Annotated in this window: 88 protein-coding genes, 7 tRNA genes and 2 pseudogenes (1 of these 97 running past the window's edge); 45 read left to right on the top strand and 52 right to left on the bottom strand. The window is 72.6% G+C overall.

Annotated features, from left to right (window positions below):
* Positions 1-495, bottom strand: the 5' end (the start) of a protein-coding gene (locus AB0M54_RS37120; RefSeq protein WP_364476555.1) for a diguanylate cyclase. It extends 4869 nt beyond the left edge of the window; 495 of the gene's 5364 nt are visible here — the first part of the coding sequence; its start codon is at positions 493-495; the stop codon falls past the left edge of the window.
* 443 nt (positions 496-938) lie between these two features.
* Here AB0M54_RS37120 and AB0M54_RS37115 point away from each other — a divergent pair, with 443 nt between their 5' ends.
* Positions 939-2552, top strand: coding sequence for an ATP-binding protein (locus AB0M54_RS37115; RefSeq protein WP_364476553.1), 1614 nt, complete (start codon positions 939-941; stop codon positions 2550-2552).
* 703 nt (positions 2553-3255) lie between these two features.
* Positions 3256-4836: an MFS transporter gene (locus AB0M54_RS37110; protein WP_364476551.1), complete on the top strand. Its 1581-nt coding sequence runs from the start codon at positions 3256-3258 to the stop codon at positions 4834-4836.
* 345 nt (positions 4837-5181) lie between these two features.
* Here AB0M54_RS37110 and AB0M54_RS37105 read toward each other — a convergent pair whose 3' ends face one another.
* Positions 5182-6186: a LacI family DNA-binding transcriptional regulator gene (locus AB0M54_RS37105; protein WP_364476549.1), complete on the bottom strand. Its 1005-nt coding sequence runs from the start codon at positions 6184-6186 to the stop codon at positions 5182-5184.
* Positions 6187-6260: 74 nt separating this feature from the next.
* Between AB0M54_RS37105 and AB0M54_RS37100 the strand changes: the two genes are divergently transcribed.
* Together AB0M54_RS37100 and AB0M54_RS37095 are read left to right on the top strand one after the other, a co-directional pair.
* Entirely contained in the window at positions 6261-7439 is a 1179-nt protein-coding gene (locus tag AB0M54_RS37100; protein WP_364476547.1) for a Gfo/Idh/MocA family oxidoreductase, read from the top strand.
* Positions 7436-8443 (top strand): sugar phosphate isomerase/epimerase, encoded by a 1008-nt coding sequence (locus AB0M54_RS37095; protein WP_364476545.1) that lies wholly within the window; start codon positions 7436-7438, stop codon positions 8441-8443. Before AB0M54_RS37100 ends, AB0M54_RS37095 begins: the two co-directional genes overlap by 4 nt.
* Positions 8444-8518: 75 nt before the next feature.
* On the opposite strand, the gene AB0M54_RS37090 is transcribed toward AB0M54_RS37095, so the two are convergent.
* Together AB0M54_RS37090 and AB0M54_RS37085 are read right to left on the bottom strand one after the other, a co-directional pair.
* Complete coding sequence (locus tag AB0M54_RS37090; RefSeq protein WP_364322843.1) at positions 8519-8890, bottom strand: VOC family protein; 372 nt, start codon at positions 8888-8890, stop codon at positions 8519-8521.
* A gap of 21 nt (positions 8891-8911) precedes the next feature.
* Positions 8912-9475, bottom strand: coding sequence for a TetR/AcrR family transcriptional regulator (locus AB0M54_RS37085; RefSeq protein WP_364322841.1), 564 nt, complete (start codon positions 9473-9475; stop codon positions 8912-8914).
* An 86-nt stretch (positions 9476-9561) separates the two neighbouring features.
* On the opposite strand from AB0M54_RS37085, the gene AB0M54_RS37080 reads away from it, so the two are divergent.
* On the top strand, positions 9562-10293 hold the full coding sequence (locus tag AB0M54_RS37080) for an SDR family oxidoreductase (RefSeq protein ID WP_364476543.1): 732 nt from the start codon (positions 9562-9564) through the stop codon (positions 10291-10293).
* 5 nt (positions 10294-10298) lie between these two features.
* On the opposite strand, the gene AB0M54_RS37075 is transcribed toward AB0M54_RS37080, so the two are convergent.
* Together AB0M54_RS37075 and AB0M54_RS37070 are read right to left on the bottom strand one after the other, a co-directional pair.
* On the bottom strand, positions 10299-10991 hold the full coding sequence (locus tag AB0M54_RS37075; protein WP_364322837.1) for an SDR family oxidoreductase: 693 nt from the start codon (positions 10989-10991) through the stop codon (positions 10299-10301).
* A 48-nt stretch (positions 10992-11039) separates the two neighbouring features.
* The gene (locus AB0M54_RS37070; protein WP_364476541.1) at positions 11040-11687 is read right to left on the bottom strand and encodes a helix-turn-helix domain-containing protein; all 648 of its coding nucleotides are present in this window, start codon (positions 11685-11687) and stop codon (positions 11040-11042) included.
* 122 nt (positions 11688-11809) lie between these two features.
* Between AB0M54_RS37070 and AB0M54_RS37065 the strand changes: the two genes are divergently transcribed.
* The 3 genes from AB0M54_RS37065 to AB0M54_RS37055 are packed head-to-tail and all read left to right on the top strand — an operon-like array spanning position 11810 to position 13571.
* Complete coding sequence (locus AB0M54_RS37065; RefSeq protein ID WP_364476539.1) at positions 11810-12448, top strand: NAD(P)-binding oxidoreductase; 639 nt, start codon at positions 11810-11812, stop codon at positions 12446-12448.
* Entirely contained in the window at positions 12445-13224 is a 780-nt protein-coding gene (locus tag AB0M54_RS37060; RefSeq protein ID WP_364476537.1) for an SDR family NAD(P)-dependent oxidoreductase, read from the top strand. The genes AB0M54_RS37065 and AB0M54_RS37060 overlap by 4 nt, the downstream gene beginning before the upstream one ends.
* Positions 13209-13571 carry an alpha/beta hydrolase fold domain-containing protein gene (locus AB0M54_RS37055; RefSeq protein ID WP_364476535.1) on the top strand — a complete coding sequence of 121 codons (363 nt, stop codon included), beginning with the start codon at positions 13209-13211 and terminating at the stop codon, positions 13569-13571. Before AB0M54_RS37060 ends, AB0M54_RS37055 begins: the two co-directional genes overlap by 16 nt.
* 185 nt (positions 13572-13756) lie before the next feature.
* Here the strand turns inward: AB0M54_RS37055 and AB0M54_RS37050 are convergent, their stop codons facing one another.
* From AB0M54_RS37050 to AB0M54_RS37010, 9 genes are all read right to left on the bottom strand, one after another.
* Positions 13757-16357: a protein kinase gene (locus tag AB0M54_RS37050; protein ID WP_364476533.1), complete on the bottom strand. Its 2601-nt coding sequence runs from the start codon at positions 16355-16357 to the stop codon at positions 13757-13759.
* A 290-nt stretch (positions 16358-16647) separates the two neighbouring features.
* Entirely contained in the window at positions 16648-16923 is a 276-nt protein-coding gene (locus AB0M54_RS37045) for a YggT family protein (RefSeq protein WP_364476531.1), read from the bottom strand.
* Between the two features lie 48 nt (positions 16924-16971).
* On the bottom strand, positions 16972-18231 hold the full coding sequence (locus tag AB0M54_RS37040; protein ID WP_364322822.1) for a HAMP domain-containing sensor histidine kinase: 1260 nt from the start codon (positions 18229-18231) through the stop codon (positions 16972-16974).
* Positions 18228-18905: a response regulator transcription factor gene (locus AB0M54_RS37035; protein ID WP_364322820.1), complete on the bottom strand. Its 678-nt coding sequence runs from the start codon at positions 18903-18905 to the stop codon at positions 18228-18230. Before AB0M54_RS37035 ends, AB0M54_RS37040 begins: the two co-directional genes overlap by 4 nt.
* 22 nt (positions 18906-18927) lie before the next feature.
* Positions 18928-20199, bottom strand: a complete 1272-nt coding sequence (locus AB0M54_RS37030) for a cation:proton antiporter (RefSeq protein WP_364322817.1) — start codon at positions 20197-20199, stop codon at positions 18928-18930.
* Complete coding sequence (locus AB0M54_RS37025) at positions 20196-21524, bottom strand: cytochrome P450 (protein WP_364476529.1); 1329 nt, start codon at positions 21522-21524, stop codon at positions 20196-20198. Before AB0M54_RS37025 ends, AB0M54_RS37030 begins: the two co-directional genes overlap by 4 nt.
* The gene (locus AB0M54_RS37020) at positions 21521-22552 is read right to left on the bottom strand and encodes an alpha-hydroxy acid oxidase (RefSeq protein WP_364476527.1); all 1032 of its coding nucleotides are present in this window, start codon (positions 22550-22552) and stop codon (positions 21521-21523) included. Before AB0M54_RS37020 ends, AB0M54_RS37025 begins: the two co-directional genes overlap by 4 nt.
* Before the next feature lie 3 nt (positions 22553-22555).
* Complete coding sequence (locus tag AB0M54_RS37015; RefSeq protein ID WP_364476525.1) at positions 22556-24112, bottom strand: NAD(P)-binding domain-containing protein; 1557 nt, start codon at positions 24110-24112, stop codon at positions 22556-22558.
* 10 nt (positions 24113-24122) lie between these two features.
* Positions 24123-25601, bottom strand: a complete 1479-nt coding sequence (locus tag AB0M54_RS37010; RefSeq protein WP_364476523.1) for an aromatic amino acid ammonia-lyase — start codon at positions 25599-25601, stop codon at positions 24123-24125.
* A gap of 62 nt (positions 25602-25663) precedes the next feature.
* Between AB0M54_RS37010 and AB0M54_RS37005 the strand changes: the two genes are divergently transcribed.
* A complete protein-coding gene (locus tag AB0M54_RS37005) occupies positions 25664-27193 on the top strand; it encodes an NAD(P)-binding domain-containing protein (protein WP_364476521.1) in 1530 nt (509 codons plus the stop codon).
* Positions 27186-28529: an AMP-binding protein gene (locus tag AB0M54_RS37000; protein ID WP_364476519.1), complete on the top strand. Its 1344-nt coding sequence runs from the start codon at positions 27186-27188 to the stop codon at positions 28527-28529. The genes AB0M54_RS37005 and AB0M54_RS37000 overlap by 8 nt, the downstream gene beginning before the upstream one ends.
* Before the next feature lie 27 nt (positions 28530-28556).
* On the opposite strand, the gene AB0M54_RS36995 is transcribed toward AB0M54_RS37000, so the two are convergent.
* Complete coding sequence (locus AB0M54_RS36995; RefSeq protein WP_364322803.1) at positions 28557-29135, bottom strand: hypothetical protein; 579 nt, start codon at positions 29133-29135, stop codon at positions 28557-28559.
* Between the two features lie 149 nt (positions 29136-29284).
* On the opposite strand from AB0M54_RS36995, the gene AB0M54_RS36990 reads away from it, so the two are divergent.
* Positions 29285-29758, top strand: coding sequence for a DUF3592 domain-containing protein (locus AB0M54_RS36990; RefSeq protein WP_364322800.1), 474 nt, complete (start codon positions 29285-29287; stop codon positions 29756-29758).
* Between the two features lie 1036 nt (positions 29759-30794).
* Positions 30795-34259 (top strand): phosphatidylinositol-specific phospholipase C domain-containing protein, encoded by a 3465-nt coding sequence (locus tag AB0M54_RS36985; RefSeq protein ID WP_364476517.1) that lies wholly within the window; start codon positions 30795-30797, stop codon positions 34257-34259.
* A gap of 19 nt (positions 34260-34278) precedes the next feature.
* Here the strand turns inward: AB0M54_RS36985 and AB0M54_RS36980 are convergent, their stop codons facing one another.
* The 8 genes from AB0M54_RS36980 to AB0M54_RS36945 all read right to left on the bottom strand — a co-directional run bounded on the left by AB0M54_RS36980 (position 34279) and on the right by AB0M54_RS36945 (position 49366).
* Positions 34279-36270 carry a hypothetical protein gene (locus AB0M54_RS36980; RefSeq protein ID WP_364476515.1) on the bottom strand — a complete coding sequence of 664 codons (1992 nt, stop codon included), beginning with the start codon at positions 36268-36270 and terminating at the stop codon, positions 34279-34281.
* Complete coding sequence (locus AB0M54_RS36975) at positions 36267-37418, bottom strand: VWA domain-containing protein (RefSeq protein WP_364322791.1); 1152 nt, start codon at positions 37416-37418, stop codon at positions 36267-36269. The genes AB0M54_RS36980 and AB0M54_RS36975 overlap by 4 nt, the downstream gene beginning before the upstream one ends.
* Complete coding sequence (locus AB0M54_RS36970; RefSeq protein ID WP_364476513.1) at positions 37415-39787, bottom strand: DUF5682 family protein; 2373 nt, start codon at positions 39785-39787, stop codon at positions 37415-37417. The genes AB0M54_RS36975 and AB0M54_RS36970 overlap by 4 nt, the downstream gene beginning before the upstream one ends.
* A gap of 3 nt (positions 39788-39790) precedes the next feature.
* Positions 39791-40900 (bottom strand): AAA family ATPase, encoded by a 1110-nt coding sequence (locus AB0M54_RS36965; protein WP_364322781.1) that lies wholly within the window; start codon positions 40898-40900, stop codon positions 39791-39793.
* On the bottom strand, positions 40897-43059 hold the full coding sequence (locus AB0M54_RS36960; protein ID WP_364476511.1) for a DUF4132 domain-containing protein: 2163 nt from the start codon (positions 43057-43059) through the stop codon (positions 40897-40899). Before AB0M54_RS36960 ends, AB0M54_RS36965 begins: the two co-directional genes overlap by 4 nt.
* Entirely contained in the window at positions 43056-46652 is a 3597-nt protein-coding gene (locus AB0M54_RS36955) for a DUF4132 domain-containing protein (protein ID WP_364476509.1), read from the bottom strand. The genes AB0M54_RS36960 and AB0M54_RS36955 overlap by 4 nt, the downstream gene beginning before the upstream one ends.
* 191 nt (positions 46653-46843) lie before the next feature.
* The gene (locus AB0M54_RS36950; protein WP_364476507.1) at positions 46844-47962 is read right to left on the bottom strand and encodes a peptidase; all 1119 of its coding nucleotides are present in this window, start codon (positions 47960-47962) and stop codon (positions 46844-46846) included.
* A 36-nt stretch (positions 47963-47998) separates the two neighbouring features.
* Positions 47999-49366 carry a helix-turn-helix domain-containing protein gene (locus tag AB0M54_RS36945; RefSeq protein ID WP_364322769.1) on the bottom strand — a complete coding sequence of 456 codons (1368 nt, stop codon included), beginning with the start codon at positions 49364-49366 and terminating at the stop codon, positions 47999-48001.
* Between the two features lie 174 nt (positions 49367-49540).
* Between AB0M54_RS36945 and mptB the strand changes: the two genes are divergently transcribed.
* The 9 genes and pseudogenes from mptB (at position 49541) to AB0M54_RS36900 (ending at position 59956) form a co-directional block, all read left to right on the top strand.
* On the top strand, positions 49541-50974 hold the full coding sequence (gene mptB / locus AB0M54_RS36940) for a polyprenol phosphomannose-dependent alpha 1,6 mannosyltransferase MptB (protein ID WP_364476505.1): 1434 nt from the start codon (positions 49541-49543) through the stop codon (positions 50972-50974).
* Positions 50971-52128, top strand: coding sequence for a glycosyltransferase 87 family protein (locus AB0M54_RS36935; protein ID WP_364322763.1), 1158 nt, complete (start codon positions 50971-50973; stop codon positions 52126-52128). Before mptB ends, AB0M54_RS36935 begins: the two co-directional genes overlap by 4 nt.
* 48 nt (positions 52129-52176) lie before the next feature.
* On the top strand, positions 52177-53304 hold the full coding sequence (locus AB0M54_RS36930; RefSeq protein ID WP_364476504.1) for a serine hydrolase domain-containing protein: 1128 nt from the start codon (positions 52177-52179) through the stop codon (positions 53302-53304).
* Between the two features lie 127 nt (positions 53305-53431).
* Positions 53432-53491: pseudogene (locus tag AB0M54_RS36925) on the top strand (hypothetical protein); the annotation flags it as partial.
* A 95-nt stretch (positions 53492-53586) separates the two neighbouring features.
* Entirely contained in the window at positions 53587-54657 is a 1071-nt protein-coding gene (locus tag AB0M54_RS36920) for a hypothetical protein (protein WP_364476571.1), read from the top strand.
* A 56-nt stretch (positions 54658-54713) separates the two neighbouring features.
* On the top strand, positions 54714-55895 hold the full coding sequence (locus AB0M54_RS36915) for a histidine kinase (RefSeq protein ID WP_364476502.1): 1182 nt from the start codon (positions 54714-54716) through the stop codon (positions 55893-55895).
* Positions 55892-56557 (top strand): response regulator transcription factor, encoded by a 666-nt coding sequence (locus AB0M54_RS36910; protein ID WP_364476500.1) that lies wholly within the window; start codon positions 55892-55894, stop codon positions 56555-56557. Before AB0M54_RS36915 ends, AB0M54_RS36910 begins: the two co-directional genes overlap by 4 nt.
* A gap of 136 nt (positions 56558-56693) precedes the next feature.
* Positions 56694-57464, top strand: coding sequence for an ABC transporter ATP-binding protein (locus AB0M54_RS36905; RefSeq protein WP_364322744.1), 771 nt, complete (start codon positions 56694-56696; stop codon positions 57462-57464).
* Positions 57461-59956 (top strand): FtsX-like permease family protein, encoded by a 2496-nt coding sequence (locus AB0M54_RS36900; RefSeq protein WP_364476498.1) that lies wholly within the window; start codon positions 57461-57463, stop codon positions 59954-59956. The genes AB0M54_RS36905 and AB0M54_RS36900 overlap by 4 nt, the downstream gene beginning before the upstream one ends.
* Before the next feature lie 69 nt (positions 59957-60025).
* Here AB0M54_RS36900 and AB0M54_RS36895 read toward each other — a convergent pair whose 3' ends face one another.
* From AB0M54_RS36895 to AB0M54_RS36870, 6 genes are all read right to left on the bottom strand, one after another.
* On the bottom strand, positions 60026-62047 hold the full coding sequence (locus tag AB0M54_RS36895) for a hypothetical protein (protein WP_364476496.1): 2022 nt from the start codon (positions 62045-62047) through the stop codon (positions 60026-60028).
* Positions 62048-62143: 96 nt separating this feature from the next.
* Complete coding sequence (locus AB0M54_RS36890) at positions 62144-64438, bottom strand: hypothetical protein (protein WP_364476495.1); 2295 nt, start codon at positions 64436-64438, stop codon at positions 62144-62146.
* 72 nt (positions 64439-64510) lie between these two features.
* The gene (locus AB0M54_RS36885; protein WP_364476493.1) at positions 64511-66838 is read right to left on the bottom strand and encodes a hypothetical protein; all 2328 of its coding nucleotides are present in this window, start codon (positions 66836-66838) and stop codon (positions 64511-64513) included.
* Positions 66839-66866: 28 nt separating this feature from the next.
* Positions 66867-76157 carry a LamG-like jellyroll fold domain-containing protein gene (locus tag AB0M54_RS36880; RefSeq protein WP_364476491.1) on the bottom strand — a complete coding sequence of 3097 codons (9291 nt, stop codon included), beginning with the start codon at positions 76155-76157 and terminating at the stop codon, positions 66867-66869.
* 110 nt (positions 76158-76267) lie between these two features.
* Positions 76268-77395 carry an acyltransferase gene (locus AB0M54_RS36875; RefSeq protein WP_364476489.1) on the bottom strand — a complete coding sequence of 376 codons (1128 nt, stop codon included), beginning with the start codon at positions 77393-77395 and terminating at the stop codon, positions 76268-76270.
* A gap of 37 nt (positions 77396-77432) precedes the next feature.
* Positions 77433-78206: a hypothetical protein gene (locus AB0M54_RS36870; RefSeq protein ID WP_364322719.1), complete on the bottom strand. Its 774-nt coding sequence runs from the start codon at positions 78204-78206 to the stop codon at positions 77433-77435.
* 183 nt (positions 78207-78389) lie between these two features.
* Between AB0M54_RS36870 and AB0M54_RS36865 the strand changes: the two genes are divergently transcribed.
* Positions 78390-78947: a hypothetical protein gene (locus AB0M54_RS36865; protein WP_364322716.1), complete on the top strand. Its 558-nt coding sequence runs from the start codon at positions 78390-78392 to the stop codon at positions 78945-78947.
* Here AB0M54_RS36865 and AB0M54_RS36860 read toward each other — a convergent pair.
* Positions 78944-79456, bottom strand: coding sequence for an adenylate kinase (locus tag AB0M54_RS36860; protein ID WP_364322715.1), 513 nt, complete (start codon positions 79454-79456; stop codon positions 78944-78946). The two genes, AB0M54_RS36865 and AB0M54_RS36860, sit on opposite strands and share 4 nt — an antisense overlap.
* A 34-nt stretch (positions 79457-79490) precedes the next feature.
* Between AB0M54_RS36860 and AB0M54_RS36855 the strand changes: the two genes are divergently transcribed.
* The 7 genes from AB0M54_RS36855 to AB0M54_RS36825 all read left to right on the top strand — a co-directional run bounded on the left by AB0M54_RS36855 (position 79491) and on the right by AB0M54_RS36825 (position 86614).
* Positions 79491-82253 carry a hypothetical protein gene (locus AB0M54_RS36855; RefSeq protein WP_364476487.1) on the top strand — a complete coding sequence of 921 codons (2763 nt, stop codon included), beginning with the start codon at positions 79491-79493 and terminating at the stop codon, positions 82251-82253.
* The gene (locus AB0M54_RS36850; protein WP_364476485.1) at positions 82240-83067 is read left to right on the top strand and encodes an ATP-binding cassette domain-containing protein; all 828 of its coding nucleotides are present in this window, start codon (positions 82240-82242) and stop codon (positions 83065-83067) included. The genes AB0M54_RS36855 and AB0M54_RS36850 overlap by 14 nt, the downstream gene beginning before the upstream one ends.
* Positions 83064-83660 carry an ATP-binding cassette domain-containing protein gene (locus AB0M54_RS36845; RefSeq protein WP_364476484.1) on the top strand — a complete coding sequence of 199 codons (597 nt, stop codon included), beginning with the start codon at positions 83064-83066 and terminating at the stop codon, positions 83658-83660. Before AB0M54_RS36850 ends, AB0M54_RS36845 begins: the two co-directional genes overlap by 4 nt.
* Positions 83661-83748: 88 nt before the next feature.
* The gene (locus tag AB0M54_RS36840) at positions 83749-84702 is read left to right on the top strand and encodes a glycoside hydrolase family 11 protein (protein WP_364476482.1); all 954 of its coding nucleotides are present in this window, start codon (positions 83749-83751) and stop codon (positions 84700-84702) included.
* Positions 84703-84911: 209 nt separating this feature from the next.
* A complete protein-coding gene (locus tag AB0M54_RS36835; protein WP_364322703.1) occupies positions 84912-85355 on the top strand; it encodes an OsmC family protein in 444 nt (147 codons plus the stop codon).
* 11 nt (positions 85356-85366) lie between these two features.
* Positions 85367-85843 (top strand): hypothetical protein, encoded by a 477-nt coding sequence (locus tag AB0M54_RS36830; RefSeq protein WP_364322700.1) that lies wholly within the window; start codon positions 85367-85369, stop codon positions 85841-85843.
* A gap of 57 nt (positions 85844-85900) precedes the next feature.
* Entirely contained in the window at positions 85901-86614 is a 714-nt protein-coding gene (locus tag AB0M54_RS36825) for a hypothetical protein (RefSeq protein ID WP_364322696.1), read from the top strand.
* Between the two features lie 6 nt (positions 86615-86620).
* On the opposite strand, the gene AB0M54_RS36820 is transcribed toward AB0M54_RS36825, so the two are convergent.
* The gene (locus AB0M54_RS36820) at positions 86621-87460 is read right to left on the bottom strand and encodes a hypothetical protein (protein WP_364476481.1); all 840 of its coding nucleotides are present in this window, start codon (positions 87458-87460) and stop codon (positions 86621-86623) included.
* Positions 87461-87628: 168 nt separating this feature from the next.
* Here AB0M54_RS36820 and AB0M54_RS36815 point away from each other — a divergent pair, with 168 nt between their 5' ends.
* The 3 genes from AB0M54_RS36815 to AB0M54_RS36805 all read left to right on the top strand — a co-directional run bounded on the left by AB0M54_RS36815 (position 87629) and on the right by AB0M54_RS36805 (position 91696).
* Positions 87629-89632 carry a prolyl oligopeptidase family serine peptidase gene (locus AB0M54_RS36815; protein ID WP_364322691.1) on the top strand — a complete coding sequence of 668 codons (2004 nt, stop codon included), beginning with the start codon at positions 87629-87631 and terminating at the stop codon, positions 89630-89632.
* A 56-nt stretch (positions 89633-89688) separates the two neighbouring features.
* A complete protein-coding gene (locus AB0M54_RS36810; protein ID WP_364322689.1) occupies positions 89689-90492 on the top strand; it encodes a hypothetical protein in 804 nt (267 codons plus the stop codon).
* Positions 90493-90820: 328 nt separating this feature from the next.
* Positions 90821-91696: a sulfotransferase domain-containing protein gene (locus tag AB0M54_RS36805; protein WP_364476479.1), complete on the top strand. Its 876-nt coding sequence runs from the start codon at positions 90821-90823 to the stop codon at positions 91694-91696.
* Between the two features lie 18 nt (positions 91697-91714).
* On the opposite strand, the gene AB0M54_RS36800 is transcribed toward AB0M54_RS36805, so the two are convergent.
* The 11 genes from AB0M54_RS36800 to AB0M54_RS36750 form a co-directional block, all read right to left on the bottom strand.
* Entirely contained in the window at positions 91715-92263 is a 549-nt protein-coding gene (locus tag AB0M54_RS36800) for a YciI family protein (RefSeq protein ID WP_364332658.1), read from the bottom strand.
* A gap of 13 nt (positions 92264-92276) precedes the next feature.
* Positions 92277-93095 carry an SDR family oxidoreductase gene (locus AB0M54_RS36795; protein ID WP_364332661.1) on the bottom strand — a complete coding sequence of 273 codons (819 nt, stop codon included), beginning with the start codon at positions 93093-93095 and terminating at the stop codon, positions 92277-92279.
* A gap of 71 nt (positions 93096-93166) precedes the next feature.
* A tRNA-Cys gene (locus tag AB0M54_RS36790) sits at positions 93167-93237 on the bottom strand.
* A gap of 1 nt (position 93238) precedes the next feature.
* Positions 93239-93311, bottom strand: a tRNA-Arg gene (locus tag AB0M54_RS36785).
* A gap of 307 nt (positions 93312-93618) precedes the next feature.
* Complete coding sequence (locus AB0M54_RS36780; protein WP_364332663.1) at positions 93619-94176, bottom strand: GrpB family protein; 558 nt, start codon at positions 94174-94176, stop codon at positions 93619-93621.
* A gap of 234 nt (positions 94177-94410) precedes the next feature.
* Positions 94411-94482, bottom strand: a tRNA-Val gene (locus AB0M54_RS36775).
* 11 nt (positions 94483-94493) lie between these two features.
* A tRNA-Ser gene (locus AB0M54_RS36770) sits at positions 94494-94578 on the bottom strand.
* A 143-nt stretch (positions 94579-94721) separates the two neighbouring features.
* Positions 94722-94795, bottom strand: a tRNA-Pro gene (locus AB0M54_RS36765).
* 3 nt (positions 94796-94798) lie between these two features.
* Positions 94799-94872, bottom strand: a tRNA-Met gene (locus AB0M54_RS36760).
* 47 nt (positions 94873-94919) lie between these two features.
* A complete protein-coding gene (locus tag AB0M54_RS36755; RefSeq protein WP_364476477.1) occupies positions 94920-95363 on the bottom strand; it encodes an HNH endonuclease in 444 nt (147 codons plus the stop codon).
* An 87-nt stretch (positions 95364-95450) separates the two neighbouring features.
* Positions 95451-95523, bottom strand: a tRNA-Gly gene (locus tag AB0M54_RS36750).
* A gap of 240 nt (positions 95524-95763) precedes the next feature.
* On the opposite strand from AB0M54_RS36750, the gene AB0M54_RS36745 reads away from it, so the two are divergent.
* Positions 95764-97833 carry a prolyl oligopeptidase family serine peptidase gene (locus AB0M54_RS36745; protein WP_364476475.1) on the top strand — a complete coding sequence of 690 codons (2070 nt, stop codon included), beginning with the start codon at positions 95764-95766 and terminating at the stop codon, positions 97831-97833.
* Between the two features lie 59 nt (positions 97834-97892).
* Here AB0M54_RS36745 and AB0M54_RS36740 read toward each other — a convergent pair whose 3' ends face one another.
* The 3 genes from AB0M54_RS36740 to AB0M54_RS36730 form a co-directional block, all read right to left on the bottom strand.
* Entirely contained in the window at positions 97893-98744 is an 852-nt protein-coding gene (locus AB0M54_RS36740; RefSeq protein WP_364332671.1) for a glycosyltransferase, read from the bottom strand.
* Between the two features lie 37 nt (positions 98745-98781).
* Entirely contained in the window at positions 98782-100323 is a 1542-nt protein-coding gene (locus AB0M54_RS36735; RefSeq protein ID WP_364476473.1) for a hypothetical protein, read from the bottom strand.
* 79 nt (positions 100324-100402) lie between these two features.
* Positions 100403-100939: an NAD(P)H-dependent oxidoreductase gene (locus tag AB0M54_RS36730; RefSeq protein WP_364476471.1), complete on the bottom strand. Its 537-nt coding sequence runs from the start codon at positions 100937-100939 to the stop codon at positions 100403-100405.
* On the opposite strand from AB0M54_RS36730, the gene AB0M54_RS36725 reads away from it, so the two are divergent.
* Genes AB0M54_RS36725 through AB0M54_RS36705 form a run of 5 tightly spaced genes read left to right on the top strand, consistent with a single transcriptional unit; the run spans position 100938 to position 105872 of the window.
* Positions 100938-101981: an ABC transporter substrate-binding protein gene (locus AB0M54_RS36725; RefSeq protein ID WP_364332680.1), complete on the top strand. Its 1044-nt coding sequence runs from the start codon at positions 100938-100940 to the stop codon at positions 101979-101981. The genes AB0M54_RS36730 and AB0M54_RS36725 overlap by 2 nt on opposite strands.
* 4 nt (positions 101982-101985) lie before the next feature.
* Positions 101986-102825: an ABC transporter permease gene (locus AB0M54_RS36720; RefSeq protein ID WP_364332683.1), complete on the top strand. Its 840-nt coding sequence runs from the start codon at positions 101986-101988 to the stop codon at positions 102823-102825.
* Positions 102801-103490, top strand: coding sequence for an ABC transporter ATP-binding protein (locus tag AB0M54_RS36715; protein WP_364332686.1), 690 nt, complete (start codon positions 102801-102803; stop codon positions 103488-103490). The genes AB0M54_RS36720 and AB0M54_RS36715 overlap by 25 nt, the downstream gene beginning before the upstream one ends.
* The gene (locus AB0M54_RS36710) at positions 103487-104545 is read left to right on the top strand and encodes an NtaA/DmoA family FMN-dependent monooxygenase (RefSeq protein WP_364476469.1); all 1059 of its coding nucleotides are present in this window, start codon (positions 103487-103489) and stop codon (positions 104543-104545) included. The genes AB0M54_RS36715 and AB0M54_RS36710 overlap by 4 nt, the downstream gene beginning before the upstream one ends.
* Positions 104508-105872, top strand: coding sequence for an aminotransferase class V-fold PLP-dependent enzyme (locus AB0M54_RS36705; RefSeq protein WP_364476467.1), 1365 nt, complete (start codon positions 104508-104510; stop codon positions 105870-105872). Before AB0M54_RS36710 ends, AB0M54_RS36705 begins: the two co-directional genes overlap by 38 nt.
* Here AB0M54_RS36705 and AB0M54_RS36700 read toward each other — a convergent pair.
* The 3 genes from AB0M54_RS36700 to AB0M54_RS36690 all read right to left on the bottom strand — a co-directional run bounded on the left by AB0M54_RS36700 (position 105860) and on the right by AB0M54_RS36690 (position 108766).
* Positions 105860-106399: a hypothetical protein gene (locus AB0M54_RS36700; protein WP_364332695.1), complete on the bottom strand. Its 540-nt coding sequence runs from the start codon at positions 106397-106399 to the stop codon at positions 105860-105862. The genes AB0M54_RS36705 and AB0M54_RS36700 overlap by 13 nt on opposite strands.
* Positions 106396-108015, bottom strand: a complete 1620-nt coding sequence (locus tag AB0M54_RS36695) for a serine/threonine-protein kinase (RefSeq protein ID WP_364476465.1) — start codon at positions 108013-108015, stop codon at positions 106396-106398. Before AB0M54_RS36695 ends, AB0M54_RS36700 begins: the two co-directional genes overlap by 4 nt.
* Positions 108016-108118: 103 nt before the next feature.
* Entirely contained in the window at positions 108119-108766 is a 648-nt protein-coding gene (locus AB0M54_RS36690) for a cupin domain-containing protein (RefSeq protein ID WP_364476463.1), read from the bottom strand.
* Positions 108767-108845: 79 nt separating this feature from the next.
* Here AB0M54_RS36690 and AB0M54_RS36685 point away from each other — a divergent pair, with 79 nt between their 5' ends.
* From AB0M54_RS36685 to AB0M54_RS36655, 7 genes and pseudogenes are all read left to right on the top strand, one after another.
* The gene (locus tag AB0M54_RS36685) at positions 108846-109100 is read left to right on the top strand and encodes a hypothetical protein (protein WP_364476569.1); all 255 of its coding nucleotides are present in this window, start codon (positions 108846-108848) and stop codon (positions 109098-109100) included.
* Positions 109013-109207 (top strand): annotated as a pseudogene (locus AB0M54_RS36680) (hypothetical protein); the annotation flags it as partial. The gene AB0M54_RS36685 and the pseudogene AB0M54_RS36680, both read left to right, overlap by 88 nt.
* Before the next feature lie 199 nt (positions 109208-109406).
* Positions 109407-109847 carry a VOC family protein gene (locus AB0M54_RS36675; protein ID WP_364332706.1) on the top strand — a complete coding sequence of 147 codons (441 nt, stop codon included), beginning with the start codon at positions 109407-109409 and terminating at the stop codon, positions 109845-109847.
* Positions 109848-109935: 88 nt separating this feature from the next.
* Positions 109936-110187, top strand: a complete 252-nt coding sequence (locus AB0M54_RS36670) for a DUF3159 domain-containing protein (RefSeq protein WP_364476461.1) — start codon at positions 109936-109938, stop codon at positions 110185-110187.
* 69 nt (positions 110188-110256) lie between these two features.
* Positions 110257-110586: a metalloregulator ArsR/SmtB family transcription factor gene (locus AB0M54_RS36665; protein ID WP_364476459.1), complete on the top strand. Its 330-nt coding sequence runs from the start codon at positions 110257-110259 to the stop codon at positions 110584-110586.
* The gene (locus AB0M54_RS36660) at positions 110586-111293 is read left to right on the top strand and encodes a cation transporter (RefSeq protein ID WP_364476457.1); all 708 of its coding nucleotides are present in this window, start codon (positions 110586-110588) and stop codon (positions 111291-111293) included. The genes AB0M54_RS36665 and AB0M54_RS36660 overlap by 1 nt, the downstream gene beginning before the upstream one ends.
* Positions 111294-111433: 140 nt before the next feature.
* The gene (locus AB0M54_RS36655) at positions 111434-111673 is read left to right on the top strand and encodes a GntR family transcriptional regulator (RefSeq protein ID WP_364476455.1); all 240 of its coding nucleotides are present in this window, start codon (positions 111434-111436) and stop codon (positions 111671-111673) included.
* Positions 111674-111761: 88 nt separating this feature from the next.
* Here AB0M54_RS36655 and AB0M54_RS36650 read toward each other — a convergent pair whose 3' ends face one another.
* The 3 genes from AB0M54_RS36650 to AB0M54_RS36640 all read right to left on the bottom strand — a co-directional run bounded on the left by AB0M54_RS36650 (position 111762) and on the right by AB0M54_RS36640 (position 115148).
* The gene (locus AB0M54_RS36650) at positions 111762-113018 is read right to left on the bottom strand and encodes a glycoside hydrolase family 6 protein (RefSeq protein WP_364332721.1); all 1257 of its coding nucleotides are present in this window, start codon (positions 113016-113018) and stop codon (positions 111762-111764) included.
* Positions 113019-113135: 117 nt separating this feature from the next.
* Positions 113136-114560, bottom strand: a complete 1425-nt coding sequence (locus AB0M54_RS36645) for a gamma-glutamyltransferase (protein ID WP_364476453.1) — start codon at positions 114558-114560, stop codon at positions 113136-113138.
* A gap of 75 nt (positions 114561-114635) precedes the next feature.
* On the bottom strand, positions 114636-115148 hold the full coding sequence (locus AB0M54_RS36640) for a hypothetical protein (protein WP_364332727.1): 513 nt from the start codon (positions 115146-115148) through the stop codon (positions 114636-114638).
* Positions 115149-115343 lie beyond the last annotated feature (195 nt).

Genomic DNA, 115343 nt, shown 5'->3' with positions numbered 1-115343 from the left:
CAGGCTGAAGTCGATCAGCCGTGCGGTGCCGCTGGGCAGCACCATGAGGTTGTCGGGCTTCACGTCGCGGTGAACGAGTCCTCGGCGATGCAGGGCGGCGAGCGGACCGCTGATGTCGCGGGCCAGGGAGATCACCTGCTCGGGCGACAGTGCGCCGCGGGTCAGCACACTTGCGAGCGAGGCGCCCTCGACCAGATCCATCACCAGGTACGGGCGCCCGTCGGCCGCGCCGACCTCGTGAATGGTGGTCAGGTTGGCGTGGTTGACGCTAGCCAGCAGAGCCGCCTCGCGCCGGAAGGCGGCCAGGTCCTGTTCTGAACGCTCCGATGCGGCGAGGATCTTGAGCGCGTACGCGCCGTCCCGGCCCGCCTTGCGCACCCGATAGACATCGCTGTTCGCACCACGGCCCAGCTCCGATTCGACCGTGAAACCGGCAATCACGTCGCCGGACGTCGCCGATGCCGGCGACGGACGCGCGACTCCATCCGTGATCAAGTCAACGATCCTGACGCGGAGTGACGGCTCACGCCATTCTGATCGACCCTGTCCGGTCAAGAATGAGAAAAACAGAAAAGCCGTCCGCAGACGAGTTCACAAACCTCTCATCTCGGCACACCCGCCTCCCGGTTGCCTCCCGGCGACGTTCCTGGCGGGCCTTGCGGGATCGGCCCGGCGCGATCCCGACGAGGCGTGAGACGCCGAAAAGCTCGGCGAGTTCGGAGACGGCGTGTTTTCCTACCGGACATTTCAGTGGACACCTCGTTTGGGCCGTCGTTTGTGCTGCTCAGGCGGTTGTGGGACGTGTTTGCCAGTGTGTCCGTTGAGGAACGCTCATCGGTCACCGCCGGTACGGTGAGTGTGACAGCGTCGACCGACCGCCTTCCGGGCATGGCGCGGCCACCGAGCCGAGGCACCTGGAGTCCGTGATGACGCAAGACGTGTCCGAGCGAGTCGACGACGTCGACGGCGTGGTGCGCCAGGCGCAGGCCGTGCTCGCGGTAACGCTGCAGGCCTACGTGGCCATCGACACCGAGGGCCGGGTGCTGGGGTGGAATCCCGCCGCCGAGAGAATTTTCGGATTCACTCCCGCGCAGGCGTGCGCACGCGACCTGGCTGACCTGATCATCCCGGTCCGGTTCCGTGACGCGCACCGCGCCGGTATGGCCCGCCTCGCCGCCGGTGAACCCGGCCGGGTCCTCGGGCAGCAGCTGCAGCTGGCCGCTGTGCACCGCGACGGTCATGAGTTCCCGATCGAATTGACTCTGACCGTGACCGATGAACCGGGCGGGCGGGTGTTCCACGCCTTCGCCCACGACGACACCACCGCGCAGCGGGCGGTCCGGTTCGCCGTGGTGGAGGCCGCCGTGGCCGGCGGCCTGGCCGTGGCCGAGTCCAGTACCGTCGCCGCCGCCCGGGTGGTGGAAGCCCTCGGGGTGAGGATGGGCTGGCCGGTGGTGGAGCTGTGGCTGGTCGACGATCACCGGCAGGTGCTGACCTGCGTCGCCCGCCACACCGAGCCCGGCCAACGCCTGGGCGACTTCGCCCTCGACGAGCTGGAGCCCGGTATCGGGCTGCCGGGCCGGGTCTGCGCCGACGGCGCCGCACGATGGATTCCGGACCTGTCCGCCGACGGGGTGTCGCTGCGCAGCGCCGCCGCCGCGCGGATCGGGCTGCGCGTCGCCGTCGGTGTGCCGCTGGCTTTCGGCCGGCACACCCTCGGGGCGCTGTGCGTCTACGCCGAACGGATGGACGACCCCGAAGACACCCTGCTCGGGCTGCTCGGCAGGCTCGCCGCGCAAGTCGGGCAATACCTCGAGCGGCGCCGGGCCGAGGAACTGACCGTGGAACTGGCCCGCACCAAAGACGAGTTCCTGACCATGGTCACCCACGAACTGCGCAACCCGTTGGCGGTTATCAGCAGCAGCACGGCGCTGTTGGACGAGGAACTCGACGAACTCACCAGTGAGCAGCAGCACGAATACCTGCGCATCATCACCCGCAGCGCGCAGCGCCTGTCGGTGATGACCGACGATCTGCTCGACCTGGCCCGCCTCGAATCCGGGCACCTCGCCGTGGACCCGATCGACACCGACCTACGCGACATCATCGAGCAGGCCGTACAGGCGAACGCGACACTGGCCGCCGGCAAACAACTCACCGTGACCATGCAGCTGCCCGAACGGCTCGCCCTGCACGCCGACCCCACCCGGCTGCGCCAGGTCGCCGACAACCTGCTCTCCAACGCCATCAAATACACCCCCGCCGGCGGCACCATCACGATCGCCGCCGGCCTCGACGACACCGGCGACACGATCACCTGGACCGTCGCCGACACCGGCATCGGCATCCCCACCGCCGACCAGACCCGGTTGTTCCGCCGCTTCTACCGCGCCTCCACCGCTCTGGAGAAATGCATTCCCGGCACCGGCCTCGGCCTGGTCATCACCCGCACGATCGTCGAACGCCACCACGGCACCATCACCCTGGCCGAGCACACCGGGCCCGGCACCACCTTCATCGTGCGGCTGCCCAGCACGACACCCAGCGCCTGACCCTGCCCGGAGCGAGCCAGCCCCCGGATGGTGGTTCACCCGAACGTGCAGTGCGCCGCGCATGTCGCGTTATCTGGGGCGGCGCAGACGCTTAACTGCACACCAGACGACCTCTCTGGGATGGGGTAGCTCGTGCCGCATATCCGCGCCGCAGTGCTGGGATCCGACGACCGGTTGCAGGCGGTCGCGCCGGGTGTTGCCGGCCCGGACGTGTGCGTGCGTTCGCCGGGGCGCCTCTGCGTGATGCTGCGGGGCGGGCCGTCGGTGCGGTGATCGGGGGGCGCCCCGTGGCCGTCCGGACCCGTTCATGAGGCAGTCGGTGGACCCGTATCCCATCGCCTCCCGGTCGATGGCTAGGGGGTGCGCATGGATGGCGCGCCCCGGCGCAACCGGCGGTCCCGCGGCCGTGATCGCGGCGATGCCCGACGGGTGCACGAGCGAGAGGACTCGCCCAAACGACATTTGAATGCCAGGGGTGTGCCATTTAACGAAGGACATCGATACGTGCGGAACCCGCGCAGTTCGGTGGCCAGCCGACCCGCTCCAAACGCTGTCACCAGTTTGGGGAGCTGACGGCGTGTCGGGGGATGGGGAGACTGGGGAGCGCTGGCGGTGGGCTGTTGACAAGGGGTGACTGATGGCTGCTGTGTCGGCCGGCCCGCGATCTGGGCGGCCTGGGGCTGCGGTGTGTCTTCTGGTCGCGGTGACGGGTTACAGCCTGACGTTTTGGGCCTGGTCGCTGGCCGGTCCCTTCGGGCCGGCGCCGCAGCTGTGGCCCGGGCTGGGTGGCGGCGGTCCGTTGCTGGCCGTGCTCGCCGCAGTCATCGTGGGGTCGTTGGGGCGCATCCCGGTCGGGGTGTGGACCGACCGGTACGGCGCCGGGATCGTCCTGCCTGTGATCAGCGTCCTGGCCGCCGCCGCTGTGCTGCTGCTCACCGTGGCGGGGCCGGGCCTCGGGACAATGGCGGCGGCGCCGTTGGGAGTGGGCGGCACCAGCTTCGCGGCCGGTGCCGCCGTGGTAATCCGGGCATTCCCGCCGGGCCGGCGCGGCGTGTGGCTGAGCGTCTTCGGCGCCGGCATGGGCTTGGCGTCGGCGGCGGCCATCGTCTCCCGGCTGTGGATCGTGGTCGACCGCCGTAGTGGGCTGCCGCTGCTGGCCTTGGCCCTGATCGGTCACGCCATCGTCGCCGCCGTGCTGCTGCACGAGCGGTCCAGACCGGCGAGGTATCGCGCCAGGGGCCGGGACATCGTGTTGACGCTGCTGCGGTTACCAGCGACCCGCTACCTGTGCGCCTGGTACGCGGTGGGGTTCGGCGGTCTCGTCGCCGCCGGCCTGTACCTGCCGGCCTATCTCCACCGTTGCCACCAACTGCCGGCCGGGAACGCCACACTGGTCACCGGAGCCTGCCTGACCCTTGCCGCCGCCTGCCGGCCGCTCGGCGGCTGGCTCTGCAGAAGGCACAACCCGGTGAGGGTTCTCCGCAACGGGTTCACCGGCGCAGGGCTCGCTGTGCTTGCGCTTGCTCTGCAACCCGACCTCGCCGTCGCCACTGGCGCGCTCGGCGTCTTGGCCGCTTGCCTGGGCAGTGCGAGCGGGGCCGTCCAAGCGCTCATCGGTGACACCGCACACCTGCGACACGCCGGCCTGCTGGCCGGCACGGTCGGCGCGATCGGTGGTCTGGCCGGCGTGCTGCCGCCGTTGTTGCTGGCCGGCACCTACGGGATCAGCGGCACCTACGGGGTCGGACTGACCCTGCTGGCCGCCGTCGTCATGTCCACCGCGTGGCATCTGCACCGCCACCGCCAGGTGATCACCGCGACACTCGCCTTCCCGGACACCGAAGCCTTCCCGGACGACCCAGCCCCTCCCGTCGTCGCGGTGACGTCGCCAAGTCACCGCAGCCCAGGAGAGCAGGCCGATGGCATCGCCACGCTTGCCCGCTTGGCCACCGAACGCGAACTGGTCATTGTCGCGGAAACAACTGCCGGCGGGAGCGGACATCCGATCATCGCAGGACTGCGGATGCGCCTACCCCGACACCGCATCGTCGGGCTCACCAGCGACGGCTGCCCGCACTCGCATGAGATCAGCCTCATCACTGAACTCGTCCACGACGGCGTATTGCCCGTCATCGAGACTCGCGGCGCCGCCGGCGCCGAAATCGTGGCCGCGAGCCTCACTGTCGCGCTGGGAACCACCGACATCCTGCGCCCCGGCAGCCCGCCACTGAACGACTCCAGCCGGCAACCCCTGGATGCCAGTCAGCCCGGCAGGCACCCGTAGCGACGCAGCATGTGGCCCGGAATCCAACCGTCAATCCTGAGTAGACGTGAAGGCTTGGGGGTGGGTCGTGGTTGGTGGAGATGATCACCTGCCATGACCGATAAGGCATTGATGAACGTAACGCTATAGTCGGTGTGGAACCCGCGTGGTTCGGTGGCAAGCCGACCCGCGCCGCAGCCGCGCCCGGGCGCGGCGAGGAGGGGAAGCGGCGCGGCAGCAATGCGGCGGGCGCGGAACTTTCCCTAGACCTAGACAGCAACAGGGCCGCTCCACCCCATGGCGAACGCGGCCCCGAAACACCCGAGCCGGTGGGCCTCGGCGGCCTCGGACATCGGCGGATGGCGGTCAGGCCCTGACTCTCGTCGAGCCGGGGTGACGGGCGGTCGTGCCCCGGATCACCAGGCGCGGCTCGAGGACCACCTCGACCCGGTCGGTGCGCCGCTCGTCGAGCCGGGACACCGCCGCCGCGACCGCGTGCCGGGCCTGGGCCGGGGCGTCCTGGTTCACGGTGGTCAGGTCGATGTGGGCGAGGCGCGCGAGCGTGCTGTCGTCGTACCCGACCACCGACATCGCGCCCGGAACGTCGACGCCCGCCCGGAGGAACGCGTCGAGCAGGCCGACCGCGCAGCGGTCGTTGGAAGCCACGACGGCCGTGGAAGCCGACCCGACCAGCGCGCGCCCCGCCCGGATCCCACCCTCCTCGGTGTGATCGCCGGCGATCACCCGCGGCGCGAGGCCCGCGCGGCGCATGGCGGTCCGGTAACCGCGACGCCGGGTCGTCGCCACCGCGCCCTTGCCGCCGTCGACGAAGGCGATGTCCCGGTGGCCGAGCGAGATCAGGTGGCCGAGGGCGGCGGCCACCCCGACGTCGTCGGCCGGGCGGACGACGTCGACGGCGGCCGAGTCGACCTGGCGTCCGACGACCACGACCGGCACCTGGGCGGCGACCTTCTCCAGCGCCGACGCGGAGGAGTCCGGCCCGAGCAGCAGCACGGCCTCACACCGGAAGTCGAGCAGGGATTCGAGAGCGCGCTCCTCGGAATGACTGCGGGTGAGCGTGGACAGCACCACCTCGTACCCGATCCGATCGGCCTCGACCTGGATCTCCTCGACCAGTTCGGCGTGGTAGGGGCTGCGCACGTCGAGCAGCACCCCGAGCTGGTGCCGCCGGCGCCGGGCCAGCAGCGACGCGGCCCGGTCGGCGCGGTAGCCCAGCTCGGCGGCGGCGGCGAGCACCCGTTGCCGGGTCTGCTCGCTGGGCCCGGGGGCGCCGCGCAGCACCAGCGACACCGAGGCCGTCGAGACGCCGACCCGCGCGGCGACATCCTCCAGCCGTGGCCGTTGATCCACTCGTCCGCCTCCTTGACAGCCCGCCGGGACACCGCAGACAGTACTCGTTATTAAAGCGCTTTAAAGGGAGCCCCATGACCCATGAGATCGGCGTGGCGGTGATCGGCGCGGGCATGGTCGGCCGCGCACACGCCAGCGCCTACCGCAACGCGGCGAGCCTCTACGACCTCGGCGGCCCGTCGGCCCGTCTGGTCGCCATCGCCGACCTGCACGAGCCGTTCGCCACCGACGCCGCCCGCCGGTTCGGCTACGAGAAGGCCGAGACCGACTGGCGCCGGGTCATCGACGACCCGGACGTGCACGCGATCAGCGTCGCCGTCGCCAACCACCTGCACCGCGAGATCACGGTGGCCGCCCTGCAAGCGGGCAAGCACGTGCTCTGCGAGAAGCCGCTCGCGCCCACGATCGCCGACGCCCAGGCCATGGTGGACGCCGCATCGGCTTCGAACGACAGCGTCGACGCCGTCGGCTTCACGTTCCGCCGCTCCCCCGCCATCGCCGCGGTCAAGCAGCAGGTCGAGGAGCACCTCGGCCCGGTACGCCACTTCATCGGCAACTACTGGTGCGACTACGGCTTCGACCCGCGGCGTCCGATCAGCTGGCGCTACCAGGGCGGCCCGGGCAGCGGCGTGCTGGCCGACATCGGCAGCCACCTGACCGACCTGGCCGAGTTCTTCTGCGGCCAGACCGTCGGCGTGCGGGGCGCCACGATGGCCACCCTGATCAAGGACCGGCCGCGCCCGCTCGGGATGGCCCGGGGCCACGCCGGCGGCGTCGCGCTCAGCGACCGGCGGGACCCGGTCGAGAACGAGGACGTCTGCACCTTCACCAGCAGCTACGCCAACGGCGCGGTGGGCACCTTCGCGCTGTCCCGCGTCGCCTATGGGCACGCCAACACCCTGAGGTTCGACCTGTTCTGCGAGCGCGGCACCGCGTCGTTCGACCTGAACCGGCCGGCCGAGTTCGGCATCGTCGACGACGGGCCGGCCCAGGCCGGCAACGGCGCCCGCACGGTGTCGGTCGGCCCGTGGCACCCCTACCTCGCGGGCGGCCTGCCGATGGACTTCCCCACGGTCGGCCACGGCCAGAACGACTTCTTCACCTTCCAGGCCCGCGCCTTCCTCGACCAGATCGGCGGCCTCGACCGCCTGCCCGCCTGCCCCGACATGGCGCACGGGCTGCACAACCTCCGCGTCCTCGACGCGGTCACGAACGCCACCGAGAAGCCCGCGTACGTGGAGGAATCCGCATGAGACTCGGCGCGTACACCGCCTGCCTGCACGACCGCCCCCTCGACGAAGCCTTGACGATCCTGGCTGAGCTCGGCCTGACCAGCGCCGAAATCAACACCGGCGGCTTCATCGGCGCCCCGCACATCCCGATCGACGACCTGCTGGCGAGCGAGACCGCGCGCCAGGACTACCTCGGGCGGTTCGACCAGAAGGGCATCACGCTGACCGGCCTCAACTGCAACGGCAACCCGCTGAACCCGGACCCGCGGGTCGGCCCGAAGCACGCCGCCGACCTGCATCGCAGCATCGAGCTGGCGGCCGCGCTCGGCGTCAGACGCGTCGTCACGATGTCCGGCCTCCCGGGCGGTCACACCGGCGCGAAGACCGCCAACTGGGTCGTCAACCCGTGGGACAGCCAGTTCACCGACATGCTGACCTACCAGTGGGACGAGGTCGCCGTCCCGTTCTGGACCGACATCCAGGCCCGCGCGGCCGCCGCCGACGTCAAGGTCTGCATCGAGATGCACCCGCACAACATCGTCTTCAACCCGGCCACCCTGGAGCGCCTGGTCGAGCGGACCAACGCCACCCACGTGGGCGCCGAGATGGACCCCAGCCACCTCTTCTGGCAGGGCATCGACCCGATCGCCGCAGTCCGCCACCTGGGCGAACTCGTCTTCCACGCCGCAGCCAAGGACACCCGGATCAACGCCGGGAACGTCAAGCTGCACGGCGTACTCGACGATCGTTTCACTCCTGCCCCGGCCGACGCCGAACCGCTCAACCTGGGCGGCGCCAACACCCTCAACCAGTGGCCGCGGTCACCGTCCTGGCAGTTCGTGGCGGTCGGTCGCGGCCACGGCGTCGACGACTTCTGGACCCCGTTCCTGCAGGCCCTGGCCGACATCGATCCCGGCATGGCGGTCAACATCGAGCACGAGGACGCCGAGCTCGGCCAGATCGAGGGACTCCGTCAGGCCGCCGACAACCTGCGCTCCGCGGCGAAGAACGTCAAAACCGTTTGAGGGGTACGCCCACCCACGGTCCCGCCATCTCGGCGAGCCCGCCGGGTGGGCGCGCCTTTGCCGCCCGTTCCGGGCTCAGCTGCCGGGTCGTTCCAGGGGCGACCCGACCCGGTGCAGTGACCCGTCCGGATCCACATAGGAGAACTCCCGCAGGCCCCAGGCCGTGTCGCGGGGCGGGCTCAGGCGGCCGCCCACGCCGGCCGCCGCCCACTCGGCGTGCACCGCGTCGGCGTCCGAGACGTACAGGTAGACCATCGACGACGTGGTCAGCGGGTCGTGGCCGGTCACCTCGCTCAGGTGCAGCGAGATCCCGTCCCGGTCGGCGTACCCGTAGCGTTCCGGCCCGGCGTAGGCGCTCGCCTCGAATCCCAGCCGGCGGTAGCGGTCGAGCGCGACCTCCAGGTCGCGGACGGGCAGGATCGGCGCGATGCGCGTGAAGGTGGCCACCCCGGCAGCGTAGGCCGTATTTCATGGCCCGGGCCGGCCGGCCGGGCTGAGGCCGGCCAGCACCACCGACCGCAGCCGCGGCGCCCGGACGGATCGCTCGGCCGGCGTCAGCAGCGACAGATAGCCGATCAGCAGGACGACATCACGAGCGTCGACGTCGTCGCGTACGGTCCCCGCCTCCCGCCCCGCGGACAGCAGCATCTCGACGGCCGCCGCGATCTGGTCACGACTGTGCGAGGTGACGTCGGCGCGCATCGCGGCCTCGACGGCGGCGAAGACGCCCCGTTTCACCCAGGCGTACTCCTCGACCCGCTCCAGCCACCGCTCCAGGGCCTCGCCGGCCGGCAACTCCCGCACCAGCACGGCCGCCGCGTCACACATCTCGTCGAGGTCCAGCCGATAGACCTCCAGCAGCAGGTCGTTCCGCGTGGGGAAATGCCGGTACAGGGTTCCCTGACCGACGCCGGCCGCCTTGGCGATCTCGTTCAGCCGCACCTCGGCGACGTCGTCGGCGCTGGTCACGATGTCTCGCGCCGCCCGCAGGATCCGGTCACGATTCTCGGTCGCGTCGGCGCGTGGGGTCATCGTCACATCCTTTCGGCTCGCTCATCCGGACACGTGTCCGGTAGCATCGGACACGTGTCCACTTCCACGACAATGGAGGCTACGCCATGACGAACAAGGTTGTCGCGATCACCGGCGCCAGCAGCGGCATCGGCGAGGCGACCGCGCGCGAGCTGGCCGGCCGGGGCGCGGCCGTGGTGCTGGGCGCCCGCCGCACCGATCGTCTCGAGAAGCTGACCGCCGAGATCCGCGCCCGGGGCGGCCGGGCGGCCCACCGCCAGGTCGACGTCACCGCGCCGGCCGACCTGGCCGCCCTGGTCGAGCTGGCCGTCACCGAGTTCGGCCGCCTCGACGTCCTGGTCAGCAACGCCGGCATCAGCAAGATCGGCCCGGTCGCCGACCTCGACCTGGCCGGCTGGCAGGCCATGATCGACGTCAACGTCCACGGCGTCCTGCACGGCCTGGCCGCGGCCCTGCCCGTCTTCGAACGCCAGCGCCGCGGCCACCTGGTCACCACGATCTCCACGGCCGGCCTGAAGATCACCCCCACGATGGCCGTCTACGGCGGCACGAAGAACGCCGTCCGCACCATCCTCGAGGGCCTGCGCCAGGAGTCCACCGCCGGCTGGCTGCGCACCACTTCGGTCTCCCCCGGCTACGTCCGCACCGAACTGGCCGACAGCATCGACGACCCGGCCCTGCGCGACCAGATCCGCCGCACCATGAACGCCTTCGCCCTCGACCCGTCCGCCGTGGCCCGGGCCATCGCCTTCGCCATCGACCAGCCCGACGACGTCGAGATCGGCGACATCACCATCCGCCCCACCACCCAGGATTAGCCGTGCTACAGGCTCTGGCCGCCGGAGAGGTCGATGATGCTGCCGGTGGCCCACTGGAACGCGTCGGAGAGGATCGCGGGCACGGCCGCCGTGATGTCGTCGACGCCGGCGATCCGGCCCTGGGCGATGGTGTGGGCCGCGAGCTCCTTGACCCGGTCCGACCGCATGATGCCGCCGGCGAAACCGGTCTCGGCGGCGCCGCCCATGATCGCGTTCACCCGGATCGAGCGGGCGGCCAGTTCCACGGCCTGATAGCGGGTCAAGACCTCGATGGCGCCCTTGACCGCGGCGTACGCCGACATGCCGGGCACCACACCGCGGGTGATCGCGGTCGTCACGTTGAGCACGCGCCCTCCGTCGTTCATCAGCGGAAGCAGGCTCTGGGTCAGGAAGAACGGCGCCTTGAGGTTCGTGTCGACCAGGTCGTCGAACTGCTCGACCGTGGTCTCCTCGAACGCCGCGTAGACGCCGATCCCGGCGTTGTTGATCAGGAAGTCGACCTTCGCGCCGCCGAGCCGCGCTTCCAGCGCGGTGCGGAACGCCGGGTACGTCTCGGTGCGCCGGACGTCGAGCGGCAGAAGGTCGCTGTCGCGGCTGGTTCCGATCACCGTCACGCCCGCCTGGGTCAGGTGGCGGGCCATGCCCTCGCCCAGTCCGCGTCCGGCGCCGGTGATCACTGCGATTTTCGATTGGTTCACACCGGCCAGGATGGGGACGATCCCCGGACCGGGGCGGAAACTGTCCGCTCAGCGGACAGTCATGGCCAGCCGGCGTTCCAGCTCGGTCGCCGCGCGGTGGACCAGGGCCGCCGCCCGTTCGGCCGGACGCTGCGACGACGTGGCGATCTGCAGAGCCACCCGGCGCCGGCCGGGCAGGGTGACCGGGACCGCGTAACAGGTCAGCCCGTCCACCAGATCCTGGTCGTCGACGGCCGCGCCGAACCGCCGGCGCCGTGGCCCGGGGTCGCCGCCCAGGACGATCCCGGCCGCCGTGTCCGCGGGCATGGGCGCGCCCGGGTGCGCGGCGATCGGCAGCTCGTCACGGCCCGGAATCATCTCCAGCGCCACGAACGCGTCGCCGCCCGGCACGACCAGCGACACCGTGGCGCCGGTCTCCTCGCGCAACGACTGGATCACCGTCGCGGCCGACCGGCGCAGCCCCGGCAGCGGTTCGACGCCCTGGGCGAGATCGATCAGACCGGCGGCCAGCACCCAGCGGCCGTCACGCCACTCGGCCGAGCCGGCGGCGGCGAGCTGCCCGAGCAGCCGGTGGACGGTCGGCCGGGGCAGGCGGGTGAGCGTGGCCAGCCGGGCGATCTGCCGGTCCGGGCCGGTCTCGGGCAGCGCCCGCAGCACCCGGAAGGCTCCGTCGACGACGCTCCGGCTGTCTCCCATTCCTTACGTAACGGCCGATCGGGGGCGGTGTTCAACGGGTCCGCGCATCGCTGGCGGGAACCCGGCGATGGGTGGCGCTGATGGCGGTGTCACATGCGGCTGGGCGGGACGAGCATGAGCGCATGCGGTTGTTGATCGTGGGGGCGAGCGGCGGGCTCGGGCGGCAGGTGGTCGGCCGGGCGGTGGCGCGCGGGCATGAGGTGACCGCGCTGGTCCGGCGGGCCGGTTCGGCTCCGGCTCTTCCGGGGGTACGCGAGGAGCACGGCGCCGTGGGTGACGATCTGGCCGCCGTGTCCGGCGTGATGGCCGGGCAGGAGGCGGTGGTCAGCGCCCTGGGCAATCCGCTGTGGGTGGCCGGGCGGCGCGGGCCGGCCGTGCTGGCGCGGGCGGCGGCCAACCTGGTCACGGCGATGCGTCTGCACGGCGTGCGACGGATCGTGCTTCCGCTGGCCTGGGGCTCCGGGCGGTCCCGGGGTCACACCAGCCCGCCGCTGCGGCTGCTCACCCGGGTGGTGATCCGCCGGGACTACCGGGACTTCGACACCGCCGAGGCGATCGTGACCGGCGCCGGGCTGGACGCCACGATCGTCTACTTCGGGGCGCTCACCGACCGGCCCGGGGCGGCCAGAACGGATGCTTCCCTGCGTACACCATCGCCTTTGGCCGTGAGCCGGACCGGCCTCGCCGCCTGCCTGATCGACCAGGCCGAGTCCCGCGCGGCCGGGGTGACGCGCCTCGCGGTGAGCGGGGCGGCGGCGTGACGCTCGACGGCCGGACCGTGGTCATCACCGGCGCCAGCTCGGGACTCGGCGCCGAGGCGGTGCGGCTGCTGGGCGAGCGGGGCGCGACCGTGCACGCCGTGGGCCGCGACGCCGAACGGACCCGCCGGGTCGGCGGCCGGCACGCGTACACAGTGGACTTCGCGCGGCTCGACGACGTGCGGCGGCTGGCCACCGAGCTACGCGCGCGGCTCGACCACATCGACGTGCTCGCCGCCAACGCGGGCGCGGTGGTGCCGCGCGGTGTCACGGCCGACGGCATCGACGCGGTGTTCCAGGTCAACGCGATCGGTCCCTGGCTGCTGACGACGCTGCTCGCCGACCGGCTCCGGGGCGGCCGGGTGCTGGCCACGAACTCCCGCTCCCACCGCGGCGCGGTGATCGGCGACGTCCCCGCCCTGGCCGAGGGGCGGCCGCCGCTGCCCGGCCATCGGGCGTACGCTCGGGCCAAGCTCGCCGCCGGCATCCTGCTGCGCGAGTTCGGCCGCCGCCACCCCGACGTCGACGTGGGCGACTTCCACGCCGGGATCCTCGCCACCGACTTCGGCCGCTACCTGGGCGAACGCACCGGACGCGCGGCGAAGACGGCGGCCCGCCCGTTCCTCGGCTCCCCCGCCGACGGCGCCGCCTGCCTGGTCGCCCTGGCCGAACGCGACACCCCGCTGGCCGGCGGCCACCACACGCGAGCCCGCCCCGCCCGTGGCGCCGAACAGCTTTATTCGCCCGATCTGGGAAGGGACCTGTGGCCACCGACCTGACCCGCCGCCACCCGTCGCGGCACTTGTTCGCCGACGGTTTCATGCTCACCGACCGCGAGGTCGACTGGTTCCAGCACCAGTACGCGGCCACCGCCGACCGCACCGACCCGCGCCTGTCACCCCTCCTGGCCGACCCCGGCCCCACTCCGGCCACCGTGTGGACGGCCGGCTTCGACCCCCTCCGAGACGAGGGCGAGGCCTACGCCCACAGGCTGAACGCCACCCTCCACCGCGAGCCCGACCTGGTCCACGGCTACCTGAGCTTCTACCCCCTGAGCCGCCGCTTCCGCACCGCCGCCCTGGCCGTGGCCGCCGAAATCCGCGCCACCCTGGCGAAACCCGCCTGACCCGCGCCCGGCATGACCAGAATCGGCTGCCCGGTGACGCGGCGGGACGCGGTGGCCCGGCCGTGGCCCCCTTGCAACGCCCGGGTCCCACCCCGCCGCCCTGACGAACCTCCGGCTCGATCCGCTTACAACGCCCGGATCTCCCTCGCTGCCCTCACGAACCCCCCGGCCGGGCCGGGCCGCCCTCAGGGAGTCCGGCTGACCCGGGTGAAGGACTGGGTGGAGGAGTCATCGTCGCCGTAGGTGGTCATCCGGGTGTCCGAGCAGGTGAACGGCGCCCGGTTGTCGCCGTTGCCGAGGTTGCCCCCGTACTGCCGCCTGCCGTCCCGCTTCATCACGAAGGTCAGCTGCCCCGAATACCCGCTGAAGTAGGCCTGCCCGCCGCGCGTCTCGATGCGGTACTTGATGGTGCCCTTGATGGTCTCTTCCCACTTCCGCCCCTTGACGGTCGCGGTCAGCGGTTTGAGTCCACCCCAGGCGTCCACCGCGCGGCCGTCCGGCCAGATCCGTGTGATGGCGCCGCCGGTGCTGGTGAAGCGCGCCTCAACGCCGTTCATCGGCTCGTTGATGACCTGCATCGACACCATCCGCCAGGTCCCCACCAGACAGGGGTCGAGCAACGGATTGACCGGCTTGCTGGCCGCCGGCTTGGCCGAAGCCTTGGAGGGCACAACCGCGAGAGCCGCGCCCTTGCTAGGGCTGACTTCCCGGCCACGCCCACCGTCATCATCCCGAGACCACGCGAACCACAAAACCGGCGCCGCAACCACGACGGCGACAGCCGCCCCCACCGCCACCAACACCCTGCCCGACACACCCCGCCGCCCAGCACCCCCACCTTCAAGCGCCGCAGGCGTCAAAGGCACCGGCCGCGGCTGCCGCGGAACAGCCGCCACCCCGAACCCCGAAACCGCCCCCTCGACAGCCGTCGGGTGCAGAGCCTCGCCCGCCTCCCGAGGAACATCCCGTCCAGCAGCCGTCAACGCTGACACCGGAGGCGCAGAGATCGACGGCGCAGCGACCGGCGAGTTGGGGCCTGTCGACGCTGGGCCCATCGACGCTGGGGTTGTTGAGGTTGGGATAGCCGAGGTTGGGATAGCCGAGGTTGGCGCATCCAGCAGCGCCTCCCCGGTCGCCGGGCCTGGGACGGCCTGCTTAGGGACAGTAGCTGGACCGTGGTCGGGCACCGTCGCATCAGCCGCCGTGACAGCCACCTCGGTGTCCAGCCCATCGGAAGCACCCGCCGAAGCGACAACCTCGGTGTTCCCGCCAAAGACAGAGCCCGCCGGTGAAGCAGCTTGGCCGCGTCCGCCCGCGGTAGCCCTGGCCGAATCGATCGCCTCGGCGCTCTCGCTGTCATTACTGCCGGCCGGAGCAGCGGAGTTCCCGGCGTCGGCTACCACCGTTCCCGCCGCGGGCACAGCGACCGTCTCGACATCGGACCGCGCTTCGGCTTCAGTCTCGGCCGGAAGATGACCTGACAATCCGGCAGCCTGGGTCCCGGAGGCGACGGTCACAGATCCAGCACCCGCTTGCCCGGCGGGCCCGGTCGCAGAGGTTGCGCCTGGCAACGCGGCGGCCTCGGTCACGCAATCGGCACCCTGTAGCCCCGAAGGCTCCGTTGCAGAGCCAGCATCCGGCGAACCCACCGGCTCGGTCTCGGCCGGGGAGGCGCCCGGCGACCAGGCAGGCTCCGTCACAGAATCGGCACCCGGCGAACCCACCGGCTCGGTCGTGGCCGGGGTGGAGGCCAACACCGCGCCGGGCGGAAGTGGGGTGTTCTCGGGGAAGACGGCTGCGGTGGGGCCTTCGGGGGTGTCGTGGGAGGTAGGAGCGGCCAGGGTTGGTGGGGGCGCTACGGCGGTGTGGTCGCGGTCGGGGTCGGTGAAGCGGGATTTGCGGCTCGGCGCGGGCAGGAAGCGGGAGAGGCCGCGGCGGTGGGCTGGGGGCGTACTCGGGTCGGGGGTTTTGGCGGCGTTGAGCAGCAACGGCCTGGCCTGGTCGGAGGTCAGGCGGCGCTCGGGGTCCTTCTCCAGGAGGCCCTTGATAACGGGCCACAGCTGGCCGCCATGGGCGGGTGGCTCGGGGCGGGACGACAGGATCGCGGCAATGGTCGTCTGGGTGTCCTCGCGGTGGAAAGGGGATCGGCCGGTCATCGTCAGGTAGAGGGTGACGCCCAGGGACCAGAGGTCGGCGGCGGCGGTGGCGGGCCTGCCGTTGATGCGTTCGGGCGGCATGAAGGCCGGCGAGCCGATCATCTGGCCGGTGACCGTGATGGCGGTGGCGTCGTCGAGGGCGGCGATGCCGAAGTCGGTGAGCACCACGCGGTCGGTGTCGAGCAGGATGTTGGCCGGTTTGACGTCCCGGTGCAGGACGCCCTGGCGGTGGGCGGCCCTGAGCGCGTCGAGCACCCGCAGGCCGATCTCGGCGGCGCGCTGGGCGGGCACGACGCCGGTCTCGCGGATCAGGTCGGCCAGGGACCGCCCGTCGATCAGCTCCATGACGATCCACGGGCGACCGGCCTCGGTGACCACGTCGTGCACGGTGATGATGTCGGGGTGTCTCAGCCGGGCCGCGGCCTGGGCCTCGCGCAACGCCCGCCGGACCAGCGGGTCGCCGGCGTCGACCGGACCGTCGCCGGCCCCGGGGAAGTAGATCTCCTTGATGGCCACGTCGCGGCCGAGCAACTCGTCGTGGGCGTGCCAGACGGCGCCCATCCCGCCCCGCCCGAGCCGTCGCACAAGCCGGTAACGCCCCGCCACGATCCTTGTCGTCCCCCCGGCCATGCCGCGCAATCTACCGTCCTCCCCTGTCCCACCCGCCTCCAGTGCCAGCGTGCGTCCCACCGTCAAGTCACCCGCGCCACGAACACGAAAAGGCCCAGCAGGCCAGCCGCGCCACGAGCACCAAAAGGCCTGCCAGGCCAGCCGCGCCACAGGCACGAAAGAGCCTGGCAAGCCAGCCGCGCCACGAACACCACAACGCCCAGCACGCCAGCCCCGGCCACAGACACGAAAAGGCCCGGCAGGCCGAGGCCTGCCGGGTCAAGAAAGGACGGGAGAGGTGGAGACGGAGGTCAGATGAAGGAGCGGATGATCACGACCGCGAGGAAGACGACGATGAACGAGAGGTCGATGCCGACGCCGCCGAGGCGGAGGGGCGGGAGGACGCGGCGGACGGGGCCCAGGACGGGTTCGGTCGCGGCGTGGACGCCGTGGGTCGCGCGGGAACGGAACGTGCCGGGCACGCTGGGGCCGGCCAGCGCCACCGACCAGTCGAGGACGGCTCGGGCGACGAGCAGCAGCTGGAACAGCAGCAGCACGAAGCTCACCAGAGCGAGCACGGGACCCATGGAACTCCTTCGTACTGAGGTAGCGAGCGAACCTCTACTCTGCGTCACTCAGTTGTGAGAACGCTGAGTTCCGGCTGAGGGTTTCCACGGTACGGCCAGGGGAAGCCGCACCGTGAAGGTCGCGCCCTGGCCCAGCCGCCCGGCCGCGCTGATCGTGCCGCCGTGGCCGGTCACCACCTCGCGCAGCAGCGCCAGGCCGAGGCCGAATCGTCGTTCGTCGCTGCCGCCGCGGTGGAAGCGGTCGAACATCCGCTCGGCGCCGGCCGGGTCGAAGCCTTCCCCGGTGTCGGCCACCACCAGCTCGACCTGACCGGCGACGGGGGCGACGGAGATCGCGATGCGGTCACCCGGATGGGTGTGCCGCAGCCCGTTGGTGATCAGCTCACCGACCACGCGGCGCAGCGCCGATTCGATGCCGGTGACCGGCAGGGGATCGTCGGGCCGGGTCAGCGTCAGGGTCACCCCTTGCTCGGCGGCCCGGTCGACGTCGGCGGCGGCCGAGGACTCGACCAGGGCGGCCAGGTCGATCGGCCCGTCGGGCGACGACGCCGGCGCCGCGGCGAGGCGGGCCGAGAGCAGCAGTTCGTCGACGATCTCGCCGAGCCGCCGGGTCGCGCCGACCAGCCGGTCGAGTTCGGCGTTCTGGCCGCCGGGGTCGGACCGGCTGAGCCGCCGGGCGATGAGCTGGGCCCGGGTGTGCACCTGCGCGATCGGCGTACGCAGCTCATGGCTGGCGTCGGCGACGAACCGCCGCTGCCGGGTGAGCGCCTCGGCCAGCGGCCGGACCGCCTGGTGCCCGACGACCATGGCGGCGAACCCGGCCGCGACCAGCCCGACGAGGGCGGCCAGGGCCAGCGCGAGCAGCAGGTGGCGCCGGTCGGCGAGCTGGTAGCGGGCGTCGAACACGACCTGCACGATGTCGGCGCCGCGGGCCTGGGTGCGTACGTGGTAGACGGTGTCGCCGCTGGGCACCGCGGTGACCCGGACCTCGCCGCGGGCGGCCGCGTCCATGTCGGCGAGCAGCGGGAACCCGGCCGGCGCCGGCGCGCGGCCGGTGGTCAGCACGCCGTCGCGGCGGACGATCTGCCACACGCAGTTGGGCGGCCCGGACGGGTCGGCGCTCGCCACCGCGGTGGCGAGCTCGCGCTGGATGAGGCTGTCCTGCGAGCGGACGAGCGCGAAGTAGGCCACGCCGCCGATCATCGCGACCGACGCGCAGACGATCAGCCCGACCACGATGCCGACCCGGAAGCGGGCGCGGCAGACGACGGCGAGTTCGTCGGGCTCGAGCTGGAGGCCGGTCCTCACGACAGGGCCCCGAGCCGGTAGCCGAGCCCGTGCACGGTCTTCACCGCGCCCCGGCCGAGTTTGCGCCGCAGGTAGTAGACGTAGGTGTCGACGATGGAGGCGGCCGCCGCCTCGTCGAAGACCCGGCGCCGCAGCTCGTTGCGGGAGTGCACCGCGTTGGGCCGGGCGGCCAGCACCCGGAGCAGCTCGAACTCGCGGGCCGACAGTCCGACCCGGCCGCCGTCGGGCAGTTGCACGTCGCGCAGCGACAGGTCGAGCAGGCCGCTGCCGATCCGCAGCGCGTCGGCGGGCTCGGGCACCCGCCGGCACAGGGCCCGGACCCGGGCGCACAGCTCGTCCAGGTCGAAGGGTTTGACCAGGTAGTCGTCGGCGCCGCCGTCCAGCCCGGCGATCCGGTCGCCGACGGTGCCGAGCGCGGTGAGCATCAGCGCCCGGGCCGTGCAGGCCCGGGCGCGCAGCTTGGTGACCAGCGCGAGACCGTCGAGGGCGGGGAGCATCCGGTCGACGACCAGCACGTCGTACGGCCGGGTGAGGCCCAGGTGGAGGCCGCGCTGACCGTCGGCCGCGTCGTCCACGACGTACCCGTCGTCGGCGAAGGTTTCGGTCAGCATTTCCCTGAGCTCGGCATCATCCTCGACCAGGAGAAGCCGATGCGACCTGGCAGCGACGCGCATCCATCGACAATCGCATATGTCTCTACACTTGAACCTGTGATTTTTGACTCAGCAAATATTCGGACCGTCCGGTCCTGATCTCCCGGCGCTCGATCCAGCTCAGCAGGGGCGTGGTCATCAGCGTGGTGACCAGCGCGACGACCACCAGGACGGTGAACATGGCCCGGTCCACGATGCCCGCCTCCAGGCCCACGTTGAGGGCGATGAGCTGCATCAGACCGCGGGCGTTCATCAGCGCGCCGACCCGCAGGGCGACCGGCTGCGGCTCGCCGCGCCAGCGGGCGGCCATCCAGCAGGCCCCGAACTTGCCGGCGACCGCGAGCGTCACGCAGGCGATCGCGAAGAGCAGCACCCTCGGGTCGGAGAGCAGGCCGAACTCCGTACGCAGGCCCGAGAACGTGAAGAAGAGCGGCAGGAACACGGTGGACGCCACCGGGTTGACCGTGTCCACCACCTTCTCGGCCCGCGGCACGTGCGGCATCAGCGCGCCGACCACGAAGGCGCCGAAGACCGCGTAGAGCCCGATCTCGTCGGTGTACCAGGCGACCAGGAACAGCAACGCCACGGTGGCGAGCAGGCGGGTGCGGTCGTCCAGCCGGTCGCTGGTGACGAGCGCGCGGGTGACCCGCCGCCCGAAGAACAGGGCCGCCGCGGCGAACAGCACCGCCCCGCCGATCGTGATCAGCGCCGACGTGAAGACGCCCGAGGCGAACGCCAGGACCAGGGCCAGCCCGATCCAGGCCACGGCGTCGTCGATGGCGCCGCTGGCCAGCGCGACCGAGCCGTGCCGGGTCCCGGCGTGCCCGCGCTCGGTGATGATCCGGGCCAGCATCGGGAAGGCCGTGATGGCCAGGGCCACGCCGACGAAGGCGGCGAGCACGCCCAGCGACACGCCGGGCGGCCGCAGCGGCACGAAGCGGTCGGTCGCGACCACCAGGCCGGCGCCCAGCACCAGCGGCACGGTGATCCCGGCCAGCGACACCGCGCCCGCCGTACCGCCCAGGCCGGTGATCTTGTGGCCGCTGAACGCGTACCCGGCCTGGAACATGAACAGCACCAGGCCGACCTGGCCCAGCACGTAGAGCACGGGCAGCAGCGGGGCCGGGAACAGCGCGTCCTGCACGCCGGGCAGCAGCAGGCCGAGCAGGGACGGCCCGAGCATCACGCCGGCCAGCATCTCGCTGACCACCGGCGGCTGGCCGACCTTGCCGAGCAGCCAGCTCACCAGCTTGCAGAAGATCAGGATCACCGCCACCGCGATGAAGAAGCGAGGCGCCAGTTCAGTGGGTGTCACGTGCGTACCTCCTCGAAATAGCGCGCGCACAGCCGCTGCCGGCGGGCGTCGATGACCATGTACGTGCCGAGGACGAGCTGGATCAGGCTGCGGCCGGCGTCCTCCCAGCGGTCGCGAATCCTGAGAAAACCGAGCTGGAGCCCCCCGGGCGGAGAAACGGACGGCGGGGTGAGATAGGCCGGGCCGCGGGAGGGAAGGGAGCGGGGGTGCGCGGCGGAAGATGCCAAGGCGAAATGCCGCAGGACCGTACGCACGGCCGCCCGCAACATCACCGGCGCCGACCCCCGCGCGGGGCAGGCCCGGTTGGCCGTAACACCGAAGGGGATGAAGTGTGCGTCCGCGCGGCGCAAGGTCAGCCAGCGCGAGGGGTCGAAGGAAGGGTCTGACGCGGCACCCGTGCGCTGGTAGGCCAGGTAGTTGAACAGCAGCACCGACCCGGCGGGCAGGACGATGCCCGAGGGCAGGGCGATCTCGTCCGAGGTGATCCGGTGCGCCACCCCGAACAGCGGATGCACCCGCAACGTCTCGTCGATCACGCGGTCGATGGCGTCGTCGTCAGCCACCGGAGAAAGAACGCCAGGAGAGCCGGCGACCGACAGCAGGACGTGGGCCATCGCCTCGGACATCTGCACGACCGCGGTGTTGAAGAACGCCCCCTGCAGGTACCACGCGGTCTCCTGCGAAGTGAACGGTTCCGGCAGCGTGACCGGACAGGTCCCGTTTTCGATGCGGCGCAACAGGTAGCGGGTCATCGCGTGGCGGCGGTCCATGTGCCGCAGCCGGGTGCCCTTGAGCGCGCTCACCACGTCGTCCGCGTTGGCCACGATCAGCTCGCGCGCCTCGGGCGGGCACGGCTCGCCGAAGACCAGCTCGTGGTAGACCTCGGCCCAGACCGGCATCATCAGGTCGCGCAGCCGCACCAGGCTGGTCCGGTCGCCCGGCAACTCCGTCAGCACACGACGGGTGGCCGCGGCGGCCAGTTCATAGGACCGCTGATGGGGTACGGCGAGCACCCGCCGCGTGGTCCGGGCGACGGTCCGGTACCGCTCGCCCGGCTCCAGGTGCTCCTGGTGCATCTGCGGACCGGGCGCCAGCCAGTACCAGAACAGGTCGGAGAGCCCGGCGCCCCGGCTGCGCCCGTCGGCGGCCGGGTGGGCGTACACCAGCTCGAAATCCTCCGGGCCGACCAGCGGACCCGGCACCGGAACGCCCTCCTCGCCGTTCACCCGCGCGAAGATCCACTCCCGGAGGCGGACCACCGCCCTCTGTGCCTCCCGATCGAAGGAAGAATGCCGGCGATCATGACGCTCGCTTCGCTCGGTCATGACGCGGCCACCATGGAGGCGTCGAGGTCGGCGGGGGTGCGGGCCCCGGCCAGCGCCAGCACGTGATCGAGGTCCGCTTCGAACATCGCCAACACGTCGTGTACGCCCGGAGCGCCGCCCGCCGCGAGTCCCCACAGGACGGGCCGCCCCAGCAGCACCGCGGTCGCGCCCAGGGCCAGCGCGACCAGCACGTCCGCGCCACGGCGCACGCCGCCGTCGACCAGCACCGGCACCCGCCCGCCGACCGCCGCCACGACCGCGGGCAGCGCGTCCAGCGTGGCGACCGCGCCGTCGAGCTGGCGGCCGCCGTGGTTGGAGACGATCACCCCGGCCACGCCGGCCGCCACCGCCGCCGAGGCGTCGGCCGGGTGCAGCACGCCCTTGACCAGGATCGGGAGCCCGGTCACCCCGCGCAGCCAGGCGATCGTGTCCCAGCCGAGGGTGTCGTCCATCGCGATGTCCCGCACCCGGCCGTCCGCGTCGCGCATGTTCTCGCAGGCCAGGCCGTCCGGCAGGTCGACGAATCGATTTCGGCGGTCGCGGTCGCGGCGGCCGAACACCGGCGAGTCGGCGGTGACCACGAGAGCGCGGCAGCCGGCCTTCTCCGCCCGCTGCACCACGGCCGCGGTGAACGCCCGGTCGGGCTGCGGGTAGAGCTGGAACCACAGCGGGCCGCCGGCCTCGGCGATCCGCTCGACCGGCTCGGTGGCGGCCATGCTGACCGTCAGCACGGTCCCGGTGGCCGCGGCCGCCTTCGCGGTGCCGGATTCGCCGTCGGCGTGCGCGAGCCGGTGGAAGGCGGTGGGAGCGACGAGGATGGGCGTCCTGGAGACGCCGCCGGGCAGAACGACGCGAAGGTCGCGGGGACCGGTGGCGCGCAGGACCCGGGGCACGATCTGGCGGCGCTCGAAGGCGGCGATGTTGGCGCGCAGGGTGCGCTCCTCCCCCGCCCCGCCCGCGAAGTAGTCCCAGTAGACCGGTTCGAGCACGCGACGGGCGCGGTCGGCCAGCTCGGTCAGCGCCCGCACGCCTCAGCCCTCGGCGCCGGTGAGGCACCGCCGGACAAACTCGACCAGGGGTTTGACGTGCACCTCGGGCCGGTTCCACTCGTTCTCGAGGTTCTCGGCGAGGTGGTGGGTGGCGACGAGCACGCCCTCGCGGTGGTAGCGGACGACCGGGTGCAGGTAGGCGGCGTCGTGCGCCCGGCTCGCGTCGTCCTGGGAGATCCGGTTGATCGTGACGTCGAACGGGTCGACCTGGTCGTGGCCGGGCCCGTACTCGAGGGTCACCGCGAAGGCGTGGTCGTACTCGTGGTCGGCGGTCATCAGGCCGGTCTCGGTGAAGTACGAGACCGGCACCTCCTCGTGATAGCGCGCCTCTTCGCGGGAGACGGTCACGACATCGGCGAGTACGCCGAACTGCTGCCACAGCCCCGAACTGCGGTTCACCCGCTCGACGATGGACTCGGTGATCGCCTCCGGCATTGGGTCATGGGTGGCGGACGGCCAGGGCCGATTGGCGTACCTTCGATTGAGGATTTTGTGGAGCGCGCGCACCGCATAGCGGAAGCCGTGGACGAAACCGCTGGTGGATTTCTTGAAATCGCGTTCCTGGCTGATCGTGCCGGCGAAGAACAGGCCGGGCACGTTGACCGATTCCCATTCGGGCGTCTGCGCCGGGAAACGGTCGTTGATGGCCAGCTGCGGGCGGCAGGACTCGTCGAAGATCGACGCGTCGAACGCGAATCCGGTGCACGCCAGCACCCGGTCGTAGCGCAGTTCCTTCAACACTTCGCCGGAACGGGTGAAACCGAACGTCACCAGGAAACCGTCGCCGTCCCGCTCGATGTTGCGGACGTGGCCGTCGAGCACCGCGTTGGCCGATTTCAGTTGATACGTGTCGAGGAAATTGTTGTTCACGGCCCGGAGATGGCCGACGTAATGGGTGCGCCAGGCCATCCGCACCGAATGCGGGCCGGCCACATGGATCAGCGTGGTCGTCTCCATCAGCGCGTCGGCGGTCTCGAAGGCCGAGTTGCCCTTGCCGATGATCAGCACCCGCTGATCGAGGAAGTCCCGCGGGTCCACCGACATCTCGGTGTACTTCTCGGCCAGCCCGAAACCGGGGATGCCGGGCTCGTAGGCCTTCGAGACGCCGGTGGCGACGATGACGCGGCGCGCCTCGATCTCGTCGTTCACCACGAACACGTCATCGCGGCGGGCGATCTTCGTGACCCGGGTCTGGTAACGGACCTTCACGCCGGTCTTCGCGGCGAAATCGGCCAGGTACCGCACCATCACGTCGGCGTCCGGGAAATAGCGTTCGGTGTATCCGGTGAATCGCAGCGCCGGGTCGTCGCTGAGCAGCGAATTCCAGTCGAGCCGCAGGTTCAGCTCGGGGTCGTCGGATCCGGTGTGCGGTTTGTTGATGGAAATGAGCTGCCGGTGCCGCGGGAAACGCGTGAAGAACGCCCCCGGCCGGTCGGCGCCCTCCAGCACCAGATAGTCGCTTCGCCCTTCGGCCTCCAGCTGTGCCGCGAGCTGGAGGCCGGCCGGCCCGGCCCCGATGATCAGATAATCGACCGTCACGATCGGGACGCTAGGGCGCGTCTCTCAGAGAAATTTCAGCCGCCGTGCGCACATCGGCCTCCAGCGGACGGTCCGGGTCGATCGGCGGGATCGCCTCGGCCAGGCGGTCGTGGAGCGCGGCGCAGGCCGGCGCGGTGGGCCGGCGGGCTCCGGCGTGTACGGCCTGCCGGAGCCCGAGGGCCAGCGAGCCGGCGATCAGCCGCAGCAGCCCGGCCTGATCCAGCGCGCGCAGGGCGCCCTGCGTCCCGAGCGGCACCACGTCCTGGTTGTGCAGGTTGGTCGGCACGCTCTGCATGCTGGCCGGCAGCGCGTCCCGGCGGATCTCGGTGATCAGCGCGGTCGACGCGAGCTGCACGCCCTGCAGGCCGTGCTGGCGGCCCGGACCGGCGGCCAGCATCGGGGGCAGGCCGGTGTTGCGGTGCGGGTCGACGAGCAGGTCGAGCTGGCGCTCGGCGAGGTTGCCGAGCTGGGCGATGACCATCGTGAGCAGGTCGGCGGCGAAGGCGGCGGGCTGGCCGAAGAAGTTGCCGCCGTGCAGGACCGCGTCGTCGCCGGGGAAGAACAGCGGGTTGTCGCTGACCGCGCCCAGGTCGGCGGCGACGACGGCGTCGATGTGCCGGAGGGCGTCCTCGGCCGCGCCGAGCAGCTGCGGGGTGCAGCGGATGCTGTACGGCTCCTGGAGCGGCCTCGTCCCGCTCGGTTCCACCCCGCGGAGAAATTCGCGCATCTGCCCGGCCACGTGCGCCGCGCCGGGATGGTTGTAGCGCGCGATCAGTCGTGCATCAAGGAACTGCGGGTCACAGCCCAGCAGGTCGGTCAGAAGCGCGGTCAGGTGTTGCAGGGCGTGATGGATCTTGCGCACCTCGATCAGGGCGAGCCCGAGCGCGGCCGTCGTCACGGACGTGCCGTTGACCAGGGCGAGCGCGTCGCGACCGTCCAGTGGCAGCGGGGTCAGGCCCGCGTCGGCCAGGGCCTCGGCGGCCGGCTTGCGCTCGCCGTTCAGGTACGCGTGACCGCGCCCGCGCAGCGCCTGGGCGGCCGCGCCGAGCGGGATCAGGTCCCCGCTCGCGCCCACCGAGCCGTAGCGCGGCATGGCCGGGGCGAACGTGGTGCCCAGCATCGCGATCAGCGCGTCGATCACGTGCGGCGAGACGCCCGACGCGCCCTGGGCGAGCGACCACACCCGGATCAGCATCGCCGCCCGGGCCACCGCCGGCGGCAGGTCCGGGCCCTGGCCCGCGCCCAGGTGCGCGAGCGTGTTGTCGGCCTGGTCGGCGAGGTCGGCCCGGCCCGCGTACCCGACCAGCGCTCCGAAGCCGGTGGTGGCGCCGTAGACCGCGCGGTCGTCGCCGAGCGCCTTGCTCAGGAACTCCCGCGAGGCGGCCACCCGGTCGCGAACCTCGGGGCCGGCCGTCACCGTGACCGGAGCGGCCGCCGTGGCCAGCAGATCGGCGGTGAGCGGGGCGCCGAGATCGATCTGTGTCGTCATGGCCGCACGCTAGACACGGTTTCTCAGAACGCTCTGATCTGCGCCGAATACGGTCCGTGCGCATGACCCACGAGTACGTGATCATCGGCGCCGGTCCGGCCGGGCTCCAGCTCTCCGCCCAGTTCCAGCGGGACGGCCGGGACCATGTGGTCCTCGAGGCCGGCGCGTCGGCGGGCACGTTCTTCCAGACGTATCCGCGGCACCGGCAGCTCATCTCGATCAACAAGATCCACACCGGGTCCGCGGATCCCGAGTTCAACCTGCGGGCCGACTGGAACTCGCTGCTCACCGATGATCCGGCCAAGCTGTTCGGGCGCTACAGCTCGCGCTACTTCCCGGCCGCCGACGACCTCGTGCGCTACCTCGCCGACTTCTCCCGCGGGCTGCCCGTCCGCTACCACACCCGCGTCACCAAGATCGCTCGTCGCGACGACGTGTTCGTCCTGAACGACGAGATCGAAGCGCGCCGGGTCGTCGTCGCCACCGGGGTCTCCCAGCTCTACGTCCCGGCGGACATCCCGGGCATCGAGCTGTGCGAGCGGTACGACACGTTCGACACCGACCCGGCCTCGTTCACCAACCAGCGGGTGCTGATCATCGGCAAGGGCAACTCCGGTTTCGAGACCGCCGACGCGCTGGTCGAGCATGCGGCGGTCATCCACGTCGCCGGCCCGCACTCGGTCCGGCTGGCCTGGCAGACCCACTACGTCGGCCACCTGCGGGCGGTGAACAACAACTTCCTCGACACCTACCAGCTCAAGTCGCAGAACGCGGTCCTCGACGGCACCATCGAGGAGATCACCGCACGCTCCGAGGGCGGCTTCCGGATCCGGTTCCGCTACGCCCGGACGGTCGAGGCGACCCGGGAGATCGAGTACGACCGGATCATCGCGTGCACCGGTTTCCGCTTCGACGCGTCCATCTTCGACCCGTCGTGCCGTCCGACCCTGGTCATCAACGACCGGTTCCCGGCCCAGACCTCCGCGTACGAGTCGGCGAACGTGCCCGGCCTCTACTTCGCCGGGACGCTCACCCAGCAGCGCGACTTCAAGCGGTCGACCAGCGGCTTCATCCACGGCTTCCGGTACGGCGTACGCGCGCTGTCCCGGATCCTCGACCAGCGGCACCACGACACGCCATGGCCGGCGCGCCCGCTCGACGCCACGCCGGAGGCGATCACCGACGCGATCATCGCCCGGATCAACGTGACGTCGGCGCTGTGGCAGCAGTTCGCGGTCCTGGCCGACGTGGTGCGGTTGTCCGCTCCGGCGTACCTGGAAGAAGTGCCCGTGGCGTACCTGAAGGAGGGCGGTCTCGGCGACGGCCCGGTGCTCGCCGTGACCCTGGAGTACGGTCCCGACCACGACCAGGTCGACCCGTTCGACATCACCGTCCCGCGGATCGCCGAGAACGACGCGACCGCCGCCCACGACGCCAGCTACCTGCATCCCGTGGTCCGCCTCCATCGCGACGGCCGGGTGCCGGCCGAGCACCACCTGGCCGAGAACCTGGAGAACCACTGGAACCTGCCCGCCGTCCACCACCAGCCGCTGGCCCAGTTCGTGAAGGCCGTGCTGGCCGACCATGTCTGACCTGCTGGACCTGCTGACCCCGGCGGCACGGCCGGTCTTCGAGCACCGGGGCCGATCGGTCACCGCCGGCGAGATGCTCGCCATGACCGGCCGCATCGCCACCGGCCTGCGCGCCGCCGGCATCGGCCCCCGCACCGGCGTGGCGGTCCGGCTCGGCGTCCATCCCGCGGCGTTCGCGGCCCTGCTGGCCTGCTTCGCGTCCGGCGCGCGCGTGGTCGGCGTACGCCCGGGCCTCGCTCTCGACGAGTCCGACATCCTCCTCGACGAGGAACGCCTGGCCTCCCTGCTGTCCCACCCCGACCAGGGAATCCACGTCGCGGCGCGCCCGTCCGACATCGCCCGCGTCATCCTGACCAGCGGCAGCGCGGGAAAACCGAAAGGCTGCATGCAGACGTACGCCGGGATGAGCGCCGGGTGGGCCGCCAGCCCGTCCCGCTGGCCCGCCGCCGTCCAGGACCTGGCCACCCGCCTGGACCGCTTCCTGGTCTTCGGCTCCCTCAACAGCCAGGTCATGTGGGAGTACGCCACCCTGACCCTGGCCGCCGGCGGCACCCTGGTCACGGCCGACCCGCCCGGCCTCCCCGGCGCGGCCGTCCGCCACCGGGCCACGGCCCAGGTCATCACCGTCGGCAAGCTGAACCAGCTGGTCCGCGCGGCCCCGCCGTCGGTCGGCCCGCTCCGCGCCCTCCTGGTCTCCGGCTCCCCCCTCGACCCGGCCCGCCTGGCCGCGGCCCTCGACTTCCTGGGCCCGATCGTCTTCCACGGCTACGGCCAGACCGAAACCGGCATGATCAGCATGCTGACCCCGTCGGAAACCTCGCACCTGGACACCGTCGGCCGCCCGCCCCCCATGGTCACCACCCAGATCCGCGACGGCGAACTGTTCGTGAAGACCCCCGCCCAGGCCGTCGGCTACCGGAACGACGCGGTGGAGACCGCCGCGGTGTTCCAGGACGGCTGGGTCCGCACCCGCGACCTGGCCACCCTCGACGACCAGGGCTACCTGCGCCTGAACGGCCGCACCCGGGACGTCATCATCGTGCACGCCACCCTGGTCTACGCCGTGCCGATCGAGCGGGCCCTGGCCGCCCACCCGGCGATCGCCGAGGCCTACGTGGCCGGCGCCCCCGACGAGGACACCGGCGAGGCGGTCCACGCCTTCATCGTCCCCGCGACCCGCCCCGTGCCGCCTCTCCCCCAGCTGCGCGCCTGGGTGACATCCCACCTGAGCGAGGCCGCCGCCCCCGCCACGGTCACCGTCATCGACGAGGTCCCCCTGACCGCCACCGGCAAGCCCGACAAGCACGCCCTCCTCAGATCGATCACCAACAATTAGGCGCCGCTCAGCTTCCCGCCGTACCCCTCAGAGCTTCTTGCCGCAGGCGTAGCCGCCCTCGGGCACGCCCGCGAGGTTCCGCCCCAGGGAGAACGACTGATCGGTGCCCCGGGGACAGGGCTTCGGTGAGATCTGCGTCAGTCTGAACTGGGGCGTGCCGTCGGAACCGTCGCACGGGACCTCGTCGATGGACTCGCCGTCAACGTTCACGCAATCCCCGGTGTCGATGGTTCCGCCGCCTTCGCCCGGGTCACCCGGGTGAGGCGCCTTGAGGTTGCGTGCACAGAAGTAGCCGAGCGTCTTGCTCCCCGGCTGGCTCAGCGCCAGGTCGGTCCGCGGCGGGCAGTCCGGCGTCAGGCCGAAGCGCTGGTTGCCCTCGGCCGTGCTCACCTTCGTCACCTGGGCCTGCGCTTCCGGTGCGGAGCAGGCTGCCTTGTGCCAGCTTCCGCCGGCCTCGGAGACACAGTCCGAGACCTGGAGCGGCGTGGAGTAGTCAGGCGGTCGTACCGGAGCCCCCGGCGCACCGCCGTGCTCCACTTCGATGCCGACACTGCAACCGGACAGCAGGATCAGTACGACGCCGACGACACCCGCCCAGACCCGCACATCGTCCTCCCCGGACCGCTGACACCACCTTATCGACGCCGCGCCCCGGAGTGAATCCCCGGCGGCCGTCCAGCGTCTACGGTTGATGGAAGAAGCCCTGATGCGCCATCCTCATTGCGCCGGCATCGCCATAGGCAGGTGACACGCACATGACACCGACCACGATCACGGTTCACTACCTGAACCTGCTGCCGGCCCTGCTGGTCAGCGCCATGGTGACCGTGATCAGCGCGCGCACGCTGCGCCGCACTCAGCGACTGCGTCATCACGGCATCGCGACTCAGGCACGAGTGCTCACCTCCACGGTCCTGGACGCCAATGTGGAGTATCCACCGAAACGCGCCGTCGACGTGGCGTTCCGCACCTCCGCCGGCCGGGACGTCACCACGACCGTCAAGTTCCGCGCCGACCGCTACACCGCCACCAGTGACCTCATTCCCTTGCGTTACGACCCGGACGTTCCCGAGTCGGCCATGCTGGACGTGGGTGCACGCCCTGGTCTGCGCGAGGTCCGTTTCAGCGTCCTGGGTATCGTGCTGGCCGCGCCCGTCGCCGTTCTCATCACGGGCGTGCTGCTCATCGAAACCGCGATGGTGGCCCTGGCTCCGTTGATGAACCGCTGACGTCCCTCACGTCGGCGCCCCGCCCTCACGTCGGTACCCCGCCCCCACGTTGTGCCCTCCCCGCGTCGTGCCTGCTCCCGCTGGGCGCCGGGCCTCGCGCTGGTCATGGGCTGAGCCGGGTTGCCAGGCGCCCGGGCTGCCCACTCACCCTCGCTGCCGCCCCTCACCCCCGCTGCCCGGCACCGGTGGCGGGTCCTGACGGTGTCCGGGCGGACGACGCCGTGTTGCCCTACCACCGTCCGTGGCAGTGGTAGGCCCCGACGGTATCCGGGGCCGTAACGCCGGGCTGTTCTACCACTGTTCGTGACGGTGGTAGACCCGCGACGTCACACCGCCCGCGGCCCTGCGACTACGCGGCTCGGCAGGGAGAGTCAGCGGCGGCAGGGAGGGCGAGCGGGCGCCTGGTGCCTCTGAAGCTCCATTCACGACCAGCGCGAGCGGCGTCGGCGCAGACCTCCACCCGGAAACGTCTCTAACGCCGCCGAAGCCGTCGCCGCACGTGGCATCGCCTGAGGACGTCAGGGGGCCGGATCCGCAAGAAGTGGAGCCGCATCGAGGCCGATCGAAAGATAAACGCGGCGCACCGCCGCCGCCCCCGCCCTCTGGGTGGGCGATTAACGTATCGCGCGAATCCGGCGATCACGCCGTTGTCCACAGGCGGAGGGGCGTGATTCAGGCCGCATTAACGCCCGGGGCGTTCAGGCTGATCTCGGGGTCGTCCGGCGACCACCGGACGAGGCGCTGGTTCACCTCGGGACAGAGGTACGCCGTGTGACCCGGCGTGGCGAGCCGCCTGGTTCTGTCGCGCAGCGACGAAGGGTGACCCCTCACGCACGTCGCCGGGAGGGTGGCCGCGGAAGCGGAGCGTGCGGCCGCCCGGACGGGCCCTCGGCGGGAGCGACGGTCGGCACCACGCACCCGGCTACGACATCGCGATTTTGACCTTTGTGGGGAAAGACCCTCTAAGATCGATGATTGTCCATATGTGACATGCGTCGAGCACAGGGGGAACCCCTTGCCAAGAGCCCGGCTTCTGATGGCCGCCGCGACCACCCTGCTGATCACCGGCGGCACGCTCGTGGTGACCGGCGGCGCGGCCCAGGCCAACGAGTACTACAACAGCATCGAGAGCGCCTCGCCGGCCAACGTCGACTGGATGAGCCGGGTGCCGGGTGACACGAACCTGGCCCGGCTCTCGGTGCCGGGCACGCATGACAGCCTGGCGCTGTGCGGATATTCGGGTGACGGCGGCGACACCTGCGACCCGCTGACCACCAGCGTCACCAAGACGCAGGAGAACCACGGCTACAGCGCGGCGACGCTCAGCACGCAGTTCGACGCGGGTGTGCGGGCCATCGACATCCGGGTGCGGGTCGACAAGGGGGACGCGGGGGTCAGCTTCACGGTTCACCACGGCACCTACTACCAGTGGGCGAACTTCGCCGATGTGCTGACCCGGGCGCGGGACTTCCTGGCGGCGCATCCTCGCGAGACGATTCTGCTGCACCTCAAGGCCGAGTGCACCGGCGAGACCGGGTCGTGCGACGACGCGGGGGGCTACGGGAACGACGAGTGGCGGCTCAAGACGCTGCGGTCGTACCTGGAGGGCAAGGCGTACACGGGCGAGGGTGACGAGTCGCAGCCGGCCACGAACTGGAGCAGCCTGTTCTGGGGGCCGTCGGTGACCGGCGCCGGCCAGGCCGACATCCCGGCGCTGGGTGAGACGCGCGGGAAGATCGTGCTGATGGGCTACCGCGGGGTGCAGGGCGGGATCTATTCGGGGTACGGGCTGAGGCAGCCCTACCCGGGCGGCGGCTCCAACGGCGAGTGGGTGCAGGACGACTACCAGGTCGATCAGATCGACGACATCGACGACAAGTGGGAGAAGGTCCGCACCCACCTGCGGAAGACCAACGGCGTCTGGGACCTGCACCGGCCGGGCGAGCGGGAGCACGTCTACGAGCCGGATTCGATGTACGTCAACTACACCAGCGGCTCCGGGTCGGGCGCGCACCCGTTCACCGTGGCCGGTGGCTCGCCGACCGCGAACGGGGTCAACGAGTTCCTGATCCAGTGCCTGCACGACACCGACGGGCGCTGCCCGGAGTTCTACCCGGGGCGGGCGGACAACTTCGGCGGTGAGCCGTCGATGGCTCGGACCGGCGTGGTGATGATGGACTTCCCGGGCGGCGGCCTGATCGACGAGATCGTCGAGCGGAACACCACCGGGCCCGACCCGGTGGACGACAACGGTGGCGTCGGCGATCCGATGGAGCAGCACCCGGGCGGTGACGACGGCGGCACACGGCCGGGCGCCTCCGGTGACTGCCGGCCCGACGGCCTGGCCACCACGCCGGGGGTGTCGGTGCCGTACTGCAAGATCTATCAGAGTGACGGCCGGGAGTGGCTCGGCCAGGGCCGCAGCCGCCGGGTCGTGGCGTATTTCAACGGCGGGCGTACGGGGGCCGACGGCACGCCGCACTATCTGGTCAAGAACATCCCGTGGTCGAAGGTCACGCACCTCAACTACGCGTTCGCCACGGTCGACGGCAACCGCATCTCGGTCGGGGCGGGCGGCGCCAACAACCCGGCGATCGGCATGGAGTGGCCGGGTCAGACCGGCGCCGAGATGGACACCTCCCTGCCGTACCGCGGGCACTTCAATCTGCTGACCAAGTACAAGCGCCTTCACCCGCGGGTGAAGACGCTGATCTCGGTCGGCGGCTGGGCCGGGTCGGGCGGCTTCTACGCGATGACCACCAACACCGACGGCACGGTCAACCAGGGCGGGATCGACACGTTCGCCGGCTCGGTGGTGGACTTCCTGCGTACCTATGGTTTCGACGGGGTGGACATCGACTTCGAATATCCGACCGTGCTCGACGACACCGGCAACCCGTCCGACTGGCCGGCCGCCAACCCCCGGCGGCGCGGGCTGCCCACCGGCTACACCGCGCTGATGAAGACGCTGCGTGACTCACTGAACCGGGCCTCGGCCGCGGACAACCGGTACTACCAGCTCACGTCGGCCTCGTCGGCGTCCGGCTACCTGGTGCGCGGCATGGCCAACCAGACCGCGCTCGACCACCAGGACTTCACCAACCTGATGGCGTACGACTACCACGGCACCTGGAACGACGTGGTCGGCCCGAACGCCGCGGTGTTCGACGACGGCCGTGACCCGGAGCTGGCCGACCAGTACTCGACGCCCGAGTACGGCGGGATCGGCTACTTCAACACGAGCTGGGCTCTCAAGTACATGCGCGGCGCGCTGCAGGCCGGCCGGGTCAACGTCGGCGTGCCGTACTACACGCGCGGCTGGAAGAGCGTCACCGGCGGCACGAACGGCATGTGGGGCAGCTCGGTCAAGACCGGGTGCGAGCCGGGTACGGGGATCCGGCGCCCGTGCGGCGACGGCGCGATCGGCATCGACAACATCTGGCACGACGACACGTCGAACGGCGGCGAGCTGGGCTCCGGCACCAACCCGTTGTGGCACGCCAAGAACCTCGAGAGCAACATCCTTCCGCGGTACGCCCGGGCGGTCGGCCTGGATCCGGACGGCGACGCGGCCGACCGGCTGAGCGGCCGGTACACGCGGTTCTGGGACAACACCACGAAGACGTCCTGGCTGTGGAACGGCGCCAAGAAGGTGTTCCTGTCCACCGAGGACGAGCAGGGCATCGACGCGGTCACCGACCTGGTCCGCTCGACCGGCGCCGGCGGCGTGATGATGTGGGAGCTGGGCGGCGACTACGCCTGCCCGTCGACGGTGGACGCCGCGCATCCGTGCGGCATGGGCTACACGCTGACCACCCGGCTGAACGAGAAGCTGGGCAACAGCGGCGCCTTCGACATGAGCCTGCGCACCGGGAGCGCCGGCACCGCACCCGCGGTGACCGCGAACATCAGCGTGGACCTGGTCGACTACCCCACCCAGACGGCCAACCTGTGGCCGTTGCAGCCGACCGTCCGGGTCACCAACAACACCGGCCGCACGCTGGGCGGCGGCAAGGACACGGTCCTGTCGTTCGACCTGCCCGCCTCCACGTCCCCGCTGGTCAAGGATGCCAACTGGCAGACCGGCGAGCAGGGCGGCCAGTGGCGGCTGACCGCCGGCCCGACCTTCCACCGGGTCAGCACCACGCTCGACTACTGCCAGATCATCCCGTCCGGCCGGACGCTGGACCTGCCGATCATCTACTTCCTCCCGGTGACCGGCCCGGTCAACACCAGCCTGTCGATCGGCGGCACGGCCTACGCGCCGGTCACCGACAACCTCAAGGGCCTGGGCGCCGCGACCCCGCCGGCCGGCGGATGCAACGCCCCGAACTGGGACTCGGCCAAGGTCTACGACCCCTCGACCCAGACCGTCGAGCAGACCACGGTCAAGTACAACGGCAAGGTCTGGCGGGCCAAGTGGTGGACCCAGGCCAACATCCCGGGTACGGGCGCCGACGCCGACCACGAGCCCTGGAAACTCATCGGCCCGGCCGGCTGACCGCCGCCGCCGAGCTGCGTCAACGCAGCTCGGCGGCCAGGCCTGTGCGGAGGTAGGCGTCGACCCAGGCGGAGATGGCCGGGTCGCCCGGATCGGGACCGAGTCGCGCCGCCAGCCCCTCGACGGCCTCGCCCGAGCGGCGCAGACCCAGCGTGGTCAGCCGCCCGGACACGGACCGCAGCCGGTCGGCCATCGTGGACGGTGCGTGCCGCAGCCCTCGGTGGGCCACCTCGGCGAGCAGCGCCACCGCCTCGTCGAGCACCTGCCCGAGCGGATCATCCGTGGCGCCGGCCCGGTCCTGCGGGTCGGAGCCACGGTCGGCCGGCGCCAGGTCGGGCACCACGACGCCGTCGGCCAGCGCGAACCCGAGCGGGTCGATCAGCAGGCCGCCCCCGCCGCGCCGCACCGTGCCGGACACGAACCGCACGTCGCCGCCCAGCGCCGCGGCCATGCTGTCCAGCCGGCCCGGCACGCACGACTCGTGGGTCGCCGAGATCACCGCGGTCGCGCCGGCCGCGTCCTCGATCACCGCGTCGAGCCGCTGCGCGCCCGCGGCGTAGCCGACCGACCGCACCGACGCCACCGGGATCACCCGCACCAGCTCGGCCCGCACCCGCGCCCGGACCGGCCGGGGCGGCAACGCGTCGAGCTCGGCCGCGAGGGCGGTCAGGTCGCCGGCGATCAGCGCCGGCGGCAGGTGTTGCCAGGCGCCGCGGGACGCCATCGCCTCGGTCCGGCTCAGCCGGCGCGCGCCCAGCCGCACCGCCCGGCTCGCGCTGCGCGCCGCCGACTCGGTCACCACCGCCCCCGACGCGAGCATCCCGACGGTCACCCCGGCGACGCGGCGCGCGGCGAGTTCGGGGCCGGTCTCCGCCGACTCGTACGCCCGCCGCAGCACCAGCACGGTGGCACTGTCGGCGTGGGCCAGGAACAGGTCGACGAACCGCTCGTCCCCGGCCGCCGTGACCCGGGCGCCCAGCCCGTCCAGCCGCGCCCGGCGCAGCGGGGTCTCGGCCGCCTCGTCCGTGCCGAGCACCCGCGACCGCAGCCCCGAGCCGCCGCCGGTCACCGCCCGGTGCCGCGCGACCAGTTCGGCCAGATGGTCGGCGAGCGCCTCCGGCCGGTAGCGGGCGCTGCGTTCGCGGTAGGCCTCCAGCTGCCCGACCAGGTCGTCCACGGCGAGCAGGGGCCAGCGCATCCGCGCGGCGTCGAGCTCACGGCGTACCCGGGCGATCTCGGCGACCGGCCCCGCACCCAGATGGACCGCGCCCTCCCGCAGCACCACCCCGGCCAGCGCGACCGCCGCGTCCAGCGCGGGCCCACCGGCCGGTGTCGCGCCACCACCCACCTGCACCTGCGCGTCGGCCTGCCCCGGGGCCGTCGCGTCGGCGGCCCGGAAGGCCCACACGGCCAGCGCGATCACGTCGTCGCGCACCCCGGCGACGGCATCGGTGCGGGCGAAACCCAGGTCCTTGGGTACGAGGAACCGCACCGTCGCCGTGGGCAGCTCCACGCTGGGCACCGGATCGGCCGGACGCCCGCGATGGACCCGGGCCACGAACCCGGTCGCCTCGAGCCGCCGGGCCGCCGCCATCATCCGCTCCCCGAGCCGCGCCACCAGCTCGTCGTCGGTGAACTCCCCCGGCGACCAGCCCGAGGTCGCGGGAAGTCCGGCCCCCGCGACTTCCGCCGTCGGTTCCGCCGCGCTTGCAGCACTTGCAGTCGGGCCATCGGGGGCCGCATGCGCCGGATCCCGGTGATACGCCAGGACGAGGCCGACCACGTGGCGGCAGGTGGTCACCGCGCCGCAGCCGCACGCGCCACCGTCCAGTCCGCCGGTCGGCAGCGACGTGGTCACGCCGTCCGGGAAGACGGCGCAAACCGTCCCGTCGTCGTCCTCGGTCAGCGTCGGCGCGGCCCGTTCCAGCTCGCGCACGGCCCGCTTGACCAGCCCGCGGTTGGTCAGCTCGGCCAGCGTCGCCTCGGTCAGCGCCAGCAGGTCGGGCCTCACCGGGTCACCTGCTCGGCCACGAACGCCGCCAGCTCGCCCGGCGTCATCGCACCCACCGACGCCCCGACGTTGACCAGCCGCTGGGCCATGTCCCGGTCGTACACCGGGCCGGCCTGCTCGTCGAGCGCCGCCAGCCCGAGCACCTTCGTGCCCTGCTCGACCATCTCCCGCACCGTCCGGACCAGCGACGACGCCGACCCGCCCTCGTAGAAGTCGCTGATCAGCGCCACGATCGTGCGCCGCGGCCGCTCGATCAGGCTAGCGCCGTAGCGGACCGCTCGCGCGATGTCCGTACCCCCGCCGAGCTGCACCTTCATCAGGAGCTCGACCGGGTCGTCGACCTCGCTGGTCAGGTCGACGACCTCGGTGTCGAAGGCCACCAGATGGGTACGGACGCCCGGCAGCCCCCACAGGCAGGCCGCCGTGACGGCCGAGTGGATCACCGAGTCGACCATCGACCCGGACTGGTCGACGAGCAGGATCACCTGCCACTGCTCGACGTGCCGGCGGGTCCGCGAGAAGAAGTGCGGCGTCTCGATGTAGAGCCGCCGCTCATCCGGCCGGTAGTGCCCGAGGTTGGCCCGCAGCGTCCGGGTGATGTCGAAGTCGCGCGCCTGCTTCCACCGGCTCGGCCGCCGCGCCCGCGCCCCGGTGAACGCCGCCCGCACCTCGGTGGCCATCTTGGCCAGCAGGTCGCGCACGACCGCCTCGACGATGCGCCGGGCCAGCCGCAGCACCTCCGGGTTCATCAGGTGCTTGGTCTGGAGCACGGCCCGCAGCAGGGACGGGTTGGGTTCGATGGTCTCCAGCACAGCCGGATCGGTGACGATGTCGTTGATCTGGTAGAGCTCGACCGCGTCCCGCTGGAGCCGCTCGATGGTCTCCTTCGGGAAGAGCCGGTTGATGTCGTTGAGCCAGTCCACCGTGGTCAGCACCGACGGCCCGTCCCCACCTTCCTTCCCGCCGGCGTCGCCTCGATTTCCGCCGGAACCGCCCTGCCGCACGTCGCGCCGGTCGTGCTCGCCGTCGCGCCCGTAGAGCCAGCTCAACGCCGCGTCCCGGGCCGCCCCTTCGGCCCCGAGCCCGCCCATGGCCGAGGCCGGCGCCCCCAGCACGAGCCGCCACCGCTCCAGATCCGCGTCGGTCATGGCTGAGCCCCCGTCTCACTGATCAGCCCGGCGTCGTTGACTGCTCCGGCCCCACGAATCAGGCCGGCGTCGCTGACCGGCCCGGCCTCGCGCATCAGCCCGGCCTCGCGTAACAGCTCGTCGACGCGCTCGTCGAGCCGCATGCCCGCCGCCACCACGGCCGGGTCGGCCACGGTCCGGAGCAGGCTCCGCGCGCTCCCGCCCAGCCCGCGCCGGGCGAGCAACCGCTCCGCGATCGCTTCCCGTTCACGCGGCGGGAAGAACTCGAACGCCTGCCGCAACGCCGGCAACGCCACCAGGAAGTCCTCCACCCCCAGGCCGGTCAGCAACTCGTCGAGCAGCCCGATGACCTCCTCCCGTTCGAGCACCTCCTCGCGGGCCAGCGCGAAGAGGCCGGCCAGCCAGTCCCCCACGGTCGCGGCCACGAAGGCGCCACGCACGCTCCGGAGCGGATCGAGGTCGCTTCCGGGCAGGTCGGCGAGGGCCAGGTCGGCGAGCGCCCACTGCAAGCCGAAGGTCGCCCCGCGCAGGTCGGGCGGCGCGTCCGCGTCGGCCGAGACCCGGGCCGCGGTCTCCAGCGCCCCCGGGACGTCCAGGGACAGCTCCCGCCCGGCGTGGCGAAGGGCGTCCCGGCAGGCGGCCAGCGCCACGATCCGGCCCAGATCAGCCGGCGCCGAGCTGCCCCGCACGCCCTCGGCCAGCCACAGCACGCGGCGCACGGCCGCCGTCACCACGCGACCGAGCACCGCGCTGCGCGTCGTGCCGAACACCCCGTCGTGCCGCCACATGGTCAGGATCACGGCCAGCATCCCGCCCAGCGGACCGAGCTCGGGCGCGCCGTTCACGCCCGCGTCGATGTCGGCCAGGGCCTGGTCGGAGACGTCGGTCAGGCCGGCCAGGGCGGCGTCGAACAGGACCGTGGCCAGGGCGGCGACGTCACGACCGGCCATCGCGGCGCGTTCGGCCAGAGCCGCGGCGGCGGCGTCGGCCAGGGTGGCGCCATGCGCGCCGGCCTCGATCACCGCGGTGATGCGGCCCGGGTCGGGACGCAGCGCCCAGCGTTCGCGCAGCTCCGGGTCGAGGCCCACGGACGGGCCGGCGGTCCGGGTGAAGCCGGGCACCTTGAGCACCCGGACCCGGTGCAGGATGACGCTGCGGGCCCGCTGCTCGGCCCGGGTCAGGTCGAGGTCGAGATCGGCGTCGCCGTCCAGGCCGGCCCGGGCGAGCTCGGCGTCGAGGTCGTGGACCAGGGGCGGCGCGGGCGTGCCGGGGTGCAGGCGGCCGACGCGGCTCCCGCTGAGCGCGGCGACCATCTCGACCACGACCGGGTGGCTGCCGGCTCTCAGGGCGCCCCGGGAGGACCACGGCAGGGGTACGTCCAACGCCTCGTTGACCAGCGCCGACGCGAGCCCGTCGAGCACGTCGGCCCGGGCCGGGTGCTGATGCCCGCGGACCATGGCGAGCCCGTCCGCGGTGGCCCGGGCGGCGATCAGGTCGGCCGTGGAGACCGGCTGTTTCCGCTCCCGCAGCCGCCCGGCCACCGCCTCGACGAGATGCATGGCCGCCCCGGCCGCGCCCGATTCCCAGAGCTCCTGGTAATACCCGGGCGACGGCATCCCGGACTGGTAGCCGTCGAAGGCATCGAGCCGCCGGAACGAGTACGGCACCAGGTAGCTTCCGCCCAGTGCCCCGGCGGGCAGCCGCGGCACCGAAGGCCACGCGGGGTCGCCGGCGGCGGAGAGGGTGACCAGCGCCGGCCGGTGGAAGCCGCCGGTCACCACGACGACGTGCCGCTCACCGGCCTCGGCGGCCGCCGCGCGCACCCAGGACGCCATGTAGGCCTCACGCGCGGTGTCCGACTCGCCCGCCGCCGACTCGCCCCGGACCAGGTCGAAGTAGGTCGCGAGCCGCTCGGCCAGCCCGTCGCGCGGCGCGATCTCGACGAGGTGGTCCCACAGGACGTCCACGTTGTCCACGTCGAAGCTGCGGCACAGGCGCTCCATCACGTCGGCGTAGCGCAGCTCGGCGTCGGCGTAGCGGTTGCTGCGCCCGGCGAAGGCCGGATGCCAGGCGGGCAGATCGATGAACTTCACGTCCGCGCCGGCCCGCGAGCCGTGGGTCAGCGCCACCCATTCCGGCGAGTAGTCGCAGAACGGCGCCCACGAGCCGTGCCGCCGTTCGTCGTCGCGGTAGCTGGTGAACACCGCGACCGGCAGCTCGTGGCCGAGCAGCAGCTCGCCGATCCGGTCGTTGAGGTCGGCGGGGCCCTCGATCAGCACGTATGCGGGCCGCAACTCGTCGAGCGTCTCGGCGACCAGGCGCGCGCACGCGGGGCTGTGGTGGCGGACCCCGATGAAGGTGACCGGCACGGCTCAGCCCGGGAGCAGGTGTCGCGCCCGGCGCAGCGCCTGCCACTGCTCGCCGGTCCGCCAGTCGACCTGCTGGGACAGGTAGCGGCGGAGCTTGGCCAGGTCGTCCGGGTTGTCCTTGGCGGCCGTGCCGGCGATGCAGGCGACCACGTCCTCGGCGCTGCCCGGTTCGCCGCGCAGGAACCAGCCGCGCAGGCCGACCGCGTGCGCGACGGACACCGCTTCGGCCGTACTCATCACCGACGACAACCGCTCCATCGAGTCGCCCCGCGTGGTCTCACCGGTCCGCAGCTCGCGGAACGTGGTGACCAGCACCTCGAGGACGTCCCGGCGCGGCTCGGCGGTGACCCCGGACCGCCGCAGCAGCCTGGTCGCCTCGTTGGCCACCAGCGACAGCTCGGTGTCGAAGTCGGCGATCGGGAACACCGTCTCGAAGTTGAACCGCCGCTTCAGCGCCGAGCTCATGTCGTTGACGCCGCGGTCGCGGGTGTTCGCCGTGGCGATGATGTTGAAGCCCTCACGGGCGAAGACCATCGCGTCCGGCCCGGTCAGCTCGGGAATCGCCAGCACCCGGTCGGACAGCGGGGAGAGCAGGCAGTCCTGCACCTCCAGCGGGCACCGGGTGATCTCCTCGAACCGCACCGTGCGCCCCTCGGCCATCCCGCGCAGCAGCGGCGCCGGCACCAGCGACCGGGTGGACGGGCCGTCGGCGACCAGCAGCGCGTAGTTCCAGGAGTACCGGATCTGGTCCTCGGTGGTCGCCGCGCCACCCTGGATGGTCAGCGTGGAGTCGCCGCTGACCGCCGCGGCCAGCAGCTCGGACAGCAGCGACTTGGCCGTGCCCGGGTCGCCGACCAGCATCAGCCCGCGGCTGGTGGCCAGCGAGATCAGCGCCCGGTCGATCAGCGACGGGTCGCCGACGAACTTGCGGCTCACGCCCAGCCGGTCGTCACCGACCACGAACCGGCGGGCGGCCTGCACGCTGAGCGCCCAACCGGGCGGCCGGGCGGCGGTGTCGGCGGCCCGCAACCGGGCCAGCTCGTCGGCGTAGCGCACCTCGGCCGGCGGCCGCTGCACCTCCCCGGCCGGCGCGGTGACCTCGATCTTGCTCATTTGCTGACCTCCGTGAGGTGGCGGATGACGTCGGAGAGGGTGACCGGGTCGAGCGTGGTGACCGGGCGGCGCCCCTGCACGGGGTCGGCCAGGTGGATCTCCCCGAAGGTGGTGGCGCCCATCGACACGACCACCGCGCGCCGCCCGGCCAGGTCGAGGACGATCGCGTCGCGGTCCCGCCGCCAGCCGCGGTACTCCAGGTTCTGCACCTCGCCGAGCCAGAACGGGGCGCCCTCGAAGCGGAGGAGCCGGCCGGCCGCGACCTCCTCGGCCGTGGGCGTGAAGGTCTTGCGGCCGAGCTGCGCGAACGGCTGCAGGATCTCGTAGTCGGCCAGCACCTCGGACCAGTCGGGCAGGCGGTCGCCGAGCTCCAGCGGGTGGGCGACGCCGACGATCGCGTCGTCGGCGATCGTGGTCTCGTCGTCCTCCACCGTGGCCAGGCTGCGGTCCTCGGCCACCCGGAACGCGGTGACCAGCGTGCCCGAGGCGTCGTAGACGCCCCAGACCAGGCGGCGGGTGATGTGCCGGAGCAGCGGGTGGTCGACCAGGACGCGGCGGAACTCGGCGGCGGGCCACCGGCGGCGTTTCACCATGGCGCGTTCCAGCCGCCGCAGCTGCTCGGTGGCGACCGTCCGCACCTCCTTCTTCAGCGTCACGAAGGTGCGGTGGGCCGCCGGCGCGATCTCGGGGTCGTCCTTGACCCCCGGTTTGGGCAGGGCCTTGAGATGTTTGCCGCCGGCATCCATGACGTACGGCCGGAGCTGCTCGTCGAATCCCACGGTGAACCGCCGGGGCCCGTAGTCGAGCGTCATCGTCCCGTCCGGGCTCAGGCCGAGGTCGGGCACCAGCCGGTCGGCCAGGTTCTCGGCGGTCAGCCCCAGACCGGCCGCCACCTCCTCCATCTTGGCCACGGCGGCCTGCTTGAGCCCGTGGAACGGGGCCTTCCGGGAGATCCGGTAGAGGTAGGTCAGGGCGACGTCGGACCCGATGGCGGCCAGCACCGAGACGCCGGTGACCGCCTTGGCGTGGTTGTTCCGGCCCGGCCACCACAGGATCATCGGCGTGAGCCGGCGCACCGTCTCGTCGTCGCCGAGCAGACCGAGCGCGTCCAGCGCCCAGTTCTCCCTGGCCGCGGCGCCGTGGCCGTCCCAGCGCAGGAACAGCTGCCAGGCGAACTCGGCCAGGCTCGCCCGGTCGAGGTCGGCGGCCACGATCTCCAGGCCTGCGTACGGGTCGTCGAGGCGGGAGCAGGCGACCATCTGGATCAGGTGCCCGACCGCCTCGCCGGGCAGGGCGCCGCCGCCCCGCAGCCGGACCGGCGGCAGCGCCGCGGGCGAGGCCCACTCCGGGACGGCGGGCATCCGGGCCGGCAACAGCGCCGCGCGGTCGGTCGCGAGCAACGTCTCGATCGCCGCCGCGGCCTCGGCCCCGTAACCGGCCGCGGCCGCGCGCACCGCGTCGCCGTGGCCGTCGTCGTGCAGCTCGAGCAGCGCCCGTTCGGCGTGGCGGCGCGGGGTGCCGGGCTTCCGCAGCGCGTTCGGGACCAGTGCCCGCGCGGCCGCGGCGGGGTGCCGCCCGAGCCACGCCCGCGCGACCCCGCGGAAGCTCTTCCGGCTCAGCCCCTCGGCCATCGCCTGGGCCAGGCCGGGCGACGAGAACGGGAGCACCAGGAAACCGAGGTCGGCGGGCCGGCGCCGGGCCGCGTAGAGCAGGGGCGGCAGCGCGTCCTGCTCGAACCGGGCGCCGACCCGTCGCAGCACGGCGGACCCGTTCTCGTCGGGCTCCGGGCGCCAGCCGGCCAGCATCGGCCGGACCACATCGTCCGGGCCGTGGACGAACAGCGTCGTCTGCTCGTCCCAGCCGGCCACGTCGCCGGAGACGCGGTTGGCCAGCATGTCCCATGAGCGGTGCACCGGGTCGTCGACCGGGTCGGCCAGCCACTCCTCGCGCTCGCCGTCGCCCCACTCGGCGATGGCCGGGTCGGCGCACTCCAGGCCGGCGATCACCACCGCCGTGGCCCGGCGGTCGCGCCACGGCGGGTCGGCCAGCAGCGGCGGCACCGCACCGGCCGGCGACGGGCCGGCCGGCGGCGAGCCGGGTGGCGGGCCGGATTGCGGCGGGCCGGATTGCGGCGGGACCGGGTTCGCCGCGGGGGTCACGTGGTCACCTCGGTCAGGTCGCGGATGACCTCGGAGACCGCGATGCGGTCGAGGGTCTCCAGCGGGAGCCGGCCGCCCCGCCGGTACCAGCGGTCGCTGCCGTCGGAGAGGAAGATCTCGTCGAGTTTCTGCTCGGGGAAGATGTCGATCGCGCCGATCGCGATGCCCGGGTCGAGCGAGACGACCACCGCGCGGTCCGAGGTCATGGCCAGCTCGATGTAGCCCTGGTGCCCGCCGTCCTGGGGTTCCTCGCGTTTCCAGCCGCGGCGTTCCAGCCCGATCACCTTGCCGGTCGGCACCGTGGCGCCCTCGAAGCGGGACAGCCGCCCGGCGTTGGCCTCCGCCGGCGTCAGCGCGAACGTCGAGCGGCCGAGCTGCGGGAACGGCTGGAGGATCTCGTAGTCGGCGAACACCTCGGCCCAGCCGGCCAGCGCGTCGCCCAGTTCCAGCGGGTGGACCACGCCCACGATCGCGTCGTCGGCCAGCTCGGTCTGGTCGTCGTCCACCGTGGAGAAGCTGCGGTCCTCGGCCACCCGCACCGCGCCGATCAGCGCGCCCGAGCCGTCGTAGCGTCCCCACACCAGGCGGCGGACGATGTGCCAGACCAGCGGATGCTCGACGAAGAGCCGCCGGAAGTCGCCGCCGCTCCACCGCCGCCCGGTGACCATCGCGCGTTCGAGCCGGCGCAGCTGATCGGCGGCGACCGTGCGCACGTCCTTCTTCAGGGCCGCGAACGCCTTGTAGGCGGCCGGCGCGAGCTCGGCGTCGTCCTTGACCCCCGGTTTGGGCAGGGCCTTGAGGTGTTTGCCGGCGGCATCGGCCACGTACGGCCGGAGCTGCTCGTCGAACCCGACCGTGAACCGCCGCGACCCGTAGTCGAGCGTCATGCTGCCGTCGGCGGCCAGCCCGAAGTCGGGCACCAGCCGGTCGGCGAGCTGCTCGGCGGTCAGGCCCAGCGCGGCGGCGACCTCGTCCATCTTCTCGCCCGCGGCCGTCTTGAGACCGCGGAACTTGGCCCGCTGGGCGATGCCGTGCAGGTGCATCAGGGCGACGTCGGTGCCGATGGCGGCCAGCACGCTCACCCCGGTGACCGCCTTGGCGTGGCCGCCCTCGCCGGGCCAGGCCAGGATCAGCGGGGTGAGCCGGCGGACCGTCTCGTCGTCGCCGACCAGCCCGAGCGCGTCGAGCACCCAGTTCTCCTTGCTGGTGGCCCCGAAGTTCTGCCAGCGCTGGAAGACACCCCAGGCGAACTCGGCCAGGCTCGCCGGATCGAGGTCGGCGGCGACGGCCTCGACGCCCGCGTAGGCGTCGTCGAGCCGGGACATGGCCAGCATCTGCACCAGGCCGGTGACCGCGTCGGCCGGCAGCGCGCCGGAGCCGTCACGGAGCAGCACCGGCGGCAGCAGTCCGGGCACCGCCCAGGCCGGGACCGGCGGCAGCCTGGCCGGCATCACCGACGTGGGATCCATGGCCAGCAACGTCTCGATCGCCGCGGCGGCCTCGTCGCCGTGCCCGGCCGCGGCCGTCCGCACGGCCTCGGTGTGACCGTTGCCGTGCAGGGCGAACAGCGCGTTCTCGGCCTGACGGCGGGCCAGGCCGGGCTTCTGGAGGGCGGCCGGGACCAGCGCCCGGGCGGCGGTCACCGGGTGGCGCAGCAGCCACGCCAGCGCGATGCCGCGGACGCTCTTGAGCCGCGCCCACCAGTCGGCCATCACCGGGGCGACCTCGGCCGCGGCGTACGGCAGGAGCACGTCCTTGGCGTCGGTCGGCGACCGCCGCGCCACGGCGAGCGCGGCGGCCAGCGCGTCGATCTCGAACCGGGCGACCGCGATCCGCATCCAGGAGGCCGCGTCCCAGGTCTCCCGGGGCCACCACTTCGCGATCGTGGGGCGGGCGATGGCGTCCGGCGCCTCGGCGATGAACAACCGCTGCTCCGACCAGTCGGACCGGCCGGCGAGCATGCGCCCGGCGATGTCGGCCCAGGAGCCCTCGCGGCCGCGGTGGTAGTGGTCGGGCTCGCGGAGCCACTCGTCCCGCTCGCCGTCGAGCCAGTGGATCGCCGGCGGGTCGGTGCACTCCAGCCCCGCGACGACGGCCGGCTTGACCGCCTTGGGCCGGTTGCGCCACGGCGGGTCGGCGAGCAGGCGCGGCACCGCACCGGCCGGCGCCTCGGCGACCGCACCGGCCGAGGTGATGGCCTCGACGCGGGCGGCGGCGGCCGGGCTGAGCTCGGGCCGGACCCGCTCGACAAGATCGGGGTGGGCCAGCACGTGCGCTCGGAGCAGGTCGGCCACGGTACGGTTGCCGGCCCCCTCGGCCAGCCACCGCAACGCCCGGGCCGGGAAGCGGGCGGCCGCGTCGGTCAGGGCCGGCGCCACGAACTTCTGGTCGGCGCGCTCGATCAGGCCCCGCATCACCTCGTCGCCGGGCAGCGCCGCGAGCACGGTCAGGATGCGCCGCTTGGCGTCCGAGTCGGCGTACTCCTCGGCGAACCAGGAGAACAGCGCGAACGCCAGGTCGGGCCCGAGGGCGTCGGCCAGCGTGGTCGGCAGGGCGAGCGTCCCGACGACCGGCCAGAACCGCGCCTCGGGCAGGAGCGCGACCAGCTGCGCCTTGGTGCCGACGGCGGCCAGCAGGAACATGGCGAGATAGGTGTCGTGATCGTGGACCGCGGCGGCGATGTCCTCCTCGACCCACCCGGTCTGGGTCGGCGCCAGCACCGAGGTGGCCGCGCGGGCATAGACGTGCCCGGTGCGGTACGCCGTGAGCGCGGCGACGACCTCGGCGTACTCCTCGTCGGAGGCCGAGGCCAGCGCGTGCCGCACCCGGAACGCGACGAGCATCGGACCGTCGATCCAGTGGCTGTGCCGGGTGTCGCCGGCCCGCATCTCGCGCACGACGGGCACGGCGGCGTCGGTGACCACCACGCTCATCGCGCGGACGGCCGCCTCGGCCGCGAACCGCAGCCCGTGCCGGGCGATCCAGTCGTCGGCGAACGCGCCCGCCCGCTCCCGGTCCTGCCAGTTCAGCGACACGGCGGCGACCCGCGCGGCGGACGACTCCACGTCGAGTGCCGACTCGCGGAACCGTCCCGACAGCTCGCTGACCGTCGCCCGCGCCTTGGGATCGGGCACGAACCGGCCCACCCCATGGCCGCCCCGCCGGGCAATCCGATGGCGATGCCACGCGGCCGGGAACACGAACGTGTCCTCGTCAACCGCCGGCGCGGCCGCCGCGGCGACGGCGGACGCGGGGACGGCAGGCGCGGAAGCGGCGTGCGCTGCGGCCGCGGGCTCAGAGGCGGCCGGCGCAACGGACTCCGGCGCGGCGGGCTCGGAAGCGGCGGGAGGCTCGGTGGCGGGAGCCGGCACGGCCGGGTCGGCGGAGGCGCTCGTCTCGGCGTACCCCTTGCGCAGTTTCTCGCCGATCAGCCTGGTCTCGTGCGCCTCGGCCGCACCGGTGTCATCGAAGGTCTTGATCTTGGTCTGCCCGTTCGTGCCGACCCGCCCGAACCGGACACCGACGTCGGAGCCGTCCCGCCAGATCTCCCAGAACTTCGCCGAGCCGCCCTCGATGAACTCGAAACTACGCATGCCTCATCCCCGTCTCGCCTTCCCCTGCTTCACCAGCGTCGCGAACGCTATCGCCCGGGTGCGACACATTCGGTCCACCCCCGGCCGAGCAGGGCGGTAGAACTCGGGGGCCCGCATCGCCCACCCTCAACAACAAACACCGGCACCGACGAAAAGTCGTCGGCACCGGTGTTGTGGAACTTGAGGAGTTCTCAGTCGGCGATCCAGATTCCGTAGTCGCGGGTCGCCGTGCCGAAGTCCTGGAAGCCCAGGATGGTGTTGTTGCCGACGTACGTGTAGCAGTTGATGCCCTTGGCGATGGCGCCGCCGCTGGCCGAGCCGGAGTAGACCGGGCCGCCGCTGTCGCCGCCTCGGACCGCCGCCTGGCCGTCGACCTGGCGGGCCTCGACGGCGTCGCCCGGGTCGGTGTTGAACTTCTCGACCCGCAGGTTGCAGACCGGGCCGCCGATGTCGCGGGCCGAGGAGCCGCCGGACTGGCACAGGTACTCGCCGGGGAACACCCAGTCCCAGCCGTCGACGTTGATGATCGCGTTGCTGTCCAGGCCACCGACGTACATCTGGTTGTCGACCGAGCCGGTGGACACCAGGCCGAGGTCGTGGGTCGGGTTGTCGCCGGTGAAGGTGCCGATGACCTCGCCCACGCCGTCGCGGACCTGGTTGCCGTTGTCGCCGCAGTGGCCGGCCAGCAGCAGGAACTTCTGGTTGGCGCCGTTGCGGACGGCGAAGCCGCCGGTGCAGCGGGCGTTGCCGATGAGCGCGTCGGCGCCGCCGATCCAGGGGGCCCAGTCGTCACGCCGGCTGGTCTCGACCTTGGCCCCGGTGACCTCGACGGCGACCGGGACGCCGGCCTTCGGGGCGGTCTTCAACGGGGCCGCGACGCCGAGGACGACCTTGCTGCCGTCGACCGCGTACTTGACCCGCGCGCCGGGGTGGGACGCGGACAGCGAACGCCCGGCCGCGCGCAGCTCGGCCAGCGAGTGGGCCGCCGTGCCGATCGTGACCGGCGCGAAGGACCGGGCGGCCGCGACGATCTTGGTCATGGTGGCCGGCACGGCGCCCTTCCACCAGAGCACGACGTGGTCGCCGGCCAGCTCGACACCGGCATATCCGGCGTACGCGCCGCGCTCGATCTCGTTGCGGATCGCGCTCGCGGCCTTCTGCAGGGGGATCTGCTTCTGGTACCGCTCGGGGAACTGGAACGTCTGCGCCGTCCGGCCGGGGGCGGCCGGCGCCGCGCCGGCCGGGGGGACGGACACGACGAGGGCGATCGCGGTGGCGATGCCGAGGGTGGCGGCGAGGCGTCTCTTCATCCGACTGCCTTTCGATGATGAAGCGGGGGGATGGCCCTAGCTGACCATCGGATCCAGGCCCGGACCAGGCACATGACCGGCATAACCCGACCTGCCGGTCACCGGCGCCACGGTGTGCTGGAGCACCCAGCCCACCATCCGGGCGCGGGCGTCGACCACCGCCCGGCCGGGTTCGCCGCGCAGCTGGTCGAGGGCGAAGAGCCGGACGAGCGGGTGGAAGCGGTAGCGCTCGCCGGCCGTGCCCAGCAACCCGAAGTCGACGAGTTCCTCCAGCGCCGCCGCGGTGCACGTCTCGGGCAGGTCGGCGGTGACCGCGACGAGGCCGGCGCCGAAGTCGGCCGGGGCGAGCAGGGCGCAGCGGCGGAAGACCAGGGCCGCGGCCGGGGTCAGCTGACCGTACGGGACCGCCAGGGCCGCCCGGACGCCCTGGTCGCCGGCGGTCAGCGTGCTCAGCCGCGTACCCTCCGGACGAAGTTGACCCACCGCTCTCGCCACGCTCCAGGAGGGGCGGCAGGCCAGGCGGTTGCCGGCGATGCGCAGGGCCAGGGGCAGGTGACCGCAGAGGCCGGCCAGCTCGGCGGTCGCGTCCGCCTCGGCGATCGCGCGCGGCCCGATGATGGTCCGCAGCAGCGCGCGGCCGGCCGGGTGGGTCAGCACGCCCAGCGCCAGCCGCTCGACCGCCTCCAGGCCGGTGAGCGGGCGACGGCTGGTGACCAGCACGAACGACCCGGCGCCGGCGGGCAGCAGCGGGCGCACCTGGCATTCGTCGGCGGCGTCGTCGAGCACCACGATCAGCCGCCGGTCGTGGGTGAGGGTGCGGTAGAGCGCGATGCGGGCGGCCCGGGTCGGCGGGACCTGCTCGTCGGGGAGGCCGAGCGAGCGCAGGAAGCGGCCGAGCGCGACGGCCGGGTCGAGGGGCTTCGCGGTGCCGCCCAGCAGATCGGCGAAGAGCTGGCCGTCCGGGAAGCCGCTGCGGACCCGGTGGCCGGCGCTGACCGCGAGACTGGTCTTGCCGATGCCGGCCAGGCCGTGCAGGACGACGATGGCGGGGCCGGGGCGGCGGAACGCGATGCCGGGCGAGGCGAGCGAGGCCAGCCGGGCCAGTTCGCCGTCGCGGCCGGTGAGGTCGTTGATCGCCGGTGGCAGCTCGCCCGGGGGCGCGGGCTCGGCGTCGGCCGGGCTCCGGGTGGCGAGCGCGAGGAAGCGGGACCGGTCGGCGCCGGCCAGGAGCAGGGCGTCGGCGAGAAGTGCGGCGGTACGCGGCCGGGGCGCTCGCCCCCGGCCGCGTTCCAGCTCACGGATGCAACGGACGCTCAGGCCGGAGACGTCGGCCAGCCGCTCCTGGGTGAGCCCGCGCAGCCGGCGCAACTCAGCCAGCCGACCGGCGAACTCCCCCATAGACATCGATGCTATTGAATGTCAGGCAGAACAAAACCGTTAACCGTATTTACAGATCAGCGACCGGTGGTGCCGCAGCCGATGCCGGACCCGTAGCCGAGTCCCCATCGTGACAGCAGGTGCACCCGCACGTCATGCAAGCGTTCACCGATCGCCACGATCGGTGGCAAAGATCCACCGGTGCGCAGAGATCACGTCGCCCTGTCCCGGGCCACCGGGTTCGGCGGCTCCGTCCTGATCGCGGCGGGCGGCCTCGGCGCCGGCGCCCTCCCGGTCGGCATCCCGTTCTTCGCCGGCGGCACCAACGCGCAGATCGGCCTCGTGGCCGTCTACAGCGGGCTGCTGCTGCTCGTGCTCGGCTGGTGGTGGTACGGCAAGACCGGGCATTTCAACTCTGCCGCCGGTCGTGACGAGGGCGGTGGCGGGGCTGCGGACGGCTGGCGCACGCTCGCTCTCTGGTCCGCTCCGCTGCTGTTCACCCCGCCGCTGTTCAGCCGGGACGTGTACAGCTACCTCGCTCAGGGGCAGATGGTGGACGCCGGGCTCGACGTCTACCACGTCGGACCGTCGGCGCTGGGTGGCGCGATCGCCGACCAGATTCCGGCGATCTGGCTGGACACGCCCAGCCCGTACGGCCCGGTCCTGCTGATCGTGGCCCGGCTGATCGCTCCCCCGCTGACCGAGCACCTGCTGCTCGGCGTGATCGCGATGCGGCTGATCGCGGTGGGCGGCCTGGCCCTGCTCGCGGTGGCCACCCGGACGCTCGCCCGGTCGGCCGGTGTCCGGCCCGCCTCCGCCGCCTGGCTGATCGTGCTCAACCCGCTCACCCTGATCCACTTCGTCGGCGGCGCGCACAACGACGCGCTGATGGTCGGCCTGCTCGCCGCCGGTCTGGCCGCCGCGGTACGCCGCCGCCCGGTCGTGGCGGTGGTTCTGGTCGTGGCGGCGGCGCTGGTGAAGGCGCCGGCCGTGCTGGGGCTGGCCGCGGTCGCCGCGATCTGGGCCCATCAGATCAACGGCCGGTTCCCCCGGGTACGCGCGACCGCCGCCGTCGCGGGCACGGCCGGCGTGGCGACCGCGCTGATCACCGCGGCGGCCGGCACCGGGTACGGCTGGATCCTCGCCCTGCAGACGCCGATGTCGCCGCACAACTGGTCGCTCACCAGCGGCCTCGGACGGGTGACGGCGTCCCTGCTGGACGGCGGGATCAGCGCCACCCTGGCCCGCGACGTGTGGCGCTGGGCGGGCCTGCTGGCCATGCTGATCGTGGCCGGGCTGGTGTGGACGTACCGCGCGAAGCTGGGCCCGGTCTACGGCCTGGGTCTCGTCCTCAGCGCGGTGGTGGTCTTCGGTCCGGCGCTGCGCCCGTGGTACCTGCTGTGGGGCCTGGCCCCGCTGGCCGCGGCCGCCGTCGACCAGCGCGTGCGGCAGATCTTCGCGGGGGTCTGCGTAGTCCTGGCCGTCGCCGTCCTGCCGGACGGCTTCGCCCCCGACGCGAACCGGGTCCTGCTGGCCACGATCGGCGGGCTGATCGGCATCGCGGCCTTCATCACCGTACGGATCTCGTCGGTGCTCCTGACCCGCGCCGGCGCACTCGCGCAGGAGGCCCGATGACCAACCGTCGCCAAGCCGCGCTGGTGATCGGCGCGACCGTGGCCGTCGGCGTCTTCCTGGCCACCATCCCGACCTTCCGGCACTTCTTCGACCTCGGCGTCTACCGCGGCGCGGTGCAGGCGTGGCTGCTGCACGACGGCGACCTCTACCGGTACCGCTACCAGGGCACCGAGTACGGCTTCACCTACCCGCCGTTCGCCGCGATCGTCCTCGCGCCGCTGGCCTGGACCTCGTGGCCGGTCGCGGTGGCCGCCGGCCTGGTCGTCAACACGGCCATGGTCGGCCTGCTGATGCGCTGGTACGTCATGCCCGTCCTGCGGAACCGCGGCTGGACGGCGTGGAGCCTGGCGCCGCTGATCTTCCTGGCCTTCCTGCTGTTCGAGCCGTCCCGGGACACGTTCAGCTACGGCCAGATCAACCTGGTGCTGCTCGTGCTGGTCTGCGCCGACCAGCGGAACCTGGACAACGGCCGGTCGGCCGGGTGGGGCATCGGGCTGGCCGCGGCGATCAAGCTGACGCCCGCGGTGTTCATCGGCTACCTGATCATCCGGCGGCAGTACCGGGCCGCCGCCACGGCGACCGCCACCGCGCTCGGCGTCACGCTGATCACGTGGCTGGTGGCGCCCGCGTCATCAGCGACCTTCTGGGGCCACGCGCTCTGGGACACGCAGCGGGTCGGCCGGACCGAGTACGTGTCGAACCAGTCGCTGCACGGTCTGGTCGCCCGGCTCCAGGCGCCGGAGACGGTCTGGCCGGCGCTGGTCGCGCTGGTGCTCGCGTTCTGGTGGTGGACGGCCCGCAACGCCGGCCACCGCACCGGGTTCGCGCTGACCGGGCTGGTCGCCGTCCTGATCAGCCCGATCTCCTGGGTGCATCACCTGGTCTGGCTGCTGCCGGCGCTGTTCCTGCTGCTCGAGCGGAACATCGACCGGCCTCGGCGGCTGGCCGCGGTGGGTGGCGCGCTGGTCATCATGAGCAGCAGCCTGGTGTGGCTGTGGTGGGACAAACCGTTCGGCTGGCTGTCTTTCCCGGGCAGCAACGCGTACGTCTGGATCACCCTCGGGCTGCTGATCGCGGTCGGCCACCCCTTGATCCGCCGGGGTAGTGCTGGCTGTACCACCGGTCTCCAGCCTGTGGGATCGATCAAGGAGTAGGTCCGGCGGGAGGCTTCTGGTGTCCGAAACAGACATCAGGAGGAAGCCATGAAGGCACTCGCCGTCACTCTCGCCACCGCCGTCGCGCTCACCGGCGCGCCGCTCGCGGCCGGACAGTCCGCCACCGCCAAACCCCCGACGCGCGACGCGGTGCAGCGGGCGCTCGACGGGCTGGTCGGCGCCGACGGCTTCCCCGGGGCGCTGGCCTCGGTGCGGCAGACCGACGGGCGTACCCGCGACTACACCAGCGGCGTCGGCGACCTGCGCACCGGCGCGAAGGTCCCGGTCGACGGCCGGGTGCGGATCGCCAGCAACACCAAGATGTTCACCTCGGTCGTGGTGCTCCAGCTGGTCGGCGAGGGCAAGGTCGACCTGGACGCGCCGATCGAGGACTACCTGCCCGGCCTGGTCCGGGGCGACCACTGGGACGGCCACGACATCACCGTCCGGCAGCTGCTCCAGCACACCAGCGGCCTGCCCGACTACGACGACCTGGTCACCGACCTGCTCGACATCCAGCACCGCTACTGGGAGCCGCGCGAGATGGTGGACGCGGCGCTGGCCCGCACCGAGGGCCCCGGGCACGGCGAGTGGAGCTACAGCAACACCAACTACATCCTCGCCGGGCTGCTGGTGCAGAGGGTGACCGGCCGCCCGATCGGCGAGGAGATCACCAACCGGATCATCACGCCGCTCGGCCTCCGCGACACCTACTGGCCGGGCGTCGGCGACCAGGAGATCCGGGGCGCCCACCCGCACGGCTACCACAAGAACAAGCCCGGCGACCCGTGGACCGACGTCACGGTCATGGACCCGTCGATGGGCTGGGCGGCCGGCCAGCTCATCGCCAGCCCGAGCGACGTCAACCGCTTCCTGACCGCGCTGATCAAGGGCCGGCTGCTGAAGCCCGCCCAGCTCGAGCAGATGCAGACGACCGTCGACGCCCCCGGCTTCGACACCCGCGGCGACGCGAAGTACGGCCTGGGCATCGCCACCTTCACCCTCACCTGCGGCGGCATCGCGTGGCAGCACGGCGGCAACTCCCCCGGCTACACCACGGTCGACGCCGTGACCACCACCGGGAAGTCGGCGACGATCGCGGTCACCGCCCTGCCCACCGCCCTGGAACAGGTCACCCGGCTCGAGAACGCGCTGGACGCCGCACTCTGCCGGTGAAGCCGTCGTCGCGGGCCGGCTCAGAAAAGTGAGGGGGCCTGTCATCATCGGTGACCGGTGATGGCGTTTGACTCACGTGACGTTCGAGGAATTCGATCAGACCGCGCCGCACGACGACCGGGACGCGATGCTCCGGCTGATCGCCGCGTTGCCGCCCCGGCAGCGCGCGGTGATCGCCCTGCGCTTCTACGAGGATCTGTCGACCGAGCAGATCGCCGACGTGCTCGGTGCCGAACCGTCACCGTCCGCACCCATCTGGCGCGAGCGCTCGCCACCCTCCAGGTGGCCGCGCCGGCCGAGCGGATCCTGTCCGGCCTGCCCACGCGGATCACACGGGCCCGGCGTCGCCGGCGGATCGGCGCGGCCGCCGGCAGCGGGCTGGTCGCGGCGGCGGTGGCCGCGGCCATCGCGATCCCGTCGCTCGTGGTCGGGCCGGATCACACGGCGGTCGGGCCGCCGCCCGGCAGCACGGCGGACGTCCCGGTCTTCTACCGGCCGGGCCGGATGCCGGACGGCTTCACCGAGCGGTCCCGCCGGTACAGTCTCGATCCCGACGGTCCCGACGGCTGGTCGGTGGTGCAGCGGTGGGAGAAGCCCGCCGCCACCAGGGCGCGGGCCCGGCCATCGGTCGAGCTGCAGATCTGGCCGGCCCCGCGGGACACCGCGAATCTGCTCGGTGCGGCCGGCGAGCCGGTCGACATCGACGGCGCCCCGGGCCGCTACGCGCGCTCCGGCGACGGCACGACGTCCCAGGTGAGCTGGTCGCCCCGGGCCGGCGTGGTGCTGAAGATGACCGCCGTCGACGTGGACGTCGCGCGTGACGTGCTGCTCGGCACGGCCCGGTCGGTGAAGCCGGACCGGGACACCCTGAACCCGCCGATCCGGGTGCGCTCGCTCCCGGAGGGCTGGCTGGTCACCGGCGCGGTCATCACGGCCTCGACCTACCCGCGGTGGACGGCCCAGCTCAATCTCCTCAAGCGGCCGCAGCGGGCCGGCGGGCCGGTGCTCGGCCTCACCATCGCGGTGAGCGCCAAGAACCTCCGGCCCGTCGGCGCCTGGAACGAGACGGTCGCCGGGAAGCCGGCCCGCTTCCTGGGGAAGCAGTCCACCCTGGAGGTCGATCTCGGCGAGGGCGTGATGCTGAGCCTGTCCGTGTCCGGCGTCGCCGCCGATCGGGCGCTGCTGGTCGAGATGGCCGAGAACGTCGAGGTCACCGGGACCGGGGGTGGGCTGGCTGGGCGGCCGGTGAACGGACGCCCGGCCGGCCCCCGATCAGCTCGCCGGCGCCCGCCGGGTGCAGGCCCGGGTGACGTCGTTGAGGTTCAGGACCAGGACACCGACGCGATGGTGTGATCTCCGACCGTGGTCTGATGGCAGGCCGCGGCGGGATGTCTACCCTGGTGGACGCCATGCGTACTCCTGACGGCTCCATGCTGCTCCGCGACGCGGGGCTCGCGCTGGGCGTCGCGGCGGTGAGCCTCTTCTTCGCGTACCCGAGGCCGGTGGCCATGGCCGTCGTGCTCGGCATGTGCGCGCCGCTGGTGGTCCGCCGGGCGTACCCCTGGGTCGCGCTCGCCGCGCTGACCGTCGCGGCGGTGGTCCATGTCGTCACGCAGGAGAGCCCGACGGTGGCGGTGGTGGCCGTGCCGATCATGGTGCACAGCCTCGCCCGCTGGTCGACGACGGCCTGCGCACGGGCCGGGCTGGTCGTCGCGCTGGCCGGTGCCGTGGTGACGCCGGTCTGGTTGACCAACCGGCCGGAGGAGCCGACCGTGGCCGGCTGGGCGACGACCATCGTGTCGGCCGCCGGGACCGTCGTCATCGCGTTCATCGCCGGCCGGCGAGACCACGACCGCCAGGAGCGGGAGACACAGCGGGAGCAGGAGCGGGCCGAGCGCCGGCGGCTGGAGCTCGCCGAGCACGAACGTGCCGTCCAGGCGGCGGCGGCCGGGGAACGCACCGCGATGGCCCGCGAGGTCCACGACATCGTGGCACACTCGCTGTCGGTCATCGCGGTACAGGCCGAGGGCGGCCGGGCGCTGACGGCGCGGGACCCGCGGCGGGCCCCGGAGATCCTGGAGACCGTCGCCGAAACCGCCCGGGAGGCCCTCGACGACCTGCGGGAGCTGGTCGCGATGTTGCGCGGCGACGGGCCGGCGGCGGCCGGCCGGCCGGAACGCGGCTACCGACCGGCGCCCGGGATCGGCGACATCGACGAGCTGGTGTCGCGGCTCGACGGCCGGGTCCGGCTGCGGGTCGCCGGCAACCGCCGGCAGGTCGGCCCGGTGGCCGGGATGACGGTCTACCGCCTGGTGCAGGAGAGCCTGACCAACGCGCTGCGGCATGCCGGACCGGGCGCCGCGGTCGACGTACGGCTCGACATCGGCGAGCGGGCGATCGACCTCGTGGTCCGCGACGACGGGTACGGCGCGTCGGCGGCCGCCGACGGCCGGGGCACCGGCCTGGCGGCGATGCGCGAGCGGGTCCAGCTGCACGACGGCACCCTGACCGCCGGCCCTCGCTCCGGCGGCGGTTTCGAGGTGCACGCGGTCCTGCCGACACACCGTGCCACGGGATCGGCGGGCCGATGACGCTCGGCACGTTCATCGTCGACGACCAGCGACTCGTCCGGGACGGACTGCGGATGATGATCGAGGCGCAGGACGACCTGACCGTGGTGGGTGAGGCCGGCGACGGCCGGGAAGCCGTCACGAAGCTGGAAGGCGTCGACGCCGACGTGGTGCTGATGGACGTCCGGATGCCGGTCATGGACGGCGTCGAGGCGACCAGGCGGTTGACCCGGCTCGGACACCCGGCGCGAGTGCTCATCCTGACCACGTTCGATCTGGACGAGTACGTCTTCGAGGCGCTGCGCGTCGGCGCGGCCGGGTTCCTGCTCAAGGACGTCCGCCAGGAGGAGCTGCTGGCGGCGGTCCGCGGCGTCGCCGCCGGCGGCTCGGTCCTCGCGCCGTCCGCGACCCGGCGGCTGATCGCCCACTTCGCCGACCGGTTGCCGAGCGGGCCGGCCGCACCCGACGAACGCCTCGGGCTGCTCACACCCCGGGAGACCGAGGTGCTCGAGGCGATCGCGTCCGGCGCCGTCAACGCCGAGATCGCGGCCCGGCTGCACATGGCCGAGGCCACGGTGAAGACCCACATCGGCAACCTGCTGTCGAAACTGCACTGCCGCGACCGGGTCGCCCTGGTGCTCTTCGCGTTCGAGGCCGGCGTGGCCACACCGGACCGCCGGTAGTCCCCCGACCACCTCGCTGCCCTACGACCACGGTCGCAGACGCCGTGCCGAGGTCCGGACCATGGACCGATCTGCTCCTGCCCACGGCTGCATACGTTGGGACGCAACGGATTCAGCAGCGACAGTGAGGATTCTCATGACCGCACACAGCTCCGCCGTGGACCGCCGGCGGCCGCCGGACACGACATCCGCGGCCGCCGCACGGGACCTCACCAAGACCTACGGCGCCGGCGACACGGCCGTCCCCGCGCTGCGCGGCGTCACGGCCACCTTCGGGCGCGGGACGTTCACCGCCGTCATGGGCCCGTCCGGGTCCGGGAAGTCCACGTTCATGCACTGCCTGGCCGGGCTGGACCGGCCCACCGGCGGCCACGCGTACATCGGCGACCAGGACATCTCCGCGCTCGACGACCGGCGGCTGACCGAGGTCCGGCGGGACCGGATCGGCTTCGTGTTCCAGTCGTTCAACCTGCTCCCGACGTTGACGGCCGTGCAGAACATCCTGCTGCCGCTGGATCTCGCGGGCCGTCCGGCGGACCCGGCCCGGCTCGCCGCCGTCGTCGGCTCGCTCGGTATCGGCGACCGTCTCGACCACCGTCCCGCCGAGCTGTCCGGTGGGCAGCAGCAGCGGGTGGCGATCGCGCGGGCCCTGGTGACCGGACCGGAGGTGCTTTTCGCCGACGAGCCGACCGGCGCCCTCGACTCCCGGACCGCCGCGACCCTGCTGGACTTCCTGCGCCGCTCCTGCCGCGACCTGGGCCAGACGATCGTGATGGTGACCCACGACCCGATCGCCGCCTCGTACGCCGACCGGGCGCTGCTGCTCAGCGACGGTCTGATCGTGGACGAGCTGATCGACCCCACGGCGGACGCGGTCCTCGGAGCGATGCGGAGCCTCGCCGCATGACCGCCGGCCCCCAGGCCCGCTTCCCGATGGCCCGCAACCCGATGGCCCGCAACGCGCTCGCCGAACTGCGGCGCAACCCGCGCCGCGTGGTCGCCGTCATTGTCGCGATCATGATCAGCGTCGGTTACCTCACCGCCTCCGTGACCATCCTCGCGGGCGAGACGGCGACGTTCGAGCGGAGCCTCATCGCCCGGGTCGCCGAGACCGACGTCGTGGTCACCGTCGGCGCCGGCGACCCGGCCGGGTGCGCCGGCCTGGCCGCCCGGGTCTCGGACGTGGCCGGGGTCGCCTCGGCCGACCTCAGCCTCCTTTCCCGCGGATGGGTGACCGGCACCTCCGACTGGGTGCAGCAGCAGTCGGTCCCGGCCAACCCGAAGCTGCGCTGGACCGACCTGGCCGAGGGGCGCTGGCCCGGCCGGGCCGACGAGATCGTCCTCGGCAACGTCACCGCTCGGCAGCTCAACCTGGGCGTCGGCGACCGGATCACGCTCAACGACAAGAATTCGTCCACGACGCTGACCGTCACCGGCCTCACCCGTCAGGGCGACTCGCTGCTGTCGGGGCTGACGCTGAGCTCCTTCGTCGCTCCGTCGTTCTACACCGCCGCGGACTCGATCCACACGTCGGGGCAGACGGAGATCCTGGTCATCGGCGACGGTTCGGTCTCGCCGGAGCGGCTCGCCGAACGGGTCGCGGCGGTGGCCGCGGGCAGCCGGGTGGAGACGTCCTCCGGGATGGTCCAGCGCATCATCTCCCAGCGGACCCAGGGCGTGTTCCTCTTCCAGCTGCTGCTGCTGGTGTTCGGCGCGATCGCGCTGCTGGTCGGCACCATCATGATCGTGAACACGTTCCTGATCCTGGTCGCGCAGCGGCGCCGGCAGATCGGGCTGCTCCGGGCGGTCGGCGCCCGACGCGACCAGATCCGGCGCGGGCTGCTCGTCGAGGCCACCGCGATCGGCGCCACCGGGTCATTGCTCGGCGTCGGGCTGGGCCTGGCGCTCTCGGCCGTGATCGCGGCCGTGCTGGACCAGCCGTTCACCGTACCGGCCGGGCAGGTCGTCGCCGTCGCCGTCGTCGGGCTCGCGATCGCGGTGCTGTCGGTGCTGGTGCCGGCACGACGGGCGGCCACGATCGCACCGCTGGACGCGCTCCGCACCGTCGCCGGCGACGCGGCCGGGCGCCGGACGTCGCTCGCCCGCCGTACCGCGCCCCTGGCCCTGGCCGCCCTGGGGCTGGCGGCGATCGGCCTCGGCTTCACGGACACCGCCTTCGCGCTGCCGTTGTCCATCGCCGGGTCGTTCGTGTGCGCCGTCGGGCTGCTCTCCGCCATCGGGTTGTACCTGCCCGCGCTGCTGCGTGGTCTGGGCTCGACCCTGCGTCGTGCCGGCCCGACCGCGCGGCTGGCCACGGACAACACGTTGCGCAATCCCGGCCGGGCGGCCGCGACCGGTGCCGCGCTCATGCTCGCCGTCGGGCTGGTCGTCGCCCTCCAGGTCGGCGCGGCGAGCATGAAGGCGACGGCCGACGGCAATCTCGCCGCCCGCTTCCCCGTTGACGTCACCGTGTCGATGTTCGACGGCCCGCTGCCGGCCCGCACGGTCGGCGACATCGCCGCGGTCGCCGGGATCGCCGGCGCCACGGGGGTACGGTCGACGCGGGTCACCATCGGAGTCGACGGGAAACCGAAGCCCGTCCGGGCGCTGAGTCCCGGCACCGACGCGATGGCCCTCTTGTCGGCGCCGCGCCCGCCGATCACCGCTCGGGTCATTCTCGCCGACCCCGGCCTCCTCGAGGACGCCGGCATCCGGAACGGCAGTCCGCTCACCGTCACCGGGCGGTCCGGGTCGGTCACCCTGCCGGTCCGGGGCGATCCCCTGGCACCCGGCGACGGGCTGATCGTCGCGCCCGGCGTCCTCTCGGCCCTCGACGACCGTGCCCCGGTCGGCACGGTGTGGGCGAAAGCCCGGCCCGGGGCCGACATCACCGACCTGCGGTCGCAGCTGCGCACCGCCGCCGAACCCCTCACCGGTGCGGAGGTCAGCGGCGGGCTGACGGCGAAACTGGTCTACCACACGGCCCTGGACCGGCTGCTGGCCATGACCACCATGCTGCTCGCGGTGGCGGTCCTGATCGCGCTCGTCGGCGTCGGCAACACCCTCGGTCTGTCGGTGCTCGAACGCACCCGCGAGTCCGCGCTGCTGCGCGCCCTAGGACTGCACCGCCGGCAACTGCGCTGGATGCTCGCCATCGAGGCGGCCCTGCTCAGTCTCGCCGGCGCCGCCGTCGGCATTGCCGCCGGGACGTTCTTCGGCTGGGTGGGCAACCACGCGGTCAGTGGCCAGCTGAACCTGGAGAACATCCAGTTCGCCATGTCGGTGCCGCAGACCCTCGGGGTTACCGTCGTGGCCGTGGCCGCCGGCGTCCTCGCGTCGGTCCTGCCCGGCCGGCGGGCGGCCCGGGCGACGCCGGTGGAGGCTCTCGCCGAGACGTGACCGGCGGTTCTTCGCTGATCCTGGGCCGGCTGGGCGGCCGGTGAACGGACGCCCAGCCGGCCCCCGGGATCAGCTCGCCGGCGGGGCCGGGAGGCTGCGCCCGGTGAAACCGGCCGGGGCCGCGGACGACTTGGCCGCGGTCGGCGGCGCCTGCCGGGTGTAGACCCGGGTGACGTCGTTGAGGTTGCGGAACACGATGATCCAGGACTCGCCGGACCCGTTGGTGATCGGCGCGACGGTCGGGTCGGTGGCCGCCGGGTCGGGGATGTCGGGGCTCAGCCGCTCCCAGTCACCCCAGGTCCCGGTGCCCTGGCCGGTTTCGAACACCCGGTAGATCTCGTTGTCGGCGCCCCGGGCGACGACCGCGGTCCGGCCGAGCCCCGGGTCGAGGATCGCCGCCGGCGCCCCGGCCGCCACGAACGTGCCGACCGCGCCCCAGGCGGCCGGCCAGGTGCCGTCCGCGTTCTGGAACTTGGACTGGATCGTCCCGTCCGCCGCCCGGACGAAGACCCGCGTCCGGAAGCCCGGGTAGACCACCGCGGCCGGGCCACTGACCCCGGCGTCGCTGATCGTCGTCCACCCCGACAGGGTGCCGCCGAAGTCCGCGGTCTTGAGCACGCCCGCGGTGTCGGTGGCGAAGAGCCGGACACCGGACCGGCCGGCCGCCACGGTCGGCACGCCGGCCAGGTCGGCGTCGCCGAGATCGATCCAGTCGCCGTACGTGGCGCTGTTGTTCGCGGTCTGGGTCTTGGCCCACAGCCGGCCGTCACGGCCGACCGCGAACAGCACGACCCGCCCGTCGCCGAGCCGGCCGATCGCCGGGGCGGCGGTGACCCAGCCACCGGCGTCGGCCACCGGGCCGAACCCCGGGGTGTCGGCGTTCGCCTGCTTCCAGGTCCACACGTCGCCGTCGGTGTTCAGGCCGGCGAGGACGGTCTTCCGGTCCTCCTGCTCGCCCAGCGCCGGCACCCCGCTGAAGGCCTCGTTGCCGGCGATCACCGTGAACGTCACGTCGGTGAAGACGTCCGGGTTGCGCTGCACGCCGGTGCGCAGGCGACCGAGGTTGTCCACGTACGCGTAGGTGATCGGTTTGAGCGCGGTGCCCGCGGGCGCGCCCTGGAAGGCGACCGTACGCGCGTACCTCGGGGTGGTCAGTTGCTGGGCGAACTCGCCGACCGGGGTCCAGGTGGCCGGCCAGTCCCCCGGTCCGAACGACTTCTGCTGGAGCTCGCCGGACGGGCTCACGCTGAACGTGTCGAGCTGGCTGGGGTTCTTGGAGGTGGCGGTGGGCGCGGAACCCGTGCCGCCGCCCAGCGAGATCCAGGCGGACCAGTTGCCACCCGAGTAGTAGCGGTGTTCGAGCTGGTTGTTCTGGCCGCGGACGAAGACGTCCAGGTGGCCGGCGCCCCACGAGGTCACGCCGGGCGCCGAGGCCAGGGTGCCGCCCATGCTGCCGAAGGTGCTCCAGGCGCCGTTCAGGAACCAGGCGTGCCAGAGCGCGTTGTCGGTTCCGCGGACGAACACCTCGACGTGCCCGTTCTGGTACGAGGCCGCGGCCGGCGCCGAGGTGAACGATCCGCCCAGGTCGGCCCAGCCGGACCAGCCGTTGTCCAGGTACCACTTGTGCTGGACCGAGTTGCTCGCCCCCCGGATGAACACGTCGAGGTGCCCCGGCCCCCACGAGGCGGCCGACGGCGCCGAGGTCAGGACGCCGCCGAGGTCGGCCCAGTCGGCCCAGCCGCCGGCGCTCGTCCAGGTTCGCTGGACCAGCGTGTTCGAGGTGCTCCGGGCGAAGACGTCGAGCCGCCCCGCGCCCCAGGACACGGCCGACGGCGCCGAGCTGATCGAGCCGCCCAGGTCGTTCCAGCCGGTCCAGGCGCCGTTCACGAAGGTCTTCTGGTGCAGGGCGCTGTCCGGTCCCCGGGTGAAGAGGTCCATCCGCCCCGGTTCGACCGACTCCACCGAGACCACGGCGCCGTCCAGCGCGTCGATGGCCGGCGCGGCCGCGGCCGGCGTCGCCGGTGTCAGCGCGTACCCGATGGTCGACAGCAGCAGAGCCGCCGCGACCGTGATCGCCCGTACTCGTCTCATCTCGCCCGATCCCCCGATCGATCTATGTGGACAGTTGGGGAGGAGAGAAGGCCGCCGGTGGGCCCCCGGCGGCCTTCGCACCCCTGATTGCTCCGGTCAGTCCGCCTTCGGCGCCGGAAGTGTGTGCGCCGCGAAGGTCGCCGTCGCCGCCTTCTTGCCGGCTCCCGACACCTCACGCAGGTAGACGCGGGTGGCGTCGTCGCCGTCGCGGAAGACGATCGCCCAGGTCGAGCCGGAGCTGTTGCTGATCGGGGCGATGGCCGGGTCGGTGGCCGACAGGTCGGAGCCGGTCGGGTCGAGCGGCACCCAGTCGCCCCACGAACCCGATTCCGGCCCGGTCTCGAAGACCCGGTGGATCTGGTTGTCGGCGCCCCGGGCCACCACCGCGGTCAGGCCGGAGGCGGGGTCGACGATGGCCACCGGCGCGCCCGCCGCGGCGAACGTGCCCACGGTCTGCCAGGCGGCCGGCCAGGTTCCGGCGGCGTCCTGGATCTTGGTCAGGATGCTGCCGTCACCGGCCCGCACGAACACCCGCGGGCGGGAGCCGGACAGCAGCGCGGCCGGCTTGTCCTCGACACCCGCGGCGCCGATCGTGGTCCAGGCGCCGATCGTGCCGTCGTCGGCGTACCGGACCGTACGCACCGCACCGGACCAGTCCCGCGCGAACAACTGCTGGCCGCCGGTGACCGGAACCGCGGTCACCGAGCCGGCCAGGTCCTGGTCACCGAGGTTGCGCCAGTACGAGGTGGTGCCGGTGACCAGCCGCAGGTGCCACAGCGCCCCGTTGTCGTCGACGCCGAAGCTGACGTTGACGCCGTTGGACAGGCCGACCGGGGTCGGCGGGAAGTCCATCGTGCCGCCGCCGTTGCCCCACGGGTTGAAGGTCGCCGCGCCGACCGCGGTCTGGCTGGCCACCCAGTAGTTGCCCAGCACGTTCGGCACGGTCACCTGGATCCGGCCGTCCGGGTACGCGTTCACGCCCGGCTGCCCCGCGTACGGCTCCTCGGTCGCCGGCGCCGCGCTCCACGTCACGGTGCCGAAGTCGTCCGGGTCGGCCTGGTGGCCGAGCCGCAGCACGCCGTTGTTGTCCACGTGGGCGTACTCGATCGTGCCCGGCGTCCCGCTCGGGTTGGCCGGTTGGATGACCGAGGTCGGCGAGTTCTGGGCGATCGGCAGCGGCGGCAGCGACTCGGCGAACCAGCCCTGCAGGTCGACGATCAGGCGCACCGTACCGGTGGAGACGCTCTTGACCCTGATCTTGCCGTCGGTCCCCGGCCGGATGACGGCCAGACCGGCCCGGGCCTTGCCGGCGTTCCACGTCGACACCGAGCTGCCCGGCTCGGTGTTGCCGATCCCCCACGACTTGAAGTAGCCGTTCTGGGCCGGGCTGTTGGCCTCGAAGTTCAGCGCCAGGCCGGCGATTCCCCGGGTCGGCAGGCCGTTGGTGCCGCCGACCGGGACGTCGACCGTCCCGTTGGCCGGCAGCGTGGTGTCGATCAGGCGCTTGACCAGCGGCCGCAGCCCGGCGCCGGTGACGCTGAGGCCGGTCTGGTAGCCGAGCAGCCGGATCAGCACGTTCATCGTGCCGGCGCTGTGGTTGACCAGGTTGATCCGCCCGTCCGCGGCGAGCCGGACCATCGTGCCGGACGACGTCGTTCCGGTGTCGAAGGCGAGGTTGGCGGTCTCGCCGCTGCCCCCGGTGGGCGTGGTGCCGACCCAGCCCTCCGCGGTGGCCGACGCGACCTGCAGGTCGACGAAGACCGCGGGTGAGCCGGCGGGCACGACGCCGCCGAGCAGGTTGACCGTCCGGCTGGCGTTGGACGCGATGCCGGTCGCGTTCAGCACGGTCGGGTTGCCGATGACGGGTACGAAGCCGCCCGGCCCGCTCGCGCCGCGGACCGCGGTGTAGTAGCCGAGCACGTCGACCAGGACGTCGATGTTGCCGGCGTTGTTGTAGAGATTGAGCTTGCCGTTGGCGCCGACCTCGACGATGGCCGAGTTCGACAGGTTGTCGGCGGCGGCGACGTTGACGGTCGCGACGCCCGGCCGGGCCGTCACGTCACCCTTCCACAGGGTCAGCCAGGTGGCCGCGGTCGGCGCCTTCGTGGTCACGTTGACCATGACCGCCCGCACGTTGGTGGTGGGCACCCCGGCCACGCCGAGCACCTGGAACTGGGTGGTGCTGGCCGGGCCGCGTACGCCCTTGGTGGTGCCGACCCCGGTCAGCGTGTTCAGCACGCGTCCCATGCCGGTCGACAGCGCGACGTAGTCGCCGCCCTTGCCGGAGTCATCCGCCCGGGCGGGCCGCGCCGCGGGCAGCGCCACCACCGCCCCGGCGGCCACCACCAGCGCCAGTAACACGTGGCGGAGTCGCCACCGATGCCTCGTCATTCCTACGTTCCTCCCCCGTGTGATCCGGGGGAGCACGCCGCGCACGACCCGCTCCCCCGGACAGCAAAGACGTCAGCGGCCGACCGGCGGCGCGGGCAGGGTGTGCCCCGTGAAGCCGGGCGTCGCGGCCCGTCCCTTCAGTGCCCCGGAGGTGATCTCCTGGCGCCGGTAGAGACGTTGAGCGTCGTTGATGTTACGGAAAACGATCACCCACGTCTGCCCCGATCCGTTCTGCAGCGGGGCGATCGTCGGCTCACTGGCCGCCGGATCGGAGGCATCCGGGTTCAGCCGCTTCCAGTCCTCCCAGGCCGCCGAGCCCGCGGCGGTCTCCCACGTTTCGTACAGCTCGTTGTCGGCGCCCCGGACGACCAGCGCGGTGCGGCCGAGCACCGGGTCGAGGATCGCGGCCGGCGCCCCGGCCGCGGTGAACGTGCCGATCGTGGCCCAGTCGGAGGCCCAGCCCCCGGCGAGGTCCTGCCCCTTGGTCCGGACGCTGCCGTCGGCCGCCCGGACGAAGACCCGCAGCCGCGAGCCCGGGGAGACGACCACGGCCGGGCGGCCGGTCACGTCGCCGCCGAGGTTGGTCCAGGCGCCCATCGCGCCGTCGGTGGCGTACAGGGCGGTACGGACCGCGCCGGAGGTGTCCCGGGCGAACAGCTGCTGGCCCTGCGCGACCGGAACCGCGGTGACCGGTCCGGCCAGGTCCTGGTCGACCAGCTTGCGCCAGTACGAGGTGGTGCCGGTGACGACCCGGTAGTGCCACAGGGCGCCGTCCGCGTCGACGCCCAGCCCGACCGGGCCGGTGGACAGCGTGACCAGCGTCGGCGGCGAGGCCAGCGAACCGCCGATGCCGGTCCAGGGGTCGAAGGTGGCCCCGTCCTTGGCGGTCTGGCCGGCCGTCCAGTAGGCGCCCGCGGTGTTCTGCGCGATGACCTGGACCCGGCCGTCGGCGTACGCGGCGATGGCCGGCGGCCCGGTGTGCGGATCGGCCGTGGCCGGGGCCGCGGTCCACTGGAGCGACAGGAAGTTGTCCGGGTCGGTCTGGTGACCGAGCCGGGTCACACCGATGTTGTCGACGTACGCGTACTCGATCGTCCCGAGCGACGTCCCGGAGCCCGGCGGCTGGAGCACCGCGGTCGGCGCGTACTGCGCGATCGGCAGCGGCGTGATCGGTTCGGCGAACCAGCCCTGGAGGTCGAGGATCAGCCGGACCGAACCGGTGGAGTTGTTCTTCACCCGGATCTTGCCGTCCGTGCCCGGCTTGACGACGGCCAGCGCCGACCGGGTGCGATCGGCGTTCCAGTTGGCGATCGAGCTGTTCGGCTCGGCCGCGCCCAGGCCGTACGCCTTGAAGTAGCCGTTCTCGGTGTTGCTCTGCGCGGTGAAGTTGAGCGCGACGCCGGCGATGTTCCGGACCGGCAGGCCGAACGTGCCGCCGATCGGCAGGTCGACGGTCGCGCCGGCTGCCACGGTCTGGTCGGTGACCCGCTTGACCAGCGGCCGGTAGCCCGCCCCGGCGGTGTTCACGCTGGTGACGTAGCCCAGCAGCCGGGCCAGCAGGGCGACTTCGCCGGTGCCCCCGTTCCGGAAGTCGGCCCGCCCGTCCGCGGCGAGCCGGACCATCACGCCATGGGCGGTGGTGCCGTTCTCGTGGGCCAGCACGGCGTGCTCACCGCTGCCGCCGGTCGGCCTGGCGCCGATCCAGCCGTCGGCCGTGGCCCGGTTGGTCTGCAGGTCGAGGAAGACCGCCGTCGACCCGGCCGGCACCACGCCGCCGAGCAGGTTGACCGAGATGGTGCCGCCGGCCGGGACCAGGCCCGGCGACGGCACGCCGATGCCGGCCGCGGTGCTCAGCACGGTGGGGGTGGACGGCACGGGCACGAAGCCGCCCGGCCCGGCGGCGCCGGTGATCGTGGTGAAGTAGCCGAGCACGTCGACGATCACGTCGATCTTGCCGACGCTGTTGTAGAGCTTCAGCTTCCCGTCCGCGCCGACCTCGACGATCGCCGAGTTGGACAGGTTGTCGCCCGCCGCCACGTTGACGTGCTGGACGCCGGGCCGGGTCGCCAGCTCGCTCCGGAACAGCGTCAGGAAGGTGACCTCGGTCGGCGCCTTGGTGGTGATGTTGACGAACACCGCCTTGACGTTGGTGGTGGGCACGCCACCCACCCCGAGCACTTGGAACGGCGTGATGCTCTGGGGGCCACGCTGCCCCTTGGTGGTGCCGGTCCCGTTCAGCGTGTTGAGCACGCGGGCCATGTTCGTCAGCGGCACATAGTCGCCGCCCCGGCCCGCCGCGTCGGCCAGCGCGGCCGGCGCGCTCGGCACCGCCACCACGGCTCCCACCGCCACGGCCAGCGCCACCACCACGTGGCGAATCCGCCACCTACGCCTGATCATTGGTCCTCCCCAGATGCGAAAGTGTTCATCACGGCCACCTTCCGGTCGGGCCGTGGTAGGTGATGTCGGCGCCACTGCTCTCGGCGAACTCAGTCATCGAGCCCTTGCAGCGAGAGCAAGGTGGCCTGGTTCCGGTGAGGTGCAGGGTGTCGCCGTCCTCGATCGGTATATGGTTGAAAACCCCGAAATAGGTGTCCCCGACGACCTCGAAGCGGCTGGGCAGGCCGAACATGCGCGTCGCTCGGTTCTCGGTGTGGGTCAGCGCCTGCTGGTTCCACCCGCCGTCGACCGAGCGCTCCGCCGCCGTCATGTTGCCGCTCCACAGGCTGCCGGACACCTTGGAATGGCCGGCCGAGCTCCGGAGGTCGTAGGTGAGAATGTGGTTCGCCTTCCCGGGCGCCGTCCACCTGCCGACACCGCCCTGACCGGCGATCGAACAGCTGTCGTTGTGGACCAGGACCGCGGCATCACCGGCCGCCACATAGAAGGTGTGCAGGCCGTCGACCGTGAGGTTGTAGACGGTGGTCCACTCGGTCCGGGGCCGGGTGCTGTGGACGGTCGCCTGGCGGTGGTCGGCGGTCTCGAAGCGGTAGCCGGGGCGCAAGTTTGTGGGGAGGACCCAGGTTCTCAGGTCGGTGACCCAGAACGGATGCTCGTCGGTGGCCGTGATGACGTGTGGGCCGTCGCCGGTGTCCACGGTGATGTCGACCAGGTGCTTCTCGCCGGTGCCGGTGATCACATCGGTGACCACGCGGTTCTCGGTGCGGCCGGTGGTCGGGTCGGTGGCGACGACCGGGTCGCCGACGCGGACCAGGCTGATCCGCCTGGTTCCGCCGTCCGGGGTGAGGACGCCGGTGTCGCCGGTGAAGCTGTTGCGGCAGCCCGATCCGCCGCGGCCGAAGCCGCTGGTGACGGCGCCGATGCCGGCGCTGGTCGCCACCCCGGCGAAGTTCACCCGGCCGGTGGCCGCGTACTGGGCGACGCCGTCGCTCACCGCGCCGTCGACGCCGCCGCTGATCAGGTGGCCGCCGAGCCCGCTGAGTCGCCCGCCGACCGCGCCGGCGACCTTGCTGCCGACCAGGCCGGAGCCGCCGCCGAGCAGGCCCTGCGCGCCGCCGATGCCGGCCGACTTGACGGCGTCGCCGAGGCTGTCGATGTCGCCCTGGGCCGCGTCCTTGGCCAGGTTGATCAGGGCCGCCGAGCCGGCGACGCAGGCCACCGCCCCGGCCCCGGCGGTCGCCACCGTGCAGGCCGCGCCGGCGGCGATGCTGCCGACGATGGCCAGGCCCTCGATGATCGCGTCCTGGTGCTCCTGGACGAACTGGCCGACCGCGTCGGCCGCCTTCGAGACCGTCTCGACCACGGCGCCGTACCGCTCGACGGCCTTGTGGTAGACGACCGCGGCGAACTTCGACGGGTCGACGATCGCCTGCACGGTCAGCGCCAGGACGGCCGGCGCGATGGTGACCGCGCTCTGGATGAGTTTGCCGCCCACCTTGATCAGGGGTTTGGCCGCGGCCGCCAGGACCGGCAGGGGCGAGTACTTGATCGCGGTCCGCACCGCGGCCATCGCCCTCCGGGTGACCTCCTGGCGTTTCTTCGCCAGCTCCTTCCTGGCCGCGTGGTACTGCTGTTTCGACCATTCCTTGAACTGGCCGGTCGCGGCCGCGTCGAAGCCCTCCTTGACCTTGGCGACCACGCGATCGGCGCCGGACTTGTGGTAGAGGTACGACGTGAGCCGCCCGAGCGGGCTGGCCCGGAACGCCGAGAAGACCTTCCCGACGCCCTGCTTGGCGTAGCCCCAGCCGGTGGTCACCGCCTTCCAGCCGGCGCTGGTCACCGACTTGACCTTGTTCCAGCCGCTCTTCACCCACCGCGGCAGGTGCCCGTCCGGGTCGTCGTGGTCGAGGGGCGCCCCGGCGCCGTAGGTGTAGCGGTTGGCCAGGATCGAGTCGCCGGTCGAGTAGCCGAGGCTGTCCCGTGAGCCGAACGTGCCGCTGCCCGGGTTGTACCAGCGTGCGCCCATGTCGACCTGCTGGGTGGCCGGGTCGGTGTAGTCGCCCTGGAAGCCCAGGTTGCCGGTGTCGCCGTCGGTGGCGAGCACCTTGCCCCACGGGTCGTACGCCGTGGAGGACGCCGGCTTGGCCGGGGTCGGCCGGGTCGGGTCGAGCACCGCCACGATGTCGCCGTGCACGTCGCCGATGGTCAGGCGGGCCTGCTGGCCCTGGCCGACGGCGAGCAGCTCGCCGCCCGGGCCGCGAGCGAACTTCTCGGCGCCGTCCGAGACCGGGTCGTCGCCTCCGCCCCCGTACGCCCACCGGACCCCGTTGCGGGTGGCGACCCGGTCGGCGCCGTCGTAGGTGTAGGTCACGCCGGGCGCGGTGGTCATCCGGTCGAACGCGTCGGACGTGTACGGCTCGGCCAGCCCGGAGCTGGTGCGCGTCCGCAGGGTGCCCCGGGCGGTGTAGGCGTAGGTGTAGTCGCCGTCGGCGAGCAGCCGGTTGCGTTCGTCGAAGGTGGACGTCTTGGGGCCGGCCCGGGTGCGGTTGCCGGAGTCGTCCCAGTCGTAGCCGACCGTGCCGGCCGCGCTGGTCCAGGCGATGAGGCGGCCGGCCTTGTCGTAGTCGTAGGTGTTCTGGCCGGCTCCGGCCGTACCCGTCGTGTTCTTGCTCTTGATCTGGCCGTTGAGGTCGAAGCCGTAGGTGATCGACGAGACGCTCTGCCCGGACTGGTTCCTGATCGTGTCACTGGCGACGTGGCCGAAGTCGTCGTAGCCGTAGGTCCGGGTGGACAGCGCGCCGTACTCGACGGTGCTGAGCATCCCGGCGTTGTCGTACCCGAGCTTCTGGGTCACGCCGGTCAGCGCGTCCTTGACGGTGTCGAGCCGGCCACGGTCGTAGGTGAAGGTGGCGGTGCCGGCCGCGTCCGTCCGGGAGGTGACCTGGGAGTCGGCGTCGACGACGAACGACGCGGCGCCGGACGGGCCGGTGACCCCGAGCAGGTTGTCCCGGTCGTCGTAGGTGTAGCGGTCCTCGCCGCCGGGCGCGCCGACCGTGACGAGCCGGCCGGCGATGTCGTAGCCGAGCGACCGGGCGGCCGTCGCGGCCTCGGCACCCGCACCGGTCTCGCTGGTGAGCCGACCGGCGGCGTCATAGCCGCGGGTCCGGCTGACGCCACCGGGCGCGGTCAGCCGGACCGGCTGCAGGGTCTTGTCGTAGCCCACCGACCAGGTGCGGTCCGCCTCGGCCGGGTGGGACGCGGTGGCCGGCTCGACGGTCGACTCGGACAGGCCCAGGCTGTTGACCGTGTAGACGGTCGCGTGGCCCCGCCCGTCGGTGTACCGGGTGCGGTTGCCGGCCGCGTCGTAGCCCCACGAGGTGGTGATCGACCTGGTGGCCGACACCGGCTCGACCTGCCGGACCAGCTGGTTCGCGGCGTCGTAGGCGTAGGTGGTCCGGGTCGAGTACGGGTCGGTGGAGGCGACCAGGTTGCCGGCCGGGTCGTACTCGTAGGTCGTCGAGCGCAGCGTCGTCCCGGCGGCGTTCAGGCTCGAGTCGGAGATCCGCCGGCCGAACAGGTCGTAGCCGACCCGGGTGGTGCGGCCCTTGCCGTCGGTGACCCGCACCTGCCGGCCCGCGTAGTCGTACCCGAACTCGGTCACCACCCCGGTCGGCGACGTCGTCCGGGTGACCTGCCCCTGACCGTCGAACGCGTTGCTGGTGAGGGCGCCGGACGCGCTCCGCATGGCCACCACGTTGGCGGCGTCGTCGTAGGTCAGCCGGCTGGTGAAGTTCTCGGTGACCGGGTACCGCTCGACCTGGGTGGAGCTGACGGCGCGGTCGAGGTCGTCGTAGGTGGTCTCGACCCGCGCGCCGGTCGGCCCGGTCACCGACAGGGTCTCCCCGGTGCGGGTGTACGCGTACCGGGTGATCGCCCGCTCGTCGTTCGTGCGGGCCGGCTCGTCCAGGACGGTGAGCCGGTCGAGCTGGTCGAAGGTGAACCGGGTGGACGTGCCGTCCGCGTCGACCGACTCGATCACGTTGCCGTTGGCGTCGTACCGGTTCTCGGTGACCGGCACGACCGCCTCGCTCGCGCCCGGCGCGGTGTAGCTCGGCGCGATCGACCGCACCACCCGGCCGAGCCGGTCGTACTCGCTCCTGGACACGTTGCCCAGCGGGTCGAGCGACGCCACCGCCTCGCCGAACGCGTTGTACCCGACCTTGCTGACCGGCCGGACCGTGGCGGCCGGCTGCCCGTTGCTCTCGGCCGCGACCGGCGCGCCGCGGACCTCGGTCGTCCGCCCCAGCTCGTCGTTGACAAACGTCGTGGTGTACGCCGCCGGGTCGGCCCCGGTGACCGTGCCGCGCGGGTCGGTCGCCGAGATCGGCACGCCACGGTCGTCGTAGTCGTTGACGGTGACCTGGGTCTGGTCGCCCGCGGTGACCGTCTGGCGGATCATCTGGTTGCCGTCGTCGTAGGCGTACGCGACCTGCTCGGTCTGTGCCGCCACCGGCCACGGCAGGTTGGACGGGCTGCCGGTCCGGGTGGTCAGGACGACGTTGCCGTTCCCGTCGTACCGGAACGTGGTGACCCGCTGCTCCGGGCCGGGGCCGGCCGTGGTCGAGATGACCTTGCCGGCCGCGTCGACCTCGTTGGTGACGACCTGGGTGCGGTTGTTGAGGATCTTCTTGACCGGGTGGCCGGCGCCGTCGTACTCGGTCTCCTCGGTGACGTAGTCGCGGGTGCTGCCGTCCGGGTCGTGGAAGTTCTTCATCACCACCCGCTGGAGCAGGTCGTCCCGGTAGTACTGGTACTCCAGCCGCCGGCCCATGGCGTCGGTGTCGCTGGCCAGCCGGCCGGCGAAGTCGTACGAGTACCGGTGCAGCACCAGGTGGTCGCCGGTGCCGGTGGGCGGGGCGCCCTCGGGGTCACCGCGCCAGTCGCGGGCCCGGATCTCGGCGATCTTGTTCTGCGCGGTGTACGCGTAGTCCGTCCGATTGCCGTTCGGATCCTGCTCGGTCACCTTGTTGCCGAACCGGTCGTAGCCGGCGGTGGTCTCGTGGCCGAGCGGGTCGACCTGGCGCACCGGCCGGTTGAACTCGTCGTACTCGGTAAGGCTGGTCCGCGGCGGGTCGCCACCGAGCAGATCGGCCGCCGTGGCCCCGGTGACGTTGCCGTCGGCGTCGTAGGTGGTGGTGATCTGGGTCTGGTGGCGGACCCCGCTGACCGCGTCGGTGGTCGCCGGGCCGATGCTGGTGGTCATCCGGCCGTGGCCGTCGTACCGGTACGCGGTGGTGACGCCGTCCGGGAAGGTGTCCGAGATCTGCTTCTCGGCGATCTTCCGGCCGATCGGGTCGTAGGTGTACTCGGTGATCAGGCCCTTCGGGTCGGTCACCTGGGCCAGGTCGCCGTTCTGGAGGTAGCGGAACCGGGTGACCTTGTCCCGGCCGTCCGTGGTGGACGCGAGCAGGCCGGGCGGCGGGTTGCCGCTGTCGAACGCCGCCTCGGCCCCGGTGGTGTAGGTGTGCTTGACCCGGCTGCCGTCGGGGTTGGTCTGCTCGGTCAGGTTCCCGGTCACCGGCGCGTACGCGTAGCGGGTGACGTACTTCGGGTCGGCGGCCGAGGCCGACCGTGCGTCCCGGGTCTCGACGGCCAGGTCGCGACGCGGGTCGAACTCGTCGGTGACGGTGGCCGAATAGGTCGTGTACGCCGTGGAGCACTGGTTCTCGGTGCGGCAGGTCGTGCGGGTCAGCACGTTGCCCCGCTTGTCGTAGGTCAGGTCGACGGAGTAGCCGTTCTCGTTGACGACCTGACTCTGGTAGCCCTGCGCGTTGTAGCTGAAGCTGCGGATGGCCATGCCCTCGAGTGGGTGCCGGACGAAGACCGGGCCGCCGGAATCGGCCGGGATGATCGTGCAGAAGCCCGGGTCCTGCGGGTCGGGCCGGGTGCACTGCTCGGCCGGCGGATCGGCCGGCGGCGTGCTCGGCCGGGGCTGGTCCTCGGCCCGGGTCTCCAGGCCGAGCGGGACACCCGAGCGCAGCATCCGGCCGGTGATCGCGTCGTACTCGTACAGGTGGGGCCGGTCGGCCGGGTCGTTCACCTGGATGCTGCGGCGCAGGTCGTGGTCGTCGCCGTAGACCGCCGGCCGGCCGACGTCCCAGGTGCCGCCGTTGCCGTCGGTGTACTCCTTGACCCGGTCGGTCGCGGTGTCGTAGGTGATCTCCGAGGCGACCTTCCCGCTGGGCCGGATCACCTTGCTGAGCTGCTGCGCGGCCGGGCTCGCCATCGCCCGGTGGGCCTTGACCGTGGCCTCGCCGAGCGGGTGGTGGTAGACCGCCACCTCGTCGATCACCCCGTGGAAGGACCGCTGGGCGGTGCCGCCCCAGCCGGGCCAGGTGCCGGTGGCGTACGCCGCGCCGATCTGGTTCTCGGAGAGCAGGGTGGCGTCGACCGTGACGCCGGTCTGCTCGCCGGCCCTGACCCCGTCCAGGTAGAGCGTCTGGGTGGTGCCGATCAGGGTCAGCACGGCGTGGTGCCAGACGTTGTTGTTGACCACCGCGGCCGAGGTGATCGGGTTGATCGACCCGACCGCGAACTGCCCGCGGAGCAGCCCGTCGGTGCCGGTGTAGAGGATCGGCACGCCGGTGGTCGAGGCGGTGCCGAGGGCCTTGTTCTGGTAGCCGACCAGCGGGCCGCCGGTCTGGGTCAGGCCGACCTTGAACCAGACCTCGACCGCGGCGTCGCGGCTCTTCTTCAGGGTGCCCCGGGGCAGCGTGACGGACGAGTTCGTGCCGCCGAACGAGGCCGCGGTGTCGGTGGTGCCGGCCAGCGCGCCGGCCGCGCCGAGGGTCACGTTCTGGTAGGTGCCGGCGTCCTGGCCCAGGTTGACCCCGACGTCGCTGGCGGCGCCGGAGTTGCTGACCGCCCCGGCGCCCGGCGCGGTGTCGCCCAGCCGCCAGTACGACTCCGGCCGGGCGTCCTGCACCGCGGTCCGGTAGTGCGACCCGGCCGAATACTCGTACTGGGTGCACTTCTCCTCCGGCGAGCACACCTTGGTGAGCAGGTCGCCGGTGTAGAAGTACTGCCAGGTCAGCTCGGCCCCGCCGACCTTGTCGGTGCGGACCTGCCTGACGTGGTTGCCCTCCCAGACGAACGTCAGCTTGCGGCCCAGCCGGTTGGTCTGCGAGTTCGAGACCTGGACCGTGGCCGGCCGGCCGGCGCCGTCGGGGCTGAGGATCACCGAGCGCAGCGCGTTGTCGGTGATCTTGGCGAGTTTGCCGCTGCCCAGCGTGAAGTAGTAGGTCGTGCCGCTCTTGTCGAGCAGCACCCACTGGGTGCCGGTGGTGGTCAGCCGGGCGGTGCGGCCGGCCGGCGGGGCGTACGAGCCGTCCGGGTTCCGCCCGAACCGGACCGCCTGCCCGTCCTGGTAGGTGACCACGACGTTGCCCGAGCCGTCGCCGTCCGGGACCACCTTCATGTCGTAGCGCGACGACCAGCCGGCCCCGAACGCGCCGTCCACCCGCGGGTCCATGCTGTTGTAGGTGCGCGCCACGTTCAGGTCGGGACCGGCCGTGCCGACCACGGCGTCGAGCGCCGCGGTGCTCAGGTTGCCGGTGTTGGCGTCGAACTCGCGGCCGGTCTCGGCGTACGGGGCGCCGGCCACCCGGGAGACGACATCGGGCTGCGGGACCGAGGCGATGATCGTCGAGTACGCGGACACGGTCTCGTTGTTGTTGTCCTTGACCGTGGTCCGCCACTGGTAGTTCCGGCCCCAGAGCAGCCGCCCGGCCGGTACGGTCCACGCCTGCCTGGCCTGGAAGCCGGAGTTCGTGCAGGACACCGGCTTGTTGTCGGCGTCGACGTCGCAGACCTCGAACCTGAACTGCAGCGTCTGCCCGGGCGGCGCGTCGGTGTCGACGGCACGGGCCCAGAGCAGCGGTTGCAGCGTCGGCGCCTGGTAGCCGTTCGGCGGGTAGAGCTCGGCCACCACCGCCGGGATGTCGATGACGTGCAGCACGATGCGCGCGGGCGGCACCTGGAAGTCGGTGAACACCGCGCCGCCGGTGCGCACCATGGTGTAGTCGAGGAAGTACACGCCCGGGGGCAGCGCCTTGATGGTCGCGTCCAGGGTGACCTTGGCGTTGCGGGCCACCGTGCCGGGCAGGGTGGCGGCCCGCTGCTGCACGACCGAGACGCCGGTCCGGGCGTTGTAGGCGCGGTAGGCCAGGTAGTAGGTGCTCGGCGTCCAGGCCTCGGACCCGGTGTTGGTGACGGTGACCTTGACCTTGCCGTCCTGGATCTGGGTCACGGGCGGATTCGGCACCGGGTTGGGGATCTCGTACTTCGCGTTGTACGGGCTGTGCGTCACGTACAGCGTGGGCCGGTTGGCCGTTCCCGTGCCGCCGAACTTCTTCCAGTCCTTGCTGTCCGAGGTGGTGGCCCGCAGCGAGAGCCCGTGGTTGGGCTGGCCGTCGGCCCAGCGCTGCACCACCTGACGGCCGCCGTTGCCGAGGTCGACGAACTCGGCCGCCATCGGGCAGGGCGACGTGGCCGACCCGAGCGGGATGTGACCGTGCGCGAACGACGCCGAGGCCAGCGAGCCCCCGACGGACGGGCCCGGATAGCTGTAGGCGCCCTCGTCCGACCAGGACTGGGTGACCGGGTGCACGGTGATCGGCCGCGACCGGCAGGAGCCGGCGTCGAAGTTGACCAGGCTGAGCCCGGCGCCGAGGATCGTGTGGCCGGCCAGCCGGGAGCTGACCGAGTCGAACCTCACGTACGCGGCCGCGTTCTGGCCGTCGTTGCCGACCAGCAGCTCGGAGCCGCCCTTGACGGTCGAGCCGCCGCGCACGTACATGCCACCGGTGCCGGCCCCCGGCTCGACCGGCGGGCCGGCCGAGAACTCGGTGGTCTGCGTGCCGTCGGCGTTGTCGTACACCCGCTCGGTCGCGTCGCGCGGCGTCCGCACCCGGCTGGTCCGGCGGTCGAAGCCGGCCTTCGCGCCGGCCGGCCCGCTGGTCACCGAGGCGCGGTTCGGCGGCGCCGCCGGCGCGGCCCGGGTGGTGTGCAGCGGGTACCGGGCGCGCTCCGAGGCGGGGATGATCCGGTTGGCGTTCCGGCCGGTCACCGACCCGCCGGTGGCGGTGCCCCAGCGCTGGGCCGGCTTGGCCGCCGCCCGGTGCGCCGAGGCCCGGGCCCGGTCGCGCTCGGCCGCCGGGACCGTGGTGATGCCGGAGCCGCCCAGGTCGAGGGCGAGCACGAAGGCCAGCAGGGCGGCGAGCGCGGTCCGTGCGGGCAGGCGCCATCGATCGAGCTGCATGAGTCCGCCCCCGTATCGACCGAGTTCGATAACCGTCGACGGGACGGTCGCAGCCGGTCCGGAAAGGGGTCAAGCAGAGATCGGACACGTGCGGAAACCCGCACGATCGACTACGCCGCCCGGCGGAACAGGGCGGCGAACGAGCGGTGGCGCTGGAACGGGAACTCGAAGACCTTGGCGAACAGCCAGGCGCCGATCAACGACACACCGCCGGCGACCACGGTGGTCACCGCGAAGGCGGTCAGCCCGTGCCCGAACCGGGGCGCCACCACGGTCAGGCTGATCGCCACCACGATCGGCAGGTGGATCAGGTAGAGGCTGTACGAGAACGAGCCCAGCCAGGCCAGCGGGCGGGCGCTCAGCAGACCGGCCAGCCAGGCCGGACGGCCGGTGGCCAGGGCCACCACGAGCAGGGCCAGGGCCGGGGTGATGGCCAGGTCGACGGTGAAGTAGTTGTCCACGACCCAGCCGCCGCCGCGGATCACGATGAGCGCGGCGGCCGGGACCGCCGCCGCCATCGACATCCAGAGCCATGGCGCCCGGCGTACCGCATCATCGGCCGCGACGATCCCCGCCGCCGCGACCCCCGCCGCGAACACCGGGAGCAGCTGCCAGGCCAGGTGCCGGGCGGCATCGGCCGGGGGCGGATTGATCAGGCCGTAGGCGATCACCGGTGCGGTCGCGCACAGCAGCATGACCGCGATGCCGGCCCGGCGGGTGATCAGCAGGAGCAGCGGGAAGGTCAGGTAGAGCAGCGCCTCGACGCTGATCGACCAGAAGGCGCCGTTGGGCGTGGGCGCGCGCACCAGATCCTGCAGCAGCAGGCCGAAAACGATCACCGACTTGCCGTTCGGCGGGCCGGAGTGCGGCATCCGCACCACGGTCAGCGTGATGATCAGGCTGAGGACCAGGGCGGCCCAGTACGGCGGGAGGATCCGCCAGGCCCGGCGCCGGACGAAGCGTCGCAGCCCGCCCAGCCGCCAGCCGTTGCGCGCCGCTGAGACGGCCAGCGAGAAACCGGACAGGACCAGGAAGAACACCACCGCCAGCCGGCCCAGGCCGAGCCAGTCCAGCCAGGCCGGGCCGGTGCTCCTCGGGAAACCCTTGAAGGTGTACGCCCAGCAGTGGAAGAGCAGCACGTACAGGGCGCAGAGGCCACGCAGCCCGTCCAGGCCGGCGATCCTCGGCGGCGCGGGGGTCTCGGCCGGCGTCGCGCGCTCGAGCAGTGCTTCGCTCACACCTACCATTCACGCGGCCGGGCCGTGAATCGTTCGGTCAGGCCGCCAACGCCTGGGTGGCCGCCCCGCGGAGGTAGCGGGCCGTGGCCGGCTTCAGGAACAGGTTCGGCACGTCGTCCGGCGCCTCGCCGTAGAACATCCCGTACAGGATCGCGGCGTCCAGGTAGATGGCCTGGCTGGTGGGGTGCTTGCCGTCCTTGACGATCAGCGGGGTGGTGCCGCGCCGGGCCACCACCTTCTCGAACCCGTCGCTGATCGGCGCGAGCACGACCGGCAGCGGCAGGTCCCGGGCGAGCCGCTCGTAGTTCCGGTCGATCGCGGCCACGTTCGCGGCCCGGCTCGGGAACCCCTTGTGGGGTACGAGCGCCCAGTTCTTGAACAGGATCACCTTGCCGCCGGGCTTCAACGACCGGGCCAGGGCCGGGGTGTACGTGTCGAGCAGGGTGCGCCGGACCCGGGCCGGGTCGCTGGCCACCAGCACGCTGAACTCCTGGAGCAGGATGAAGTCGTAGCGGCGCCCGGCGGTCAGCGGCCGCCTCGACAGCCCGGTGTCCCAGCTCTTCTGCAGCGTGCTGCCGTACCGGATGGCCTTGGTGACCCGGACCGTGCGGCCCCGCGCCCCGGCCATCCGGCGGACCACGTCGGGGGTGTCCTCGCCGCCGCGGGTCCTGGTGCCGATCAGGCTGTTGCCCACGAACAGCACGTCGATGACCGCCGAGCGGGCGGCCGTGACCTCGCGCGACCCGCTGGCCACCAGCCCGGCCGAGGCGACCGCCCCGACCACCACCAGGGTGAGAACTTTTCGCAGCACGTCGTCATGGTGCGGTCCCGGCGCAAGCGCCCGGCTCAGCCGGTCGGCCGATATATCCCCCCGTTGAGGGTGGTTTGGTGCACCCCGCCCGGCCATGACCCAACCGTGACACCACCCGGAGGCCGCGCTGGGACGGTGTCGCCACGCCGGCCGAGGGGCCGGCGCCAACCGAGGGGAAGCACCATGCGGACACGAACCAAGATCCTGGTCCCGGCGGTCGCGACCGTGCTCGCGCTGCTGGCCGGCGGGCCGTCGGCGGCGGCGCTGCTGGACGACGACCTGGCCCTGAGCGCGGACGGCGCCGGCCCGGCCGACTGCGACGGCGGCGTCCAGGAGCAGAGCCTGGCCCGGCTCAACGACACCCCGGTCGCCCTGGCCGAGGGCGGCTGGGCGCCGGTGCCCGGCAGCTTCGTGACCTTTGTGACGCCGGCCATGGACAGCGACCACATCCTGGTCACCTACTCGGCCGAGGGCCGCCTCCAGGGCCAGGGCGTCAACGTCGTCGCGCCGGTCGACTTCGTCGAGGTCCAGGTGCTGCTGGACGGGGCGCCGATGCCGCCGGTCAACGACCTCTCGTTCACCACCGACGCGGGCCAGGCCGACAGCACGCAGGTCTGCAAGCGGGTCGGCCCCGGCAACCACACCGTGCGGGTGACCTACCGGCTCGTCGACCAGGCGGCCAACAACGCCCTGACCGGCACGCTGGACGACCAGCTGCTGCACGTCGAGATCTCCGACTAGGCCAGGTCGCGGAGCCAGGTCTCGAAGTCGTGAGGGTCGTCGAAGCGGAGAACGCGGAGATGACCCTCACGTCCGGTTCGTTCGGCCAGGTAGGCACGACGGGATCCGAAGGTGGCGACCGCGTGCCAGAACGGGTGGTCGCGGGTCAGCCAGTCGCGCCAGCGCTCGACGTTGCCGCCGAAGACCGGCTCGCGGCGCCACGACCGGGACAGCGACCGGCGAAGCAGGCGGGGCAGCACCACCCGGCGCGGGTAGTCGAGCCAGACCACGGTGTCGGCCGCCGCCCACATCAGGTCGCGGACCGGCGGGTAGCCCCACGAGTCGATGATCCAGCCCGGCTCGCCGACGATCGCCTCGACGTCGGCGACCAGGGTCGGCGTCGTCGACCAGCCCGGGCCCAGGGCCAGCGCGTCCATCTCGTGGAAGGGCAGGCCGAGGGCGGCCGCCAACCGGCGCGCGGCGGTGGTCTTGCCGGCGCCGGACATCGCCACCACCAGCACGCGCCGCACCCGTCCACGATAGATCTTGTTGTAGCGTCGTCGCATGGCGTCCCGGCTCGCGGCGGTGGCCGTGTTCGGGGGGCTGCGCCAACGGGCATGGTCGGCGCTCGTCGTGTCCTCGTTCCTGGTGCTGGCGGCGGCCGCCGCGGCCGGGCCGATGTTCACCGAGGCGTCCGGCAACGCCGCCTTCACGGCGCGGCGAGCCGCGATCCCGGTCACCGCCCGGCAGGACGACAGCGCGGTGGTGCGGCTGTCGGCGAACACCCGGCCCAGCAGCGAGCAGGCCGGCGTGCTGGACGAGCTGCGGACCGTCCCGGGGCTGGAGCCGCCCCGGCTGACCGGCGGATCGATCGGCGCCGAGCTGGTGCGGGGCGTGTCCTGGGAATCGACCGTCGACGCCGGCGGGAAGCCGGCGCGGGCACGGCTGTTCGCGGTGGAGTCACCGGCCGGCGAGCTGGTGACGGACCGGACCGGCGGCGAGGGGCTGTGGCTGCCCGAGCCGGTCGCGACCGAGATCGGGGCCCGTGCCGGCGACACCATCACGCTGACGGTCGGCCTGGGCATCGACGGGGAACGCAAACGGGCCACGGCCCCGGTGGCCGGTGTCTACCGGGTGGACGCGGACGGACGGCTCCCGGCCGACCGCCCGGGGCGCCGGGTCTGGGCGCTGCGGAACCGGGACACCCCGGGCGACACCGAGTTCCGCACGCTCCCGGCGTACCTCCTGGTGGGCGACGTCGCGACCGTGGAGCGCCTGGCCCAGGCCGTGGGCGACCAGATCCTCTGGTCGGCCGAGGCAGCCCTGGCCCCGGACGCGACGCTGGCCGAGGCCCGGCGGACCGCGCACGGCGTCGAGGAGATGCGCCGGCGGTACGCGTCGGCCCAGATCGACGAGGGCCAGGACGATCCGCTCTCGTTGCGGTTCGCCAGCGGCATCGGGCGGCTGGCCGGCGCGGCCCAGGAGACCACGGACACGGTGCGGCAGCGGACCCGGCCGATGGAGTGGGCGGCGATCGGGATCGGGCTGGCCTCGGTGCTTGCGGTGGCGCTGCTGACCGCCCGCCGCCGTGATCGGGAGGTGCGCCACGCGGTGGCGGTCGGGCTGCCGGCGCCCGTGGTCGGCGGGTTGTGGCTGCTCGAACATCTGCTTCCGGCGCTGCTGGGCGCGGCCCTGGGCGGGCTGGCCGGGTGGCGGCTGGTGGCCGGGTTCGGGCCGCCGGGCGTGATCGCGGAGTCGTTCGGCCCGGCGGCGGCGCTGGCCGGTGCGGGCACGCTCGCCGGTCTGGTCACGGTGGGCGGGGTGGGCGCGCTGACCGCGGCTCGACGGGTACGCCCGGCGCCACCGGCCACGGCCCGCCGGTCGCTGCCCTGGGGCCTGCTGGTGGTGGTCGCCGCGCTGGTCGCCGCGGCCGGGCTGGCCGGAACGGGCGGGACGGCCGGTGACGCCCGCGGGGTGGACCTGCTCGTGCCGCTGCTCGTGCTCGCCGCCGCGGGCGTGCTGGCCGGCCACCTCCCCCGGTTGCTCGCCGCCTTCACCAGCCCGGCGCCCCGCGGGACCGCGTTGTGGCTGGCCCGGCGCCGGCTCGGCTCGGGTGGCGCCGAGCGCCGGCTCGCCGTCCTGGTGGTGACCACCGGCCTGGGCATGCTGCTGTTCGCGCTGTCGGCGCAGCAGGCGGCGGCCGTGACCGGCGACGACCGGGTGGCCGTGGCGGCGGGCGCGGAAGGCGTGGCCACCCTGGAGAACGGCTCGTGGGAGCTCGACCCGCACCCGACGCTGGTGCCCAAGGCCGGGCCCGACGGCTCCCCGCCGGAAGGACCGGTTCCGGGGGTACGCACACCGCCCTTGCCCGCCGGCGCCACGCTGGTCTGGCGCACCGACTCGGCCACGCCGCTGGACAACGGGCAACGCGAGGCGCTGCTGATCGACCCGACCGGCTTCCGGGACGTGGCGCTCTGGGGCCGCGGCGACGACCTGGCCGCGGCCCGGGACGCGGTGGCCCGGCTGGCCGCGGCGCCGACCGACCCGGACGGGACGATCCGGGCCATCGTGGTGAACGACCCGGCCGCCGCGGGCCTGAACTCGCTGCGGGCCGCGGTCGGCTTCGACAGCGCCAACCTCTCGGTGATCGCCCACGTGCCGGCCTTTCCCGGGCTGGGCAGCAAGCCGATGTACGTGATGGCGGCCGCGCCGGTCTTCGCCGAGCTGGGTCCGGCCGACCCGCGGCTGCGGCCCCGGTCCGGGCTGACCGGCGGGCAGGTCTTCGCCCAGACGTACGTGTGGAGCAGCTCCGGCGCCGCCGGCCTGAACGCGGTGACCGCCCCGCTCGGGGTGCGGCCGCAGCGGGTGGAGACGGCCGCGGTGCTGCGCCAGGACGACGTCTACGTGGCCACCGCCCGGGCCCGCGGCTACCAGCTCGCGGTGGCCGGCTACCTGGCCCTGCTCGCGGTTCTGACCCTCGGCGTGTACGCCCAGCGCACCGCCGCGATCCGCCGCCCGGCCGACCTCATGCTGGCCCGGGTCGGGCTGGGCCGGGCGCGGGTGCTGCGGGCCCGCGCGCTGGAGTTCGTGCTGCTCGGCGTGGTCGGGCTGGGCGCCGCGGTGGCCGGCGTGCTGGCGCTCGTACCGCTGGGTCCACGCCTGCTGGACGACCAGCCGGGCCTGCGGCCGGGGTTCGTCTTCGCACCGGCCCCGGCCGCCTTCGCCGTCACCGCCGCGGCCGCCCTGCTGGCCGTCGTGCTCGCGGTGGCCCTGACCGCCGTCCGCTCCCCCGGCGCCGAGGAGGAGGCCTACCGTGACAACGGATAGCGAGCCGCTGCTGGCCGGCCGGGAGCTGCTCCAGCTGTACGCCGCGCGGACCGGTCCGACCCAGGCCCTGCGCGGCGTCGACGTGACCGTGCGGGCGGGCCGGGTCAGTGCGATCACCGGCCCGTCCGGCAGCGGCAAGTCCACCCTGCTGGCCGTGCTGGCGCTGCGCGAACGGCCGGCCGGCGGCGAGCTGCGGCACCGGGGCCGGCTGGTGTCGGCGCTGTCCCGGCGCGAGCTGCACCGGCTGCGCCGCCGCGAGATCGGCTGGGTCGCCCAGCGTCCGGCCCAGAGCCTGTTCCCACAGCTCGACGCGCGTGGCCAGATCCTGCAGCTGGCCCGGCTGCGGGGTGTGCCGGCGGACGCCGCCGCGGCCCTGGCCGAGGTCGCGCTGAGCGACCAGGCGGGGACGCGGCCGGGGGTGATGTCCGGGGGCGAGCAGCAGCGGCTGGCCGTCGCCGCGGCCGCCGTGGGACCGCCCGGGCTGCTGATCGCCGACGAGCCGACCGCCGAGCTGGACGACGAGTCGGCCGCGCTGGTGCTGCGGTTGTTGCGGGACCGGGCCGACCGGGGCACGGCGGTGCTGATAGCCACGCACGACTCGCGGGCGATCGCGGCGGCCGACACCGTCCTGCGGCTGCGGCACGGGGTGCTGTCCGGCGCCGACGACGCCGGCCAGGACCGGACCGCGACGATCGACGGGCTCGGCCGCCTGCAGCTGCCGGAGGAAGCGCTGCCGCTCTTCCCGGCCGGCCGGGTCGTGGTCACCCTGGTCGACGGCCACGTCGAACTCCACCCGCCCGGGAGCACGCCGTGACGCTGGTCGAGATCCGCGCCCTCCGGCACCGCGTGCTGCACGACATCGATCTGACCCTGGCCCCTGGCAAGCTGGCCGTGCTGGCCGGGCGGTCCGGCTCGGGGAAGTCGACGCTGTGCCACCTGATCGCCGGGATCATGCCGCCGGCCTCCGGCGACGTCCTGGTCGGCGGCCGCCCCGCGCACCGGGTCACCGACTGGGCCACGGTGTCGCTGCTCCCCCAGCGGCCGGCCCTGGACCCCGAGCTGACCGTGGCCGAGAACGTGTTCCTGCCGAGCAGGGTGCGGCGCCGGGCGGCCGATCCCGGGTTGCTCGACCGGCTCGGCCTGGGCCCGATCGCCGCCCGCCCGGCCCGGGACACCTCGCTGGGCGAGCAGCAACGCACCGCGATGGCGCGGGCCCTGGTGCTGGTCCCGGCCGTCACCGTGCTGGACGAGCCGACCGCACACCAGGACGACGAGCACGTGAGCCTGGTCCTCGACGCGATCACCGCGGTCGTGCGGGACGGCACGCTGGCCGTGGTGGCCACCCACGACCCACGGGTCATCGACCTCGCCGACCGCGTGATTCCGATAGTTTCCGGAACTTGTTGACACGTCGCCGAGACTCGTCGAATACTCGGGCTTAGACATCGATCGATGTCCGGCCCTGCCACCGGGGTCATCACCCAGGAGGATCCACATGCGCTTCACACGCGCCCTCGTGGCCGCCCTCGCGGCATCCGTCCTCGCCGCGACGACCGTCCTGCCCGGAGCTGCCTACGCAGCCGTCACGACCAACCAGACCGGCACCAACAACGGCTACTTCTACTCGTTCTGGACCGACAGCCAGGGCACCGTCTCGATGGAGCTCGGCGCGAACGGGAACTACAGCACCAGCTGGCGCAACACCGGCAACTTCGTGGCCGGCAAAGGCTGGAGCCAGGGGACCAGCCGCAGCGTCTCGTACTCCGGAAGTTTCAATCCCTCCGGCAACGCCTACCTGACCCTCTACGGCTGGACCCACAACCCGCTGATCGAGTACTACATCGTCGACAACTGGGGCACCTACCGCCCGACCGGCACGTTCATGGGCACGGTCAGCAGCGACGGCGGCACCTACGACATCTACCGCACCCAGCGGGTCAACGCGCCGTCCATCGAGGGCGACAACAAGACGTTCTACCAGTACTGGAGCGTCCGCCAGCAGAAGCGGACCGGCGGCACGATCTCGGCCGGCACCCACTTCAGCGCCTGGGCGGGCAAGGGCATGAACCTCGGCAACCACGACTACCAGATCCTGGCGACCGAGGGCTACCAGTCCAGCGGCAACTCGAACATCACCATCGGCGGCTCGGGTGGCGGCGGCGGTGGCGGCGGCGGTGGCGGCGGGTCCTGCACCGCGACGCTGTCGGCCGGCCAGCAGTGGAGCGACCGCTACAACCTCAACGTCGCGGTCACCGGCTCCACCAACTGGACCGTGACGATGAACGTCCCCTCCCCGGCCAAGGTCATCAACACCTGGAACACGGGCCCGAGCTGGGACTCCTCCGGCCAGGTGATGACCGCCCGCCCGAACGGCAGCGGCAACACCTTCGGCGTCACCGTCCAGCACAACGGCAACTACACCTGGCCCACCGTCTCCTGTCAGGGCTAGCCCCCTAGCGGCCCTTTGCTCTGCGCACCCATACGCACCCCGTCGATAACGGCATCAATCGGTCACCGCGCCGATCCGGGAGCGAGCGGAACCACATTTCCGCAGTTCGAAGAGGGGGTGCGTATGAGTGCGCAGAGCAAAGGGGTCGGGGTGGGGCGGGGCGGCGCGATCGCGGACAATCGAGCGGGAAACCGGATCGAGGAGGCGACGTGGCAGGTCATGGCGGCAGCGTGGAGCGGGTCGGCGCACACACGTGGATCGGGCGCAACGATCGAGGCGCCGAGGTACGCATCGGCACCGACGAGATCGACGGCGCGTTCTCCCCGGGCGAGCTGCTCCAGCTGGCGGTGGCCGCGTGCACGACCGTGACGATCGAGGACATGGTCGTCCGCCGCTCCGGGCCGGACGCGAGGGTCGACGCCACCGTCGAGCGCGACCGCGAGCCGGGCAGCCACGAGTACCAGCGGATCTCGGTCACGCTCGACGTCGATCTGGAGGGTCTGGGCGACGCCGAACGGGAGCGGGTGGTCAAGGCGCTGCGGACGGCCATCGACCGCGAGTGCACGATCAGCCGCACGGTGAAGACGGGTATGCCGATCGACCTCGACATCGTCGCCGGCGGAAGAGCCGGCGGGGGTGCGCGGGCTTCGTAGCATCGACGCCCATGGACTCCTCGCTCGCGCTGATGGTCGGTTTCGCCGCGTGTTACGCGGGTGGCGTCTCGCTGCCCGCCCTGGTCCCACGCCTCGGTTTCCAGCGGGCGTTCCTCGCCGCCGCCGGGGTGGTGGGCGGGGTGGCGCTCAGCTTCGTGCTGATGCTGATGCTGGCCCGGGTCCACGTCGGCCTGACCGAGGTGGTCGTGCTGCTGTTCACCGGGGCGGTGGCCTACCTGGTGCTGCGGCGTGACCTCAGTGGGCGGGCGACCGTCTGGGCCTCGATCGGCTCGGCGGTGCTGATCGGCGCGTGCTTCCTGTTCGTGTCCTACCTGGCCGTGCTGGCGTTCATCGGCGCGGCCGGCGTCTACCTGCTGCTCCGGCTGTTCCTGCGGACCCGCCCTGCGTTGCTGTTGATGGGCGGCACGCTCGGTGGCCTGCTCGCGGCCTCCGCCGCCGTGTTCGCGATCGCCCTGGCGAGCATGTGAGTCGCCCCTGCGGCTAGCATGACCGCGGATCGGCCAGTCACGGCGAAACGAGGCGATATGCGGTGGTTCCGTCGGGGGTCGGGTCGGGAACCCGCGTCGAGCGACCCGGGTGTGCGGGACGCGCTGCTGCATGACGTCCGCAGCCAGTTCGGCGGCGCCGTCATGATGCGGTTCGCCGACCAGGCCGACACGGTGAGCCGCATGCTGGCCGGTGACGACGGGCTGATCGTGGCCGCAGACGTGATCCACCAGTCGGCCGACGCCGCGCATGCCGCGCTGGCCGGCCAGGTGACCGACCTGCATCAGCGCACCGGGCACTGGTTCGCGCTGGACCGCCGCAACTACCGGCCGCTGTGGCGGGACGCCGCGCCCTACCTGCGCTGGCCCATGTTCGAACTGCGGAGCGGCTTCCATCCGTACGCCCAGATCGCCGGCGCCACCGCGGTGGTCGGCGCCCACGCCAAGCGGATCACCCGGGTGACCGACCCGGCCCCGCTGCTGAACCACCTCTTCGAGCTGCTCGACCTGACCGCGGCCGGCTGGGAGTTCTTCGGCGTGCCGGTCGACAGCGACGCCGCCGGCCTGGCCTCGGGCCTGATCACGTCGGCCCGGGCGCTGCACGACGCGATCGGCGACCCGCCCCCGATCGCGCTGCCGATCCGCGAGCTGATGCGCCGCAACAACGTCCTTCAGGTGTTCGAGCCGGGCTCCGGCCGCCCGCTGGGCATGTTCAACCCGGGCCAGCAGATGCGCGAGGTGCTGCTGACCTGAGGGTCATCAGTACGAGATGAACGTGCGCGGCGGGTTGGCGCCGATCTTCGTCCGGTCGACCACCTCGTAGGTGACCTCGCCGTCCTCGTGCTTGGGGAAGGCCTGGGTGAACGTGTGCCAGCCGTTGGTGTCCCGTTCGGCGGTCTTCTCGTACAGCTTGCGGTAGGTGTCGCCCCACGTGCTCTGGTCGTTGCCCAGTTCCGGGTGGGCCAGGCGGCCGAGGATCCGGTCGAGCACCTGCTGCTCGGCCTCCTCCCGGGTCGGTGCCGTGAAGGTCTTTCCGATCACGTGCTTGGCGAGCACGTTCTCGGCGTCGCGGATCGACAGGTCCCGGGCCCGCTTGATGTCGCCGGCGTGCTCCGCCTCGCCCTGCTGGATCCGCTTCGACACGTCCCGCGACACGTGGATGAACACCGGTTTGCCGTTCTCCTCGCGGGAGGTCCGGTGCCGGCCGGGTTCGAGGTAGACGCACTCGCTGTTGCCCTCGTCGTAGTGCTGGATCCAGGTCGGCCGGCAGGCCCAGCTCAGCCCGGCCGGATCCGCGCCACCGGCCGAGGGGGCGCCCATGTCGAACCGTGGCGCCTTGAAGCTGCCGTCCGGCATCGAGGTCGCGCCGGTGACGAGGCTGCTGCCGGGCCGCATCGCCTGGATGTCGCCGAACGAGGCCGGGGAGGGTTCGGCCAGGGTGTGCACGATGTTGCCGCCGCTCTGGAGCAGCTGGGCGACGGCGCGGTTCCCGGCCGTCTGCTGGAGATGCATCAGCGCCGAGGCCGGCGGGCGGGCCGGGGCCGAGGGCGTGACCCATTCCGGCTTGTCCTCGACGCGCTGCACAGCCCTCTGACGCATGGTGCCTCCCGAACGGCGAGTCTGCGCCGCTTGATCGCCCGAGGACAAGCCACCAGTCGGTGAGTTGTCAGTCCCGAACCCGGTCCATCAGCCCGGCGCGAGGGCGGCCACGCGGCAACCGGCTGCCACCGCCCTACCCGGAGGTCGTTTCGATGGTATGAAAACACGATGGTGACAAATGTCGATCCCTTTGCCGATCTCGACGTGTACGCCGGACTGCCCCGGGTGGCCGGGCTGTGGCTGGCGCCGGACGGGAGCCGAGTCGTCGTCGGGGTGTCCACACCGGACCGGAAGAACACCCGCTACGTCACCGCGCTCTGGGAGGTCGACCCGGACGGGCGGCGGCCGGCCCGCCGGCTGACCCGGAGCAGCGAGGGCGAGTCGGCGGCCGCGTTCACCCCGGACGGCGACCTGCTCTTCGCGTCGAAGCGGACGGACCCGGAGGCCGAGGAGGGCGCCGAGGCCCGGACCGCGGTGTGGGTGCAGCCCGCCGGCAGCGGTGACGCGCGGGTGCTGGCCACCCCGCCCGGTGGGGTACGCGGGCTGATCACCAGCGCGTCCGGAACCGTGGTGCTGGGGTCGGACCTGATGCCGTCCGCGGCGGACGTGCCGGCCGACCAGGAGATCCGGAGGCAGCGCAAGGACGGCGGCGTCTCGGCGATCCTGCACAGCGAGTACCCGCCCCGGCATTGGGACCAGGATCTGGGCCCGGACCGGACCCGGCTGCTGGCAGTCGGCGCCGACCGGGAGCCGCGCGACCTCACCGGGCATGTCGGGCGCGCGCTCGAGGACGGCGTCGACTGGGACATCAGCCCGGACGGCGGAACCGTGGTCACCATGTGGGTGTCCAGCGCCGACGGCGACCGGCAGGTGTCGCTGGTGGCGATCGACGTGGCGACCGGCGAGCGGCGGACCCTGGCCGAGGACCCGGCCCTGTCCTTCGCGTCGCCGCGCATCTCCCCGGACGGCACCCGGGTCGCCGTGGTGGTGTGGCGGCGGGCCACCCCGGCCGCGTCGATGACCTGCTGGCTGGGCGTCGTGCCGCTGGCCGGCGGACCGGTGCGCGACCTGACCCGGGACTGGGACCGGTGGCCGGACCTCGGCCGGTGGACGCCGGACGGCGCCTCGCTCGTGGTGATCGCCGATGATCGGGGCCGGTCGCCGCTGTGGCGGGTGGACGCGGCCGACGGGTCGGTCACGCGGCTGACGCCGGACGACGGCGCGTACACCGACGTGCGGGTGGCGCCGGACGGGCGTTGGGCGTACGCGCTGCGCGCGACCGTGGACCGCCCACCCGCACCGGTCCGCGTGGCCCTGACCGGCGCTCCCGCCTTCGAGCCCCTGCTCGGTCCGGCCGACGAGCTGGAGCTGCCCGGACGGCTGACCGAGGTCACCGCGACCGCCGAGGACGGCACCCCGCTGCGCGCCTGGCTCGCCCTGCCGCACCACGCGGACGCCGACTCGCCCGTGCCGATGCTGCTCTGGGTCCACGGCGGCCCGCGGCACTCGTGGAACTCCTGGTCGTGGCGGTGGAACCCGTGGATCGCGGTCGCCGACGGGTACGCCGTGCTGCTGCCCGACCCGGCACTGTCCACCGGGTACGGCTACCACTTCATGGAGCGCGGCTGGAGCGCGTGGGGCGACAAGCCGTACACCGACCTGATGGCGCTCACCGACGCCGCCGTCGCCCGCGCCGACCTCGACGAGTCCCGGACCGCGGCGATGGGCGGGTCGTTCGGCGGCTACATGGCCAACTGGATCGCCGGGCACACCGACCGCTTCACCGCGATCGTCACGCACGCGTCGCTGTGGGCGCTGGACCAGTTCGCGGCCACCACCGACACGTCCGACCTGTGGGCGCGCGAGCTGCCCGCCCCGGTCGCGGCGGCCAATTCACCGCATGACTTCGCCGATCGGATTCGTACGCCGATGCTGATCATCCACGGTGACCGTGACTATCGCGTGCCGATCGGCGAGGCCTTGCGGCTGTGGTGGGATCTCCAGTCCCGGGCCGGCGGCGAACCCAGCCCGCACCGCTTCCTCTACTTCCCCGACGAGAACCACTGGATCCTGAAGCCCGGCAACGCCAAGGCCTGGTACGCCACCGTCCTGGCCTTCCTGGCCCACCACGTCCGCGGCGAGAAGTGGCAGGCCCCCGACGTCCTCGGTTGAGGCGGCCCGGCCGGCCGTGGCGAGCCGTGGGTGCGGGTGAGTCGTACGCTGGCCCGATGAACGTCGCACTGGCACGTATCGTCGCCGCGGCCGCCGGCGTCCTGACCGGCGCCGCCGTCGCCCGTGAGCTGGACAAACCAACCGCTGATCGAGACTGGCACGGAGATGTCGGCGGCGTGCCGTACGACTTCCGGGCGCCGACCGCCGACAGCATCAAGCAGAAGCTCTGGGATCCCGCCAACCCGAAGCTGGTCGGCCCGCCGGTGTTCGGCGTCGGCTGGAGTGTCAACTTCGCCCGGCTCGCCGACCTGGCCTCGCCGCCGACCGACCCCTCGACACCGCCCGACCCCTCGACACCGCCCGGCCCGCCGGGGCCCGGCGCCACGGCCACGCCGCCCGACCCCGAGGCGCCGCCCGCTCCGGCGACACCGCCACCCCCGGCCGCGACGGCCACCCCGCCGGACACCGACGCGCCCGCCGCTCCCGGGACGCCCCCGCCGGCGTCGCCTGAGGTGGACCTCCCGTCGGTCCCCGCGACTCCCCCGCCCCCGGCCTTCACCACGCCGGAAGCGGACGAACCGCCGGCGCCGTCCACCTCACCGTGGGCCGACGACGCTCCCCCGGCGTCGCGTCCACCCGTCGACCCGGGCATCGTGGCCGACCCGCCCGCCACGCCGAGCCTCGACCCCGACATCGTGGCCGACCCGCCGGCCACGCCCCGGCCGCACCTTGACGGCGGCATCGTGGCGGACCAGCCGGCCGACGGCCCGACGCCCGCCTCGTCCGCGCCCACCACGGGCGACCCGGACGCCCAGGACTCGCCGGACGACGACCGGCCGCCGCACACCCAGGGCGGCTGACCGCCACACCGCGCCGACAAAGAACCGCCGGGTCGAACCTCGACCCGGCGGTTTTTTGCCATTTCCTAGCGGAGATGAAGATATTACAGGACTATTTGCTTGTATATAACAAGTACTTCGACACTCATCAAGACAGCACTGCGAAACGCCCACTCGTGTTGTAAAGTCACGACACACCTCGGCACGGTTCGTGTTCTCGGGCGGTGAACACGAACCACCATCGTCCGTTCCCCGGAAAGTGGGGATCGGGCGCCGTTTCACGACCATTCTCGACGCACCTCGACCGCCGCGGGGAGCCGTTCCCGGCGGCACGGATCAGGACCAAGGGATGATCAACCGTACCGTCACCTTCGCCAAGCAGAACGCGCCCGAGTCATGGCGCATCGCAGCCCGCCGGGCCCAGCTGGAGGCCCACAACATCCGGTTGAGGCTGGCCGTGCCGGTCAGCGCGCGGTCGGAATTCGCGAACGTCTACCACTGCGCGATCCGCAAGACCGCCAGCCAATGGATAACCGCATTGTTCGGCGATCCGATCGTCTATCAATATTCGGGACTGCTGCCGTACGTTCCGCGCTACTACAAGTGGGAACACCCCGAGCCGCCACCGCAAGGCCGGGTCGCGCTGTCGATGTTCCTGTCGCACAGGAAGTTCGAGACCATTCCCAAACCGGAGCGCTGGCGCGCGTTCTATGTTTATCGCGATCCGCGGGACATGGTCGTATCGAGCTATTTCTCGACCTTGAAGACACACGGCCCGATGGGCGACATCCCAGAACTCCGGCGGCAGCTGGCCGACAAGCCGGTGAAGGACGGCCTGCTCCACCTGATCGGCCACCTCAACAAGCAGGGCGCGTTCCGGGCGCTGCGCTCGTGGGTGACCGCGGCCGAGGACGAGCGCATCGCGCTGTTCCGCTACGAAGACCTGACCGGCGACCGGCAGGCCGACGAGCTCGACCGCCTGCTGCGGCACTGCGGCATCACGGTCCCGCCCGACGACCTGGCCACGCTGCGCCAGCGTTACAGCTTCTCCCGGATGCGCGGCAACCAGACGGTCTCGCACTACCGCAGGGGCTCGGCCGGCGACTGGCAGAACCACTTCGACGATGACCTGCACCAGGCCTTCACCACCGCGACCGGCAACCTCATCGACCTGCTCGGCTACCCGGCGAAACACCAGGTCCCGGCCCCGCGCCAGGGCACCTGACGCGCGCGTCCACAGGCGTCAGCGGCGCCCGCCGAACTGCCAGTTGTGCACCTCGATCCCGGCGTACCGGCCGGGGGTCAGGATCGCGCGCGCCGCAGCCGGGCCGGGCGCCTGGATCAGCGCCGCGGTGCCCAGCCAGGCGGCGCCGTCGTCCGAGAGCAGCGGACCGTACGCGATCAGCCGCTCCTCGCCGGGTGGCACGGCCAGGTCGGCGGCCTCGCCCGCGCCCAGGCCCAGCACCAGGTAGCGGTGGCCGCCGGCCGGGCCGCCCGGGAACTCCCACATGGTTCGCCCGAGGGTGTTACGCCAGCGCCGGAGCAGCACGTCGCGGTAGACGCCGGCCTGATAGTTGGGCTCGTCGAACGCGAACGCCCGGGCCGCCGCGGGGCCGGGCAGGTCGACGATGTGCAGGCTGCCGGTGGCCGTGTCGAGATCGTCGGCGAGGGCCGGCCCGCGGGCGATCAGCTCCGACGCGTACCGGTCCATGTAGGACCAGTGATCCTCGACCAGCTCGTCGCGCAACGCCCCTGAGCCGGGCCGGTCACGGTGGAAGCACAGGAATTCCATGCCCCATTGTTGATCACACGGGGGCCGTCGCGCCGTCCCGGGCCTGGTCGAAGGCGGCCAGCCGCGCCTTCAGAGCGGGTTCGATGAAGCTGAACGCGGCCGGGCCGACCGGGACGCGCAGCGGTGGCTCCGGCAGGTCGGCGACGCGGCGCACGGTGTCGGCGAACAGGCTCGGCGGGCTCACGATGTCGCTCTCGGTCAGCCCGCGCACCGCGTCGAGCATGCCGCCGACCAGCGGCTGGTAGGCCGTGATCGGGTTGCGGGGCAGGCGCAGGTTCGATCCGTACGCGGTGGCGAACCCGCCGAGCTGGAGGATGGTCACCTTCACCCCGAACTGGCCGGCCTCGGCCGCCAGCGCCTCGGCGAGTCCCTCCAGCGCGAACTTGCTCGCCGTGTAGGCGGACAGGCCGGGGAACGCCACCGTTCCGGACACCGACGACGAGAAGATCGCATGGCCGCCGCCCTGGGCGCGCCACACCGGCAGCGCGTGCCGCAGCAGCCGCCACGGCCCGTACACGTTGGTGTCGAACTGCTCGGCCAGCTGGTCGTCGCCGACTTCCTCGACCGCGCCGAACTGGCCGTAGCCGGCGTTGTTGACCAGGACGTCCAACCCGCCGAGGCGGTCCGTGGCGAGCGCCACGGCCTCCGCACACTGCGCGTCGTCCCGGACATCGAGCGAGGCGGTGAGCAGCCCGAGGTCGGTCAGCGCGGCCAGACTCGCGGCGTCGCGCGCGGTCGCGAGGACCTGTTCACCCTCCGCGGCCAGGCGTTCGGCCAGGGCCCGGCCCAGACCCGACGAGCAGCCAGTGATGAGCCAACGACGCTGTGCCATGTCGCGAAGCCTGTCGGATTGGACGGCAAATGTCACGTCCTGTCCCCTCGGCGGGTGACGGGGCGTGGTCGAAACCGCAGCCGGATTCGAACCGGCGTACACCGTGTTGCAGACGGTTCCCTGGCCACTCGGGCATGCGGTCGTGCCCCCGGCTGGAATCGAACCAGCGACCTCGGCGTTCGGAACGCCGCGCTCTTTCCCCTGAGCTACGAGGGCGGGGTGACCGAAGTTCGTGTTCGCACGGGCGAGCGCCGGGATGGTCGACGGGACCATCCGGGACGACTTCTTGGAGCTGCGCGACAAGGCCGATATCTACCAGCTGACCGGCAGCGTGGTGGAGCGTCCGCTGGACGAGGTCAACACGCCCCGCGGCCGCACTGACATCCAGCTCCGTATCCCGCCGACCGACGCGGAGGTCGACACACGCTGTTCCGCGGATGGCGAGACGAGATGGCCACGCCAGACCCGCAGTCTCCACTGGTGCGCAAGCCGCTCAGAAGCATGCGTTCGGTGGAGGATGGGTTCAGCTGTCTGACCGGCTCGCCTTCTCCCACACTGGCACCGACGGCAGGCCGAGCTCGGCCCGTGCCCGGTCGGTCAGCTCCTGGATAAGATCAGTCTTGGCCTTCGCGTAATCGCCGGGATGGATGCTGGCGGCGGCGAGCGTCTTCTTCAGCCGGGCGTAGCGCTCAACGTCTCGCGGGTGATCGCGGAGGTAGTCGCGCAGCAGCCGCTGGTTGCGAGTCGCCCAGGTGTCGAGCGTGACCACGTGAAGGATGTGGGTGCGTCGTTCTTCTGCACTGCGCACAAAGAGCAGTCTGTCCGCCATTCCGTTGAAGTGCCGGCAGTACCCAAGATCCGCCAGCTCGTTTTCATGCTCCTCAACGAGGTCCAGCCTGTCGACGGCTGCCATGAGGTCGATGGTGGGTTTGGCCGCGAGGCCCGGCACAGCGGTGGACCCGATGTGCTCGATCTCAGGCGTAGTCCCATGCAGCACAGACCGGAGCTCAATGATGGCGATCGCCGCGAGGTCTACCCAAGCGGGATCGTAGTCAACTACTTCTATGGCCGGTCTAGTCACGGCGACATCGTCTCAGCCCTCACCGGGCTTGACCAACTGTCACCTATGCCGACGCACGGACCTGCCGCAGATAAGTGCGCGGCTCGCCTCCGGCGCTGTCTCCGTGTGAGCGGCGCTGATCCGCTGACAGGTGCATTTCTCCCGACGAACGTCAGAATCTGGGCCTGGCCAGAGGCGTTGAGCATCCCGAAGTTCACGCCGACGAGCCTTCAGTTTTCGTGAACTTCGGCAGGGTGCCCGCACCAGGGTTCGAACCTGGGACCTTCCCCGTGTGAAGGGGACGCTCTTCCACTGAGCCATACGGGCCGGACAACGAGCGGAGACGGGGCGAGTCGAACGCCCACGGGAGTTACCCCCGACCGCTTTCGAGGCGGTGGCCGGCGCCCATCGGCTGGCGTCTCCGAGCAAACCAAGATCCGACGGCGATGGGTACGCCGGACGGAATGGTGATCACCGGCGGGGCCCGGCGTGAGCGCGGGGAGACCTCCTCGCGCCCGGTTCCGGGTTGTCCCGGTGGGTCGCGCCTGGGTGCACGACCGACTGCGTCGGGACGGCCGGATTCGAACCGGCGACCCCCGGTCCCCCAGACCGGTGCGCTACCAAGCTGCGCCACGTCCCGCAGTATCGCCGGGTGGGTTCGAACCACCGACCTCCGCTGTATGAAAGCGGCGCTCTCACCGACTGAGCTACGGCGACACGGACGGCCGGCGGGGGTGGCGAAGTCCCCCCGCCGGCCGATCCCTTCAGCGCGGCGGCAGCGTGGCCCAGGTCGGGACCGCGGGTACGGTCCGTAGGGGCATACGCGCCTCGACCGGCGTACGGTCGCCCTTGCGCTGGTTGCAGCCGCCACAGGCGGCCACGGTGTTGAGCCAGGTGTTGCCGCCACCGCGCGAGCGCGGCAGCACGTGGTCGATGGTGGTCGCGAGCCGCCCGCAGTAGGCGCACCGCCCGCGGTCCCGGGCCAGCACACCGCCCCGGGACCAGGCCGGCCCCCGGCTGTGCCGCCAGCGCGTCACCACATAGCTGACCAGCCGGACCACGGTCGGTACGGGCCAGACGCCGATCACCCGGTCGGGCCGGGCCTCGTGGACCTCGGCGACCTCCCGGACGAGCATGCGGACGGCGTGCCGCAGACTGACCCGGTGCAGCGGGCCGAGGTCGGCGTTGAGGACGAGCACGTCGCTCACCCGCTTCTCCCTTCGTGAAATGCTGAAACGTCCGTGGAATGCGGAACCGTCCGCGGAATGCTGAAACGTCGTGGATCGTGAACAAGGAGCGGCTGACCGGGATCGAACCGGCGACCTCCACCATGGCGAGGTGGCGCTCTCCCAGCTGAGCTACAGCCGCAGATGACTAACCACTGTGGACTTGTCAACGAACAAAAAAGAACCGCCGTTCCGGGTTCGGAAGCGGCGGCCGACCAGCGGGCTGTGCCGGGCTAGTCAAGCCACCGATGGGAACAACCGCGCCGGGGCGAGGTGGTGGGTGCGGGCCACATCATCGGAGGTTCTCCTTGGTCGTTGCCGTGTTTGGTGATCTCCACGGTAGGAGCCACGGGCGGCCACGGCAACGGATTAACGTGACGCCATGACCTTTCCCGATCTCGTCGCCGAGACGCAGGGCTTTTCGCTGGGCCGCGCCCGCCACGTCCGGATCGCCCCGGACGGTTCGCGGGTCCTGTTCCTGCGGTCGAAGGGCGGCACGGACCGCGTACACCATCTGTGGTCCTATGACGTCGCCACCAGGACCGAAACGCTGCTGGTGGACGCGGCCGCGCTGGACGCCGGGCCGGGCGCCCCGATGTCCGAGCAGGAACGGGCGCGACGGGAGCGGATGCGGGACCGGTCGGCCGGCATCGGTTCCTTCGGTACGGACGCCGGCGTACACACCGCGGTCTTCGCCCTGAACGGCAGCCTGTTCGCCGCCGACGTGGCGACCGGCGAGGTCACCGCCCTGGACGCCGAGGAGCCGGCCGCCGAGGCCCGGATCGACCCGACCGGCCGGACGATCGCCTACGTCTGCGACGGCGCCCTGCACGTGATCGGCCGCGACGGAGCCGGCCGGCGCGTGCTGGCCGGGGACGAGAGCCCGGAGGTGACCTGGGGCCTGCCGGAACACGAGGCGGCCGAGTCGATGGGCCGGTACGAGGGCTACTGGTGGGCGCCGGACGGCACCCGGCTGCTGGCCGCCCGGGTGGACAACGAGCCGGTGCAGGTCTGGCACATCGCCGACCCGGCCCACCCGGAGAAGCCCGCGGTGGCCCTGCGCTACCCGGCCGCCGGCACCCCGAACGCCGACGTCACCCTGCACATCCTCGGCCTGGACGGCGGCCGCGTGGAGGTCGAGTGGGATCGGGCCGAATTCGAGTACGTGACCCGCGCCGGGTGGGACGAGCACGGCCCGCTGATCGCGGTGCAGAACCGGCGGCAGACCGTGATGCGGGTGCTGGAGGTCGAGCCGAAGTCCGGCGCGACCGAAAGGACGGCCGAGAACACCGATCCGCACTGGACCACGATCGTCGACGGTGTGCCGGCGCGGACCGGATCGGGACAGCTCGTCTGGAGCGTGGACGACGGCGACACCCGGCGGCTGACCGTCGGCGGCGAACCGGTCACGCCGCCCGGCCTCCAACTGGATGAGGTGCTGTCCGCCGACGGTGACACCGTGCTGTTCGCGGGCCGGGAGGAGCCGACCGAGCGCCAGCTGTGGACCTGGTCGCGGGCCGGAGGCCTGGTCCGGCTCACCACCGCGCCGGGCGTGCACAGCGGCCGTCGCACCGAGCGGGTGACCGTGATCGAGACGGCCGACCTCGACGGGGCCCGAGTGACCGTCGACGGGCACGAGCTGCGGAGCGTCGCCGCCGAGCCGCCGATCCGGCCCCGGCCACAGATCGTCACGCTGGGTGAGCGTGAACTGCGGGCGGCCGTGCTCTTCCCGACCGGGCACGAGCCGGGTTCGGTGCGGCTCCCGGTGCTGATGGACCCGTACGGCGGGTCGGCCGGCCAGAAGGCCGAGGTGGCCCGCAATCGCTACTGGGCCTCGCAGTGGTTCGCCGACCAGGGCTTCGCGGTGGTCGTGGCCGACGGCCGGGGCACACCGGGCCGGGGCCCGCGCTGGGAACGGGCCCGCCGCGGGGACCACGCCGCCCCGCGCCTGACCGACCAGGTCGACGCCCTGCACGCGGCGGCCGAACGGTTCGGCGACCTCGACCTGACCAAGGTCGCCATCCGCGGCTGGTCGGCCGGCGGTTACCTGGCCGCGCTGGCGGTGCTGCGCCGCCCCGATGTGTTCCACGCGGCCGTGGCCGGCGCCCCGGTCACCGACCTGTTGCTCTACAGCTCGCACTGGCAGGAGCGCACGCTGGGCCTGCCGGACGAGAACCCGGAGGCGTACGCGCGGGGCTCGCTGATCGCCGATGCCCCGAACCTGCGCCGCCCGCTGCTGCTGGTCCACGGCATGGTCGACGACAACGTGCTTCCGGTGCACTCGATGAAGCTGTCCGCGGCCCTGCTCGCGGCCGGGCGCCCGCACGCCCTCCTGCCGCTGTCCGGCGCCTCCCACATGGGCGCCGTGGCCAAGAACCTGTGGCGGTTCGAGCTGGATTTCCTCCGTACGTCGCTCGGGCTCAGCGCCCCGGCGGACCGGCCGACCGGATAGGTATGCCCTGCTGGCCGCCGCGCTGCGGGTCGAGGTCGACGCCGCGCCGCTGGACACGATCAGGCGGGTGTCCGGGCCAGATCGAGGCGGGTCAGGCCGGCTTCCACGTGGGCGGGCAGCCGCCGGCGGCCACGCAGCGCCCAGCCGAGGCGGGGCAGGGTCGCCAGGAGCGCGGCCGGGTCGGCGCGCCAGGCCGCCGTGACCGCCCGGCTGACCTCGGCCGGCGGGCGGCGCAACAGGGCCACCAGCAGCCGGTTCCGCGCCTCCAGCCGGCGGCGTGCCCGCGGATCCCGGCCCTGGGCCTGCGGCAGGTGGCGCACCTCGAGCCGGGGCGTGTAGCTCAGCTGCCAGCCGTGCGCCGCGAGGTCCATCGCCAGGAGGTCCTCCTCGCCGTAGATCAGCAGTTCGGGCGCGAAACCGCCGACCGCGAGGAACGCGTCGCGCCGCACCACCGCGGCGCACGCGAGAAAGCCGAGCACCGCGGGCCCGGGGGCGGAACGGGCGGCGCCCAGCGGCGCCGCGGCCATCGCCTCGGAGATCGCATCGGCCCGTTTCTCCGGCCCGACGACCACCCGGCCGGTGATCAACCCGGTCCGGGGGTGATCGCGCAGCACCGACGCGGCCTCCCGCAGCGAGCCGGGCGCCCAGTACGAGTCGTCGTCGGCGAAGGCCACGTACGGCGTGTCGGCCATCGCGGCCCCGGCGTTGCGGGCCGCCGCACCCCGGTTCGCGCCCAGCCGCATCACGGTGACGTGCGGGAACGTCTTCCGGATGGCCTCGACGCTGCCGTCGGTCGACCCGTTGTCGACCACGATCACCGGGGCAGCGTGCCGGGGCAGCGTCTCGAGCAGCCGCTGCCTGCGGTTCCGCGTGGCGACGACCACCGTGACCTCGTCGGTCTCCTGTTTCATGGCGCAGCGGGTACCCGCCTGGAGCCGTCGAAACCTGTCAGAACAGCGCCGGCTTGGTGCCCTTCTCCAGCTCGAAGTGCATGTAGTCGTGCACGGAACTGCAGCCGAGCCAGTTGAGGTTACCGGCGTCGGTGCCGGAGAGACCGGCCACGAGCAGCGGCTGGAGGCTCAGGAAGCCGTTCGCGGCGACCGAGCCGACGGTGCCCTCGGTGGCCGGTTTCGGCCGCTTTCCGGACGCCGGGTTGGCCGCCCGCCAGGCCTTGGACAGGCGCAGCAGCGACGCCACGGCCGTCTTGCGCGCGGGGGTCTCGGCCCCCGGACCGAAGGCGGCGGTGAGGACCGCGTCGGCGCCCGGCGCCTTCTTGCCCTCGCGGAGCAGGGTGCTCAGGGCCCCGGCGGCGGTGTCGTCGAGGCCGGTCAGCTTGTCGGCCGTGCGTACGCCATCGGCGATCTGCCGCACGCGGGCGGTGAACTTCGGCTCCTCGGTCATCGTCGCGACGTAGTCGGCGCTGGCCTGGTGGAGGGCCGCCGCGACCTTCTGCACGCCCGCGGCGTTCAGGCCGTCGTCCTCCTGCCGGCCCGGGTCGACGCCGGTCGCGTCCTTGACCGCGTCGAGCCCGCCCTTCTTGCCGATGTTGGGGTTCATCGACGCGTTGAGGTCGATGGCGAAGCCGAAGCTGTGCTCGCTGAGGGCGAGCGGGTTGTTCCGGTTGGGCCGGATCCAGAAGCCGCCTGGCTTGCCCATGCCGGTCTTCACCGCCTCGACGTCGACGCCGGGCTGCGCCTTGATCCAGGTGGTCGCGGCGTCGAGCGCGGCCTGCATGTCGGGGTGGACCAGGCTGCCCTTGACCCCGAGCAGCTCCGATCTCACCATCTTGTCGTAGAAGTCGTTGGCCCGGCCGATCGCCTTGTCCGGGCCGACCTCGAGCGCGCCGAAGGTGGCCAGGATGGTCCGCCGCACGTTGACCCAGCCGCCCTCGCAGTTGTTCCGGATCTGCTTGCTGACCGAGGCCTCCTCGGCCGCGGCGGCGGTGTCGTTGGCGATCGGCGCGTCCGGCGCGGTCACCGCCCCGGTGGTCTTGTCGGCCGCGCCCAGCTGGGGGATGAGCGCGTCGAGCAGGCCGTTGACCACCTCGAGGCGCTGCTTCTGGCTGAGCCGGGCGAGCAGCGCCACGGTGTCCTTCGAGTACAGCTCGGTGTAGAGGCCGGCCATCGGGTCGTCCGGCTTGTGCTTCGGGGCGGTCGCCCGGGGCTTCTTCCGGTTGACCTGTTTGGTGATGACGCCGAAGAGGCCGGCCGCGGCGGGCGTGCCGACGATGTCGTGGGCCGCCTTCGCGATGGCCGTGCCGAGGGTGCTGAGCTCGGCCGGCGTGACCGCGGCGGGGGCGGCCGCCTTGGCCTTGGCGAGCTGCACGACGGCCTGGTTGCCCACGGTGCGCTGGAGGTCGATGACGCGGTCGAGCGCGGACTTCTGGGCGCCGGGGATGAGTTCGGGCGGCACGGCCGTGGCGCGCCGCGGCCGATCGGCCTGGACGGGGGCCGGGCGACTGCCCGGTGCGGCCTGCGATCGCGCCTTCATCTCGTCATTGTCGCTGGTCGAGAGCGTGCCGGGAGGGCAGAGGTCGGTGCCCCTCCGGCCCCGCCCTACCTCCCCGAGATCAAGCGCCAGGGATCGCTGCTGCCGCTGCTGCGCGAGCGGCGATAGCCGGGATGTCGCCCAGCTCGGCCTCGGTCGCGGTCACGGTCGGGCCGAGGGTCGCCCCGAGCTCGGTGAGCAGCGCGGTCAGGTGTCCGGCGGCGGCGTCGGCCTGCGGCTGGACGCCGGCCGTGAGCACCGGCACCGCGGTCTTGCCGGCCAGCGCGTTCGCCTGGAGGTTGTCGAGCAGCACCTTCAGGACGCCGGTGTACGAGCCCTTGTACGTCGGCGTGGCCACCACGAGCAGGCTCGCCTCCAGCAGCGCCTCGACGGCGGCGGCGGTGGCCTCGTCGCCCGGGGTGAGAAGGCCGGCGCCGATCTCGCCGACGTCGATCACGGTGACCGGGGTCTCGGACAGGGCCTCGCCGACCGCGACGGCGAGCTTCAGCGTGCGCGAGCCGGGCCGCGGGTTCCCGGACACCACCAGGGTCGTCACATCGATCTCCTTGAACAACTCGTATAACCTATTAAGCCGGTAGGTGTTATAGGTTACCAGCATGACCACACCGACCGTCCAGCGACGTACTCTGCTGCTTGGCCTTCTCGGGGCATCGACGCTCGGCCTGGCCGGCTGCGGCGAGGCCGCGGCCGGGGACGGACTGGCCGCCGCCGCGCCCCTGCCCAGCGCCGTCCCGCCGGGCACCAAGCTCGCCATCGCGATCCACCCGACGCAGGTGGCGCTGCAGGCCTCGGGCGAGATCGGCAAGCTGCCGTTCCAGGTGACCGACTGGCCCAATCTATCGGCCGGCCCCGACATCATCCAGGGCTTCCGGGCCCGCTCGATCGACCTCGCCTCCAACGCCGGCATCCCGCCCATCCAGGCCGCGGCGATCAACGTGGAGGCCCGGATCGTCGCGGTCCAGACCAAACAGAAACCCCTCTACACGTACGCCACCGCGCCCGGCGCCGCGATCAACGCCGTCACCGACCTGCGCGGCAAGAAGATCGGCTTCTCCCAGGGCCAGGCCCAGGGCGTCGTGGTGCTGCGCACGCTCAAGGAACAGGGCCTGACCCCCAAGGACGTGGAACTGGTCGCCCTGCCGAGCACGAAGTTCCTGGTCGCGCTGCAGAGCAAGCAGGTCGATGTGGCCCCGTTGAGCGAGCCAGTCCTGACCAAATACCTCAGCGAGTACGCCAAGGACGGCGCCAAGGGCATCCCGATGACCGCCGTCGACTACCTGACCATCCTCTGGGCGCCCGCCGAGGTGCTCGCCGACGCGGCCAAGGCGGCGGCGATCCGCTCGTTCATCCCGTTCTGGGCGCGGTCCGAGGTCTGGCAGTTCAAGAACCAGCCGGCCTGGATCGACGCCTACTACGTCAAGGACCAGAAGGTGACCGCCGACGACGGCAAACGCATCGAGGCGGTCCAGGACAAGCCGATCTTCCCGACCAGTTGGGACAAGGCGATCGCCTGGCAGAAGGAGTCGGCTGACCTGCTGGTCGAGGGCGGGTTCATCAAGCCGATCAAGGCCGCCGACCTGTTCGACCGCCGGTTCGAGAAGATCGCGGCCGAGTCCGTGCCGGCCGAGTACCGGGAGTGACGCCATGACCCTGACCACGTCGTCCCGTGCCGCCACCGCTCCCCCGGTGGCGGCCGGGCCCATCCGCCGCCGGCGGCTCGGCCCCGGCCGGCCCATCCCGTACGGCCGGGCCGCCGGCCCGCTGCTGCTGATCGTGATCTGGTCGATCGCCTCGGCGACCGGCCTGCTCGACCCCCGGATGCTCTCCGCGCCGTGGACCGTGTTCAGCACCGCCGCCGACCTGATCGTCTCCGGCGACCTCCAGCAGAACATCCTCGCGTCGCTGCAGCGCGCGGCGCTCGGCTTCGTCATCGGCGGCGCCGCCGGAACCGCGCTGGCGGTCGCGTCCGGGATCAGCCGGATCGGCGAGTCGATCATCGACGGGCCGGTCCAGATCAAGCGGGCCATCCCCACCATCGGCCTGGTCCCGCTGCTGATCCTCTGGCTCGGCATCGGCGAGACGTTCAAGGTGGTGACCATCGCCCTGGCCGCCGCGGTCTACATGTACGTGCAGGTGTACGCCGGGCTGACCGGCATCGACCACCGCTACGTCGAGCTCGCCGAGGTGCAGAACTACACCCGGTGGGAGTTCCTGCGGCACGTCGTGTTCCCCGGCGCGCTGCCCGGCTTCTTCGTCGGCCTGCGCCTGTCGGTGACGTTCTCCTGGCTGATCCTGATCACCGTGGAGCAGATCAACGCGCTCAGCGGCGTCGGCTACATGATGTCGCAGGCCCAGTTGTACGCGCAGACCGACGTCATCGTGGTCGGCCTGCTGGTCTACGGCGTCTTCGGGTTCGTGTCCGACACCCTGCTCCGGCTTCTGGAACGGAGGGTGCTCTCATGGCGCCGCACGCTGACCAGCTGACCTCGGCGGTCGAAATCCAAACCCTGACCCGGCGCTTCGGCGAGCACGTGGTGCTCGACCGGCTCGACCTGAGCATCGTCGACGGCGAGTTCGTGGCCCTGCTCGGGCGCAGCGGCTCGGGCAAGAGCACGCTGCTGCGGGCCCTGGCCGGGCTGGACTACGACGTGGAGGGCGACGGCGGGCTGCGCATCCCGTCGCGGGTGTCGGTCGTCTTCCAGGACTCGCGGCTGCTGCCCTGGCGCCGGGTGCTGGACAACGTCATCCTCGGCCATCGGGCGCCGGACGCGCGTACCCGCGGGATCGACGCCCTGGCCGAGGTCGGTCTCAGCGGGCGCGAACGCGCCTGGCCCAACCAGCTCTCCGGCGGCGAGCAGCAGCGGGTGGCGCTGGCCCGGTCGCTGGTCGGCGCGCCGCAACTGCTGCTGGCCGACGAGCCGTTCGGCGCGCTGGACGCGCTGACCCGGCTCAAGATGCACGGCCTGCTGCGCGACCTCTGCCGCCGGCACACGCCCACGGTCCTGCTGGTCACGCACGACGTCGACGAGGCGATCGCGCTGGCCGACCGGATCGTGGTGCTGGACGCCGGGCGGATCGCTCTGGACGTACGCCCGGCCGTTCCTGATGTTCGTGATCTTCTGCTTCGCGCCCTGGGAGTGACCGCATGAGCTCTTCGAGAAGAAAGCTTCACCTGAACGCCTTCCTGATGACCGTCGGGCACCACGAGGCGGCGTGGCGGCTGCCCGAGAGCGACCCGTTCGCGCACGTGGACGTCCGGCACTACGTGGAGCTGGCCCGGATCGCCGAGCGCGGCAAGCTCGACTCGCTGTTCCTGGCCGACAGCCCGGTGCTCTGGAACAGCATCGGCCGCCGTCCGGCCGGTGGCCTGGAGCCGACCGTGCTGCTGACCGCGCTGGCCGGCGCCACCGAGCACATCGGGCTGATCGCCACCGCCTCGACCACCTACAACGAGCCGTACAACCTGGCCCGCCGGTTCGCGTCGCTCGACCACATCAGCGACGGCCGGGCCGGCTGGAACGTGGTCACCACGGCCGGGGTGGACGCGGCCCGCAACTTCAACCTGGACGAGCTGCCGTCGCACCGCGACCGGTACGAGCGGGCGGCCGAGTTCATCGACGTGGCCCGCAAGCTCTGGGACAGCTGGGAGGACGACGCGCCGCTGGGCGACAAGGACTCCGGCGTCTGGGGCGACGACACCAAGGTGCACCCGCCGTCGCACGTGGGCCGGTTCTTCAAGGTGGCCGGGGCGCTCAACGTGCCACGCTCGCCCCAGGGCCACCCGCTGCTGGTCCAGGCCGGGTCGTCGGCCGACGGCAAGGAGCTGGCCGCCCGGTACGCCGACGCGGTGTTCACCGCGCAGCAGACGCTCGAGGAGGCGCAGGCCTTCTACGCCGACCTCAAACGTTCCGTTTTAATGAATGGGCGCGACCCGGACACCGTGAAGATCCTGCCCGGCATCGTCCCGGCGATCGGCGCGACACCCGCGGAGGCGCTCGCGCTGGAGGAGGAGCTCGACCGGCTGATCAAACCCGAGTACGCGCTGCGTCAGCTCGCGTCGACGAGGTCGTGCCGATCCTCCAGGAGCGGGGACTCTTCCGGACCGAATACTCGGGAAACACGCTGCGCGAGCACTACGGCCTCGAGCGCCCTCGTATCGTGCCGGAGTGGACGCATTAGAGATCGCCTCGCAGCACGCGCGTGAGTGGCTCGCGCAGCGCAACACGCGGCCCATCCCGCCCCGGGCCTCCTTCGACTCGTTGACGGCGGCCTTCGCCGATCTCCCCGCCGGACCGACCGACCCGGCCACGGTGCTCGACCTGCTGGCCGAGACCGCCGAGCCGGGCCTGATGGGCATGAACTCCGGCCGGTTCTACGGCTGGGTGATCGGCGGGGTGCACCCGGCCGCGCTCGGCGCCGACTGGCTGACCAGCGCCTGGGACCAGAACACGGCCCTGCGGGCGGTCACCCCGGCCACCGCCGCGCTGGAGGCGGTGGCCGGCGACTGGCTGCTCGACCTGCTCGGACTCCCGTCCCGGTCGGCGGTCGGCTTCGTGACCGGCGCGACCATGGCCAACTTCACCGGGCTGGCCGCCGGCCGCCACCAGGTGCTCGCCGACCGGGGCTGGGACCTGGCCGCGGACGGCCTGATCGGGGCGCCGCCGCTGCGCGTCCTGGTCGGCGCGGAACGGCACGACACGATCGACCTGGCCCTGCGCTACCTCGGGCTCGGGCGGCCGACCGCGGTCGCCGCCGACGAGCAGGGCCGGATCCGGGTCGACGCGCTCACCGAGGCGCTGGACCGGGCCGGCGACCGCCCGGTGATCGTCTGCCTGCAGGCCGGCAACCTGCACTCCGGCGCCTTCGACGACTTCGGGCCGGCCATCGAGCTGGCCCACTCGCGCGGCGCCTGGGTGCATGTGGACGGCGCGTTCGGCCTCTGGGCCGCCGCCTCACCGGCGCTGCGCCACCTGACCGCCGGGGTCGCCGCCGCCGACTCGCTGGCCACCGACGCGCACAAGACGCTCAACGTCCCGTACGACTGCGGCGTCGCGATCGTGACCCGCCCGGAGGCGCTGCGTACCGCCATGGGGGTCCGGGCCGCGTACATGATCAACGCGGCCGACGCGGCCGGCCCGCCCGACCCGGTCGAGGTCACCCCGGAGTTCTCCCGCCGCGCCCGCGGTGTGCCGGTGTGGGCGGTGCTGCGGTCGCTCGGCCGCGACGGCGTGGCCGAACTGGTCGACGGTCTGGTGGCCAATGCTCGGGCGCTGGCCGAGGGCATCGGCGCCCTGCCCGGCGTCGAGATCCTCAACGACGTCGCGTTCACCCAGGTCTGCTTCGCGATGGCCGACGACGACGCCACCCACGCTCTTACCGACCAGTTGGTAACTTCGGGCACGGTGTGGATGTCGGGTTCCCGGTGGCGCGGCCGGGCCGTCACCCGCATCTCGGTGAGCAACTGGGCCACGAACGCCGACGACGTGGCCGCCTCGATCGAGACCGTCCGCGCCGCGGTTCAGGGCACGTAGACCAGGGCCGCCCGGACGATCTCGCCGTTGTCGGTGGTGATCGCGACCATCTCGCCCGGGTTCTCCTTGATCCAGTCGGCGAACGCCTTCTCCTTCATCGGGCAGGTGCCGCCGTCCTCCGGCTTCTTCAGGCAGACATCGCCGTTGTCGTCCTGCCAGGTGAAGTACTTCGGCTTCTCGGCCAGCGGCACGGTGACCTTGCTGCGGCTGTCCTCGGTGTCCCACTCCCGGTTGCAGTCCGGGGCGTCGGCCGCGCACACAGCGGTCTTGAAGTCGATCGGCTCGACCACCGCGGCCGAGTTGTCGGCGTCGAACGAGTACATCTTGACCACGGTCTTCGCGCTGCCCTGGGTGAGGTCGGCGAAGGCCGGGGCGGCCTTGCTGCTCGCCGGCGCGGCGCTCTTGGGCGGCGCGCTGCTCGGGGCCGCCGCGGACGGTGGTGGGCCGGCCGGCGCGCCGCCGGGTGTGGCGGTGCCACAACCGCCGGCCAGGGCGACGAGGGCGAGAGCGACCAGGGCACGCTTCACAGCGTCCGTACCTCCACGTTGGCGAAGGCGACCTTGAAGGGGTCGCCGCTATCGAGGTCGTCGTTGTACGGGCCCAGCTCGACCCGCCCGGCGGCCAGCAACGGCTCGTCGACCGGGAAGGTGAGCTTGACGATGCCGTCCACGTACACCGACGCCTGCTGACCGGTCACGGTGATCTCGATCCGGCGCGCGTGGCCCAGCTCGACCGCCGGGATCGCGGCCTTGACCTCGCCGGTGACCTCACCGCCGCTGTCCAGGCCGGCCCGCACCTCGGCCGGGCAGACCAGCACCTGGTACCCGTTGTCCTCGACCACCCGGAACCAGACGGCCGCGCAGGCGCCGCGACCGAGGATCGACACGTCCAGGGCCACCGACTGGTCCCCGGCGAAGGTGTCCGCCGGCCCGGGGCAGGCGAACCAGTTCGAGTCGCCGGTGCTTGCCTCGAGCCGGTCGTTCGCGAACTCGCACCGGCCGGCGGCCTGCCGGCTGGTCCGCCACTGCCCCGGCCGGTCGAGCCGGTCGAAGATCGACGGGCCTCGGATCACCCGGCTCCTGGCCGGTGTCGGCGACGGCGCCAGGACCGCGGTGTCGCTCCGCAGGGCGGCCGGCTCGGCGCCCAGCGCCTCGGAGATCTGCGGCGCGAAGGAATGCGCGGCGAGCAGGCCGCCGGCCACCAGGGCCAGCACCGCGGCGGCGGCCACCAGCGCGCGGCGGAGCTTGTTGACCGGCCGGGTGCGCCGGCGCGCCTCCTGGGCCACCCGCAGCAGCTCCGGGCGTACCACCTGGGTGGCCTCGCTCGGGTCGACGTCGAGCAGCAGGTCGAGCAGTTCGTGGGCGCTGGGCCGCTCGCGCGGGTCCTTGGCCAGGGTGCGGGCCACCACCGGCTGGAGCGAGGCGGGCAGCCCGGTCAGCTCCGGCGGCTGGGTCAGGATGCGCGCTGCGGTGGCGGCGGGCGAGTCGGCCTGGAACGGGGTGCGGCCGATGCCCGCGTACGTGACCACGGCGCCCCACGCGAACACGTCGGCGGCCGGGCCCACCGGCGTGCGGTGGTCGGTGTCGAAGCGCTCCGGGGCCATGTAGGCGACCGTGCCGACCATCTGGTCCGTACGCGTATGTTGGCTGGTCACCTCGAACGCCCGGGCGATACCGAAGTCGATCACCTTCGGCGTGCCCAGCGCGAACAGCACGTTGGCCGGCTTGAGGTCGCGGTGGATCACGCCGGCGGCGTGGATGGCGGCCAGCGCGGTGGCCACCCCGACGGCCACGCTGTGCAGGTTGCCGGCCGTGAGCGGGCCCTGGTCGGCGATCACCTTGGCCAGGCTGGGCCCGTCGACGTACTCGACCACCAGGTAGGGCGTCGGGTGGTCGGGGTCGGCGTCGAGCACCTCGGCCGTGCAGAAGTGTGGCACCTGCCGGGCCCGGTTCACCTCGCTGCGGAACCGGCCGCGGAACTCGGGGTCGGAAGCGTACTCGGGCCGGATGACCTTGACCGCGACCAGCCGCCCGTCGGCGCCCTGACCGAGGTAGACGGCGCCCATGCCGCCCTGGCCGAGCCGGCCGAGCAGCCGGTAGCCGCCGAGCTCGGCCGGATCACCCGGGCGCAGCGGATCAGTCACCCGCAGGACGATACATCGAGTCCTCTCAGTACTCGGCGGTACCGGCGGGACAGCTTTCCGGGGTCGGGCGGTCGCGCTGCGTCACCCGTTCGGCGACCCGAATTCAGGCCGCTGAACTGCGGAAACGCCCCGGCGGAACCCCGTAGCGGCGGCGGAAGGCGGCGGCGAAGGCGAACTCGGTCGCGTAGCCGACGCGCCGGGCCACGGCGGACAGCGGCCAGTCGGCCCGCAGCTGGCGGAGGATGTGGACGATCATCAGGTCGAGCAGGGCCGAGCGGCCGGCCTCGGTGCCGGGCCCGGGCGACGTGAGGTCGGCGCGCAACATCTCGACGACCGCCCGCAGGCCCGGGTCGCCGTCCGGGGTCAGGGCGGTCACGCCGGGCAGGTGGCGCAGCTGGGCCGGGGCGCGGCCGGGGTCCATGGCGTACGCGGCGCAGAGGAACTCGCAGTCGCACGGCCCGTCGGCCGGCGGGAACTCACCCAGCTCGATCGGCAGCAGGTCACCCAGGCGGCACGGGGCGTGGGCCAGCCCGTGATCGGTGCCGGCGGCCGTGAAGACGATGTCGCCCGCGCGTACCCGGGCCGGCTCCTGGGCCGCGGTGATCAGCCAGCCCTCGCCGCTGAGCAGGACGTGGAAGCCGAGCGCGGCGACCGGCGGGAACCGCACGCCCCAGGCGCCGGACTGCCGGATGCGGCGGCCGTTGGCCCGGCCGATCCGGGCGCTGCCGATCGCCGCGGTGATCATGTCCATCGACCGCATGGTAGCGACGCGTATGAAATCGGGCGGAACGCGCATGGCACCGCCGCGCCCGCGGTGCTGGGGTGGAGTCATGATCGACACGCTGGCCGCCATGCTGCTCTTCGGGCTCACCGTGCTCGCCCCCGTGGTCGGCGCCACGTTCGGCGCCCTCGACACGATCACCCGGATGTTCGCCTCCGGCCGCAAACCCTTCATGAGCGCGTACGCCAGAATGGGCGGCTCCCCCGGCGCACGGCACTGGCTGACCGAAGCCACCCACCTGGCGCAGCGCGCCGACCGCACCATGCTCGGCATCGCCACCGAGATCGACGCCGACCGCCCCTGACCCCCGACGACGACGTCCGCCTGCACGTCGACCTGGCCGACGCCGCCCGCGACTGCCGCGCCGCGGCCGACCTGATGCTCGACCTGCACGGCTCGAGCGGCTTCCGCATGAGCAATCCCCTGCAACGCTTCTGGCGCGACGTGGCCGTGGGCAGCCGCCACCCCCACCTGGCCGTCGAACGCTCGGGATCGCTGCTGGCTCAGTAGACGATCGGCTCCGCCTCCGCCGCATGTCGAGAACGGGCCGGTGGCTTCGTCCCAGGGATGGAGCGGCCACTTCGGCCGCACCACGCCAGGGAGGCAGAGCATGGCCGTCAAACGGATGGACAACGTTCTCATCGTTGTCGAGGACATCGACGCTGTCATCGCGTTCTTCGTCGAGCTCGGCATGGAGCTGGAGGGCCGAGGCCCGGTCGAAGGACGATGGGTGGAGCGGGTGATCGGCGTGCATGACGTGCGGCAGGACGTCGCCATGCTGCGGATCCCGGGCGGCCCCGGCCGGATCGAGCTGGCGAGGTTCCATACGCCGAAGGCGATCAGGTCCGAGCCGGCCGACGCTCCGACGAACACGCTGGGCCTCCGGCGCGTCATGTTCGCCGTCGACGACATCGACGACGTCCTCGCCCGGCTGCGCGCGCACGGCGCCGAGCTGGTGGGCGACGTGGAGCGGTTCGAGGACGTCTATCGGCTCTGCTACGTCCGGGGGCCGGAAGGCATCATCGTCGGGCTGGCCGAGGAGCTGGGCTGACGACCGGGCCGAACATCTTGCGCCGGAGGGCCGGCACGCGAGAGCCGATGCGCAGGAGGGTGCGGAAGGCCCGGCGGTTGGCCGGGCCGTGATCCTCAACCGGGTCACCGGCGGTCCCCGCGACTGGCACCACCACCGGGCCCTGCGCCGGGTTCACCTGACCGCCACCGCCACGGCCATCGGCATCAACAGCGTCAACGCCGCCGTGCAGGTCGTCTTCTACGGCCGTGGCGACACCGCGGTGCTCGCGGTCGCGCACACCGCGACCGGGCCGGTGTTCGCCACGCTGGTCGCGGTCACGATCGTCGCCGCCCGCCGCGTTCTGGCCCGGCAACGATGACGCCGACCGTGGCCGATCACGACGGCTGGCCCCTTCTCTCGGTACATCGTGCGCTGTACTGTCGGCCGGGTGGAGACGGCGACGTACGGGCAGGTTCTGGCGCGGTTCGGGCACGCGCTCTCCGACGCGACCCGGGCGCGGCTGCTGCTCGCCCTGCGCGATGCGCCCGGTTATCCCGCCGAGCTGGCCGACCTGCTCGGCGTGAGCCGGCAGAGCCTCTCCAACCACCTGGCCTGCCTGCGCGGGTGCGGCCTGGTGGTGGCCGCGCCCGAGGGCCGCCGCACCCGGTACGAGCTGGCCGACGTCCGGATCCGGCACGCGCTCGACGACCTGCTCGGGCTGGTCCTCGCGGTCGACCCGGCGGCGTGCCCCGACTCCGCCGGCCAGGGCTGCTGCTGATGAGCCTGCCGCTGATCCCCCTGACGCCCGCGGGGCCCGGTGAGGCCCGGCGGGCGGTGCTGGCCCGCCGCATCCGGTTGCTGGTCGCGGCCACGATCGCTTACAACGTCGTCGAGGCGGTGATCGCGATCGGCGCCGGGCGGGCCGCGGGCTCGACCGCGCTGATCGGCTTCGGCCTCGACTCGGTCATCGAGGTGTCGTCGGCGGCCGCGGTCGCCTGGCAGTTCGCCGGTCACGACCCGGAAGCCCGGGAGAAGACGGCTCTGCGGATCATCGCGGTCTCGTTCTTCGCGCTGGCCGCCTACGTCGCGGTCGATTCGGTGCGCACCCTGGCCGGCGGCGCCGAGGCCGATCACTCGTACGCCGGGATCGCCCTGGCCGCGGTGTCGCTCGCGGTGATGCCGGGCCTGTCCTACGCCCAGCGCCGGGCCGGCCGTGAGCTCGGCTCCCGCACCGCGGTCGCCGACTCGAAGCAGACGCTGCTCTGCACGTACCTGTCGGCGGTCCTGCTCGTCGGTCTCGGCCTGAACGCGCTGTTCGGCTGGACCTGGGCCGACCCGATCGCCGCCCTGGTCATCGCCGCCGTGGCGGTCAAGGAGGGCCGCGACGCCTGGCGCGGCGACGCCTGCTGTGGAAGACCGACAACCGGAAGCGGCTGCGCCGACGGATGTTGCGCTAACCAGAGCCACCGCCCCGGCGTCCATTGAGGACGCCGGGCGTGGCTGGCAACCGGCCAATGCGGTTGCGGCGCACCATCGAACCTACCGCGGTTCACCCCGCCTGTCCATGGTTCACCATGGCTCCCCTTTGTCGACCACGGTCGGCCTGGGCGTGAGATGTTCGCCGGGTGATCGACCATGACGGGCCCGTGCCGCTGTATGTGCAGGTGGCGGACGCGGTTCAGACACGCATCGAGTCGGGTGAGCTCCTACCGAACCGGCCGATCCCCTCCGAGAATCGGCTGGTGCAGGAATACGGCGTCGCCCGCGGCACCGCGCGCAAGTCGATCCAACTGCTCCGCGAGCGCGGTCTGGTGACGACCGTGGTGGGGCGCGGCACGTTCGTCGCGCCCCACCCCACCGGGTGACCCACTGCATACCCATGCGGCGATCCTCAGTCCGAGGACGCGCCGCATGGGTCGACCGTCGGTCACGCCGAGCAGGTCGACTGCATCCTCACGAGCAACTGAGCGCCGGGCTCGACGTGGGCCCGGTGGCGACGAACCCGAACTGGGCCGTGGCGCCGGGCCGGAGGGCGCCGTTCCACGACTCGTTCGTGACGGTGACCGCCGAACCGGACGCCGACAGGCGACCGCCCCAGACCTGGCCGATCGACTGTCCACTGCCGAGCGTCCAGGTGACCCGCCAGCCGGTCAGCGCGGTGCTGCCCGCGGTCACCGTGACCTGGCCCTGGAAGCCGCCGTTCCAGGTCGACGTGGTCTCGTAGGTCGCGGCGCAGGCGCCCGGCGTGGGCGGCGGCGACGAGGACGAACCGGCCAGGCTGAAGGCCAGGTCGGGCTGGAAGGAGCCGGCCGCGTACCGGCATCCGTCGGCCTCGCCGGGCGGCTTGATCCACACGTACGCGTCGATGTCGGCGCTCCCGGTGGCCGTGGTCGGCGCCGGGCCGACGCGCCGGTCGGTGTTGTCGTCGCCGCACCAGTCGCCGGCCGCGCCGCCGTTGCGGCTGGTATCGATGACCTGCCGCTTGCCGGTGACGCCGCGGCTGTTCAGGGCCGCGATGACCGCCCGGCCGAAGGCGGCCTCGTTGGCCGTCGAGTTGAAGTTCGACGCGTTGCTGTAGAAGCCGTCGGCGTCCGCGATCCCGGCCGCGATCAGCCGGTTCGCCTGTTCGGTGGCGGAGTTCCAGGTGGAGTGCCCGGCGTCCAGGTAGACCTTGCCGCCGGCCCCGCGCAGCGTCCTCGTGGCCGTGTGCAACGCCTGGTCGCGGGCCGTGATCTCGCTCGCGCTGAGGCAGGTCTGCAACGCGATCGAGTCGGGCTCGAGGATGATCACGGTGGTGCGCCCGGCCAGGCCGCGGGCGATCAGGTTCACCCAGGTCTGGTACGTGGCCAGGTCCGGCGCCCCGCCCGCGCTGGCGCCGCCGCAGTCGCGGTTCGGGATGCCGTAGAGCGTGAGGACGGGCACCTTGCCGGCGGCGGAGGCGGCGTCCACGTACCCGTCGACCTCGGTCTCGATGGTGTTGAGGTTGAAGTTCGAGAGCCAATGCGACGCCGGCTGGGAGGCGATCCGGTCCCGGATGGCGGCGGTGCGCGCGTCGCCCGGGTTGGCCGCCACCCAGCGGGCGACGGGCGTGTCGGGCTCGCGGTAGAACTCACCGGTCAGGGTGCCGGCTTCGGCGACCCCGCTGGTCAGGACGGCTCCGGCACAGGCGAGGACGGTCGCCAGGATGGCCGTACGAGCGGGTTGTCTCACGGGCGGTCCTTTCACGTACATCGATGGGAGCGCTCCCAGAAGGTAAGCCTCCCGACGTACGTCAGGCAACCTCAGCGACGGGCGGCGGCGGTGCGCGCGCGAAATCGCACGACAAGATCACCAGCCGGCGGCCATGCCGTCCTTGCGCGGGTCGGAGCCGCCCAGGATGCGGCCGTCCCGGATCTCGATCGCCTGACCGCCGCCGAAGATGCCCCGGTCGGGATCCTCGATCACGGTCAGCCCGGCCGCGCGCAGGCTCTCGGCCCGCGGCCAGTGGCCCTCCTCCAGCCGTACGCCGCCGGGCTCGATCCGGAACCGCGGCCGGTCCAGCGCCGCCTGCGGATCGAGGCCGTCGTCGACCACCGACGTCACGTACTGGACGTGCGCCTGGGCCTGGATGAAGCCGCCCATGATGCCGAACGGGCCGCGCAGCCGTCCGTGTTCGAGCAGCAGGCCCGGCATCAGCGTGTGATACGGCCGCTTGCCCGGCGTGACCTCGCCGGCCACCCCGAAGCCCTCGGCCCGGTTGTTCAGCACCACGCCGGTGCCGGGCGCGACGATGCCCGAGCCGAAGTTCTCGTACAGGCTCTGGATGAACGACACGGCCATGCCGTCCGCGTCGAGCGTGCAGAGATAGACGGTGCCACCTTGCGGTTCGCGGGCCAGTCGCGCGGTTTCCCGGGTACGCGCGGCGAGGTGCTCCGGTGACAGCAGGTGGGCCACGTCGGCGTCGTCCCGGACGTACGCGAAAGCATCTTCGAGGGCGAGCGCGACGGCCCGGACCTGCTCGTCGAAGCCGGGGCCGCCGAGCAGCGCGAGCGCCTCCAGGGCGACCACCCCCTGGGTCGGCGGCGGCAGTTCCAGAACCTCGACACCGCGGTAGGTGACGCGCATCGGATCCACCCAGCGTGGCCGGTACGCCTCCAGGTCACCCTCGGTGAGCCAGCTCGCCCCGGCGATGGCGGCCGCGACCCGCCCCCGGTAGAACGCGTCCGGACCGCCCTCGGCGATCGCCCGCAGTGTGGCGCCGAGTTCCGGCAGCCGGTAGACCTCACCCGTCCTCGGCGCGGCGCCGAACTCCTTGGGCGCGTGTTCCGTGGTCCGCCACGCGTCGGCGCAGTGGAAGCCGGCCGCGACCCCACGTTCGGCCAGGTCGATCGCCGGGCGCAGGCAGGTGTCCAGGCCGAGCCGCCCGTACCGCTCGCTCAGCGCCGCCCAGCCGCGCACCGCCCCGGGAACGTCCACCGCGTTCGGCCCGCGCACCGGCACCGGCAGCGGACTCGCCTCGCGTGGCGCCGGGCCGGCCGCGTCGAGCCCGGTGGCCTCGTTCCCGTCCCAGACGATGGCGAAGGCGTCCCCGCCGATCCCGGTGGACATCGGCTCGGCCACGCAGCAGACCGCGGCCGCCGCGATCGCCGCGTCGGCCGCCGACCCACCGGCCCGGAGCATCTCGAGTCCGGCCAGGGTCGCCGGCGTCTGGCTGCTGGCGACCATTCCCTGCGCGGCGACGGCGGGGCCGCGGCCCGGCGAGAAGCGAAACATGCCTACAGACAACCACGCCGGCCCGCGGTGAGCCCGCCCGAGAAGCGGACAACCACGCCGGCCCGGCGGTGACGATCAGTCGGGCGCGCTGAGGCCGCAGGAGAAGCGGAGCCAGGCGCCGGCCGTGGTGATCAGGTCGACGGTCAGGTCCAGCGGCCGGCCGGATGGCATCGGCACGACGGCCAGGGCCAGCCGCTCGCCGACCGGCTGCACCGCCGCGACCTCGGTGGCGCCCGGGAAGGCGGTGATCGTCCAGTGCCGGATCGGCCCGGTCGACGGGTCGGCGCACAGGTGCACGAGCGAGCTTCCGCCGCGGGACGGCTCGGCGCGCAGGCGCAGCGTGTGCCCCTCGGTGGAGGTGACGGCCGAGGTGCGGACCGGGCAGTCACCGGTCGGCGGGGCCAGGTCGCGGCTCACGCCGGTGCGCAGGGCGGCCACGCTGCCCACCATGATCAACAACGCGATCAGGACCATCAAGTACGGCGAGAGCCGGCGCCTTTCACCCGTTGGCGTGACCTCGCGCCGCCGTACGGTGAGGATCGTCCCGTCCGGGGTGTGCCGCACGATCAGCCGGGCGCGCGACCTCACCGTGCGGCGCCTCGCGACGCTGCACCGGCGGACGTATTGCGCACGCTCCCCCATGGACACCCCCGTGACCATAGTCGTCTCCCGGATGACCATGGTTCCCAGGTGTTGGGGGTTAGTTGGCAGCTCAGAGATTCGCCCCGATAAGCACCACCGATGGGTCAGGAGAAGAAAACACAGTAAGCGATAAACGCCCGC

This window comes from Actinoplanes sp. NPDC051470, from assembly GCF_040682035.1.
In the GTDB taxonomy this organism is placed as follows: domain Bacteria; phylum Actinomycetota; class Actinomycetes; order Mycobacteriales; family Micromonosporaceae; genus Actinoplanes.
This window is presented reverse-complemented; position numbering and strand designations above follow the sequence as displayed.

Coding starts and splice junctions, on each gene's coding strand:
- AB0M54_RS36885 (WP_364476493.1), bottom strand. CDS start 66,838: ATGATCAGGCGTAGGTGGCGGATTCGCCACGTGGTGGTGGCGCTGGCC.
- AB0M54_RS37000 (WP_364476519.1), top strand. CDS start 27,186: ATGTCTGACCTGCTGGACCTGCTGACCCCGGCGGCACGGCCGGTCTTC.
- AB0M54_RS36675 (WP_364332706.1), top strand. CDS start 109,407: ATGGCCGTCAAACGGATGGACAACGTTCTCATCGTTGTCGAGGACATC.
- AB0M54_RS36735 (WP_364476473.1), bottom strand. CDS start 100,323: ATGAAGGCGCGATCGCAGGCCGCACCGGGCAGTCGCCCGGCCCCCGTC.
- AB0M54_RS36660 (WP_364476457.1), top strand. CDS start 110,586: ATGAGCCTGCCGCTGATCCCCCTGACGCCCGCGGGGCCCGGTGAGGCC.
- AB0M54_RS36985 (WP_364476517.1), top strand. CDS start 30,795: ATGGCCGCCGCGACCACCCTGCTGATCACCGGCGGCACGCTCGTGGTG.
- AB0M54_RS36730 (WP_364476471.1), bottom strand. CDS start 100,939: ATGCTGGTAACCTATAACACCTACCGGCTTAATAGGTTATACGAGTTG.
- AB0M54_RS36950 (WP_364476507.1), bottom strand. CDS start 47,962: ATGAAGAGACGCCTCGCCGCCACCCTCGGCATCGCCACCGCGATCGCC.
- AB0M54_RS36935 (WP_364322763.1), top strand. CDS start 50,971: ATGACCAACCGTCGCCAAGCCGCGCTGGTGATCGGCGCGACCGTGGCC.
- AB0M54_RS37100 (WP_364476547.1), top strand. CDS start 6,261: ATGACCCATGAGATCGGCGTGGCGGTGATCGGCGCGGGCATGGTCGGC.
- AB0M54_RS36890 (WP_364476495.1), bottom strand. CDS start 64,438: ATGACGAGGCATCGGTGGCGACTCCGCCACGTGTTACTGGCGCTGGTG.
- AB0M54_RS36955 (WP_364476509.1), bottom strand. CDS start 46,652: ATGCGTAGTTTCGAGTTCATCGAGGGCGGCTCGGCGAAGTTCTGGGAG.
- AB0M54_RS36645 (WP_364476453.1), bottom strand. CDS start 114,560: ATGTTTCGCTTCTCGCCGGGCCGCGGCCCCGCCGTCGCCGCGCAGGGA.
- AB0M54_RS36910 (WP_364476500.1), top strand. CDS start 55,892: ATGACGCTCGGCACGTTCATCGTCGACGACCAGCGACTCGTCCGGGAC.
- AB0M54_RS36805 (WP_364476479.1), top strand. CDS start 90,821: ATGATCAACCGTACCGTCACCTTCGCCAAGCAGAACGCGCCCGAGTCA.
- AB0M54_RS36855 (WP_364476487.1), top strand. CDS start 79,491: ATGGCGTCCCGGCTCGCGGCGGTGGCCGTGTTCGGGGGGCTGCGCCAA.
- AB0M54_RS36945 (WP_364322769.1), bottom strand. CDS start 49,366: ATGTCTATGGGGGAGTTCGCCGGTCGGCTGGCTGAGTTGCGCCGGCTG.
- AB0M54_RS37005 (WP_364476521.1), top strand. CDS start 25,664: ATGACCCACGAGTACGTGATCATCGGCGCCGGTCCGGCCGGGCTCCAG.
- AB0M54_RS37010 (WP_364476523.1), bottom strand. CDS start 25,601: ATGACGACACAGATCGATCTCGGCGCCCCGCTCACCGCCGATCTGCTG.
- AB0M54_RS36825 (WP_364322696.1), top strand. CDS start 85,901: ATGCGGTGGTTCCGTCGGGGGTCGGGTCGGGAACCCGCGTCGAGCGAC.
- AB0M54_RS36690 (WP_364476463.1), bottom strand. CDS start 108,766: ATGGACATGATCACCGCGGCGATCGGCAGCGCCCGGATCGGCCGGGCC.
- AB0M54_RS36840 (WP_364476482.1), top strand. CDS start 83,749: ATGCGCTTCACACGCGCCCTCGTGGCCGCCCTCGCGGCATCCGTCCTC.
- AB0M54_RS37025 (WP_364476529.1), bottom strand. CDS start 21,524: ATGACCGAGCGAAGCGAGCGTCATGATCGCCGGCATTCTTCCTTCGAT.
- AB0M54_RS36965 (WP_364322781.1), bottom strand. CDS start 40,900: ATGAGCAAGATCGAGGTCACCGCGCCGGCCGGGGAGGTGCAGCGGCCG.
- AB0M54_RS37095 (WP_364476545.1), top strand. CDS start 7,436: ATGAGACTCGGCGCGTACACCGCCTGCCTGCACGACCGCCCCCTCGAC.
- AB0M54_RS36815 (WP_364322691.1), top strand. CDS start 87,629: ATGGTGACAAATGTCGATCCCTTTGCCGATCTCGACGTGTACGCCGGA.
- AB0M54_RS36930 (WP_364476504.1), top strand. CDS start 52,177: ATGAAGGCACTCGCCGTCACTCTCGCCACCGCCGTCGCGCTCACCGGC.
- AB0M54_RS36725 (WP_364332680.1), top strand. CDS start 100,938: ATGACCACACCGACCGTCCAGCGACGTACTCTGCTGCTTGGCCTTCTC.
- AB0M54_RS36820 (WP_364476481.1), bottom strand. CDS start 87,460: ATGCGTCAGAGGGCTGTGCAGCGCGTCGAGGACAAGCCGGAATGGGTC.
- AB0M54_RS36800 (WP_364332658.1), bottom strand. CDS start 92,263: ATGGAATTCCTGTGCTTCCACCGTGACCGGCCCGGCTCAGGGGCGTTG.
- AB0M54_RS36720 (WP_364332683.1), top strand. CDS start 101,986: ATGACCCTGACCACGTCGTCCCGTGCCGCCACCGCTCCCCCGGTGGCG.
- AB0M54_RS37050 (WP_364476533.1), bottom strand. CDS start 16,357: ATGGCCGGGGGGACGACAAGGATCGTGGCGGGGCGTTACCGGCTTGTG.
- AB0M54_RS37045 (WP_364476531.1), bottom strand. CDS start 16,923: ATGGGTCCCGTGCTCGCTCTGGTGAGCTTCGTGCTGCTGCTGTTCCAG.
- AB0M54_RS36915 (WP_364476502.1), top strand. CDS start 54,714: ATGCGTACTCCTGACGGCTCCATGCTGCTCCGCGACGCGGGGCTCGCG.
- AB0M54_RS36795 (WP_364332661.1), bottom strand. CDS start 93,095: ATGGCACAGCGTCGTTGGCTCATCACTGGCTGCTCGTCGGGTCTGGGC.
- AB0M54_RS36740 (WP_364332671.1), bottom strand. CDS start 98,744: ATGAAACAGGAGACCGACGAGGTCACGGTGGTCGTCGCCACGCGGAAC.
- AB0M54_RS37035 (WP_364322820.1), bottom strand. CDS start 18,905: ATGCGCGTCGCTGCCAGGTCGCATCGGCTTCTCCTGGTCGAGGATGAT.
- AB0M54_RS36905 (WP_364322744.1), top strand. CDS start 56,694: ATGACCGCACACAGCTCCGCCGTGGACCGCCGGCGGCCGCCGGACACG.
- AB0M54_RS36710 (WP_364476469.1), top strand. CDS start 103,487: ATGAGCTCTTCGAGAAGAAAGCTTCACCTGAACGCCTTCCTGATGACC.
- AB0M54_RS36810 (WP_364322689.1), top strand. CDS start 89,689: ATGAACGTCGCACTGGCACGTATCGTCGCCGCGGCCGCCGGCGTCCTG.
- AB0M54_RS37085 (WP_364322841.1), bottom strand. CDS start 9,475: ATGACCCCACGCGCCGACGCGACCGAGAATCGTGACCGGATCCTGCGG.
- AB0M54_RS36745 (WP_364476475.1), top strand. CDS start 95,764: ATGACCTTTCCCGATCTCGTCGCCGAGACGCAGGGCTTTTCGCTGGGC.
- AB0M54_RS37070 (WP_364476541.1), bottom strand. CDS start 11,687: ATGGGAGACAGCCGGAGCGTCGTCGACGGAGCCTTCCGGGTGCTGCGG.
- AB0M54_RS36975 (WP_364322791.1), bottom strand. CDS start 37,418: ATGACCGACGCGGATCTGGAGCGGTGGCGGCTCGTGCTGGGGGCGCCG.
- AB0M54_RS36865 (WP_364322716.1), top strand. CDS start 78,390: ATGCGGACACGAACCAAGATCCTGGTCCCGGCGGTCGCGACCGTGCTC.
- AB0M54_RS36900 (WP_364476498.1), top strand. CDS start 57,461: ATGACCGCCGGCCCCCAGGCCCGCTTCCCGATGGCCCGCAACCCGATG.
- AB0M54_RS37065 (WP_364476539.1), top strand. CDS start 11,810: ATGCGGTTGTTGATCGTGGGGGCGAGCGGCGGGCTCGGGCGGCAGGTG.
- AB0M54_RS36715 (WP_364332686.1), top strand. CDS start 102,801: ATGGCGCCGCACGCTGACCAGCTGACCTCGGCGGTCGAAATCCAAACC.
- AB0M54_RS36990 (WP_364322800.1), top strand. CDS start 29,285: ATGACACCGACCACGATCACGGTTCACTACCTGAACCTGCTGCCGGCC.
- AB0M54_RS36685 (WP_364476569.1), top strand. CDS start 108,846: ATGATCGACACGCTGGCCGCCATGCTGCTCTTCGGGCTCACCGTGCTC.
- AB0M54_RS36895 (WP_364476496.1), bottom strand. CDS start 62,047: ATGAGACGAGTACGGGCGATCACGGTCGCGGCGGCTCTGCTGCTGTCG.
- AB0M54_RS37080 (WP_364476543.1), top strand. CDS start 9,562: ATGACGAACAAGGTTGTCGCGATCACCGGCGCCAGCAGCGGCATCGGC.
- AB0M54_RS36830 (WP_364322700.1), top strand. CDS start 85,367: ATGGACTCCTCGCTCGCGCTGATGGTCGGTTTCGCCGCGTGTTACGCG.
- AB0M54_RS36880 (WP_364476491.1), bottom strand. CDS start 76,157: ATGCAGCTCGATCGATGGCGCCTGCCCGCACGGACCGCGCTCGCCGCC.